The 115,343-nt window shown below is 48.7% G+C and carries 102 protein-coding genes, 1 tRNA gene and 3 pseudogenes (1 of these 106 running past the window's edge); 50 read left to right on the plus strand and 56 right to left on the minus strand.

Translation table 11 applies throughout. The annotated features are described in order from the left end of the window. The 9 genes and pseudogenes from Q0986_RS08300 to Q0986_RS08340 all read right to left on the minus strand — a co-directional run. Positions 1 to 258 (minus strand): annotated as a pseudogene (locus tag Q0986_RS08300) (hypothetical protein); the annotation flags it as partial. Positions 259 to 374: 116 nt separating this feature from the next. After that, positions 375 to 1,526 (minus strand): tocopherol cyclase family protein, encoded by a 1,152-nt coding sequence (locus tag Q0986_RS08305; RefSeq protein ID WP_299407788.1) that lies wholly within the window; start codon positions 1,524 to 1,526, stop codon positions 375 to 377. Between the two features lie 385 nt (positions 1,527 to 1,911). Further along, complete coding sequence (locus tag Q0986_RS08310; RefSeq protein ID WP_299407791.1) at positions 1,912 to 3,297, minus strand: DUF3747 domain-containing protein; 1,386 nt, start codon at positions 3,295 to 3,297, stop codon at positions 1,912 to 1,914. A gap of 181 nt (positions 3,298 to 3,478) precedes the next feature. Further along, positions 3,479 to 4,180 (minus strand): TIGR04283 family arsenosugar biosynthesis glycosyltransferase, encoded by a 702-nt coding sequence (locus tag Q0986_RS08315; protein WP_299407794.1) that lies wholly within the window; start codon positions 4,178 to 4,180, stop codon positions 3,479 to 3,481. Beyond that, on the minus strand, positions 4,161 to 4,856 hold the full coding sequence (locus Q0986_RS08320; protein ID WP_299407796.1) for a TIGR04282 family arsenosugar biosynthesis glycosyltransferase: 696 nt from the start codon (positions 4,854 to 4,856) through the stop codon (positions 4,161 to 4,163). The genes Q0986_RS08315 and Q0986_RS08320 overlap by 20 nt, the downstream gene beginning before the upstream one ends. A gap of 40 nt (positions 4,857 to 4,896) precedes the next feature. Next, positions 4,897 to 5,337, minus strand: a complete 441-nt coding sequence (locus Q0986_RS08325; RefSeq protein WP_299407799.1) for a hypothetical protein — start codon at positions 5,335 to 5,337, stop codon at positions 4,897 to 4,899. Positions 5,338 to 5,581: 244 nt separating this feature from the next. After that, positions 5,582 to 7,417, minus strand: a complete 1,836-nt coding sequence (ftsH3, locus tag Q0986_RS08330) for an ATP-dependent zinc metalloprotease FtsH3 (protein WP_299407801.1) — start codon at positions 7,415 to 7,417, stop codon at positions 5,582 to 5,584. Positions 7,418 to 7,499: 82 nt separating this feature from the next. Beyond that, positions 7,500 to 8,738 carry a bifunctional oligoribonuclease/PAP phosphatase NrnA gene (locus Q0986_RS08335; protein WP_299407806.1) on the minus strand — a complete coding sequence of 413 codons (1,239 nt, stop codon included), beginning with the start codon at positions 8,736 to 8,738 and terminating at the stop codon, positions 7,500 to 7,502. Positions 8,739 to 9,010: 272 nt separating this feature from the next. After that, on the minus strand, positions 9,011 to 9,508 hold the full coding sequence (locus tag Q0986_RS08340; RefSeq protein WP_299407808.1) for an HNH endonuclease: 498 nt from the start codon (positions 9,506 to 9,508) through the stop codon (positions 9,011 to 9,013). Positions 9,509 to 10,012: 504 nt separating this feature from the next. Here Q0986_RS08340 and dnaK point away from each other — a divergent pair. Continuing rightward, a complete protein-coding gene (dnaK, locus tag Q0986_RS08345) occupies positions 10,013 to 11,920 on the plus strand; it encodes a molecular chaperone DnaK (protein WP_299407812.1) in 1,908 nt (635 codons plus the stop codon). A 146-nt stretch (positions 11,921 to 12,066) separates the two neighbouring features. On the opposite strand, the gene Q0986_RS08350 is transcribed toward dnaK, so the two are convergent. From Q0986_RS08350 to Q0986_RS08380, 7 genes are all read right to left on the minus strand, one after another. Then, on the minus strand, positions 12,067 to 12,873 hold the full coding sequence (locus Q0986_RS08350) for a response regulator (protein ID WP_299407816.1): 807 nt from the start codon (positions 12,871 to 12,873) through the stop codon (positions 12,067 to 12,069). 286 nt (positions 12,874 to 13,159) lie between these two features. After that, positions 13,160 to 14,248 carry an LOG family protein gene (locus Q0986_RS08355; protein WP_299407818.1) on the minus strand — a complete coding sequence of 363 codons (1,089 nt, stop codon included), beginning with the start codon at positions 14,246 to 14,248 and terminating at the stop codon, positions 13,160 to 13,162. 174 nt (positions 14,249 to 14,422) lie between these two features. Next, a complete protein-coding gene (gene trxA, locus Q0986_RS08360; protein ID WP_299407822.1) occupies positions 14,423 to 14,746 on the minus strand; it encodes a thioredoxin in 324 nt (107 codons plus the stop codon). 295 nt (positions 14,747 to 15,041) lie between these two features. After that, positions 15,042 to 16,205: a GuaB3 family IMP dehydrogenase-related protein gene (locus tag Q0986_RS08365; protein WP_299407826.1), complete on the minus strand. Its 1,164-nt coding sequence runs from the start codon at positions 16,203 to 16,205 to the stop codon at positions 15,042 to 15,044. A 173-nt stretch (positions 16,206 to 16,378) separates the two neighbouring features. Then, a complete protein-coding gene (locus Q0986_RS08370) occupies positions 16,379 to 17,386 on the minus strand; it encodes a hypothetical protein (protein WP_299407829.1) in 1,008 nt (335 codons plus the stop codon). Positions 17,387 to 17,546: 160 nt separating this feature from the next. Beyond that, the gene (locus Q0986_RS08375) at positions 17,547 to 19,184 is read right to left on the minus strand and encodes an acetolactate synthase large subunit (RefSeq protein WP_299407831.1); all 1,638 of its coding nucleotides are present in this window, start codon (positions 19,182 to 19,184) and stop codon (positions 17,547 to 17,549) included. A gap of 10 nt (positions 19,185 to 19,194) precedes the next feature. Then, positions 19,195 to 20,568: an NAD-dependent succinate-semialdehyde dehydrogenase gene (locus tag Q0986_RS08380; RefSeq protein ID WP_299408193.1), complete on the minus strand. Its 1,374-nt coding sequence runs from the start codon at positions 20,566 to 20,568 to the stop codon at positions 19,195 to 19,197. A gap of 288 nt (positions 20,569 to 20,856) precedes the next feature. Here Q0986_RS08380 and Q0986_RS08385 point away from each other — a divergent pair, with 288 nt between their 5' ends. The 4 genes from Q0986_RS08385 to Q0986_RS08400 all read left to right on the plus strand — a co-directional run bounded on the left by Q0986_RS08385 (position 20,857) and on the right by Q0986_RS08400 (position 26,344). Continuing rightward, positions 20,857 to 21,348, plus strand: a complete 492-nt coding sequence (locus Q0986_RS08385; protein WP_299407834.1) for a YajQ family cyclic di-GMP-binding protein — start codon at positions 20,857 to 20,859, stop codon at positions 21,346 to 21,348. Positions 21,349 to 21,398: 50 nt separating this feature from the next. Next, complete coding sequence (locus tag Q0986_RS08390) at positions 21,399 to 21,950, plus strand: DUF2854 domain-containing protein (RefSeq protein WP_299407838.1); 552 nt, start codon at positions 21,399 to 21,401, stop codon at positions 21,948 to 21,950. A gap of 507 nt (positions 21,951 to 22,457) precedes the next feature. Continuing rightward, entirely contained in the window at positions 22,458 to 23,480 is a 1,023-nt protein-coding gene (locus Q0986_RS08395) for a cytochrome-c peroxidase (protein ID WP_299407841.1), read from the plus strand. Next, positions 23,477 to 26,344: a DAHL domain-containing protein gene (locus Q0986_RS08400; protein WP_299407844.1), complete on the plus strand. Its 2,868-nt coding sequence runs from the start codon at positions 23,477 to 23,479 to the stop codon at positions 26,342 to 26,344. The genes Q0986_RS08395 and Q0986_RS08400 overlap by 4 nt, the downstream gene beginning before the upstream one ends. A gap of 258 nt (positions 26,345 to 26,602) precedes the next feature. Here the strand turns inward: Q0986_RS08400 and yidD are convergent, their stop codons facing one another. Together yidD and Q0986_RS08410 are read right to left on the minus strand one after the other, a co-directional pair. Continuing rightward, entirely contained in the window at positions 26,603 to 27,091 is a 489-nt protein-coding gene (yidD, locus tag Q0986_RS08405; RefSeq protein ID WP_299407847.1) for a membrane protein insertion efficiency factor YidD, read from the minus strand. A gap of 296 nt (positions 27,092 to 27,387) precedes the next feature. Further along, a complete protein-coding gene (locus Q0986_RS08410) occupies positions 27,388 to 27,564 on the minus strand; it encodes a hypothetical protein (protein WP_299407850.1) in 177 nt (58 codons plus the stop codon). Positions 27,565 to 27,662: 98 nt separating this feature from the next. Here Q0986_RS08410 and aroA point away from each other — a divergent pair, with 98 nt between their 5' ends. Next, complete coding sequence (aroA, locus tag Q0986_RS08415) at positions 27,663 to 29,009, plus strand: 3-phosphoshikimate 1-carboxyvinyltransferase (protein ID WP_299407856.1); 1,347 nt, start codon at positions 27,663 to 27,665, stop codon at positions 29,007 to 29,009. Positions 29,010 to 29,061: 52 nt separating this feature from the next. Here aroA and Q0986_RS08420 read toward each other — a convergent pair whose 3' ends face one another. After that, the gene (locus Q0986_RS08420; protein ID WP_299407864.1) at positions 29,062 to 30,339 is read right to left on the minus strand and encodes a hypothetical protein; all 1,278 of its coding nucleotides are present in this window, start codon (positions 30,337 to 30,339) and stop codon (positions 29,062 to 29,064) included. A gap of 420 nt (positions 30,340 to 30,759) precedes the next feature. On the opposite strand from Q0986_RS08420, the gene Q0986_RS08425 reads away from it, so the two are divergent. Further along, positions 30,760 to 32,046, plus strand: coding sequence for a D-alanyl-D-alanine carboxypeptidase (locus tag Q0986_RS08425; protein ID WP_299407871.1), 1,287 nt, complete (start codon positions 30,760 to 30,762; stop codon positions 32,044 to 32,046). 28 nt (positions 32,047 to 32,074) lie between these two features. Here the strand turns inward: Q0986_RS08425 and lptC are convergent, their stop codons facing one another. From lptC to Q0986_RS08460, 7 genes are all read right to left on the minus strand, one after another. Beyond that, a complete protein-coding gene (lptC, locus tag Q0986_RS08430; RefSeq protein WP_299407876.1) occupies positions 32,075 to 33,172 on the minus strand; it encodes an LPS export ABC transporter periplasmic protein LptC in 1,098 nt (365 codons plus the stop codon). A gap of 31 nt (positions 33,173 to 33,203) precedes the next feature. Further along, entirely contained in the window at positions 33,204 to 33,836 is a 633-nt protein-coding gene (locus Q0986_RS08435; protein ID WP_299407883.1) for an NYN domain-containing protein, read from the minus strand. Between the two features lie 109 nt (positions 33,837 to 33,945). Next, positions 33,946 to 35,550 (minus strand): methionine--tRNA ligase, encoded by a 1,605-nt coding sequence (metG, locus tag Q0986_RS08440; RefSeq protein ID WP_299407887.1) that lies wholly within the window; start codon positions 35,548 to 35,550, stop codon positions 33,946 to 33,948. Between the two features lie 175 nt (positions 35,551 to 35,725). Then, complete coding sequence (locus Q0986_RS08445; RefSeq protein ID WP_299407890.1) at positions 35,726 to 36,184, minus strand: anti-sigma regulatory factor; 459 nt, start codon at positions 36,182 to 36,184, stop codon at positions 35,726 to 35,728. Positions 36,185 to 36,341: 157 nt separating this feature from the next. Beyond that, positions 36,342 to 36,542: a hypothetical protein gene (locus tag Q0986_RS08450; RefSeq protein WP_299407894.1), complete on the minus strand. Its 201-nt coding sequence runs from the start codon at positions 36,540 to 36,542 to the stop codon at positions 36,342 to 36,344. 48 nt (positions 36,543 to 36,590) lie between these two features. Next, positions 36,591 to 37,820, minus strand: coding sequence for an MlaD family protein (locus Q0986_RS08455; protein WP_299407897.1), 1,230 nt, complete (start codon positions 37,818 to 37,820; stop codon positions 36,591 to 36,593). Between the two features lie 46 nt (positions 37,821 to 37,866). Further along, the gene (locus Q0986_RS08460) at positions 37,867 to 38,655 is read right to left on the minus strand and encodes an ATP-binding cassette domain-containing protein (RefSeq protein WP_299407902.1); all 789 of its coding nucleotides are present in this window, start codon (positions 38,653 to 38,655) and stop codon (positions 37,867 to 37,869) included. A gap of 420 nt (positions 38,656 to 39,075) precedes the next feature. Between Q0986_RS08460 and Q0986_RS08465 the strand changes: the two genes are divergently transcribed. Continuing rightward, complete coding sequence (locus tag Q0986_RS08465; RefSeq protein ID WP_299407908.1) at positions 39,076 to 40,593, plus strand: pentapeptide repeat-containing protein; 1,518 nt, start codon at positions 39,076 to 39,078, stop codon at positions 40,591 to 40,593. Here Q0986_RS08465 and Q0986_RS08470 read toward each other — a convergent pair. Further along, positions 40,570 to 41,325, minus strand: a complete 756-nt coding sequence (locus Q0986_RS08470) for a HEAT repeat domain-containing protein (RefSeq protein WP_299407911.1) — start codon at positions 41,323 to 41,325, stop codon at positions 40,570 to 40,572. The two genes, Q0986_RS08465 and Q0986_RS08470, sit on opposite strands and share 24 nt — an antisense overlap. A 126-nt stretch (positions 41,326 to 41,451) precedes the next feature. On the opposite strand from Q0986_RS08470, the gene Q0986_RS08475 reads away from it, so the two are divergent. The 3 genes from Q0986_RS08475 (at position 41,452) to Q0986_RS08485 (ending at position 45,349) form a co-directional block, all read left to right on the plus strand. Beyond that, positions 41,452 to 43,254 (plus strand): proline--tRNA ligase, encoded by a 1,803-nt coding sequence (locus tag Q0986_RS08475; RefSeq protein ID WP_299407914.1) that lies wholly within the window; start codon positions 41,452 to 41,454, stop codon positions 43,252 to 43,254. A 302-nt stretch (positions 43,255 to 43,556) separates the two neighbouring features. Beyond that, positions 43,557 to 44,162 carry a GerMN domain-containing protein gene (locus tag Q0986_RS08480; RefSeq protein WP_299407918.1) on the plus strand — a complete coding sequence of 202 codons (606 nt, stop codon included), beginning with the start codon at positions 43,557 to 43,559 and terminating at the stop codon, positions 44,160 to 44,162. A gap of 194 nt (positions 44,163 to 44,356) precedes the next feature. Continuing rightward, positions 44,357 to 45,349 (plus strand): hypothetical protein, encoded by a 993-nt coding sequence (locus tag Q0986_RS08485; RefSeq protein ID WP_299407921.1) that lies wholly within the window; start codon positions 44,357 to 44,359, stop codon positions 45,347 to 45,349. An 8-nt stretch (positions 45,350 to 45,357) separates the two neighbouring features. Here Q0986_RS08485 and Q0986_RS08490 read toward each other — a convergent pair whose 3' ends face one another. Then, a complete protein-coding gene (locus Q0986_RS08490; protein WP_299407924.1) occupies positions 45,358 to 48,066 on the minus strand; it encodes a DUF3536 domain-containing protein in 2,709 nt (902 codons plus the stop codon). Between the two features lie 405 nt (positions 48,067 to 48,471). On the opposite strand from Q0986_RS08490, the gene cax reads away from it, so the two are divergent. Continuing rightward, on the plus strand, positions 48,472 to 49,557 hold the full coding sequence (cax, locus tag Q0986_RS08495) for a calcium/proton exchanger (protein ID WP_299407927.1): 1,086 nt from the start codon (positions 48,472 to 48,474) through the stop codon (positions 49,555 to 49,557). Between the two features lie 4 nt (positions 49,558 to 49,561). Here the strand turns inward: cax and Q0986_RS08500 are convergent, their stop codons facing one another. Further along, positions 49,562 to 51,649 carry an S-layer homology domain-containing protein gene (locus tag Q0986_RS08500; protein WP_299407930.1) on the minus strand — a complete coding sequence of 696 codons (2,088 nt, stop codon included), beginning with the start codon at positions 51,647 to 51,649 and terminating at the stop codon, positions 49,562 to 49,564. A 246-nt stretch (positions 51,650 to 51,895) separates the two neighbouring features. Between Q0986_RS08500 and Q0986_RS08505 the strand changes: the two genes are divergently transcribed. The 12 genes from Q0986_RS08505 to Q0986_RS08560 all read left to right on the plus strand — a co-directional run bounded on the left by Q0986_RS08505 (position 51,896) and on the right by Q0986_RS08560 (position 66,910). Continuing rightward, complete coding sequence (locus tag Q0986_RS08505) at positions 51,896 to 53,287, plus strand: hypothetical protein (protein ID WP_299407934.1); 1,392 nt, start codon at positions 51,896 to 51,898, stop codon at positions 53,285 to 53,287. 513 nt (positions 53,288 to 53,800) lie between these two features. Further along, on the plus strand, positions 53,801 to 54,655 hold the full coding sequence (locus tag Q0986_RS08510; RefSeq protein ID WP_299407937.1) for a type 1 glutamine amidotransferase domain-containing protein: 855 nt from the start codon (positions 53,801 to 53,803) through the stop codon (positions 54,653 to 54,655). A gap of 90 nt (positions 54,656 to 54,745) precedes the next feature. Further along, entirely contained in the window at positions 54,746 to 56,452 is a 1,707-nt protein-coding gene (locus Q0986_RS08515; RefSeq protein WP_299407941.1) for a thiamine pyrophosphate-binding protein, read from the plus strand. A gap of 12 nt (positions 56,453 to 56,464) precedes the next feature. Next, positions 56,465 to 56,923 carry a nuclear transport factor 2 family protein gene (locus tag Q0986_RS08520; protein WP_299407944.1) on the plus strand — a complete coding sequence of 153 codons (459 nt, stop codon included), beginning with the start codon at positions 56,465 to 56,467 and terminating at the stop codon, positions 56,921 to 56,923. Between the two features lie 60 nt (positions 56,924 to 56,983). Beyond that, positions 56,984 to 57,682, plus strand: coding sequence for an EthD family reductase (locus Q0986_RS08525; RefSeq protein WP_299407947.1), 699 nt, complete (start codon positions 56,984 to 56,986; stop codon positions 57,680 to 57,682). Positions 57,683 to 57,755: 73 nt separating this feature from the next. Beyond that, positions 57,756 to 58,193, plus strand: coding sequence for an ester cyclase (locus Q0986_RS08530; protein ID WP_299407950.1), 438 nt, complete (start codon positions 57,756 to 57,758; stop codon positions 58,191 to 58,193). Between the two features lie 27 nt (positions 58,194 to 58,220). After that, a complete protein-coding gene (locus tag Q0986_RS08535; RefSeq protein ID WP_299407955.1) occupies positions 58,221 to 59,741 on the plus strand; it encodes a GMC oxidoreductase in 1,521 nt (506 codons plus the stop codon). 81 nt (positions 59,742 to 59,822) lie between these two features. Further along, positions 59,823 to 61,277, plus strand: a complete 1,455-nt coding sequence (locus tag Q0986_RS08540) for an ankyrin repeat domain-containing protein (protein WP_299407960.1) — start codon at positions 59,823 to 59,825, stop codon at positions 61,275 to 61,277. Between the two features lie 87 nt (positions 61,278 to 61,364). After that, positions 61,365 to 61,793 carry a VOC family protein gene (locus tag Q0986_RS08545; protein ID WP_299407964.1) on the plus strand — a complete coding sequence of 143 codons (429 nt, stop codon included), beginning with the start codon at positions 61,365 to 61,367 and terminating at the stop codon, positions 61,791 to 61,793. Positions 61,794 to 61,848: 55 nt separating this feature from the next. Beyond that, entirely contained in the window at positions 61,849 to 62,418 is a 570-nt protein-coding gene (locus tag Q0986_RS08550; RefSeq protein ID WP_299407967.1) for a DJ-1/PfpI family protein, read from the plus strand. Positions 62,419 to 62,521: 103 nt separating this feature from the next. Then, complete coding sequence (glgX, locus tag Q0986_RS08555) at positions 62,522 to 64,627, plus strand: glycogen debranching protein GlgX (RefSeq protein ID WP_299407971.1); 2,106 nt, start codon at positions 62,522 to 62,524, stop codon at positions 64,625 to 64,627. Between the two features lie 129 nt (positions 64,628 to 64,756). Next, complete coding sequence (locus tag Q0986_RS08560) at positions 64,757 to 66,910, plus strand: N-acyl-D-glucosamine 2-epimerase (protein WP_299407975.1); 2,154 nt, start codon at positions 64,757 to 64,759, stop codon at positions 66,908 to 66,910. Between the two features lie 220 nt (positions 66,911 to 67,130). Here the strand turns inward: Q0986_RS08560 and Q0986_RS08565 are convergent, their stop codons facing one another. Further along, positions 67,131 to 67,727, minus strand: coding sequence for an ATP-dependent Clp protease proteolytic subunit (locus Q0986_RS08565; protein ID WP_299407978.1), 597 nt, complete (start codon positions 67,725 to 67,727; stop codon positions 67,131 to 67,133). Between the two features lie 43 nt (positions 67,728 to 67,770). Further along, complete coding sequence (locus Q0986_RS08570; RefSeq protein ID WP_299407982.1) at positions 67,771 to 68,457, minus strand: ATP-dependent Clp protease proteolytic subunit; 687 nt, start codon at positions 68,455 to 68,457, stop codon at positions 67,771 to 67,773. A 199-nt stretch (positions 68,458 to 68,656) separates the two neighbouring features. Between Q0986_RS08570 and Q0986_RS08575 the strand changes: the two genes are divergently transcribed. From Q0986_RS08575 to Q0986_RS08585, 3 genes are read left to right on the plus strand one after another with little or no spacing between them, the layout of a single operon-like run. Beyond that, entirely contained in the window at positions 68,657 to 69,421 is a 765-nt protein-coding gene (locus Q0986_RS08575; protein WP_299407985.1) for a Uma2 family endonuclease, read from the plus strand. A 58-nt stretch (positions 69,422 to 69,479) separates the two neighbouring features. Next, positions 69,480 to 70,109, plus strand: coding sequence for a class I SAM-dependent methyltransferase (locus tag Q0986_RS08580; RefSeq protein ID WP_299407989.1), 630 nt, complete (start codon positions 69,480 to 69,482; stop codon positions 70,107 to 70,109). Then, positions 70,106 to 70,810, plus strand: a complete 705-nt coding sequence (locus Q0986_RS08585) for an isochorismate lyase (RefSeq protein WP_299407994.1) — start codon at positions 70,106 to 70,108, stop codon at positions 70,808 to 70,810. The genes Q0986_RS08580 and Q0986_RS08585 overlap by 4 nt, the downstream gene beginning before the upstream one ends. 29 nt (positions 70,811 to 70,839) lie before the next feature. Here Q0986_RS08585 and Q0986_RS08590 read toward each other — a convergent pair whose 3' ends face one another. Together Q0986_RS08590 and Q0986_RS08595 are read right to left on the minus strand one after the other, a co-directional pair. Then, complete coding sequence (locus tag Q0986_RS08590; protein WP_299407997.1) at positions 70,840 to 72,393, minus strand: hypothetical protein; 1,554 nt, start codon at positions 72,391 to 72,393, stop codon at positions 70,840 to 70,842. Between the two features lie 15 nt (positions 72,394 to 72,408). Further along, positions 72,409 to 73,359, minus strand: a complete 951-nt coding sequence (locus Q0986_RS08595; protein ID WP_299408000.1) for an ABC transporter ATP-binding protein — start codon at positions 73,357 to 73,359, stop codon at positions 72,409 to 72,411. A gap of 152 nt (positions 73,360 to 73,511) precedes the next feature. Between Q0986_RS08595 and Q0986_RS08600 the strand changes: the two genes are divergently transcribed. Then, positions 73,512 to 73,841, plus strand: a complete 330-nt coding sequence (locus tag Q0986_RS08600) for a GNAT family N-acetyltransferase (protein ID WP_299408005.1) — start codon at positions 73,512 to 73,514, stop codon at positions 73,839 to 73,841. Between the two features lie 91 nt (positions 73,842 to 73,932). On the opposite strand, the gene dapF is transcribed toward Q0986_RS08600, so the two are convergent. Further along, positions 73,933 to 74,778, minus strand: a complete 846-nt coding sequence (dapF, locus tag Q0986_RS08605) for a diaminopimelate epimerase (protein ID WP_299408008.1) — start codon at positions 74,776 to 74,778, stop codon at positions 73,933 to 73,935. Between the two features lie 171 nt (positions 74,779 to 74,949). Between dapF and Q0986_RS08610 the strand changes: the two genes are divergently transcribed. The 6 genes from Q0986_RS08610 to Q0986_RS08635 all read left to right on the plus strand — a co-directional run bounded on the left by Q0986_RS08610 (position 74,950) and on the right by Q0986_RS08635 (position 79,410). Next, positions 74,950 to 75,165: an RNA chaperone Hfq gene (locus Q0986_RS08610; protein ID WP_299408011.1), complete on the plus strand. Its 216-nt coding sequence runs from the start codon at positions 74,950 to 74,952 to the stop codon at positions 75,163 to 75,165. Positions 75,166 to 75,321: 156 nt separating this feature from the next. Next, positions 75,322 to 75,657: a hypothetical protein gene (locus Q0986_RS08615; protein ID WP_299408014.1), complete on the plus strand. Its 336-nt coding sequence runs from the start codon at positions 75,322 to 75,324 to the stop codon at positions 75,655 to 75,657. A 76-nt stretch (positions 75,658 to 75,733) separates the two neighbouring features. Further along, positions 75,734 to 76,606, plus strand: a complete 873-nt coding sequence (locus tag Q0986_RS08620) for a M23 family metallopeptidase (RefSeq protein WP_299408019.1) — start codon at positions 75,734 to 75,736, stop codon at positions 76,604 to 76,606. Between the two features lie 86 nt (positions 76,607 to 76,692). After that, positions 76,693 to 77,247: a TRAP transporter small permease subunit gene (locus tag Q0986_RS08625; protein ID WP_366918545.1), complete on the plus strand. Its 555-nt coding sequence runs from the start codon at positions 76,693 to 76,695 to the stop codon at positions 77,245 to 77,247. Further along, on the plus strand, positions 77,237 to 78,592 hold the full coding sequence (locus Q0986_RS08630; protein WP_299408035.1) for a TRAP transporter large permease subunit: 1,356 nt from the start codon (positions 77,237 to 77,239) through the stop codon (positions 78,590 to 78,592). The genes Q0986_RS08625 and Q0986_RS08630 overlap by 11 nt, the downstream gene beginning before the upstream one ends. A gap of 260 nt (positions 78,593 to 78,852) precedes the next feature. Further along, positions 78,853 to 79,410, plus strand: a complete 558-nt coding sequence (locus Q0986_RS08635) for an SRPBCC family protein (protein ID WP_299408042.1) — start codon at positions 78,853 to 78,855, stop codon at positions 79,408 to 79,410. A gap of 75 nt (positions 79,411 to 79,485) precedes the next feature. Here Q0986_RS08635 and Q0986_RS08640 read toward each other — a convergent pair whose 3' ends face one another. Next, positions 79,486 to 79,863, minus strand: a complete 378-nt coding sequence (locus Q0986_RS08640) for an AbrB family transcriptional regulator (RefSeq protein ID WP_299408045.1) — start codon at positions 79,861 to 79,863, stop codon at positions 79,486 to 79,488. Between the two features lie 409 nt (positions 79,864 to 80,272). After that, positions 80,273 to 80,773 (minus strand): cyclic pyranopterin monophosphate synthase MoaC, encoded by a 501-nt coding sequence (gene moaC / locus Q0986_RS08645; RefSeq protein WP_299408048.1) that lies wholly within the window; start codon positions 80,771 to 80,773, stop codon positions 80,273 to 80,275. Positions 80,774 to 80,865: 92 nt separating this feature from the next. On the opposite strand from moaC, the gene Q0986_RS08650 reads away from it, so the two are divergent. Together Q0986_RS08650 and Q0986_RS08655 are read left to right on the plus strand one after the other, a co-directional pair. Then, positions 80,866 to 80,939 (plus strand) — tRNA-Arg (locus Q0986_RS08650). A gap of 185 nt (positions 80,940 to 81,124) precedes the next feature. Beyond that, positions 81,125 to 82,516, plus strand: a complete 1,392-nt coding sequence (locus Q0986_RS08655) for an FAD-binding protein (RefSeq protein ID WP_299408051.1) — start codon at positions 81,125 to 81,127, stop codon at positions 82,514 to 82,516. A 117-nt stretch (positions 82,517 to 82,633) separates the two neighbouring features. Here Q0986_RS08655 and Q0986_RS08660 read toward each other — a convergent pair whose 3' ends face one another. After that, positions 82,634 to 83,227, minus strand: coding sequence for a DNA-3-methyladenine glycosylase I (locus Q0986_RS08660; protein ID WP_299408054.1), 594 nt, complete (start codon positions 83,225 to 83,227; stop codon positions 82,634 to 82,636). Positions 83,228 to 83,487: 260 nt separating this feature from the next. On the opposite strand from Q0986_RS08660, the gene Q0986_RS08665 reads away from it, so the two are divergent. Both Q0986_RS08665 and Q0986_RS08670 read left to right on the plus strand, forming a co-directional pair. After that, complete coding sequence (locus Q0986_RS08665) at positions 83,488 to 83,991, plus strand: YHS domain-containing (seleno)protein (RefSeq protein ID WP_299408058.1); 504 nt, start codon at positions 83,488 to 83,490, stop codon at positions 83,989 to 83,991. A 635-nt stretch (positions 83,992 to 84,626) separates the two neighbouring features. Beyond that, positions 84,627 to 87,230: an S-layer family protein gene (locus tag Q0986_RS08670; RefSeq protein ID WP_299408062.1), complete on the plus strand. Its 2,604-nt coding sequence runs from the start codon at positions 84,627 to 84,629 to the stop codon at positions 87,228 to 87,230. A gap of 127 nt (positions 87,231 to 87,357) precedes the next feature. Here Q0986_RS08670 and Q0986_RS08675 read toward each other — a convergent pair whose 3' ends face one another. Together Q0986_RS08675 and Q0986_RS08680 are read right to left on the minus strand one after the other, a co-directional pair. After that, positions 87,358 to 88,398, minus strand: a complete 1,041-nt coding sequence (locus Q0986_RS08675) for a tryptophan 7-halogenase (RefSeq protein WP_299408066.1) — start codon at positions 88,396 to 88,398, stop codon at positions 87,358 to 87,360. Between the two features lie 327 nt (positions 88,399 to 88,725). Further along, the gene (locus Q0986_RS08680) at positions 88,726 to 89,310 is read right to left on the minus strand and encodes an L-threonylcarbamoyladenylate synthase (protein WP_299408070.1); all 585 of its coding nucleotides are present in this window, start codon (positions 89,308 to 89,310) and stop codon (positions 88,726 to 88,728) included. A 101-nt stretch (positions 89,311 to 89,411) separates the two neighbouring features. On the opposite strand from Q0986_RS08680, the gene thiO reads away from it, so the two are divergent. Continuing rightward, complete coding sequence (gene thiO / locus Q0986_RS08685) at positions 89,412 to 90,512, plus strand: glycine oxidase ThiO (protein ID WP_299408073.1); 1,101 nt, start codon at positions 89,412 to 89,414, stop codon at positions 90,510 to 90,512. Here the strand turns inward: thiO and Q0986_RS08690 are convergent. Further along, positions 90,509 to 91,231 (minus strand): phosphatidate cytidylyltransferase, encoded by a 723-nt coding sequence (locus Q0986_RS08690; RefSeq protein ID WP_299408076.1) that lies wholly within the window; start codon positions 91,229 to 91,231, stop codon positions 90,509 to 90,511. The two genes, thiO and Q0986_RS08690, sit on opposite strands and share 4 nt — an antisense overlap. 223 nt (positions 91,232 to 91,454) lie before the next feature. Between Q0986_RS08690 and Q0986_RS08695 the strand changes: the two genes are divergently transcribed. Beyond that, entirely contained in the window at positions 91,455 to 91,772 is a 318-nt protein-coding gene (locus Q0986_RS08695) for a hypothetical protein (protein WP_299408079.1), read from the plus strand. Between the two features lie 115 nt (positions 91,773 to 91,887). Here Q0986_RS08695 and Q0986_RS08700 read toward each other — a convergent pair whose 3' ends face one another. Continuing rightward, entirely contained in the window at positions 91,888 to 92,634 is a 747-nt protein-coding gene (locus tag Q0986_RS08700; RefSeq protein ID WP_299408196.1) for a PEP-CTERM sorting domain-containing protein, read from the minus strand. 865 nt (positions 92,635 to 93,499) lie between these two features. On the opposite strand from Q0986_RS08700, the gene Q0986_RS08705 reads away from it, so the two are divergent. The 3 genes from Q0986_RS08705 to Q0986_RS08715 all read left to right on the plus strand — a co-directional run bounded on the left by Q0986_RS08705 (position 93,500) and on the right by Q0986_RS08715 (position 95,953). Then, positions 93,500 to 93,982, plus strand: a complete 483-nt coding sequence (locus Q0986_RS08705; protein WP_299408083.1) for a GNAT family N-acetyltransferase — start codon at positions 93,500 to 93,502, stop codon at positions 93,980 to 93,982. 177 nt (positions 93,983 to 94,159) lie between these two features. After that, the gene (locus Q0986_RS08710) at positions 94,160 to 95,212 is read left to right on the plus strand and encodes a molybdopterin-dependent oxidoreductase (protein WP_299408087.1); all 1,053 of its coding nucleotides are present in this window, start codon (positions 94,160 to 94,162) and stop codon (positions 95,210 to 95,212) included. Positions 95,213 to 95,710: 498 nt separating this feature from the next. Continuing rightward, positions 95,711 to 95,953, plus strand: a complete 243-nt coding sequence (locus Q0986_RS08715) for a hypothetical protein (RefSeq protein ID WP_299408091.1) — start codon at positions 95,711 to 95,713, stop codon at positions 95,951 to 95,953. Positions 95,954 to 96,090: 137 nt separating this feature from the next. On the opposite strand, the gene Q0986_RS08720 is transcribed toward Q0986_RS08715, so the two are convergent. Both Q0986_RS08720 and Q0986_RS08725 read right to left on the minus strand, forming a co-directional pair. Beyond that, entirely contained in the window at positions 96,091 to 96,498 is a 408-nt protein-coding gene (locus tag Q0986_RS08720) for an MAPEG family protein (RefSeq protein WP_010471077.1), read from the minus strand. Positions 96,499 to 96,552: 54 nt separating this feature from the next. After that, on the minus strand, positions 96,553 to 97,092 hold the full coding sequence (locus Q0986_RS08725) for a peroxiredoxin-like family protein (protein ID WP_299408102.1): 540 nt from the start codon (positions 97,090 to 97,092) through the stop codon (positions 96,553 to 96,555). A 120-nt stretch (positions 97,093 to 97,212) separates the two neighbouring features. Here Q0986_RS08725 and Q0986_RS08730 point away from each other — a divergent pair, with 120 nt between their 5' ends. After that, entirely contained in the window at positions 97,213 to 98,082 is an 870-nt protein-coding gene (locus Q0986_RS08730; RefSeq protein ID WP_299408106.1) for a LysR family transcriptional regulator, read from the plus strand. Positions 98,083 to 98,224: 142 nt separating this feature from the next. On the opposite strand, the gene Q0986_RS08735 is transcribed toward Q0986_RS08730, so the two are convergent. The 7 genes and pseudogenes from Q0986_RS08735 to Q0986_RS08760 all read right to left on the minus strand — a co-directional run bounded on the left by Q0986_RS08735 (position 98,225) and on the right by Q0986_RS08760 (position 103,682). Then, positions 98,225 to 99,079 (minus strand): hypothetical protein, encoded by an 855-nt coding sequence (locus Q0986_RS08735; RefSeq protein ID WP_299408109.1) that lies wholly within the window; start codon positions 99,077 to 99,079, stop codon positions 98,225 to 98,227. Between the two features lie 155 nt (positions 99,080 to 99,234). Next, positions 99,235 to 99,522 carry a cupin domain-containing protein gene (locus tag Q0986_RS08740; RefSeq protein ID WP_299408112.1) on the minus strand — a complete coding sequence of 96 codons (288 nt, stop codon included), beginning with the start codon at positions 99,520 to 99,522 and terminating at the stop codon, positions 99,235 to 99,237. A 76-nt stretch (positions 99,523 to 99,598) separates the two neighbouring features. Further along, a pseudogene (locus tag Q0986_RS22925) lies at positions 99,599 to 100,000 on the minus strand (DUF1501 domain-containing protein); the annotation flags it as partial. A gap of 12 nt (positions 100,001 to 100,012) precedes the next feature. Then, positions 100,013 to 100,822, minus strand: a complete 810-nt coding sequence (locus tag Q0986_RS22930; protein WP_366918546.1) for a hypothetical protein — start codon at positions 100,820 to 100,822, stop codon at positions 100,013 to 100,015. Between the two features lie 43 nt (positions 100,823 to 100,865). Continuing rightward, positions 100,866 to 102,275: a DUF1800 domain-containing protein gene (locus tag Q0986_RS08750; protein ID WP_299408116.1), complete on the minus strand. Its 1,410-nt coding sequence runs from the start codon at positions 102,273 to 102,275 to the stop codon at positions 100,866 to 100,868. A gap of 175 nt (positions 102,276 to 102,450) precedes the next feature. Beyond that, positions 102,451 to 103,407, minus strand: coding sequence for an RNA polymerase sigma factor, RpoD/SigA family (locus Q0986_RS08755; protein WP_299408119.1), 957 nt, complete (start codon positions 103,405 to 103,407; stop codon positions 102,451 to 102,453). A gap of 122 nt (positions 103,408 to 103,529) precedes the next feature. Then, the gene (locus Q0986_RS08760) at positions 103,530 to 103,682 is read right to left on the minus strand and encodes a high light inducible protein (RefSeq protein WP_299408122.1); all 153 of its coding nucleotides are present in this window, start codon (positions 103,680 to 103,682) and stop codon (positions 103,530 to 103,532) included. 470 nt (positions 103,683 to 104,152) lie between these two features. Between Q0986_RS08760 and rpaB the strand changes: the two genes are divergently transcribed. Beyond that, the gene (gene rpaB, locus Q0986_RS08765) at positions 104,153 to 104,866 is read left to right on the plus strand and encodes a response regulator transcription factor RpaB (protein ID WP_299408125.1); all 714 of its coding nucleotides are present in this window, start codon (positions 104,153 to 104,155) and stop codon (positions 104,864 to 104,866) included. Between the two features lie 96 nt (positions 104,867 to 104,962). Here the strand turns inward: rpaB and Q0986_RS08770 are convergent, their stop codons facing one another. Then, positions 104,963 to 105,175 carry a chlorophyll a/b-binding protein gene (locus tag Q0986_RS08770; protein ID WP_299408128.1) on the minus strand — a complete coding sequence of 71 codons (213 nt, stop codon included), beginning with the start codon at positions 105,173 to 105,175 and terminating at the stop codon, positions 104,963 to 104,965. Between the two features lie 295 nt (positions 105,176 to 105,470). Between Q0986_RS08770 and Q0986_RS08775 the strand changes: the two genes are divergently transcribed. Further along, positions 105,471 to 106,727, plus strand: coding sequence for a hypothetical protein (locus tag Q0986_RS08775; protein ID WP_299408131.1), 1,257 nt, complete (start codon positions 105,471 to 105,473; stop codon positions 106,725 to 106,727). Positions 106,728 to 106,750: 23 nt separating this feature from the next. Here the strand turns inward: Q0986_RS08775 and Q0986_RS08780 are convergent, their stop codons facing one another. Further along, complete coding sequence (locus Q0986_RS08780; RefSeq protein ID WP_299408134.1) at positions 106,751 to 107,632, minus strand: GNAT family N-acetyltransferase; 882 nt, start codon at positions 107,630 to 107,632, stop codon at positions 106,751 to 106,753. Positions 107,633 to 107,708: 76 nt separating this feature from the next. On the opposite strand from Q0986_RS08780, the gene Q0986_RS08785 reads away from it, so the two are divergent. Together Q0986_RS08785 and Q0986_RS08790 are read left to right on the plus strand one after the other, a co-directional pair. Continuing rightward, positions 107,709 to 108,527 (plus strand): SDR family NAD(P)-dependent oxidoreductase, encoded by an 819-nt coding sequence (locus Q0986_RS08785; protein ID WP_299408139.1) that lies wholly within the window; start codon positions 107,709 to 107,711, stop codon positions 108,525 to 108,527. 249 nt (positions 108,528 to 108,776) lie between these two features. Then, complete coding sequence (locus Q0986_RS08790) at positions 108,777 to 109,265, plus strand: thiol-disulfide oxidoreductase DCC family protein (protein ID WP_299408141.1); 489 nt, start codon at positions 108,777 to 108,779, stop codon at positions 109,263 to 109,265. 72 nt (positions 109,266 to 109,337) lie between these two features. On the opposite strand, the gene Q0986_RS08795 is transcribed toward Q0986_RS08790, so the two are convergent. The 4 genes and pseudogenes from Q0986_RS08795 to Q0986_RS08810 form a co-directional block, all read right to left on the minus strand. Continuing rightward, a complete protein-coding gene (locus tag Q0986_RS08795) occupies positions 109,338 to 109,916 on the minus strand; it encodes an LD-carboxypeptidase (protein ID WP_366918547.1) in 579 nt (192 codons plus the stop codon). 48 nt (positions 109,917 to 109,964) lie between these two features. Continuing rightward, positions 109,965 to 110,525 (minus strand): annotated as a pseudogene (locus Q0986_RS08800) (LD-carboxypeptidase); the annotation flags it as partial. Further along, positions 110,482 to 111,750: a DNA repair exonuclease gene (locus Q0986_RS08805; protein ID WP_299408144.1), complete on the minus strand. Its 1,269-nt coding sequence runs from the start codon at positions 111,748 to 111,750 to the stop codon at positions 110,482 to 110,484. The pseudogene Q0986_RS08800 and the gene Q0986_RS08805, both read right to left, overlap by 44 nt. A gap of 53 nt (positions 111,751 to 111,803) precedes the next feature. Continuing rightward, positions 111,804 to 112,658: a fatty acid desaturase gene (locus tag Q0986_RS08810; RefSeq protein WP_299408147.1), complete on the minus strand. Its 855-nt coding sequence runs from the start codon at positions 112,656 to 112,658 to the stop codon at positions 111,804 to 111,806. An 891-nt stretch (positions 112,659 to 113,549) separates the two neighbouring features. On the opposite strand from Q0986_RS08810, the gene Q0986_RS08815 reads away from it, so the two are divergent. Together Q0986_RS08815 and Q0986_RS08820 are read left to right on the plus strand one after the other, a co-directional pair. After that, positions 113,550 to 114,830: a trypsin-like peptidase domain-containing protein gene (locus Q0986_RS08815; RefSeq protein WP_299408151.1), complete on the plus strand. Its 1,281-nt coding sequence runs from the start codon at positions 113,550 to 113,552 to the stop codon at positions 114,828 to 114,830. A gap of 97 nt (positions 114,831 to 114,927) precedes the next feature. After that, positions 114,928 to 115,343, plus strand: the 5' portion of a protein-coding gene (locus tag Q0986_RS08820) for a CsgG/HfaB family protein (protein WP_299408155.1). Its footprint extends 595 nt past the window's final position; the window shows 416 of its 1,011 coding nt (coding positions 1-416); its start codon is at positions 114,928 to 114,930; its stop codon lies beyond the right edge, outside the window.

The raw sequence follows: 115,343 nt of genomic DNA on the forward strand, positions 1-115,343 counted from the left end.
ATTCTCATAGAAATGACTGATTGAACTCCAGGCTCTTTCAGCACTCGCTTGTCGAGCCATAGAGTTGAGTTGCTTAGCAAACGGAAAATCATTGGCAAGGACTCTACACAACTTGTTTAAGTCGTATTTGCCCGTACCTTTGTGATCCATCCAAAAGCGCAAGCACTTATTACGAATGAATTGAGCCGTTCTGATGGCTTCATCAATTGCACTTGCTTGATGCTTACTGGTTCTTGCCTTGAAATCTAGTACAATCATACTATTATACTAGCATGTTCGGCGTAACAATATGCTGGGAATGAAGTGCCATACACATCTCCAACTAACATTCGTATAGTTGGAGTCTTCACGCACATTTTCTGGATAAACAAAGACTAAGGCGAGGCAACCGACCACAACAATGGCTCGGGTTCCTCTATCGGCATACCGTTGGTAATCCATGCCGTTTGCCAAGGTCCCCCTCCCACTTCCAACCCGCAGAGATGACTATGAGCTTTCAGAACCAAAGTGGATCCATGCTGATGATAGCGTTTGAGGGTCAGGGTTACTTGACCATGCATGGTGTCCTTACAAATAAAAATCAGGCCATTTTGAGTGGGGGCTCTCAGAGGGGTGCCGGTGCGATCGCAACTCGCCCACACTTCAATCTCATAATGCGCATTATGGGCTTGCATCGTCCATTCTCCCCACGGTGTGACCGACCAAGAGATCTCGGCATTCCAAGGTGCAAACTCATAGAATCGCCCTTGATAGTGAACCCCAATCAATCCCACCGACTCCATCCACCACAATACTTGTCGACGACCAGCGGCGGCAGTTAAGGCCAAATCTGGTTGATCGGTAAAGCAATTGCAATTGATCCAAAACCATTTCTGAGGAAAGGCACCGCCCCAGTTTTTCTCTGCATAGGCGGGGGCGTTCTCAAACACATACCGTTTATCTTGCCAGTCTATCCAGCCCGTGGCCTGCCCATGTGCCATCATCACTTGCCACCCCGGCTCAATAATGGGCAAAAAGGATAGCAACCCGCCGGTGGCTTGAGACGGCTGACCTACATCTCCCCAACCATAAATGGGACGAATATAATATCGCCAGTGGGCGGCTTGTCCCGTGCCTGGATCATAAAGATGGCCCTGATGCCAGGTATGGGTGCCCTGGTACCCCAGCGGGATGTCATAGTCAAACTGTTCCGGGTCTAAGAATTGGGGGCGCTGCCCAGGCAAGGAATGTCCCCAATGTCCCAAACCTAAAGGCCCCATCCCCGTCGGTGCCCCCCAAGACCAGAATTGGCCCACATCGGCAAAGGTGCGACAGAAATAACTATCTTCAGGACCCAAAATTTGAGCGGCGCCCCCACTATGGGGTTGTCCGCCAATGGGATCCTCAATGGAATACATGAAGGCAAAAGTTTGGTCCAGCTCAGGTAAAGTAACTCGGTAATACCAGCCTTCAAAAAATCGATGCTGATTACCATCCCAGTGATAACCACTATGGGGAGTAATCAGCGTTTGAGATAGCGTATTCATAACAGGTCCGAACCGGGCATAACCAGCGCCCTTTAGGTTCGGTCTCTACTCGTTGGTGCAACTCCTTTCTTCATCATAGAATTTGGCTGAGGAGAAAGCGGGGAACTAAGAATAAAAAAAGATTTGCCTCAGGAGGGCTCACAAGGAGCCAGGGAGCAGTACACCTGAGGCAAACGCTATCCTAACAATCCCTTCCTCAGTTGTACCTGAGTGGATTCACGGAACCTATTGTGCTTTCAACCCTTATCTTGGGAGGGCCGTACATCCATAATTGGATGAAATAGAATCCCAATGGGTTAAACGCCACCCAGTCGTCTGCATCTACCGCTAAAAAGGCTGGGTGGTGTTTGCCTGTTTCACCGATCACCTGAGTGGAGGTGGGCGATTACGGGTTGGGCGTGGTTGGAGCGGATTCCACCGGAGGCGTCAGCTCAGGCGTAGGTGGTGTTGCAGGCGGCGTTGCAGGCGTAGGTGGTATTGCAGGTGTGGATGGCGTTGCAGGTGTAGGGACAGAGGGGGTAGAAGTCGGATTCTGTGGCACAGGGATAGAGGGCAAGGGGACCGTGGGTGCCACATTAGACGGTGATGAACCCGCAGGTGCGGTGGCGGATGCATCTTCCTTAACACAATTAAGAGTTCTCAAGGTTGCCGCAGCTGCATAGTTTCGCTGCGCCGATTGATCGGGGGTAAATGCCTGACCTGTTTCATTCAAGGGTGAAGCCACACCACAGTAACTCGACATTTCTGTAATTACCGCAGCAGCCCAATGGTTACTAGTATCTGTAAAGGTTGCGGCTGCCTGCTTCGCCGTGAGTTGGGTCTCTAGCTTGGCTAAGGATTTCGCATAAATGGCTGCTTGCTTGAGCACTGCCATCATTTCAGCGCGTGTGACTTCGCGCTCGGGTTGAAACGTGCCATCAGGATATCCTTTAACAATATCGTTCTGCTGTGCGAAGGCAATCTTGGCAGCACTCCACCGATCAGAGGCCACATCAGGATAGGGATTGCCGCTGGCTTGGCTCGGGACTTCAAAGGTCACCCCTGGAATATTTTTCAGGGATTCTAAAATCATGGAGACCAACTGCTCACGAGTCAGAGAGTCTAGCGGGCGGAAGGTATTGTCTTCAAAGCCCGCAATAAACTTGAGAGCAACTGCTTGGGCAATCTCTTTGAGGTAAATATCATTTTCCACATCTGGGAAGGGAATGGCACTGACCCCCTTGGAAATATAAACATGTCCCAAGGTTTTCTTTTTAAACGTGCGTTTAGTTAATCGCCACTCAGAGTTGAGAATAATTTTGGCAAAGCTAGTGGTCTTACCATTGGTCCGCCCCAGTTCAATTTCCTGATCTCCCCTAGCTTTGGAGTCTGGAATGCCCATTAACACCATATCCGTATCGGTTTTACGAATTTGGAGGAGGTAGCGTCCTCCCAAATCTTCGCCATCGACTCGGATGGAGTAGCCATTGCTATCCACACTACGGCCACATAAGCCCGTGAAATCAAAGTTCAGTAGGAGTGGATCAATGATCACAGGACTACTGCCACTTTCACTCCAGCACTGCTTGTCTGGAGAGATTTGCTCTAAAATCAGCAGTTGATGCAAGCCACTCGACCCCACGGGAGCAGCTACCATCACAAACTTAGACTGATCGATCTCTTTTTCACTAAAAGTAGCGGCTTGGGCCTCGGAGACGGGCACAGCTGCGGCAAACGTAGCAGTGGCCGCGAAGGCGAGTAAGTGAACAATGGGGCGTAATGATAATTTCATGGATTTGGCTCTACGATATGACATTAAATATGCTGAGCGACAAGATGCAGCCCCTGTGACGACCAGCCTCAACTGGCTGGTTCCAGGGCGTTGATTTAAGTCGAGAGTCTAGCACGCCAAACCGCTTGTTTTACTTCATCTTCCAAAAATATAACTAAGTTTTAAGCCCCCATTGACAGCGCTATTGCGGACGATACCAACGAATTAAGCGCTCAGGACTTACTCCTAGATAATAAAGTGCCAAAATCAGCCAATTGCGTACAGTACACTGTAGAATCCCTTCTTGCTCCCAGCGTCGGGGAGAGACCAAAACGCGATCGCACACAATCCAAATTGGAATTCGCTGCCGCTTCAGAGCCTGCATCAAGGCCACATCTTCCATAATCGGTATCGGCGGGAAGCCTCCCACCGCCATAAAGGTCGAGCGCTGGATAAAAATAGCTTGGTCTCCATAGGGAATACGAGTCAGCCGCGATCGCCAAGACGCGACCTGGCTAATCCATTGCAAACTGAGGCGAGGGCTATTAATGCCAAGGTTAAAGGCCCCCGCAGGGGCCTGTTGAAGGGCTTGCTGAATATGGCTAAAGGCCTGCTCTGGCAGCTGCACATCGGCATGCAAGAACAGGAGTGTGGAGGCACGGGCGAGGTGAGCCCCAGCATTCATCTGCGGTCCTCTACCAGCGGGAGCCACAAGCCCCTGAACCTCTGGGGGAAGATAGTGCAGGGTCGAACCATCCGCATCCCCATCCACCACAATCACTTCATAGGGCACTCCCTCAGAAATTCGGGCCAGGTCATCCAGCAGCGGCAGCACCGTTGCCCCCTCATTTAATACGGGAATAATGATGGAAAGTTCAGGTGGATCAGAATCCAAAGCAGTCATGATGTTGCTGGAGGTACGCCATACTCTCCCTTGGGCCTTGGGCGTGCTGGAATCGCTGATGAAATTGGCGTAAATCCTCTACGGTATCGATATCATACCAAGGGGGGAGTTGATAAACAGACTGGGATGGCAAAAGTTGTAGTGTCTGTGTGAACACCGTCTCGGTGCTCCACGGTATGCCTTCAAAGACGGCTGGGGTAAAATTTTCCGGCGTGAAGCCCAAGGTGTAATAGCCACCATCATCACTGGAACCAATCACAATCTGTTGTTGTTGAAGCGCCTGAATCCCTTCTTCTAGATAGGGCAGCGGCAGATCAGGACTATCACTGCCTGTAATTAATGCGCCACGATAGCCCAGTTGAAAGCTGGTGGTAAAGGCGTTAGCCATTCGTTCTCCCAGGTCCTTGCCCACCTGTGGAAAGTACTGATGATCTGCTCCCAACCAATCGCTGACCGAGGGTTGGGCATCAGCAGGTGCAAAGAAAATCAGCTGGTCGAGTCCGAGAGTCTGGGTTGTGAAGAGTAAGTCTCTGGCAAAACAGCGATAAAGCGCTGCTGCTTCAGCAAAGCCAATTACGCGGCCCAAGCGAGATTTGACGGTACCAGGGATCGGATTTTTGACGAATAACAATAGGCAGACAGAAGAACTTGAGGAGGACCTATCCGAAAGAGTCATAACGGGAGGTTAATAGCCGTATGTCCTTATCATATCGGCTCTAAGCCACCTTCAGTGTTGCTGCCAATGGGCGCTGTCGATAGTAACCCAAGGCCTTGCATAGACGACGTTCTAGGGTGCGGTGTGTGCAACGAATTACCCGATTTTGGTCGGTGTTGGTAAAGAACCAGTCACAGCGCCACAAATGGCGTTGGCAGGTTAATACCCATTGTTGCCCTGCACATTCAAAATGCGCCATAAAGTGAGCATGGTGTAACCCTTGCTCATTCAATTGAATCACTAGACCTAGTTCTTTTTGGACATTGGGATTCAAGGCCCGATCGAGTTCTTGCTGGAAGGCCGCACGCAAGTAAACCAAACGCCGCCGATACCGAAGAGCCATTCTCAATTTGCGTTGTTGATACCGCTGGCGGTGAATCAGATCTACTGGGGTGGCGGCGACGGTGGGGCAACGGTGGGGAGTGGTAAGACCAATAGACATCACATTTAGGCTCCATTGACAGGCTAAATTAGTACAAATGTACTTTATCGGTAATAAACGCCGCTGTCAATCCTTTAATGTCATTAAATCTAGACACCTAAATGGAGGATGCATACGCTATATGTAGTGGAAATATTTTTTTAGTGCTGCATATAGCGCTTTAATCGAACAGGTCATAAAAAAGAGGCCCTGCAAGCAGAGCCCCTGGAGTCTTAGAAAGAGAAATGTAGCGTTTGAATCAGGATTATGCGATCGCAGCCATTTTTACTTCATTGGTATTGAGAATATCTTGCAGCTCATCGGCATCTACTGTTTCTTTTTCCACTAAGCGATTTGCGATTTCATCCAACACCAACCGATTGGAAACCAGGACGTCCTTAGCCCGGCGGTAGGCTTGGTCCACCAAATTACGGACTTCATCATCAATGGTGGAAGCCGTCTCTTCAGAGAAGTCTCTTTCACTCATGATGTCGCGCCCCAGGAAGGGATTGCCTTGCTGGCGACCCAGTGCCACAGGACCCAAACGATCGCTCATACCAAAGCGGGTAATCATTTGGCGGGCCACACGAGCGACCTGTTGGAGGTCATTCGACGCACCGGTCGTGACTTCCTCTTCACCGAAGATAATTTCCTCAGCGATCCGACCGCCCAGCGCCACCGCCATTTGATTCTGTAGGTAGCTGCGGCTGTAGAGGCCGGAATCCATTTGATCTTCGTTGGGGGTGAACCAGGTGAGACCTCCTGCACGACCCCGAGGAATAATACTGATTTTCTGGACCGGATCGTAGTCAGGCATTAAGGCCCCTACCAAGGCGTGGCCTGCTTCGTGGTAAGCCACTAAACGCTTACGACGTTCACTCATGACACGATCTTTCTTCTCCGGTCCCGCTAAGACCCGGTCGATGGCATCATTGATTTCATCCATCGAAATCTCAGTCAGATTACGACGGGCAGCCAGAATGGCGGCTTCGTTTAAGAGATTAGACAAGTCGGCTCCTGTAAAACCAGGGGTCCGGCGAGCCATCTTCTCCAAGTCAACGTCTTTAGAGAGGGTTTTGCCACGAGCATGGACGTTAAGGATTTCACGACGTCCTTTGTAATCGGGACGATCCACGACCACTTGACGGTCAAAGCGACCCGGACGCATTAGCGCTGCATCCAGAACATCAGGCCGGTTGGTGGCAGCAATAATAATGATGCCGGTATTGCCTTCAAAACCGTCCATCTCCGTTAAGAGTTGGTTGAGGGTTTGCTCTCGCTCATCATTACCACCCCCTAAGCCGGCACCCCGCTGCCGACCCACGGCATCAATCTCGTCAATAAAGACAATACAAGGGGCGTTGTTTTTGGCCTGTTCAAACAAGTCTCGAACTCGAGATGCACCCACCCCTACAAACATCTCGACAAACTCTGAACCAGAGATAGAGAAAAAGGGTACGCCAGCTTCACCAGCCACAGCCTTGGCTAGGAGGGTCTTACCGGTTCCTGGAGGGCCAACTAAAAGGACGCCCTTGGGAATCTTGGCACCGACCGCCGTAAACCGATCGGCATTTTTCAGGAAGTCCACCACTTCCGTTAGCTCAAGCTTGGCCTGCTCAATCCCAGCCACATCATTGAAAGTGACTTGGGTTTGGGGTTCCATTTGCACTCTGGCCTTGGACTTACCAAAATTCATGGCTTGATTGCCAGGTCCAGACTGGGCTCGGCGGAAGAGGAAGAAGAGTCCTACTAATAATAGAAATGGCACTAAGAAGGTACTTAAGGCCTTCAACCAAACTCCTTCTTCACTGGGAGGAAGAACAGCAATATCAACATCTTTGGCAGTCAAAATGTCAATAAAGTCAGGATCCGGCGGCAGGTTAACGGTGATGATGCTCTCACCCGATTTAACCTCAGCCATGGTGCGATCTGCACTGATCCGAATTTTCTCAACTTGATTGTTTTCGACTTCTTCCATCAACTGGCTATACCGCCAGGTCGGTTTTTCCGCAGGCTGACGTTCTAGCAGTGCTGTTCCCAATGCCAAAACGACAATGGCTAACAGTGCGTATAGTCCTGCATTTCTCCACCGCTTATTCACGGGCTCCAATCCTCCAGGTTCAAAATGGGGCGATGCGATCGCGACATTAACTAATGTTAACCCATTCTTTCTGTCGGTGGGGTTAGTGGCTGGTAATCACGCTATTCTCAGGATTGACCAATCTGAGGAGCTTTTGTTTAATTTGGGTATCGTAAACACTCCACTTCAGTTTGGCGTATTCAGAATTTTCGTTGAGGCCAGACAAAAATCCCATAGGAATTTCAAACCCCCCAGCTAGGGAGCGGCCACCGCCAAAGAAGCGACCTTGAGTGTCTTGGCCAAAGGCTTCCTTGATAAATTCATCGGGATCGAGAGTCAATTTAGTAGTGCGTAAAGACCCGACCACCAGTTCCAAATCCTCATCTTCATCATGCACAATGCCATATACCACGGCAGTATGCACGTTATCTTCTGTGACTAAAAAGTCAGCAGCCTGGGGAATCGCATCCCGGTTATCGTACCGCAGGAAACCAACCCCAGCGATGGTGACATTGTTGTAAACGCTCCGATTTTTAAGGGCGCTCTCAATAACATCCATGACCTGCTTGGACCGAGAAGATTGCAGAACAGTATTCAGTAACTGGCTATCGTAGAAGCGGCTAAGATATGCTGCCGCCAGAAAATCCTCTTCCTGGGCTTGTCGGAGATAATTAGTGTCAGAGCGCAGTCCATGCATCAATGCTGTGGCACAGTTCACATGTTCACTGATGTTGTTATCAAACTCTAACAACCCAGCTTGTAAGTACTGAGTCATAATCGTTGCCGTTGCCCGTGTGTTGGGTCGGACATCGGTATATTCAGCCTCAGTGCCTTCTTGCAAACTATGGTGATCGATAATAGCGGTAATCGGGATGCCAGCTGCCTTCAGAATAGGGACGAGTTGACTGGTGGTGCCTTGATTGTCAATTAAGACGCAACCTTGGTAAGACGATAAATCTTTCTCTTTTGTTTTAGGAGACTGACAGGCCCAGCGCTGCACAGGAAGATTAGTGAGCTTCACCAACGCAATATTTTCTTGATGGCTCAGTGTACCCGCATACAGGATTTCGCATTGGATATCATATTGCTCAGCAATCAGTTGATAAGCCCAAGCAGAAGACAATGCATCAGGGTCAGGAAAATCCTGCAAAATCACTAGTTGAGACTCCCCTTGATGACGTTCCAAGAGCACTTTCAGAGTCTCTGCCCGTTGTTCTTGAGCCCGACCATTCAAGCTAGTAAGCGTGTTTGCCGAGCGAGACCCTCGCTTTTCTCCCGTATTCATATTGGGAGAGCAGAGGTCTGATTTGAGGTCAACTGACTGCAAAGAAGTTGAAACCATAATTAAATAAAAACCTAAAGGTAGGCAGGAGGAATATTCAGAGTGAACGTCGATTTGAACGGATTTACTTTAAAGGCTGAAGCTGATTCTGCAGAGTATCATGATTTGTTGGGCTTGGGATCGGTGCCAGTCCAACTAAAGTTGCTGCTGTGACCACACTTATCTTCTTTGATCTTAGCCTGTGAGCGCCATAGCTCTATTGTGAGGATACCCCTAAATATGGGATGGGAAACCCTGCAAGCCAAAATAGTTCTCCCATAGATCCAGCGAGTCTACATGCCAATGACGTATTTACGCCATTCTTGGTGAAAACCATTGCGAAGATGCTTCGTAACCTCAAAATACAGGCTACTGTAAGGACGACGAGGGGTTTGATTAAGCATCATCTGTGCTTCTTTAGGGGTGCGATTCCCTTTTTTAACGTTGCAACGAACGCAAGCGGTCACCATATTTTCCCAGGTGTCGCCCCCACCTCGCGATCTCGGCATCACATGATCTAACGTCAAATCATCACCAGAGTGACCGCAGTATTGACAGGTATGACTATCACGATGGAGGAGATTACGACGGGTGAGAGGAATCTCTTTGTAGGGGACGCGTACGTATTGACGCAATCGAATGACGGTTGGCAACGGGAAGTCTCGATACACAAACTTACCATTGTGTTCAACTTGCTCTGCCTTCTCTTTGAGGACTAAAACAACCGCTCGACGCCAGCTGGTGATATTTAGCGGTTCATAGGAGGCATTCAGAACGAGAACTTTGCCCATGAATCCTTTTCCAAGGAGATCTGATACAGATAGTAGCACACGGTCTACGAAACCCACTTCTTGGCACTGGTTGCCCCGATCTGGGTCTGTCGGTAAATACACCTGCAACATTACGGTTGTCCTGCCCCCGCATCCTGAAGCTGCTGTCTATAGTGGTTAATGTGTTCACAGTGCAACACAGGTCTTTGTAGTCTGAGCGGTATTAGTCTGACGATGATGACATGTTTGATCATTCAGTCTTAATGAATTCTGCATCTGCAACATCATCCCTCACTCAACTGCAACTCAGTCATACACTGAATCCTAAAACCGTCTAGACCAGGTTCGGTAAATACACCTTCAAGATCTGGCGATCAAAGCCAAGTATAGAAGTAAGATAACCAGCCAACGGCGCTTATACATTAGTACAAATAAACTAATTTTGCCGTCAAAGGATAGTCCTAGACAGTAGTCATTGACCTGTTTGCTTAACAGACGATTTTTAGAAGGAGCCTGAAGAAACCTATGGCAAAAGTTGTTGGAATAGATTTAGGAACTACTAACTCTTGCGTTGCCGTGATGGAAGGGGGTAAGCCCACCGTCATTGCCAATGCAGAAGGATTCCGAACAACCCCCTCCGTTGTCGCCTTTGCCAAGAATGGCGATCGTTTGGTGGGTCAGATTGCCAAGCGTCAGTCGGTGATGAATCCTGAAAACACCTTTTATTCCGTCAAGCGCTTTATTGGCCGCCGTCAAGATGAGGTCACTCATGAAACGACGGAAGTGTCCTACAAAGTTCTCAATGAAGGAGGCAGCATTAAGCTAGATTGCCCAGCGGCGGGTAAGAAGTTTGCTCCCGAAGAAATTTCAGCCCAGGTTCTACGCAAATTGGTGGATGATGCCAGTAAGTATTTGGGAGAAAAAGTCACCCAGGCCGTCATCACTGTACCGGCTTACTTTAACGATTCCCAGCGGCAGGCCACTAAAGATGCTGGCAAAATTGCGGGTGTGGAGGTTCTGCGGATTATTAACGAACCCACCGCCGCGTCCCTCGCTTACGGCTTAGATAAAAAAAGCAATGAAACCATTCTCGTTTTTGACTTAGGCGGCGGAACCTTTGACGTCTCGGTGCTGGAAGTGGGTGATGGAGTGTTCGAAGTGCTATCGACCTCGGGCGATACGCATTTAGGCGGCGATGATTTTGATAAAAAAATCGTGGACTACCTAGCTGCAGAGTTCCAAAAAGCAGAGGGCATTGATCTCCGTAAGGATAAGCAGGCTTTACAGCGGTTAACTGAAGCGGCAGAGAAAGCCAAAATTGAGCTGTCTAACGTTACCCAAGCTGACGTTAATTTGCCCTTTATCACAGCAACCCAAGATGGTCCCAAGCACTTAGATACCACCTTAACTCGGGCCAAGTTTGAAGAGATTTGCTCTGATTTGATCGACCGCTGCCGAATTCCCGTAGAGAACGCTGTTCGCGACGCCAAGATTGACAAGAGTGCGCTCGATGAAGTGGTCATGGTGGGTGGATCCACGCGAATCCCAGCCGTGCTAGAAGTCGTGAAAAAGGTCCTTGGTAAAGACCCCAACCAATCCGTTAACCCTGACGAAGTCGTTGCCGTTGGTGCGGCAATTCAAGCCGGGGTATTGGCCGGTGAGGTGAAGGATATCCTCTTGCTGGATGTGACTCCCTTATCCTTGGGTGTGGAAACTCTCGGTGGCGTGATGACCAAGCTAATTCCCAGAAACACCACCATTCCCACCAAAAAGTCAGAAGTATTTTCCACGGCTGTTGATGGCCAAACCAATGTGGAGATTCATGTTCTTCAGGGTGAGCGGGAAATGTCTACCGACAACAAAAGCCTGGGAACGTTCCGGTTAGATGGTATTCCTCCCGCACCTCGGGGAGTGCCCCAAATTGAAGTGACCTTTGACATCGATGCCAACGGGATTCTCAATGTTAACGCCAAGGAAAAGGGCACAGGCAAAGAGCAATCCATTAGCATCACAGGGGCATCTACCCTGTCTGATGCTGAAGTCGATAAGATGGTTCAAGACGCGGAGCAAAATGCATCTGTAGATAAAGAACGCCGGGAGAAAATAGAGACTAAAAATCAGGCAGACACCCTGGTATACCAATCAGAGAAACAGCTCTCTGAGTTGGGAGATAAAGTCTCAGGTACAGACAAAGAAAAGGCTGAAGGTCTAATCAAAGATCTGAAAGAAGCCATTGCTAGTGAAAACTACGAGCAAATGCAATCTCTGACGACTGAGCTGCAACAAGCGCTCTACAGCATTAGCACTCAGCTTTATCAACAAGGAGATGCCGCTGCCGCTGCAGATGCACCTGAGGGGACAGCCCCTGATCCAGGCGCGAGCGATGGTGGTGATGATGATGTCATTGATGCTGATTTCACAGAAACAAATTAAGCGTTGTTCTCCATTGGCTTTTTCAGGCCAATGGAGAACAGCACCCAGGTGACCCTTGGGTTTCTATCACTCCTTCCTACACTCTGTTCCAGCGCTGGAGCAGAGTTTTTTGTCCTTAAGGTGACTGATATGCCCTGAAAAGGGGGCTATGGTAACTGAGTCGAACGGTATTTTTGGCGCTCATGCTTGAGGGCGGCCCTCACCTGTTCCACCTCTTGATCTAGGTCCTGTAGCCATTCTGACGTCAGGGTTAAGGCGTTGGCTTTACTCATCTTTTCCAGGGCTTGATAACGCTGGGTCAATTGATGAGCCCCCATTGATACAGTCATTGATTTTAAAGCATGGGCAATTTCATTGACTTGCGCTGTATCCTGCTGGGTGATCGCAACCTTTAACCTCTGCAACATGGGTTCTGTATCACGCAGAAAGTTATCAATCACGGAGATCAAAAAGGATGCTGCATCATCGCCGCCAATTTCCAATAGGGCTTGCAGGGCTGATTCGTCTAGTAATGGAGGTGCCTGTTCTGGCTGTATTGACGGCCTAGGTTGAGTAGGAGGACGATACAGGTTTAAGGCTGTGGCTAAGGTCTTTAAAGCAACAGGTTTACAGAGATAATCATCCATCCCCGCATCCAGACATTCCTGTTCCTCTTCTGGCAACACCCGACCCGATATCCCAATAATATAGAGAGAAGTAGCCTGCTGCCGGAGCTGTCGTGTCACTTGCAGGCCGTCCATTTTGGGCATCTGAACGTCTAACAATAGCAGATCATAACGATTAGCCTGAATGGCACTGAGTACCTCTAGACCATTACTAACCCGATCAGCCTGGTAGCCCAGATGAAGGAGCCGTTGAACCATTAACTCTTGGTTGAGATCATTGTCATCTGCCACTAAAACCTTCAACTGTGTAGGAGGGACAGATGCTATACGGCCTTGATGGTTTTTCATAGACTCAATTCTGCACCTCTGCTGCTTAGAAGCTGTGACAGATCTTTCGCTGATTCACTGTTCGGCAGACAGACGATGGTCGGCTAATGCTAGGCTCACTGTATGTTGAATCGTCAACGCAACGTTGCTAGCCTATCTGGTGCCTGTTTAGCGGTTGATGTCAAAAAAGTCGTCTGAATAATCAATCAGATGCCTCTTTATCCCCTAAAATACCCACCTAGGCCATCCATATTACAGCATCGTCACTGAATGCCATCCCCCCTACTGAGGAGATGCTCACTCAAGGTTATTTGCGTTCAGGGTGATAGCGATCGCGGCTCGTCGAACTCATCTGATTAATGGCTGCGATCAGTTGACTTAAACGTCCGTGATCGCGCTGATTAAAATAGAAGACTAATCGGGGTAAATGCTCTGTCTCATCTTGAACTTGCTGGGGCTGAGGTTCTTGATGGTCGCTTTCTTCGGGTAAGGCGGCACTTTTACGAATCCGATCTTTGATCAGAATGTCGATAAATTCTTGGTTTAACCACTGAACTTCGTCATCCGTCAATTCTTGATTCAGACGCATAACGAGGCGATCACCCACGTAGCGACTAGAGTGATAGACCTGATAAAACCCTGAGATGGCTGCACAAGCCGTTTCCAGATTGTCTGTGATCGTATACAAACGATGATCGTCAGCACTGATTAACCCTCCTGCAATTAAATGCTTGTGGATATAGTGATTCCAGTCGTGCCAGTAGTGAGACCCAGGCGGTTCAACCAGAACGACGGGCACAGGAGGAGATTTTCCTGTTTGGCTCAGGGTGAGGCATTCAAAGGCTTCATCTTGGGTGCCAAAGCCACCGGGAAAGAGTGCGATCGCATCCGTTTCCCGAAGAAAAAATAGTTTGCGAGTAAAGAAATACTTAAAATCGATCAACTTCTCATCCCCCGCAATAAACGGGTTGGAATCTTGCTCAAAAGGGAGCTGAATATTGAGTCCAAAGGACTTCTCTGCCCCTGCACCTTGATTGCCCGCCTCCATAATGCCACCCCCTGCTCCCGTCATCACCATAAATCCCTGCTGGGTTACACAGCGAGCAAAGTCAACGGCCATTTGGTAGGCCGCACTGTGAGTGGGTAAACGAGAGGACCCAAAAATAGAAATCTTACGGACATGCCGATAGCGATGAAAAACTTGAAATCCTTGCTCCAGGTCCTGCAAGGCGGCGGATAAGATTTTCCAGTCCAACCGATCGAGATCTTCCTCAGCCATATTCAGTAACGTCTCCATGGCCTGTAAGATCAAAGCGCCATGCTTTAGCTCCGGTAAAACCTCTAAAAAATGATGTAGACGCTGCTGTAAATCAGTGGGCTGATGGGATGGCATCATAGCAGTAAGGTCACTCTTCAGGACGGTAGCAATGAGAATCGACGCAGCTCCAAGATAGCAGCTCCTTTACACAAAAAAGCAGCCCCAACCTTTAGGAAGGACTACTTAAAGCAAATCAATTTTAGTTGAAGCGTTGAGCGCCGATGTACTGAGGAGTCAGCAACTTCAGACCTTCTAGAGATATTTATCTAGCGTACTCGCCAAAGTGGTTTTAGGAACGGCTCCCACCACCATATCGACGCGCTGTCCCCCTTTGAAAACCATAAGGGTAGGAATGCTGCGAATACCGTACTGGCTAGCAACGTTAGGATTTTCGTCTGTATTAATCTTAACGACTTTGACTTGCCCTTTGTACTGCTCTGAAATCTCATCAACAACAGGCGCAACCATTCGACAAGGTCCACACCAGGGTGCCCAAAAATCGACTAAGACGGGGACATTACTATCAATGACCTCTTCCTTAAACGTAGCATCTGTGACTGGGGCAGCTGATGACATGCTTAGAAACCTTTATGTAGTGTAGCTTATCTACGATTCTTACCATAGCAGGTTCGACCTCACCTAGACATAAACAGAAAATTAACAATCAAACCATGGCTTTAGAAAGCCTTACCTGACTATCCCCCATTTAATATGAGGAACCGCCTGAACAATCGCTCAGGCGGAGTGTGGTGTGAGGAGTGAACGGAAACATGCGTCTCCGCTATTCCCATTCTAGGCAACACATTCGCGTTTGCCATATCTTTTTCGACCTAAAAGGGCCTCTATTCATGTTAAGTTTGGCGAATTTTTGTTATTTACCCATCCCTAATTTTTGGGCTGCTTGATACACTTTCCCTTCGGTTAGCAAGGACGGCGCAATAACGACCTCGACTTGCTGCATTTGCTTAATATCTTTGGCTCCCAAGGTTCCCATGCTAGTTTGCAAGGCACCGAGGAAGTTATGGGTACCATCATCGAGTTGGGCGGGACCGCGTAAGATTTGCGCTAAGGTTCCCGTTGTCCCGACCCGAATTCGGGTCCCGCGAGGCAATAGAGGACTGGGCGTTGCCATTCCCCAGTGGAATCCTCGCCCAGGCGCTTCCGCAGCTCTGGCAAACGGTGATCCCATCATCACTGCATCTGCACCACAGGCAATACACTTGCAGACATCTCCCCCAGTGATCAAGCCACCATCCGCAATAATGGGGATATATTGGTTCGTTTCCCGGAAATGGTCGTCACGGGCGGCGGCACAATCTGCGATCGCAGTAGCTTGGGGTACGCCAACGCCCAACACACCTCGGGTTGTACAAGCGGCACCTGGACCAATTCCCACTAACACTGCTGCCGCCCCCGCTTGCATCAAACGTTTAGTGACGTCATAGGTTACACAGTTACCCATCACCACAGGAATAGGCAGATCTTGACAAAATTGAGCAAGATCAAGTGGACTGACACTTTCAGGAGACACATGATCGGTGGAGACCACCGTTGCTTGAATAAAAAACAAATCGGCGCCCGCTTCCGCCACCGCTGATCCAAACTGGCTGGCGCCAACAGGGGTCGCGCTCACGGCAGCAATTCCTCCCTGAGACTTTATTTGAGTGATTCGTTCGCGAATCAGTTCTGGTTTGATAGGCTCCGCATACAATTGCTGCATTAAGGGCACAAAGCCATTCACATCAACTTCAGCAATTTTGTCCAGAATAGGCTCTGGATCAGCGTAACGGGTTTGAATCCCTTCTAGATTCAGCACCCCGAGTGCCCCTAACTCTGACAAACGAACAGCCATTTTGACATCCACAACCCCATCCATCGCACTCGCCAGAATCGGAATGTCCCGTTGAATCCCCCCCAGTTGCCATTGGGTATCTGCAAGTTGTGGATCTAATGTACGCTCTCCTGGAGACAGGGCAATTTCGTCAATGCCATAGGCTCTACGTGCCGTTTTACCACGGCCAATTTGAATATCCACACCTGTACCCTTCCAGAACGATTTAGCTAGACTAACAAAGCCAAAAAGCCCTGTCAAAGTCTAAGAAAGACGCTAGCCTTGAGGACAACAGAGATCGCTAACACTGGTATGCATGAGCCGATGGTAACTATACCAAGAGCTGCTAAGCGTCGAGAAAGGGTCTGCCCCAAGGATTAAGACTCAGGAGAAGAGCGCCGTTTAATAATGGGTTTACTCACTGAACGCGATTTAGAGGACGGGGCGTTTTGGGGGTTGGCATTGAATTTTCTGGGCTTGCGGTCATGACGCTCTCGTTTAGACTTGCGTTTAGGCGGAACGAGGGCAATTCGCTGACCAGACATAACGGCGAGTTCCCCTTTTTGTCTGTGAACATGTAAATCCCAGAAATAGCCTAAGGTTTTATCCGTTAAGTTACCTAACAGTTTGAGCTTGAAAGATTTAGGTCGATCGGAACTTTTACGAGGGGATTGCTGGATTTTAACCAATAAGTAATTTTTTTCTGTGGATTGGAAAACAATTTCACCTCGAATCGAAAAATAGCCATCTTGCAAGGGCGCAGCCAGTTGGCCGGGTTGTTCAGTAGGTTCAATTTCCCCTTCTTCTGAAGCGGCCATGGGACCAAAGCCTTCAGCCGACCAAACACCAACAATTTGCATATGGAGGGTCCCCTCTTTTTCCCGTGTGCGGGGATAAACCACCCATAGATACGTTTGCTCTAGGTCTAGGTACTTCTTCACAAGGCTCATCACCTGGCCTAACAGCACCGCATCGAGCGGGGTTTGGTCCTCTGCGACCAGCATGCCCCGATTAAATTGTTCCTCAGAAGGCTGATACTTGCCCTTGATTAAGCCAATGGCTCGATATTGCATGGGCTCACTGGGAGGGGGGATTGGTTGTTGTCCTACAATCTCTCCAGCAGCTTCTTCGCCAGCGGATCCTTCGCCAGCGGTCGCTTCCTCCAGCTTGCGATCGGTTGAGGTGCCCACTGAGGGAGTAGCGGGTGACTGTGGGGGCGTTTTGACCACAGGACGACGAGGAGGACCTTTTAACTCCATGCCACCATGAGTCTCACCTGTATGGGTGTCAGCGTGAGCATTAGATACAGGCTGGGCATCCAGGTCAACGGATGGATTTTGTGAGTGACGTGTTGCCTTAGAGGACTGTTCGCTAGAGGAACTCATAGACTTCGAGAAGATAATCGAGCAACAGGTGCGTGAAACCTGATTGTATTTTTTTACCATCCTAACCGGGCAGTCGATCAAATCCTAATCTGTGATGAATTTAAAATGAACATTTGCGGCAAAATTCCCTTGTTGTCTCATCCCAGCCAGGCAAAAAAACTCAATTAATACAAGCGAACTCACCGGATTTTTGGCTGAACATTAAATTCTCTTTGTAGTCAATTGGACAATCCACAATGGTAGGTACATCTTGCGCTACAGCCGTTTTCAAAATGGGGATAAAGTCAGCACTCGATTCCACTCGGTAGCCTTTCAGGCCCATGCTTTCAGCTAGTCGGACAAAATCAGGATTACCAAACTTAATGAAGGAGGCTTCGCCATAATATTGTTGCTGTTTCCACTCAATCAAACCATAACCACCATCATTAAAAATGATTGTTGTAAAAGCTACACCTAAGCGCAAGGCGGTTTCCAATTCCTGCATATTGATCATAAAGCCACCATCTCCTGTGACCGCGATAATATGGCGGTCTGGGTAGACTAATTTGGCAGCTAATGCACCTGGAATCGCAATTCCCATGGCGGCAAAGCCATTGGAAATCAAGCAAGTATTCGGGCGATCGCAATGATAGTGGCGGGCTATCCACATTTTATGGGCTCCCACATCAGAAATAACGATATCCTCTGAGGCTAAAACCTCTCGCAAGTCATAAATCAGCTTTTGAGGCCGCATCGGGAAATGATCGTCCTTCGCATATTGCTCGTAATCAGCACGAATTTGAGGCCGTAATTCTACGCCGTAGGGATCCGGTTTGCCATGACGATCGGCGCGGCGTAGAATCTCGATCAGGGAATCGGAGATATCACCCACTACCTCGGTTTTGGGAATATAGCTACTATCGATCTCAGCCGGCTCCGGCCCCACATGCACGATCGGAATCGTACCTTCTGGATTCCACTTTTTAGGAGAGAACTCAATTAAGTCATAGCCGACCGCGATCACCAGATCGGTTCGATCAAATCCACAGCTAATATAGTCTCGCTGCTGTAATCCCACAGTCCACAGAGCGAGGGGATGGGTATAGCGAATCACGCCTTTGCCCATAAAGGTGTTCGCTACAGGGATATTTAATTCTGTGGCAAATTGGGTGAGCGCTTCACTGGCATTGGCACGAATGGCACCATTCCCCACCAAAATCAAAGGATTAACGGCTTGAGAAATAACTTCTGCCGCCTCTTCTAAATTGCGAGGAGAGGCAAAACTGCGCTTAAGGGTATCAGGTTGCAAAGGATTCCCTTCGGCAGGCATTGCCGCAATATTTTCGGGTAAATCAATATGAACAGCGCCTGGCTTTTCTGCTTGGGCTCGTTTGAATGCCCGTCGGACAATTTCGGGCGTATTGCTGGGCCGCACAATTTGGGAATTCCATTTGGTGACGGGATTGAACATGGCCACCAAATCCAGGTATTGGTGGGATTCAATATGCATGCGATCAGTACCGACTTGCCCGGTAATGGCCACCAAAGGGGCTCCGTCCAGATTGGCATCCGCTACGCCGGTCATCAAGTTGGTGGCCCCCGGCCCTAGGGTGGAGAGACAGATGCCAGCGCGCCCCGTCAGTCGACCGTAGACATCGGCCATAAAGGCAGCGCCCTGTTCATGGCGAGTCGTGATGAATTGGATAGAAGAGTCTCTGAGCGCTTCTAGGACTTGGAGATTTTCTTCACCCGGTAGCCCAAAAATATATTCGACACCCTCATTTTCTAAACATTTGACCAACAATTCTGCTGTGTTCATTAAAAGTGGCTCACTTCACCCATACGGTTTTGATGTTAACGAATTCATGAATCCCTTGAAGGCCCAATTCACGGCCATATCCAGATCGTTTAATGCCGCCAAAAGGGAGACGGGGATCGGACTTAACCATGCCGTTGATAAATACTGCTCCTGCGTCCAACTGTGTGATCAGATAGTCGTGCTCTTGGGGATCGGTGGTCCAGGCACTGGCGCCGAGTCCAAAGGGACTATCGTTAGCTAGCTTAACGGCTGTGGCTAAATCTGGCACCCGAAAGACTAAAGCCACCGGACCAAAACACTCTTGGTAATAGATGGGATTATCTGCGGTAATTTCCGCCACAATGGTGGGCAAGTAGAAATTCCCTGGTAATCCATTCCAACGCTGACCCCCAGTCAGGATCTGGGCACCATGAGTAATCGCGGTTTGGACTTGTTGTTCGAGTTCTTCCAGGATGGCTGTCGTCGCTAGAGGACCGATCTCGGTGTGGGCCTGCATGGGATCACCCACACTGAGATCGGCAAAGGCTGCAATAAATTTTTGGATAAATTGATCTGCGATCTCATCCACGACAATAAAGCGTTTTGCCGCAATACAGGACTGCCCCGTGTTGAGCATCCGGGCTTTGACTGCGGTGGTCACGGCGGCCTCTAAATCGGCACTCTCCAGCACAATAAACGGATCGCTTCCCCCTAATTCTAGGACTGTTTTTTTGATCTGACGACCTGCGATCGCAGCCAGGCTCGCGCCTGCGGGCTCGCTGCCCGTAAGGGTTGCGGCTTTCACCCGGGGATCTTGAACCACCTTTTCGACCTGCTGGGCAGAGATCAGCAAGGTTTGAAAGACCCCTGTTGGAAACCCTGCCTCTAAGAAAATTTTTTCAATAGCCAAAGCACATTGGGGAACATTAGACGCATGTTTGAGCACCCCGACATTTCCCGCCATTAAGGCGGGGGCTGCAAATCGAAACACTTGCCAAAACGGGAAATTCCAGGGCATGACCGCCAGAATAATGCCCAGTGGTTGATAACAAACCCAAGAAGACTGGGCATCCGTGGCCACCGACTGATTGGCCAGAAAAGCTGGCGCCTGTTCCGCATAATATCGGCAGACCCACGCACATTTCTTGACCTCTCCTAAGGCCTCTTGGATGGGTTTCCCCATCTCCAGGGTCATGAGCGCTGCATAGTATTGACGATGGTTCGGATCTTCCAGCAACTCAGCCGCTCGTAGGAGCCACTGGCTGCGTTCGGCGAAATCAACCTGTCGATAGGATTGAAAGGCTTCGTCGGCAAGGGCTAACTTGGCGTGAATCTGATCAGCAGACAGGGGAGCGAAAGATTGAATCGTCTCTAACGTGGTCGGATTTACCGTTGCGATACCCATGTCCCCACCTCTGAGCGACTGTTCTAAATCTGCGATGACAATGACTATACTGCCAATCATCGCAAAAAAACGCGGGTCTTGTAGAAAAAATCTCAGAAAATCTGACAATCAAGATAGACAGGTTGGTTTTGGTAGAATCTTTTGCATAGCCCCATAGGCTTGGGCATCTGCTTGTTTTGTGATACCTCTAATCCCGCTGCAGCTTAGCATTACGCTCTCCTGAAGGGATGCCAGAGTTCAACCAATCGGGCGGTGTCGGTGTGTTGAATGTGATTGATCAGGAAAATTATGGCTGCAACTTGTTCTTTTGATATTGTCAGCGATTTTGAATGGCAGGAATTAGTCAATGCCATTGATCAAGCGAATCGAGAAATTAAGGCTCGCTACGATCTAAAAGATACTAAAACAGAAATCAAACTAGAACCCGCTGAAATCACGATCAGTACGGATAGCGAATTTACCCTGGATGCCGTCCATAATGTGTTGCAAACCAAGGCGGTCAAACGCAAGCTCTCGCTGAAAATTTTTGACTATGGCACGATTGAATCGGCCAGTGGGAACCGGGTCCGACAGACAATTAAGCTGCAAAAAGGGATTGATACGGAATTAGCGAAGAAAATTTCGAAGCGGATTCGCACGGATTATAAAAAAGTGCAGGCCAGCATCCAAGGCGACGCGGTTCGAGTCTCCTCCAAATCCAAGGATGATTTACAGCAGGTTATGCAAGATCTAAAGCAGGGAGATTGGCCCGTTGCCCTCCAGTTTACAAATTACCGCTAATCTTAAGAGTGGGTGATCCTACTTTTTCTTGACCCGATTATGGAGGTATTATGCTGCGCCGGACTTCAGTCGCAACCATTAGCTTAATTATTGGAACCATTCTCTCTGTGGTGGGGATGGCTGGATACATCAACAATGAAACCACTCTAAATGTGATTACATTCTTCGTTGGTGTTCCCATTTTAGTGGGTGCCTTAGCTCTCAAGGCGGCTGAACTCGAGCCTGTTTTTCTAAAAGAAGAACCCTCTTCTGAGATGCTGGCGTTACGAGAAGCTCAAGCCACCCCTACCCAAAACCAAGTGCGTCAAGATGTCACGCGTTACCGCTATGGACAAACGGTCCATTTGGATATCGCTCTAGAACGTTTGGGACTCAAACCTAGCTTTGTTGATGAATGTCCTGTTTTGGTGGGATTACGTGAGGCGAATACAGAGGGTGCCTATACCCTCGTGCTGGAATTTGAAACGCCCTACGTTCCATTTGAGGATTGGAAAAAGAAAGAAGACCGTTTTGCGAGCTTCTTTGGCCCTGGCATCAGTGCATTAGTGGAAGAGCCTAGCAAAGATCGTGTCGATATTTCTTTGATTTCTCAGGCGGGTTGAGAATTATCTCGAAGCTGATTCAGTCCAAGTTCTCAAATGGATTCTTATGCTTAGCTGATCATGGCTACCCCATTAAAATAGCTGGGAAGATACCCAATCCTCCCCTCTACTTGGGGAGTGAGGTCTTTAATAGCTGGACTCTGGTAAAAATAGGTGGGGTTAACCTCCATTACATCCCCTGTTGACCACTGCGGTAGCAAGCATTGTCTGGGAGGTGGATATTGCCAGAGCTATTGTTGCTGCCAATTTAGAGAAGCCTTTAAGAGACTCATACCCAAAAGCTTAATCCCATCAGGTTGGTCTCTTGCCCCCGCTTCAACAGTCTGAAAACAAAGACCAACGATGCTTCAAGATTTTTAGTCATCCATCGGCGCGAAGGTTGAAGAGGTTTTGGGCAGACTATGAGGATGAAGGGTCGAGACAAGAATTGCTAGCTTGATCGACGCTGTTAACAGAACAGTATCTCAATTGAAAATTGAGTCAATCTCAATGCCAGGGGGATAGGGCATGGGCAGAATCCATCGGCAACGTCATTGGTTAATGGTTATCTTATTTTCCTTGGTGATTCTGTTGTCTTGGCAATGGTCACTGGTGGTTAAGATGCCCGTATCCGCTCAATGGGATCTGACAACGCGCACCGCAGAAGATCAGCCTATTGAACCAATTCCTCTGCATCTCTCCCTGAATTTAGAAAAGGTCGTCTTGGGGAAGCAGTTGTTCCATGATCCTAAGCTGTCGAGGACTAGCACCGTTTCCTGTGCAAGCTGCCACAACTTAGCAACGGGGGGCGTCGACCGTCGTTCTCGGTCCCGCGGTGTCAACGGCCAAATAGGGACAGTAAATGCACTGACTGTTCTCAACTCTGGCTTCCAGTTTAAGCAGTTTTGGGATGGTCGGGCTGCGTCTCTAGAAGAACAAATTGATGGCCCCATTCATGATGAAACAGAAATGGGGTCAAACTGGCCAGAGATTATTGAGAGGTTAAACCAGTCCCCTGACTATGTTCGCACCTTTAACCAGATCTATCACGAAGACATTTCTGCTGACCATATTAAAGATGCGATCGCAACCTTTGAACGCTCCCTCTACACCCCCAATGCTCGCTTTGACCAATTTTTGAGGGGGAACACCCATGCCTTAACGAATACAGAGAAAAAAGGCTATCAGCGTTTCAAGGCCTATGGGTGTGTCGCTTGTCATCAAGGCATGTTGTTAGGGGGCAATATGTATCAGAAGTTTGGCATTTTTGGAGATTACATCAAGGATCGAGGGAACGAATCAAAGGCAGACTGGGGACGATATAACGTTACGGGGAAGGCCAAAGACCGCTATGTGTTTAAGGTTCCGAGCTTAAGGAATGTTATTTCAACAGCTCCCTATTTTCATGATGGCTCCGCCAAAACCCTAGACGAGGCCATCAAAATCATGATCAGGTACCAACTGGGTCGCGAAGCCAACCAAAACGATGTGGATCTAATCATTCAGTTCTTTCAAACGCTAAGTGGTGAACTCAATGAGGTCCCTTCATGAGCTATCAGCCGTTCCAGAAGATCCTCGGTGGGGGTATTACCCTGATGCTCTTGGGTGGGCTGGTGACGCAGAGTTTATCTGTTGATAGCCAACGTCATCAACGCTATCGCACCTTAATCGCTCAACAGCTCATTACCGATACAACCCTTAATAAAAGCGTCCTCAAGTCCCGTTATGCCCTGCTCACCTCCTATGATCCGTTGGTACGATCTCTGTCAGAGCAGCTTAGCCTACAAGAAAAAGTAGAGCAAATTCCTAGCTATATTGGCAATCGGCAAGCGCTACAACGGCAGCTACGGAACAATCAAAACATCTTTCGCCACAAAGAAGAACTCCTGGAAGCCTTTAAATCGAATAATGCTGTTCTCAAAAATTCATTAACTTATTTGCCCGAGTTGGTCAAAGAAGTTCGTCAAGGCGGCAGATACAAGCATCTGTCCCAGCGCAAGACATCACAATTACAAGCGATGTTGGACAACGTGCTGCTCTACAGTCTGTCTACGGATAAGGCGTTAGTCCCGCAGATCGAGAACCAGATGAGCCAGTTAGAGAAACTGAGCATTGCCGAACCGGATCAAGCCTCTGACCGTATTCTGCTGGCCGTCGCTCACACCCGCATTATTCTGAAATACAGACTTGAGGTCGATAGACTGACACGACGCATTCTGGAGCTACCGACGGCAAAAGCCATTGGCAGTTTAGAGAGAACCTACACAAAGCATTATCAAGATGCTGTGCAAAGAGCTGAGATCTATCGCCTTCTCAGTTTTGGCTACCTGCTGGCGATCGCAGGCGGTATTGCCTATCTGGTGATTAAGCGTCAACAGCGTTTGATTAGAGAACAACAACGATCCCAACAACGCCTATCGGGGATTCTCAAGAGTCTAACCGATGCCTTTATTGCCCTGACCCCCCAATGGCAGGTGAGCTACATTAACCCCAAGGCGGCGGAGATTCTCCAGCATGATGCTCAAGATCTTCTCAACCAGGATTTCTGGCAGATCTTCCCTGATGAGTTAGGTCTCAAACATCGGCAAGTTTATCAAACTGCACTCCAGGAGCAGGCGCAGCAGTCCTTCGAGGTTTTCTACCCCCCTCATCAGAGTTGGCTTGAGGTTCGCATTTTTCCCAGTGTAGATGGACTGTCCTTGTTCTTCCAAGATGTCACGAGTCGCAAGCAGGCTGAGAACAACCTCAAACAAGTCAATGCGGAATTACAAGCCGCAAAAGACGCTGCTGATCAAGCCAGCCAAGTAAAAGGGGAGTTCCTTGCCAATATGAGCCATGAACTACGGACACCGATGAACGCTGTGATTGGGATGACCAGCTTACTCACCCATACGTCCCTCACTCCTCAGCAGCAGGATTTTGTCGATACGATTCGGAGCAGTGGAGATGCGCTATTGTGTCTTATTAACGATATTCTTGACTTCTCCAAGATTGAAGCTGGGAAACTAGACATTGAAGCGCAGCCCTTCAACTTAAAACTTTGTATTGAAGACGCATTGAAGTTAGTGGCTCCCAGAGCCTTTGAAAAAGGATTAGAGCTGGCCTATTTGACGGAACCAGAGATTCCCTGTGGCATCGTGGGGGATATCACGCGGCTCCGTCAAGTCCTAGTAAATTTGCTCTCGAATGCCGTTAAGTTCACGGAGTCGGGAGAGGTAATCGTTCATGTGAAGGATGTTACCCCTGAGAGCACGATTGATGCAGAAAATCTAAATCAGGATCCTTCCCATCCTCGCCTCCTTCAGTTCTCCGTCCAAGATACGGGGATTGGGATTCCCCAAGATCGGATGGCTCGGTTATTCAAATCTTTTAGCCAGGTTGATGCGTCCACAACCCGTAAATACGGGGGAACGGGTTTGGGCCTAGCCATTAGTCAGCGATTGTGTGAGCTGATGGGGGGGCGCATCTGGGTTGAGAGTGAAGTTGGGGCAGGGTCTACCTTCTCTTTCACGATTTCAGCCCAGGTGGCTGCGGATATCGACGATTCGTCTCATCTGGTGCAAGACAAGCTCCAGGGGAAGCGGATCCTGATCGTCGATGATAACCTCACCAACCGCAAAATTCTGACCTTACTAGCAGATATCTGGGGAATGCACGCTCAAGCAGCATCAGGGGGACCAGCCGCAATCGAAACATTAAAGCAGCATCCTCAGTTTGATGTGGCTGTGATCGATATGCAAATGCCCCAGATGGATGGTCTCACCCTGGCCAAGCACATCCATAGGCTTGAGCCATATCAGGAGTTACCTTTAGTAATGCTCAGTTCCTTAGGCGTGGAAGCGATCGCAACCCCAACCGATAAAAGCTACTTCTTCGCAATATTGAATAAACCCATTCAAGAATTGCAGTTAGGTGAGGTCTTAGTCAGAGCGGTGACCCAACCGTCTGATCCAGTCGAACGCACTAAGCCGATTCATACGCCATCGGCTCCGAACCCCCAGCCCTTAAAGATTTTGCTGGCAGAGGATGTCGTGGTTAATCAAAAGGTCGCTTTGCTCATTCTCAAACAAATGGGCTATGAAGCGGATGTCGCCAATAATGGCGTAGAAGTCTTAGAAGCTTTACACCGTCAACCATACGATGTAGTGTTGATGGATTTGCAAATGCCAGAGATGGATGGCCTTACGGCTGCACGCAACATCCAAATCTCCTGGCCATCCGAGACACAGCCTTATATCATTGCCTTGACCGCAAATGCCATGCAAGGGGACCGGGAAAAATGCTTGGAGGCGGGGATGCATGATTATGTCAGCAAGCCAATTCGGAGCGAAGAACTGAAGGCTGCACTGGATCGATATACAGTGATACAACAACCCTCTATCCCACATTCAGCAGGTGCAAAAGAAATTTTCTGAATAAATCTTAAAACCTCTACTCTGAAAAGGTTTCAAAATATTCGGACCTGACATGAAACACCACAGCATTTCTCAATAGCAGAAATCTGTTGACAATGCTGTCATTAGTGATTGCTGTAACCCTTGCCATTTCGTGAATATTATTTTGAGTCAAGCCTGACCTGCTGAATGTGGGCTCTATGACTGAGTAAGGAAGGAGGACATCCTCTCGGCGTTTACCAAACTCCTATCCTGGATGAACTGATCGTTTCTGCCGAACTACCAGCCACAATCACATTCTCCACAATCAATACAGCCATCCAGTCCTTCCAGGGCATCACAATCCGGACTTAGATCACAGTCCAAATCACATAGATCACAAACATCTAGTGGAATACAGCTACTATCACACCATCCTGCTCCACAGTCTCCCCATGCTTCTCGTTTTTTACGGCGTCTGTGTGAGTGACCAGCATTGAAGATGCGACTGGCCTGTTTACAGGCCCGCAATCGCTGTTGGAAATGGGATAAGGCATCCACTAGGCTCTCATTCTGAACCGATCGCCGCAAATATTCTGAGCAGGAGACACCGCCATAAACCCGTCGATGGGCGCAGGAGAATCCCTTGTGAGGTGATAAGTAGCGTTGATAATCGCGAATGCTGAATACTAGGAGCGATCGCAACATGGAATTGAAGTGCCAATGCTCTGCTCTTTGTGCAAGGGGAATCATTACAGCAGCAGAGCGAGATAAGATGCCTTTACTCACGAATCAGAGGCTCAAAACAGAAATTTAGGCCAAGGACAATAGCCTGCACCACCTTAGCACTCCGAGATTCGTATTGGGGGCAGTCGCACGATCACTGCTATCCATGATGAATGTCTCAAATTTCTAAGGCAGAGGCTATCGGTTAGTTTGATCAGAACAGCACCGCTTTTCCTACCTGTTACCCATGCATCTCAGGCACTGATGTTGACCCATTCTCCGATTGTGAGTTGTCGCGCACACCATTGGGTGGGAAGGATATGAACGCAGGGGCTGACTTAACCGGGCCAACCCCCTGATCAGGGCTGTGTCGTAGACTCGCCTGCACCCGGGGGAAGAATCTCCAGATCGGGGCGTTGCTCTAGACCTTGTAAGCTCAGATTGACGGCGACCGAGAGCAGTAGCCCAAACCCAACCGTCAGGACAACGCAGCCCACCAAGACCAGAATAAGCTGCTTTTTTAGCGAGGGATGCATGGTTTTTCCTTTGACCTACTGACATTGTAAAAGCAACCGTTTCCCCCCAACACGGTAGGATGGCGGTTGGCCATTCTTCTCGCTTGAGACCCTGCCCTATGTCTACTGATGTGCTGACCGTTCACGCCGCCACAAATCCTGCCCACACCACCTGGGTGATCCAACCGCAAGGGTCTCTGCAGGGTCGAACCACCATTCCTGGAGATAAATCGATCTCGCATCGCGCCTTGATGTTAGGGGCATTAGCCTCAGGTAAAACGACGATCCAAGGATTGCTGTTGGGCGAAGATCCCCGCAGTACGGCCAACTGTTTTCGGGCGTTGGGAGCCCAGATTTCTGAACTCAATAGTGAACAAGTCCAGATTCAAGGCATTGGGTTAGGGCAGTTGCAAGAGCCCACAGGCGTTTTAGATGCTGGCAACTCCGGCACCACCCTCCGTCTGATGTTAGGGATTTTAGCGTCTCACCCAGATCGCGTGTTTACAGTCACCGGCGATACGTCCCTATGTAGTCGGCCGATGGCGAGAGTGGTAACGCCACTGCAACAAATGGGAGCCCAAATTTGGGGACGACAAAGCGATACCCTGGCCCCGCTAGCGATTCGAGGACAACATCTGCAGCCGATCCATTACCACTCTCCGATTGCCTCCGCTCAGGTAAAGTCTTGCTTGATGTTTGCGGGATTAATGACGGTCGGGCAAACCACGATCACGGAACCTGCCTTATCCCGAGATCACTCAGAACGGATGTTTGCCGCCTTTGGTGCTGATATTGCCGTTGATCCTGACACCTATAGCGTCACGGTCACCGGCCCAGCCCAACTTCAAGGCCAGGCCATTGTTGTGCCGGGAGATATTAGCTCGGCTGCCTTTTGGTTGGTTGCTGCTGCCATTGTCCCCGGTTCGGATGTCTGGATTAAAAATGTAGGCGTTAACCCTACCCGTACCGGTGTCTTAGACATCCTAGAGCAGATGGGGGCAGAGATGACCCTGGCCAATCCACGCACCGTGGCAGGAGAACCAGTGGCCGATATTCATATTCGGCACAGCCAGCTTCAGAGCACGGTCATTTCAGGTGCGGTGATCCCCAGATTAATTGACGAGATCCCGATTCTAGCGGTGGCCGCTTTGTTTGCGAAAGGCGTGACGGTGATCCGAGATGCCGCAGAACTCCGGGTCAAAGAGAGCGATCGTTTGACAGCCATGGCGACGCAGCTACAAAAGATGGGGGCTCAGATTACGGAACAACCCGATGGCTTAGAGATTCAGGGCAACGCCTCTTTAAAGGGAGCAGCGGTGGATAGTTTTGGGGATCATCGTGTAGGCATGAGTTTAGCGATTGCTGCTCTCAAGGCCACAGGAATAACCACGATTCACCGGGCCCAAGCGGCTGCTATCTCCTATCCCAATTTTGTCAGCACCCTCCAACAGCTCTGGCAGTCCTAGTCCGTTGCTAAAGCGAATAGTGCGACAGCACTGAGACCTTAAGACAAAGACCTTAAGACAAATCGGCCAGCAGCGAATCTAGCTCAGACAACTTGTCCTGTTTGGCTGATTCATCGCCTGGTGGCACCGTTTGCGCTTGGATGGCGCTGACGCGGCTTTGGACCTGCTCATCAACCATATTCGGTAGATTGGCCATTTCGGTGGAGAATTGAGTTGAAACTGTTTCCAGACGGTTGCTTAAATCCTGAAGATGATGTTGCAACCCTTGAAGCTGTTCTTCTTGTCCTTGGGTCATGGCCGGATCCAGGGTGGGCAGGGTGCTGATCCGATTCTCTAACTCACCGATTTGATCTTGGAGAGGACCGATGGCCGTCTGTAATTGTTGATGGAAGTCCTCAGTGTTAACGCCGGTGGTGTTCGTTGCTTCCTCGCGCACCACGCCGAGTTGATGTTGGACTTCATTCACCTGCTGCTGGGTATTTTCCATGGCCGCTCGGGAAATTTCCATTTCTTCTGAGATATTGGCCAGCATCGTATCCATCTTGACTCTGACATCGTCAATTTGCCCGTAGACTGAAGCCAGCTGCTCTTCCGGTGGCGATGTGGCAGTTGCGCCTTGATGTTCGAGGCGATTCGACAGATCCGTAACCTGCTGCTGGACAGGTGACAGCATGGACTGTAGTTCGTCTTTCAGAGAACTGATGTCACCCGATGACCCTTCTGCGGTGGGGGGGGAGAGTTGTGCAACCGCCTCTTGTAACGCTGTCAGTTCTTGGTGAATGCTATCCGGAAAATTAACCCCTTCGGCATCACTGGAAATTTGGCCTTGTAAGGCTTCAATGGAGTGGGTCAGATCAATCTGATATTCTCGCAGTTGATTAATTTCTGCTTCAATCGCACTGATGGCTTCCAGCGGCTGATCTCCTGCAGGAACATTCATCATTTGTTGCTCTAAAGTAGAGACGCTGGCGGATAAGGAGGTGATGGAAACTTTGACATCGTTGTAATCAGACCGTTCTTGGAAGGCGGGTAGGTCTTCCACTTGCGATCGCAACGATTGAATCTCTGCGGTCAGCCGCCGTTGTACTTCTGTCGTATCCGAAAAGGTCCGTTCATGCGTCAGTTGATCCCAATGTCGCCGGTTGATCAAATTGAGGAAGACTGATGCGGTTAAAGGAACAGCTACAATGGCGGCCTGGTTGACCAAAAAGGTCGCCACAGTCCCTGCAACAGCCCCAGCGGCAACCACATATTCCACCACTTGCAAACTACCGTTCGAGCTGATCGACTGTTCCAGGTCTGGTGTTGAATTACTGTTCAAATCTTGCATACAACCTCCTATTATAGGATGCTCAATTATACTGCCCTACACACAACTGCTAAGCATCAATCGTGCTCATCACTGACTGAAACACAATATTGATAGCTTTGGTAGACAATTCTCTTTTTATTGTAATTGAGGTAAAACCCGTTTTCTGACACCCATCCGGTGAAAAGCCACCCCGGCATGTAACGGAACCATCTATTCACTGAGAAGGATCGGCTGCCCCTCACCCTCACACTGCGATCGGAGAGAGAACAAGACTTGTCAGATTTTGGCCCATGTCTTTACCCTTCAACAAGAGAGATATCGTATTGAAGCATAAGCGACTTCAGAATGAGGAAGGAAGGTGAAAAATGAGTTTCATAAAGATTCAACATTTCGGCCAGACACCACTGTTGGCGTTGAGAATTTACCGCAGGTCCGATCATGCTGCAACTGTTTAGCACGGGGCTGATCCCTTTGTGGTTAAACACCGCTGGTATTCTAGCCCCTCCAACCGTACCGTCTTTAGATATGCTGGATCTGCTGCAAATGAATTCTCCAGATCCAGCGGTTGTAGAGGTGTGGCAAACCTATATCGCCCGTTTATCCACCCAGGGGTTTGCCGCCACTGACCAGGGGTTTTGGCTGCAGACTCAAAGGCAATTATTGGCGAACCAGAATGCCCTCCAGCCGTTACCTGCTGCCTCCCTCACCAAGATCGCCACAACGCTGGCTGCGCTGAAAACATGGGGACCTGATCACACCTTTACGACTGAAGTGAGGGCTACAGGACCGATTACCAACGGCATTCTGCGAGGGGACTTAGTCCTTGTAGGAGGCGGTGACCCTTTGTTTGTGGGGCCAGAAGCCGTCAGCGTCGGCCATAGTCTCAATCAGATGGGGATTCAGCAGGTATCTGGCAACTTAATCCTGGTGGGTCCCTTTACCATTGACTTTCTGTCGAATCCAGTTCAGGTGGGAGAACGGCTTCGTCAAGGATTAAATGGCCAAACCTTTCAGCCTCAAGAGGAAAGCCGATATACGCCTCCTCCCCCTGCAGCGGCTTTAACGTCAAGCCTAACCATTACCGGGTCAGTCCAATGGACTCCCTACCCACCGCAATCTAGACAATTGTTGCAGCATCAGTCTTTACCCCTCTATGCCTTGCTTAAACAAATGAATGTGAATAGTAATAATGCCTTGGCAGAAGCGTTTGCCAGCGGGATGGGAGGGGCACAAGCCTTAGTAACCCAAGTGACCACTGCAGTGGGAGTTCCTGAACGAGAAGTCCTGTTACAAAATGGGTCGGGCCTCGGTCAAGACAACCGTCTTTCGCCTCGAGCGGTTACTGCGCTGCTACAAGGGATTCAACAAGAATTACAAGCACATCAACTTACCCTTGCCGATGTTTTTCCCGTCGCCAGTCGTGATCTGGGTACCCTTGAGGATCGCCATCTGCCCACAGCTGCGATTGTCAAAACCGGCACCCTCTGGGATGTCAGTGCGCTCGCAGGGGTCATTCCCACTCAGAAATTAGGGCCTGTTTGGTTTACGATCATCAACCGAGGCGAGAATATCGCAGGATTTCGCCAGGATCAAGATCGAATTCTCCAGCAAGTTACTCAACGGTGGGGAGCTGCGCCTGGACGTCTTCCCGAGTTGCAGCCCAGTCGACCGATGCCTCAACTCGGCAATCCCGAACGAAACCAAGTTATCTCTCAGCAACCCTAAAACTATTGGTATCCAGACCCTGAAATTCCTAGGGCAAAATCTCAGCCACGGTTTCCCCATCTTGGATGGCCAGTGTTTGATGCTGGAGATTCCCCAAGGCACTGGCCCCAGTCAGTTTTATCTGAGGGGTCGCTTGTTGATACACTAAATTGCCTTGCGCCTTCAAGTCCTGAGTCGCAAGATTCCAAGTTAACCGTTGGCAATTTAAGTGGGCTTGATTCGGTAGGCCCTGAAGCTGGACCTGATCTTGTAGTTGTAGCGTTTGGGAGCGATCTAACCAGCCTTGAACCGCTGTCGCCGTCATGTCTTGATATCGAATCTGGATTCCCTCAGGACTATGCCATTGTTGTCTGACTAAATCCCCAACTACTTTGGCACTGCGGAGTTGAATATTGGCCTGGGTAAACTTCATCTGAACGGCCTGCTGGAGAATCACTTGCTGAGTGGGCAAATGTATCTCTACCCACTGGGCCTCAGCCTCCTGCCAGGTCCTCTCTGATGTCGACACCAGTTTGACCGCTGTCTGGGCACCACTGTGTGCCTGAACTTTGCGCTGGCGAGCCCACCAAGTCAGCTGTTGCGTCTGTAATTGCAACTGGTGCTCAGGAGCATAGACAACCACCTGCCCCGTGATGTGGACGTGATCCGTCTGAGTGGAAGCCTGGAGGCGTTGGCCTTGAAGATTGACTTGGGGATGATCGAGACGAACACCGGATGTGGCGATGAGCTGTCCTGAGTGAGGATTCCACTGGATATTTTCACTGTGTAAGGTACTGCGATCGCGCCTATCCTGAAGCACAATCGGCCCCTCTAATTGGATGGCCTCAGACGAGGGGTAGACCTTACCTTGGGACGCTGTGAGGGTATAAATTGCCGCTTGATTGTGATAAAAGGTACCCTGCAGCCGCTGCAGGTGAATGACCTGGGGATCACGCATGATCACCTGATCAGCCTGTAATCTCCACAGGAGTTGTCCTTGGCGATCCGTGCGTTGCAGCAGGACTTGTTTGAGAGTGGTTTGGGGACGATCAGAGCCAGAGGGTAACGGTGCAATCGGTGTACAGGCCATTAGGCCAAGTCCCACGGACATCCAGACAGCGGGGCGTTGGATCGCTAGCGATGGCACGACATGAGCGGATTAACCCGATGCGTCAAAATTAGTCAAAGGCCGGATCAATGACGTCCTCGGTCTCTGGGTCAGCAATACTAATGCCCGATAGAGGGCGATACGTATAGCCAGACCGTGAGGCTTTCTGGATATCGGTTTTGATCCCTTCTAAGTCGATATAGCGATCGGCCACATTGATCAAACTATCACTGGTCATGGAGCGGAGGCTCACCACTTCTACGCGAATGCCTCGATAGCTGACAGCATCGACCGCGTAAGCTAAATCACCATCACCACTGACTAAGATGGCAGTGTCATAACACCCCACTAAGGACATCATATCTACGGCAATTTCGACATCTAAATTGGCTTTTTTGGAGCCATCAGGAAGCTGCACTAACTCTTTGGTAATGACGCGGTAGCCATTGCGACGCATCCACAACAAAAATCCTTGCTGTTTCTCATTTGTGGGATCCACGCCTGTATAGAAAAAAGAGCGCAATAGCCGTGAACCAGCCGTTAAACGGCACAATAGCTTGGTGTAGTCAATTTCAATGCCTAACTGGAGAGCGGCATAAAACAGATTGGACCCATCGATAAAAATCGCAATGCGTCCACGGTTTTCCAAAACTTGTTCTGCTGAAAATACAGGGTTATGGTCAATATCTGGATTGATAATCATTGCAATTAAAGCCTCGGGTATTAAAAATTCAGTTCTTAAGTCGGTTGACTAAATCGATGCAGCACCCCTGAGTAATTCTCAAGTGGGGACGGTTTAGACAGCAATAATGCTAGGGCGCTGCAGCTTTTAAAGGCTCTAATTTTTGGAAAACAGGTTGAGGAGTCCCTAAAACTTGGTTTGCTGGTAAGGCTCCCCAATGGCCATGAATAGAATACAAAGCTACTCTTATCCCATTTCCCCCATGGTTAACATTCAAATCCAGCTCGAACCCTAGCTGTTGATATATTTTGGTACTTAGGTTAGGAATAACCGGAGCCAGAAGATATGCTGACAGTCTAACCGATTCTAAAACGGTGTAAAGGATCTCGTTGACGGCGCCTTGTTGACCCTTTTTATAGAGAGACCAAGGTGCTTGCTCGTCTATGAACTGATTTCCAGCTTTTGCCAGGCTCAGAGAAACATGACAAGCTTGACTAAAATTTAAGTTTTGGTAAGCTTTTGCCACCTGATTTCCTGCTTCTCGGCCCAATTTCGCTAAGGGATGATCCTCGGGAATGGCTTGCAGATCAATTTCAGGGACTTGGCCATCACAATATTTCACAGCCATTTTCAGGGTGCGATTGAGTAAATTGCCTAAGCTATTGGCCAGATCGGCATTGATCACGTCAATAAATCGAGTTTCATTAAAGTCGCCATCCCGACCGAACTCTAACGCCTTTAAAAAGTAATAGCGCACCGCATCTGCACTATAACGATCGACTAAATCGACGGGATCCAGGGTATTCCCCAGACTTTTCCCCATCTTCTGTCCATCTTTTGTTAAGAAGCCATGACCAAAGACACGATCGGGTAAGGGTAGGTCAGCTGACATCAACATGGCCGGCCAATACACCGCATGAAATCGCAGTATATCTTTACCAATCAAGTGGAGATTGATCGGCCACCACTGCCGAAACGCATTCTCTAACGTGGGTTCTGCATCCTCTTCGAGCAGCGCCGTTACATAGCCGAGCAGGGCATCGAACCAAACATATAACGTATGCTGATCGTCGGTGGGAACCGGAAATCCCCAATCGAGGTTGACTCGAGAAATGGAAAAGTCTTGTAAGCCTCGTTCCACGAAGCTGAGCACTTCATTGCGGCGACTGGCGGGTTGAATAAAGTCTGGATGATCGGCAAAAAATTGCAGGAGAGCATCTTGATACTTCGACAGCCGAAAGAAGTAGTTCTGCTCATCTCGCCATTCCACTGGACGCTTATGAATGGGACAGTGCTTTTCGTCGGTTAGGTCTCGTTCTTCTTTAAACTCTTCGCAGCCGACGCAATACCAACCTTGCTGATGTCCCTGATAGATGTCTCCATTCTCCCAAACCCGCTGGAAAAACTCGCTGACGATTTGAGCATGGCGAGGGCTGGTGGTGCGGCTAAAGCGATCGTATTGAATGTTGAGGCGTTGCCATAGGTCTGTGAAGCTAGCAACAATTTCGTCACAGTGGGCTTGGGGGGCTTTCCCTCGCTGCTCGGCAGTGCGCTGAATTTTTTGGCCATGTTCGTCTGTGCCCGTGATCAGCAATACTTCATGTTCTTGGAAGCGATAAAACCGTGCGATCGCATCGGCCGCCATCGTCGTATAAGCACTGCCAATATGGGGGACATCGTTAACGTAATAGAGCGGTGTGGTCAGCGCAAAACGTTGAATAGGACCAGAAGTCATAGGCCAAAGAAGAGCATCGGGATTGCCGACCTCCATCATACATGAGCAATTTAAGAGGGTGGGACCAATTCGAAGTCCCACCTATTAGGTATAACGTTTAACCACCCAATGAGGGGCTGGTCTCAACGTTAACGAAATCATAGACTGACGAACGCCAGCTTTGGCAACGGTTCCATCAACACTGGAGTGCGAGACGATCATGTGCTGAGGACTTGATGGCTTTATAGAGTCGTAATTCAGTCCCATCACTATTCCAATACACCTGATCAAAAACGTGGTGGAGAATATAGAGCCCTCGACCACATTCACAGCCTGCTTCCGGCATAGCTTGAGGGGGCGGCGGAATCTGGCAGTAATCGGGAGGGGTAAAGCCTGCACCTTGGTCGGTAATAATCCACCAACACTGAGATTGACTAACGGAAAAGTGGACGAAAATAGTTTTATACGGATCGAGCTTATTTCCATGCTTAGCAGCATTGACTAAAGCTTCTTGCAACCCGAGCCTCAATGCTGCTTCATCTTTGATCGGAACATCAGCTAATAAGCAGTCTAAGATGGGGCAGAGGTATAGGGTTGATGCAAAACTGACTTGTTGCCAGCGATGAGCTTTGGGCGGCAGCGAAGGGGCGATCACTCAGTTAATTCCAGTGTTGTGTTCTATGTTGTCTGCAAACGTGCGCCATGGCACCGGTCTAACGAACTGAGAAGCTGGATTAATGAAGTCTAAAAACAATTAATGAATTATTTAGATTTATCTCATCTACTACCAATATAGCGAACAGAATTCGTATTTACAATACTGGGCTGATCAAAATCAGGGCCAAGAGTCGATGTAGTCCGATGGCCTCAGCCATTTGCAGGGTGCTGATGGGAGCCGGTAGCATTTCTCCCCGCGCGTCGAGTAACTGGACAAGCAACAAATAGCCAATTCCTAATAAGAGTGCGATCGCACCTGTAATCACAGCAATCCATTGTGAGCGATCAAAAGACATAGAGCAGGCTCCCTGCAGTGTATGCTCGGCCAATACTTACCGTACCATTCACTCAGCCACAGGCGCGGTATATCCATACTGAGGGATAGAAGGTTGGTCAGGGAAAGACGGAGCATTCTCTATTGGCGTCACCATTGGGTCTTGGACTGCCTGAATTTGTTGCTCCAAGTCCTGACTAGAGGACAAAAGCTTGCCTAAACCATTAATTAAACGAATCAAATTTTGGCGAAACTCCGGATTTCCCGTAATCTCTTCCAAATCAGACGTGATTTTTTGGACATTCTGTAACGTTTGCTTAGCTGAGTCTACGGTCTCGGTGAGTTCAGACATCGTCGAAGGGGTGTTAATCGCTGTAGTCAAAGTGTTAAGCGTTTGAGACACCTCGGCACCATTCGCCGCCAATTGCTCCAAGTTATCCAACAGTTGGCCTTTATGCACCCGGCTGATCACAGGACTTAAGCCATTGACGACCCCTTTTAGCTCTTGGCTAGCCTCTTGTAAATTATTTAAAGAGGTAACCAAGGTTCCTCGATTCACCCGCACGAGGGTATTCACTTCACTCCCCAACTGATTCACCTGTTGGGCCGCCGCGGTCACTGAATCAGCAGCCGTTCCAAATCGTTGTAGTTGACGCTGAGTTTTCACACTCAGTTGGCGAACACTACGAGCCGTCAGAGAGACATCCCTCAGGGCAACCTTTGTATCCTTGCTCAGTTGGCTAACATCGACGGCTGCCTGAGAAAGATTGTTTAAGGTGGCCTTGAGATCGGTCCCTCCCAATTGATTAGCAATTTGCATCGTTGCCCGAATCAGCTCTTCTAAGTTATTGCCAGAGACTCCTTCGAGCCGATCGCCCTGACAGAGAATCAGCCGTGGATCACAGTCAGGGGCAAACGGGCTTAAATCCTCTAAGGCCGTTGCCTGTAAGTCTAGCTCAGCAGGCCGGAATTCCAGTGCTGCTTGCCCTACAAATCCTGACTGACTGGTTTCAACTTTGGTTTGGCGGGGAATCAAGACTGAACCGGAGGTGATTTTGACATCAACAATTACCTGCTCAGTCTGGGGGTGCATTTGAGTAATATGCCCCACCTTCACCCCGCGAAACTTAACCGGACTACCGATATTTAATCCCAGTGCATCCACTAATTCCACTTGCAGCGTGTAGGATTTACCCCCAAAGTTAAAGCCTCTCACCCAAAAGATTAAACTGGTGACGAGTCCTAACCCAAAGATCACTAACAAGCCCACTGATCCTTCCCGTACCGCTCGCGTTCTCATATATATCCCTCATCACTAGCTTTAGCTAACGTGAACTGTTGACTGTTTATAGATAATCTCCAACCAAATCCATCGGGCCATGGACACTACCACTCATAAACTGGAGCAGGTAAGGGTTATCCGATGTTTCGATATCCTGCCATTGGCCCTGCCACTGCACCTGTCCTTGATAAAGCAAGACTAAGCGCTTGCCATTACGGCGAATGGTGCTGTTTTGGTGGGTCACAATGGCGTAGGTGTCGCAACCCGAGGAGCGCTGGAGTTCCAAAATCAAGTCTTCAATCATCGTGGAAGCGATCGGATCTAGTCCAGCCGTCGGCTCATCATAAAGCAAGATTTTGGGATCATCTAATTCGTCATCAGGATTATCTAAAATGGCCCGAGCAAAGCTCACCCGCTTGCGCATGCCGCCAGAGAGTTCCGCAGGGTACAAATGGCCAATCCCTGGTAAACCGACCACTTCTAGTTTTTCATTGACTAAATCTCGAATCCGTTGTCGGGGTAACCCAGAATTCTGGTACAAGAAAAATCCCACATTCTCTTCCACAGACAGAGAGTCAAATAATGCGGCCTGTTGAAACACCATGCTCATCCGAATCGGGTTGTCAAAGTTATCCAATGAGCCACAGCGCCGCTGACCATTGATGTAAACCTCTCCTTCATCGGGCGCCAATAAACCCGCAATAATTCTCAAGATGGTGGATTTGCCAGTTCCTGAAGGGCCTAAAATTGCCAGGGCATCGCCGGGATAGATGGTTAAATTTGCCCCATTCAACACTACATGCCTGCCAAAAGCCTTACAGATGCCTTTGAGTTCGATGAAGGGCTCGGTCATAAAACGATATCAATATGCCCAAAGGAACAGCAACTTCGACTTAATAACACTACTGTATCTAAATTTTTCTATCCGGCCTAGAGAGGATGGCCGCAATGTTGAATCGGGGGGGAACCCCACTCGCAAGTATGAGGTCTTCTTTAAGATTTCTATAGGATAAGCCAGGAAAAAACACCGTTCCTTAGACCTTGGCCGCTTGAACTTGCATCAGAATCAAAATAGGGCAATATAGAGTTGTAATCTATATTACAAGTTAGAACAAACCTGATTGGGGGATACCAAGCTTAGCGCCAGTGTACTGGTCGGTTTGGATAAAACACGATCTTGAGACTGAATCGGGGGATGACGGCTTGCCAGTCTATCGGCTCAAGATATCAAGGTTGAGGATGCCGATGACAATCAATATGCTAATCCCCCGCTATGGTTAATACTCACCATTTGAAACAGATTAAACAGGGTGCCTATCACTGGAATCAGTGGCGTAAGCAACATCCAAGAGTCAAACCCGATCTGAGCGGAGCAGATCTCAGCGAACTGGATCTCAAAGACATTAATTTAATCAATGCTAATTTGAGTCGCACAAATCTCAGTTTGGCCGACTTGAGTGGCGCTTATCTGGCAGGTTGCGATCTCAGTCATGCCTTTTTGAGTGAAGCCAAGCTGAATCGTGCCAATTTTAGTCGAGCCGATTTGACGAAGGCAGACCTCAGTTTTGCCCGGCTACAGGGAGCGACCTTCATTGAAGCCACGCTATATCGAGCCATTCTGATCGAGGCTTCGTTGGTTCAAGCCGTCTTACCCTATGCAGATTTGCGGCAAGTCAATCTGCATAAGGCTGATTTATCAGAGGCAAATGGGATTAAGGCCAATTTGACGCAAGCCAAGCTGGATGCTGCGCTCTTACAACATATAAATTTGAGTCGGGCCTTTATGAGTGAAGCCAGTTTAAAAGAGGCTAACTTAATCGGCGCAAATTTAAGCAAGGCAGACCTCAGCTTTGCTCAACTCCGCTCAGCCCTGTTAAGAGGCGCAAATTTCGGAAAAAGTACCACCATCGAAACGAATTTCAGAGGTGCAGATTTAAGGAATGCCAGCTTCAAAGGGGGGCAGTGTGCTAGGACAAATTTTAGTCGGGCAGATCTGCGGAGAACGGATTTATCTGGGGCCAACCTACCCGCTGCAAATATGAGTGAAGCAGATCTCCAAGGCGCAACACTCAAACAAGCCAATCTCAGCGACGTCAATTTTACGCGCAGCCGTTTATCCTCAACCAATTTCTCGGCTGCCACACTAACAGGAGCATGTTTGGAGGATATTTCTCCGAGTCCATCCACCACACTTACGGATGTGAGGTGTGACTATGCCTATTTACGGAACAATCAACAAGAGCGAATTCCCGAGGAAGGGATCTTGACACGAGGGGAAATCAGCCACTGGTTTGTGTCTGCTCAAGCGACGATTGACTTAGGGCTGCCTAAAGATGTGCATTGGGCCGCGTTAACGTATAGTCTGCAGTGGCTGCAAGCTCAACCCACCTACCGACCAATTAAAATTCAACGGTTAGAGCACAAACAGGATGGTACAGTCCTCTTGCGATTAACCACTGCCGCTGATCTAGACAAGGAGCAGCTGCGGTTAGACATTTGGCGAGTGTATGAAGACACCTACAGAATGCTCAAACCGACAGAAGCTCAAGTGATTGCCCAACCCCTACCTAAGCTGGATCCACAACAATATGGACATCAAGAATCCATTAATCGATTATTCGACTTCTTAACGCTAACGATGGAAGCCTTAACCCCTGATAATGCCGTCGTCCTTCAGCAAAGCGCATTGGCACAACCTCACCAGTATCGTTCAGTCTTCTTGCCAGATACCGAGGTTAGCCCCTCTACTATCAGTCAGTTCGAAGAACTAAAGCAGCCTCATACTCTCTAGTTCTTCGATGGCCTGTAACCCTTTGCGATCAGACAGTTTGAGCAGCGAACTCTTGGCGTCTTCTTGAACACCTAAATCTTGATCACGGAGAGCACTGATCATCGCTGCTACAGCATCCTCATAGTGACAACCAGAGGTGGCTTGACTTAACTGCCCGAGAGACCAAGCACAATTACTCCGTACCGGAGCCATCGGTTCGGTACGGAGCGCCTGAATCACCGGAGGAATAGCCGCTTCAGCGGTATCACTTCCGACGTCGGCCAATTGCCCCAGTGAGCTGGCTGCCCATAGACGGACGGCCGAAATATCGTTTTGTAACGCATCCACTAAGGGAGCCAGTACACGCCGATCGCGACAGTTGCCTAAGGCCCATACCACGCCTTTGCGAACGTAACCATTCCAATCTTGGTCATACTGATGAATGAGCGGAAGAACCGCACTATCACTGGGATTGCGTCCTAAAGCGTAGGCTGCACTCACCCGGATCAAGGGGCAAGCATCCGCTAAAAGTTGAATTAAGTAAGGAATAGCCCGTGCATCTTGCAGTTCACAAAAAGCGCGGGTGGCAATCATCCGCTGGGAGACATCAGGAGATTCCAGGCATCGCAACATCTCCTCGACATCCGGTTTAGCCAGTTCTGAAGCGGGATCATCGACAGCGGCCATCTGATCCAGTGGGCTTTCTAAATTGTCCTCATCATCTAGGAGGCTGAGGTCTTCTTCGTTATACATAATTGTAACTGTACAACACTGAACCCCTCTGGTCAGGCCAAAACTGGGATTGATTCGATCCCAAGCGTAAAGACAAGAGGTAATCGTCTAGACTGATAAGGCAAAACTGAAGCTAAAGAGGATACCATGCGGCTATCTCAGATGCTGTTTGTGACGCTGCGAGAAGACCCGGCGGAAGCAGAGATTCCGAGTCATAAATTACTCCTGCGGGCTGGGTATATTCGCCGAGTGGGTAGTGGCATTTATGCCTATTTACCGCTGATGTGGCGAGTATTGCAAAAGGTGTCCCAGATTGTACGGGAAGAGATGGATGCGGCTGGAGCGCAAGAATGTTTGTTACCCCAAATCCAACCGGCTGAATTATGGCAAGAATCAGGGCGATGGGACACGTATACCCAAGCTGAAGGAATTATGTTTGCCCTCCAGGATCGTCAAGACCGGGAATTAGGGTTAGGTCCCACCCACGAAGAGGTGATCACTGCGATCGCACGGGATATGATTCGCTCGTATCGTCAGTTGCCGCTCAATCTTTACCAAATTCAAACCAAGTTTCGCGATGAGATTCGTCCCCGCTTTGGCCTGATGCGGGGACGAGAATTCATTATGAAGGATGCCTATTCCTTCTCTGCCGATGAAGCCGATCTCAAGGCCATTTACGGCAAAATGCATGAGGCTTACTGCAATATCCTGAGCCGCTGTGGTTTAGCCTATCGGGCCGTAGATGCTGATTCAGGGGCAATTGGGGGATCTGGATCCCAAGAATTTATGGTCCTCGCTGAAGCGGGAGAAGATGAGGTTCTGTATACCGAAGACGGCAACTATGCTGCCAATGTGGAAAAAGCGGTGTCTTTGCCAGCGGATGCGGAGCCTTCCGCCTTTAAGTCCTTAGAAAAGCGGGAAACACCAGGGACCGATACCATTGCCAAACTCTGTGATAGTTTGCAATGCTCCCCCACTCAGGTGGTTAAAACGGTGCTGTATGAAGCGGTGTATGACAACGGTCAGATGATTTTGGCTTTAGTCAGTCTACGGGGCGATCAAGCCGTTAATGAAGTGAAGTTGCAGAATGAGCTAGTCAAATTAGGCGACGTGGTGAAAGGCAAAGCCCTGATTGCCTTGACTGTGGCAGATGGGGAGACCAAATGGGCAAGCCAGCCCCTACCCCTGGGATATATTGCCCCTGATTTAGCAGATAGCTATATTCAAAAATTCAAACAGGTGCATGGTAAATTTATCCGCTTAGTCGATCAAACGGCGGTAGACCTCAAGAATTTTGTTACGGGGGCGAACGAGGTAGGTTTTCACCAAGTCGGGGTCAACTGGAAAACCGATATTCCCTTACCTAGACAGGTCGTAGATATTCGCACGGCTCTGGTCGGCGATCGAGCCGTACACGATCCGAAGCAGACCCTACAGACGGCGCGTGGAATTGAAATTGGCCATATTTTTCAATTAGGGACGAAGTACTCCCAGGCGTTAGGGGCGACCTATACGAATGAAGCGGGTAAAGAGCAACCCTTAGTGATGGGCTGCTATGGCGTTGGCGTGTCCCGCCTAGCGCAAGCAGCCGTAGAGCAGTCCTATGACAAAGATGGAATCGTTTGGCCAGCTGCGATCGCACCCTACCAAGCCATCGTCATTATTCCCAATGGCAAAGACAGTGCTCAAGTGGAAGCGGCGGAAAAACTTTACCGTGAGCTTAATGCTGCTGGCATAGAAACCCTGCTGGATGATCGCACTGAGCGCGCTGGCGTCAAGTTCAAAGATGCAGATTTAATTGGAATTCCCTATCGGATTGTCACGGGGCGCTCCTTGAAAGAAGGGAAGGTGGAGTTGGTCGAGCGAGCGACCCATGATGCTCATCAAGTTGACCTCGATCAAGTTTTACATACTCTCAAAAAATATTTAACCCAAGCGATTTCTGCTTAAGGATTCCAGCTTGATTTAGCCTTTTTTAGACGGTTGAACCCTTGGAACTAAATCCCCTGCAAATTCGTCTACACAAAGGCTCATTCTATAAAAATAGTTCTAGTCTTTACTTCTGTTGAAATGCCAAAACATTGACCTATCTTTTGCGCGTAGCAAGCTTCAGAACCTGGAGACCGCATCGTGTCATTCCATAAGAGTGTCCACCCCTAAACCCAGATTAAATTCCTTGAGTTAGGCTAGACGTAATCGCCCTATTTTCTCCCCACTCAAACCAAAGTATTCATAGAGGATAAAGTCCCAAAATGGCACAACTACGGTACCAAAGCAGGAAGTTCTGGGGGGGGCTGGTTGGCGTTGCCTTAGTTGTGGGAGGATTTGGTTGCCAGCCACAACAGACCTCAACAGAAACTAGCCCCTCGCCGACGAGCTCTCCCTCTCCAGAACAAACCGATCCTCAACCCCCTGCGACTAAGCCTGAACTGGCCGTTTATTGGATTGCCTATAAAGATCAAGAACAGCTGGCTTTAGAACCCACTAAACTTCCCCTAGATAATTTAGAGAATGCCTCGTCTGAAGAGAAATTAATGGCGGCCTTTAAACGATTATTGGAAGGACCGGCCAACGCCGATAAAACCAATGCAATCCCTGAAAAAACTCAGCTAAATAGCCTGAAAGTACAAGAGGATGGCGTACGTATTGATTTATCAAGAGAGTTCACCACAGGTGGGGGAACCAAATCCATGCAGGCTCGCCTAGGACAAATTGTCTACACGGCTAGCAGTCTTGATCCGCAAGAGGCGGTTTGGATTTCCGTGGATGGAGAACCCTTGGAGGTTTTATCCGGTGAAGGATTAATTGTTTCACAACCGATGACTCGCAAGGAGTTTGAGAAGAATTTCTCTTTGTAGACCATGGTCTCTTTAGCAGCTATTCGTGAGTTTTGCTGGCTTCTGGGAATCCTAAGTTTAGGCGCTTGGTTTTGGGTCGAGAGCAACTGACCTTGAATGAGCTGTGACATTTTCTACCTTAAGGTCAGTTTACGGATCACTCTCGTGCCGCCCATAATAGCGATATCCCCATTTTCCATTCCAGAACCAAGTCTATGACGGTTTCCAAAAGCCCCGAAGAAAAAAAACGGGAGCAGCAGCGGATGCAAGATGTACTCATCCTGCTGCAACATCTCACTGAAAATGAAGAAACCACAATCAAGCTGATGATTGAATGCCTTTACGATGTGGGCACCGTTAATTTTATTAATAAAAAGGTTCAAAACGAGTCCTTAAACCAGCTCACTAAAAATCTGGCGGGGATGTCGAAGCCGATGGCTAAGCGCTATGGCTACTACTGGTTTAAGAAAAACTGTCCTGAGTTAATTGTCAATTGGCTAACGCGGAAGGTGGCTTTTCCTGCGCCTAAAGCAAAGGCCGTCAAACCGCAAGAGGCTGCGCCCCAGGTTGAACCCACCCCGATCGCGACAGAAACCCCAGCCCAGGGTCCCCCATACCCTCAACATCAGACAGATGATGGAAACGCTCCTGTCTCAGAAGTAACAGCCGCATCCCAACCTATCGACATTGCTGTGCCTCAAGAGGATATACCTAATATCGAGGGTGTTGACCTCAATGACAGAGCAGCTTCCCGTCCTCAAGACCATCAACCCCTAACCGTCTCTTCTGCTGATCAGGTCCAAGTGGAATCACAACCAGTTGGAGAGAACACCAATGTTCAACTGAATTCTGGATCACCCGCCGATGGAGCAGGCTCCGTTCCTACTGCAGATACCCAAGTAGATGATTCTGAAGAGGCCAAGCGCGGTGCTGTTCAGCCTCTTGTTGCTGCTCCACCGTCCACTCATCAACCGCCAGAAACAATCGCCGCTCCTGTGACAACGTCTCCTAAAGCCACAGGTTTACCCACCCCTTTAGAGCAGCAAATTCACCAAATTCACCGCTTAAAAACTCAAAATAAGGTGTTGATGAGTTCATTAGTAAGTACCATTCTGGTAGGTGGATTAGCGATTTGGCAATTACATGCCACTCAGCAAAGTGCGTTGCAGCTCCGCCAATCCACCCCGTCATCCATCGCCAATCCGTGAAGTCAGCCTTACTGATAGCTGTCTAACCAAGGTTGGACATCGATAGCTAGCTTGCGGCCTAACTGCAGGAGTTGGCGCATTTGGGCCATCGATAGAGGAGTCTTTTGGCATCGGTCTTGATCCGACATTGCATCGTCGTTCTGTTCCAACAATTGAGCTTGCGTGATGGCTTGACTGTGATTCAGGAGGGCCATCTGCTCTTGCAGACAACGCAGATAAAGCTCCTGAGCCCGGTCGAGATGAATATCAAGCTGGAGTTGATGGACTAGATTAAGCAAGGTTTGTAGACGCTGAATCCGATGGGGAGATAAGTCTACATCAACGTGATGGAACAGTTGCCAGAGCAGACGGAGGATTAAATCTTCGAGTAAGGGGTAGGCGGCATCTAGCTTGAGGCGACAACCCGCTTGCTCTGCTTCAGTTGCGATCGCAGCCAGTTCTGCCAAATCACTAGCCCCCACCTGTGAGGTTTCCAGTTCTGGATCGCTCATCTCCTTTTCTAACCCCTTGAGCGTATTCAGGGCACGATGGTTGAGGGCCACTTGAGCCGCCGTTAGCAATTCGGGGGGCACTTCCAGGTCATCGTATTGAAAGGCCATCAACACCCCATAGTTATCTCGATAGACTTGGGTATAGAGCTGATTGAGGCGACTTAAGGTCTCTTGAGAGAGCAAAGAAATAATCCGATGACGCTCTTCTGGCAAGAGGTCATGCAAGCCATAATGCTGATGGCCAAAGGTATCAGATATGGCCAATACAATATTGGTGGCACTCGCCTGCTGCAAGGTATTGAACAGCTTGGCCTTCATCTCGCCATAGTGCTTGCGGCCACTAAATAGCTGGACTCCACAGTGAAAGTCCCAGCCCCCTAAGTGAAGGACGCAAAACACCACATGCTCTGACTCAGAGGTGACATTAGAGGTGAGCTGTAGCTGGCCAATCGCCAAAGACAGAGAGCCTAATCGCTGAATCTGATAATCGATCTGTTCAGCTTGGTAGGAAAAGTAGGGATGTTGAGGAGGATAGGGATTAAACAGAGAGGTGATGGCATAGTGAGCCGCCACAGCCTGGACGTCGATTTGGGATGGAATCACCAACTGCTGGTACACCCCCGCCCCCGTCTCGAAAAGGGCGACATTGCTGGGAGCCAAAGCCAAACGCTTGATAAACTCTGGCTCTAGGCTGATCCCCGCTACATCTGCCGCTAAATCCACAGCACGGGCCGCATATCGGAGAATTTGTACCCCCTCAGGCCGTGAAAGTTCGGCAAAGAACCAACCACAACTCGTATACATCAGTAAGCTATGACGCTGCATCTCTAATAAGCGCAGGGCATCGACCCGTTCGTCTGACGTCAGTTCATGATTTTGATGAGCATTGAGAAAGGCTTGAATGGGATCGGTTGCAGAGGAATCGAGCTGCGTCTGTCGAGGAAATTGGCCCATAATCTCGATGTAGCGATTTCGGGTCTCCCACGGATCTTGAAACAGCAGCCCACCAATTTCTTGATAAATATCGCTGAGCTGATCCCGCAGCCAATCTAAGGCATCCCGTAAAGGGCGACGCCATTTTTGATGCCAGAGGCTGCCTTCGCCACCGCATCCACAGTCGTCTTGCCAACGATCAACCCCATGGCCACAGCTCCAAGCCGTCACAGGCTTCAGCTGCACTTCCCAAGTGGGAGGATGCAGACTCAAGTAATGGGCATAGTTGGTCACCGTCCATCCCCACTGGGGGAAGGTCTCATGAAACGCATAGGCGATCGCTTTTTCCGTATCGCGTTTGTGGTGGCCAAAGGTCTCACCATCGGTCGCAATCGAAATCAGTTGAGACGGCTTGCGATCGCAGCGCACGGCCTGGCCTAATCGATTAGCCAGATTCTGAGAGCTGCTCAGCACCGCATTAAAGCCAATATCCCGAGAGATGGGACCATCGTAAAAGAAAATATCGATGTAGCGCTCACGATCTGGTAGATAACAGCGATAGGGCCGGGTCGGGTCAATTTGAGCACCCCCCACTTCTTCCCAGGCCAGTGCATCGTCGGTATCGCTGGCAATATCCGGTATCACCCGGCAGCGCTGGGCTTGGGATGGAGCCAAAATAATAAATCGAATCCCTTCTTCAACCAGCACCTCAATCGTGGCCATATCGACAGCGGCTTCAGCCAGCCACATACCTTCGGGGTCGCGGCCAAATCGAGATTGGAAGTCGGCTTTACCCCAGCGCACCTGGGTGACTTTGTCTTGGCGGTTGGCCAAGGGCATGATGATGTGGTTGTAAACCTGTGCGATCGCATTGCCGTGGCCTTGGAGGCGGTCACAACTGTTGCGATCGGCTTCAATAATACGCTGGTAAACCTCCGTATCGTAGGTCTCCAACCAGCTCATTAACGTTGGACCAATATTGAAGCTCAGATATTCAAAATTATTGACAATATTGATGACTTCACCCTGGTCGTTAAAAATGCGAGCAAAGGCATTGGGGCGATAGCACTCATGATAAATCCGCTCATTCCAGTCGTGGAACGGGGCAGCACTCGACTGCCGTTCGATGGTGCCCAAATAAGGGTTTTCCCGTGGAGGTTGATAAAAATGACCATGCAAGGTCACATAGACGCCTTCAGCCTGCTCCAAAGGGCGCACCTGTGACGGCCTTTGGATATCTAAAGGAATCATTTCCTGTTCAGTATTCTCAGGAACATAAGAGGTTGTATTCATACTCAAAAAACCGCTGTGGATTAGCGTAATGCAGAAGCGCTTGCTTAAGGCTTAGTGCCAAGCCTGAACATCCAGATCGCCTTGAAGACTTGAGATGCAGCGAAGCCAAAAAATAGATGAATTTAAGTCCTTGATGTGGTGAAACCGGACGTAGTGCGAAGGAGATTCTCTGGAGGCAAAGAAACTGCTAACCTATCTGTGGCTTTAACCTAGGCGATCCCCTTTAAAAAGAGGGGAAATCGCAAGATATCTTAAGAGTTTATTCGGGCATTATGGGTAAAGTCTTTAGATTTCCTACGGGATCAGTCCGATTCCCACCCAAATCCGCCTGATGCCTCCCAACTCATGACTGGGAAACATCAATTTTAGTTTGGCTGTACTTGTAAACCCAACTCATCTGCAATTGTGACGCTTAAAAATCGTATTTTTATTGTCTTGCTGCTGTTTATCCCCATCTCTATTGCGGCAGATCTTCTAGAGTGGGGACCGCTTCCCCTCTTTACTGCCTCAGCGCTAGCCATTGTGCCGCTAGCCGCCTGGATGGGCACCGCCACCGAAGAGATTGCAGTAGTCATTGGTCCCTCTGCAGGAGGGCTGCTCAATGCCACTTTTGGCAATGCGACTGAACTCATTATTGCCTTTATTGCCCTCCAGGCCGGATTGGTAGATGTGGTCAAAGCCAGTATTACGGGCTCTATTTTGGGCAACTTATTGTTGGTGATGGGCTTATCCATGTTGTTGGGTGGATTGCGGTTTAAAGAACAAACCTTTCAACCCGTGGTTGCCCGCGTCAATGCCTCCTCGATGAACTTGGCAGTGATTGCAATTCTGCTGCCCACCGCCATCAAGTTCTCCGCAGAGGGTATTGAGAGTCAGGTTCTCCAGAACCTTTCTATTGCCGTTGCTATCGTGCTGATTGGTGTCTACGGGTTGACCCTCTTATTCTCGATGAAAACCCACACTTACCTGTTTGACGTAGGAGTGGCTGGCATAGAATCAGAAGAAGAGGCCCATGAAGAAGGCTCAAGTAACTTGCGGTTATGGATTGGTGTTCTCCTTGCAGCAACCCTAGCGGTTGCCGTTGAATCTGAATTTTTAGTAGGCAGTTTAGAAGCCGCCACAGAGCAACTCGGCTTGACGCCCCTTTTCACAGGCGTGATTTTACTTCCCATTATTGGTAACGCCGCTGAACATGCCACCGCAGTCACTGTGGCAATGAAAGACAAAATGGATTTATCGGTCTCCGTGGCCGTGGGATCTAGTATGCAGATTGCCCTATTTGTGGCACCGGCCTTAGTCCTAGCGGGCTGGGTGATTGGTCAACCCATGGATTTGGACTTTAACCCCTTTGAATTGGTCGCAGTCGCTGTTTCGGTATTGATTGCCAACTCCATTAGCTCAGATGGCCAGTCGAACTGGTTAGAAGGCACACTACTCCTCGCCACCTATGCAGTGCTGGGATTAGCGTTTTACTTTCATCCCTTAACTTGATCGGTCACTCAGAATCTGGCGTCACCACATACTGAGACTCAATGGGGTCTAATCGCCCAGATTGGACCAGTGATTGGTAAATCATGACTGCCACTTCTGCCCGAGTTGCATTCGCTTCTGGTTTGAGTAGACCTGGATCAGGATGGCTTACCACAATTTTTTCTTGGGTAGAGGCAGCAATTTTGCCCTTTGACCAATCGGGTAATTGCCCTTGATCTTGAAAGCGCTGCAGGCTGTTTTCTGGAGCGGTGGGAATGTCGAGTTCTAGCCCACTCACGAGGGCCACCAACACCTCATATCGAGGCACTAGTTTATCGGGTTGGAAATCTCCTTCGGGATAGCCACTCATAAATTTCTTATTGACAGCCCCTTCAATGGCGTCTGCCGCCCAATAATCGGCCGAAATATCCGAGAAGGTTAAGGAAAGCTGACCGGGTTCATTGACAAAAGCCCGTTGAATTTGGGCCGCCAGTTCAGCCCGAGTCACGGGCTTGTCTGGCTGGAACTTGCCATCCGGATAGTCAGGAATAATGCCTTGGGCATGCAGCTTGGTAATAAAAGGATGCGCCCAATGCTCAGGAGGAACATCAGAAATATCCAGCTGAGACGGAACGACCTCAGGTGAATCTAGACCTCCAATGGCACCTGTCGGGGGCTGGGGTAAGCCTGCAATGGGATCGGTGGGTGCTTGAGCCGACGGATTGGATGTGCCGCTAGTAGAAGGAGCCGCCGTACCGGGTGCAGAAGGAGCACTCGCAACTGCAGAGGGATTTTGGGATGCAGGCAGATTGGTCGATGAATTCGCGCCTGTAGGGGGAGAAGGTGGCGAGGAAATCGCGGAAGATAGGACGGAGGGAGAGGGAGCTTGCTGAGTACCCGCCACTCCAAGATAGGTAATCGTTCCCAAGGTTGATAAGGTGACCAGCAAACCGACCGCTTGATAGCGATTGAGGGGTAACTTATCGCTCAGGGCACCTAAGTCACTCGCGCGTGCTCCCGAGGTGGACATGGTGGATGTAGAGGATGAACCCACTGCCACAGGTTCAGACACGGGGGTCGATTCTGGAACAGGGGTTATTTCAGGCTCGCGTTCCGCTGATTCAGACTGAGTATCGTCTGGGGCAATCCCCTCAGGTACAGGGCTATCAGCGCTATCGCCCGTTACTCCGCCTGGTATGCCAGCAGCGAATCCAACCCCTTCTGGCGTGCCTTCGCTATCCTGAGCAGTCGCCCCTGCAGAAGCAGGAGGAACCTCGGCGGCGAGATCATCGAAGGGAGACTCAGCAATGGGAGGAATGCCTAGCTCCGGCTCTGAGGCAGGCTCGTCGGGTGTGGCCTCTATAGGCTGTGATGCCAAATTAGCCGTCCAAGGATCCGGAATGGAACGGTCTTCTGAGGGCAAATCTGGAGGTGTCGATGCGGCAGGCACCTCGCTCGGTGGCACGTCAGATGAAAGACCAGAGGATTGAATTAGGGTCGGGTCTTCAATACCCGTATCCATCGGCACTGCAGGCGCTGGATCACTCCAAGGGTCGGCAACACTATCTGCCGGATCGGTCGATGCGGCTGCAATATCGGGCAGGTTGGGGTCTGAGGGTTCACCCAGATCAGGAGTTAGGTCAATCGGTACGTCGGGTTCAATGGGGGGAGAAGGAACTGGGGCGACTGGCTCATCGGCCCATGTCGTAGGGATAGACTGAGTTCCTTCGTCTTCGTTGACGGTTGGTATGGTCGGCTCAACTGCGGATATGGGATCGTCAGCCGGGCTATCGCTAATGACGCTTGGTTCATTGGTGGGCTCTGCCTCGGGTCCCATCTGGATAAACGTCGGATCTTCAAAACTGTCTGCTGGTTCTTCAGTTGCAGAGGACTGAGCTTCAGCGGGTTGTTCGGGGTCGTCCGACCATGACGCTATGTCTGGCAGAGAAGCAGGCTCATCCGTGGGTGAATCTCCTAACAAGTCCGATAAAGAATCAAATAACTCATCAGAAATGGGACCTGATTCAGCACGCTGCTCACTGCTGGGGTCTGAGCCTGGCTCTGACGGCGATACTTCATCGGGTTCAGAATTGGGGTTGTTAGGATTAACCATAATATTGAGCCATTTTTAGGGTTTAATCTTTGGCAACCATCCTACAGGGGTACTGTAGGTGCGATCGCACCTCCGCACATTCTTTTTAGAATTCATACGCGCATATGGTTAGTTTGTAAAATCATTTGTGAATATTAAAAACGAGCATTAAATCTAGCCATCGTTCCATTAACCTTGACGATGTAATTCAGCCCTTCAATTTGATGTTCACCATTGTGAGAACCATCCTGGGAGATGGGACGATATATGCGTTTGTTTCTGCCACATCAAGCACCACTCAATCTGTTAGGCTTGGCCCTCTTTTTATCAATGCTGAGTAGCTGTGATCCAGAAAAGCACACTCAACCGTCTTCTCCCTCTTCACAATCGACTGCCACCGACAGCCAGCCAGCCTCCCCAAAACCAGATGCCTCTGCTTGGTCTATTATTCTGGCTGATCCGAAAGATCCACCCCAAAAGCCATCGTCCTCCCTGAAGGCAACGGGTTCATCCCCTCAGACGCCTACTTCTCCGTCATCTAATACAGCCAAACCTAAACCCCAAAGTCAGTCAGCCCCTACACGTCAGCCTCCCAGTCAGAAAGTGGCCTTTTCGGGTCTCCCTTATGCCGTGATTAATGAAGCCAAGCAAGAACAATTCAAAATCGCAGGGGAGCAAATTTTTAGTAACAGCGTCCTCCCCAACTATCCAGTTGATTTTAATGAAGCGGATTTATTAGCCGTCTTGAAAAATGTCAAAACTTATTTTGACACTCATAGCCAAAATGACCCGACTGCTCTGCGCACCGGGATTTTAGGCACAGGGGGGGTCACCCTTCAAGATATTCAAGATACCTTAGCCTTTATGATTAACGTCCTGGAGCAAGATATTGCCCTCCAGCGCCCGTCCCGCCTGAAAGATCCCAATTTCATTAACACCCATTTTCAGGTGGTGAAATGGCAACCCTATAACCCCCAGCAGCCCGATCAAAGTCAATTGCGAATTACCAAATATGCTGTTTTTGCCCATCAGGGATCTCGGACAAAAACAGCAGAATTTAATACTCCCATTTACCAGCTCAAACCAGAGTTTGCGGTGGATAAATTCTTCCAGAACTATTCCAAGCAGGAGGTGCTCACAGGGATCTATGAAACCGGAGGCAAGGAACAAGGGAAAGTCACTCCTCTGGCCTACCTGACTCGGCAGGGCTTGGAAGATGCCTTGTTACAGGGCACAATCTTGATTCGCTTTGGTGATGGCTCATCGGCCTACTTTAATGTGGATCGGAACAATGGGATTGCCTATGTACGAGGGCAGCCGCAACGAGAACAAAAGCGCTACTGGTACTTCAAACAAGTGGATGCCATTAAGGGGTATGGGCCAAAAACCACAAAAATTGCGGTTCGACCGGGGGTGACCTTTGCCGGTGATGTGCTCAATATTGGCTTAGGCAAAATTATTATGCTGGAACACAATACGGGCGGGACTCAGCAGCTCAATATGGGAGTCTTGGCTGATACGGGTGGCGCGTTCTTGCCGAATTTATATCAATTGGATTTTCTCGCAGGCGTTTTCCCCAGTCATGATCAGTTTAAGCAACATATCAGTACCCTACCGGCCTATGCGAGTGCCTATATCTTGATTAGAAAGAAACGGTAGCTTTCTACGGTGGCTAATTGATGTCTTTGCTCTTTGGTACTCGGCAACATCATTGTCAACCTGAGCTGAACTAGCGCCAGAATTTCATTTGGCAGAGTGTTCGCGTCTCTTAACCTTGGTTGGGGGGCAAGAGGTCGCTTGTACATTGTTTTGCTGCGTCAGCATCGGTAAAATCAGCGCTCCGAGAGTGGGACTCAATCCAAGAAGCCTGGTTTTGAGGTTGGGGTGGGTTAGACGGCTTTATCCTCGGGGTCTTTGCAACTGTGCGAGAGGTGTATAGCTTCACTCTCCTAGCAAATAAAAAATACTAAATATTGGCCTATTTGAAATCTTGAAAATTTTTAGGTTCTGGAATTTTAAATATTTTCCATTATTCTCTTTATGGAGTGAAGAAATAACATTAAAAAAGCCTGTAATTTTGGTTTAATAAGTAGAGAGTTGTTGGAAAATATTTTTATTCTGCCGCTAGTATGTGCAACTGATATTGAGTAAAAATCAAGAGGCAATCATGCAATGACTAAGCGAATTCTATGTTGTATCTCTGAATGGGGATACTGGGGGGAAGAATTTGTCGGTCCTTACGATGTTTTAATTGATGCTGGCTACACCATTGACTTTATGACGGCCTACGGTAGAAAACCGCCAGCATTACCACCCAGCATGGAAGAGGGGTATCTCGATCCGCCGCTGGATAAAGCGGTAACGGATGCACATTACGCTAAGCGAACCATTGAAATTGATAAATCAGATTTGTTGAATAGCCCAATTAATCTATCGAAATGGTTCCCACCTTTACCTTATTTTAATGGTCCCAAATTTGGACATGAATTAGAGGCTTATTACAATAAAAGAAATATCTGCTGGGATGAATTAGATAAGTACGATGCGCTGCTACTGCCGGGTGGTTCTGGCCCAATGGTAGACATGGTCAATAATGAGCGATTACATGATGTCATCTTGGGATTTTTATCTAAGAAAAAGTTGATTGCCGCTGAATGTTATTCGGTGACTTGTTTGGCATTTGCTCGCGATTGGACAGAACGCAAAAGCATTATTTGGGGCAAACATGTCACCGGGCATGCCCGCGAGTACGACTATAAAGACGGGACTGGTTTTGCCCAAATGTATGACTACGAAGGCAAGCCGATGAATACCTCCGCCAATTTCGGTCCTCCCTTCTATCCACTGGAATATATTCTGCGGGATGCAGTCGGTCCTGACGGTCAGTATCACGGCGGGGTGGGGCACACCATATCCACGATTTTGGACTATCCCTTCCTGACCGGACGATCGACCCAAGACTCCAAGTTAGTGGGGGAATTAATGGTTCAGGTATTAGAGAAGGGCTTAAAACGCTACGGCTGGTAGTTTTTTCAAAAATTAAAGCCCCCCGATTGCTCCCTAATTGAAGTTCCAAAAATAAAACAAGTTTATTTAGCGTTGACGTCATTCGGACTTATGAAGGACAGAACCGGTCGTTTTGGCATTCTTGAACAATTTCAAGCAGACGGTATCACCCATATCTTTGGCAATCCAGGCACGGTCGAGCAGGGATTTTTGGATGCCTTAGGCAGTTTTGAAGACCTCAAATACATCCTGACCCTGCAAGAAACTATTGCCCTGATGACGGCAGATGGCTATGCCCGAGCTACCCAAAAACCAACCATCGTCCAAATTCACAGCACACCCGGTTTGGGCAATACCATTGGGGCGCTGTATCAGGCCATGCGCGGCCATTCACCGCTAGTGGTGATTGGGGGTGATGCTGGCATTCGCTATCAGGCCATGGATGCCCAGATGGCTGGGGATTTAGTGGCGTTTGCCGAGCCCGTCACCAAGTGGTCGACGATGGTGATGGACCCCAATTCTCTGCTGCGGGTGCTCCGGCGGGCGATCAAAATTGCTGCGACTCCGCCGATGGGGCCTGTTTATGTTTGTTTGCCCCAGGACATTATGGATTTCCCTGTGGTCGAGGAGGTGGTGCCGACCAGTCTGCCTTCTACCCGAGTGGTACCGGATGAGGCGTCCCTGCTGCAAGCGGCAGATCTGTTACTGAGCGGTCAAGAACCAATGATTTTTGTGGGGGATGGCATTGCCTATTCTGGAGCACAATCCGAACTGACACGGGTGGCTGAACTTTTAGGGGCACAAGTGTGGAGTGCAGATTCAGGCGAGGTGAATATGAGCCTGGAACATCCCCTCTACCAGGGCTCCACCGGCCATATGTTTGGAGAGCAAAGTCTACCGATTACTGCGAAAGGAGATGCCAATCTGATTTGCGGCACCTATGTGCTGCCAGAGGTCTTCCCCCTATTAACGAATATCTTTGCTGAAGGTGCGAAGACGGTTCATATCGATCTGAATGCCTACGAAATTGCCAAAAATCATCCGGTGGATTTGGGGCTAGTCAGCGATCCGAAGTTGACCTTGGCTAAATTAGCCGATCTGCTGGATGCCAAGATGTCTCCAGAAGCAAAGCAAGCAGCAGCCGAGCGATCGCAAGCTATCGGAGCAGCGAAACAGGCGGCGAAGACGACTCAACTAGAGAAGGATCGGGCAGTCAAAGGGCAAGAACCCCTCCACTTTGCCACCTTCATGGTGGAGTTGGCGGCCAGATTACCGAAGAATACCCTGATTTTCGATGAAGCGCTGACAAATTCTCCTCCAATCAGTCGATACTTCCCGATTACCGAACCGGGTTCTTACTTCCAGACTCGCGGCGGGTCTCTCGGCGTTGGTATTCCAGGTGCGATCGGGGTTAAAATTGCCCACCCAGATCGCCCGGTGTGGGGATTTACAGGGGATGGCGGTGCCATGTATACGATTCAGGCCTTATGGACGGCAGCTCGCCATAATGTCGATGCCAAGTTTGTGATTTGCAATAACAGTTCCTATCGGCTTTTGCAGCTAAATATCCAGCAGTATTGGCAATCACAAAGCATTCCCAAACACGAGTTTCCCCTCAGTTTTGATCTCTCTAAACCGGCCATCCATTTTGCCCAAATGGCTCAATCAATGGGCGTTCAAGGGGTACGAGTGGAGAAGACGGCTGAGATTATTCCGGCGATCGAGCAAGCTTTAGCTCATCCGGGACCATTCCTGATCGATTTAGTGCTGGAGGGGGATGTTCATCCGGAGTTAATCGGTATTCGGTGTGGTCAATAGGAGGGGCTGAGGATGACGAACGATTACCTTTCTGCCGAGGATCGGCTGGCCATTTATGAGCTGAATTCCCGCTACTTTTATACGCTTGACGGCCTTACAGTCCTGATTCCGGGTGATGCTGCTAAAAACTGGGCCGAGACCTTTACAGCCAATGGCACCTTTTCGATTGTGCGGTGGGATCGACAAGTGGTGATGGAGGTGAGCGGTCAAACCGCATTGGCGGATGCCTTCCGCACCTTTCCCGATATCGAGACCACTCGTCATTGGAGTAATAACTTTTTTATTGTCACCGATGGCGCAATCGTCAAGTCTGGCTGCTACATCGTGGCGATGGATATTAAGCAAATTCCCGCCAGTTTAGAGCGGACCGGGCTGTACGAGGACGAGTTGGCTAAAGTTGGCGACGATTGGAAGTTTAAGCGTCGGACCTTGATTCTGGATCCTGCGAGTCCAGGAGCGACGGATTCCTAAGGTTTTATTGACTATTGCAGATGAGATCGCATTCATTCCCCTAACCAGAGAGATACCATCGTGATTCACCAGCTTATCTTTGCCCATCCCAAACCCGGTATGAACGAGCCAGAATTTCAAGACTACTGGGTTAACGTCCATGCGGTGAAATATGCCAGCAAGATTACCCAAATCAAGAAATACCTGATTGATACTCGTATCCCCTTCGGTCCAGAGCCAGAGGATCCTCGCTTTAGCGGTGTGGCAGAAATTTGGCTTAACAACGAGAAAGAACAACTAGAATCGCTACAGTCCGATGCCTTTTTGCAAGGAGCGCGGTTAGATGAGCCGCACTGGGCCGCCTTCTGGCGAACGGTGGTCTTGGATACCGATACCCATGTGTTGTTGGAGGGGGCACCCCGGAGTCGCGACGAGCAGGGCATCAAATTATTTGCCATGGTGAAGCGCAAAGCAGGATTACCGCTCAAAACCTTCCGACGCTATAGCCTCGATATTCACGGATCGCTAGATCTTAAATTGCCCGGATTAAAGCGCTATTACCAATGCCATGCTCGCGATGGGCTGTATGCCATGGGCGAACCCTTATTGGATATGGTGGCCATGCTGTGGTTCGACAGCACGGATGCGCTGCAAGCTGCCCTGAATTCTCCAGAAAATGCCGCATCGGCAGCAGATCTCGAAAATTTTATCGAAATGAAATATGCCTATACCTTTGTCACCCAAGAGCATTGGGTGATTGGGCCAGAAGCCCGCGCTTGAAAGGGCTATCCCAATTGTTAAGCTCCTCGACCGTCTTACTAAGTCCGACGCAGTCTGATTAGGAACTTCCCTCATGATGTATACCCAACAAACTGACTATAAAACCGTCATTCGCGATCGCTTTTACCACCAAGCAGTCGATGGCAATCATCTTGAGCTTATCGATGAGATTTTCTCACCCGATTGCAAATTCTATGCCAGTGGAGAGCAGGAGGCAGTGGGGCGAGACGCCTTCAAAGACTATCTCAGTCTGTTTCGCGAGGCGCTAAATTTCCGCCATAGCGTCGACGACCAAATCGCTGAAGGGGATAAAGTCACGACCCGATGGACCGTTCGGGGCAAACATACCAAGTCCCTATTGGGATATGAAGGGCGTGGCAACGAGGTCCTCTATTCCGGTATTTCGATTTTTGAATTTAATGGCTCAGGCCAGGTTGTAGAGGTATGGAGCGCGTTCGACCAACTGGGTTTGCACAAGCAGCTCGGAGCAGCTGAACCCACCCCATTTTGAATTTGGCACAGTGAGGGAGACTCGACGATGGATGCAGAAGCAATTGTGATTGGCAGCGGATTTGGCGGCTCAGTTGCAGCCTTGCGACTGGGACAGGCTGGTATCAAAACGATGGTATTAGAACGAGGGCGATGGTGGACCATTGATGACCCCACCACCAACAGCACCTTTGCCACTTTTCGTGACATTGATCAGCGGGCAGAGTGGTTGAACGATACCGGTCTTTCCCAAACCCCTGCCTACGAAGGAACACCCATTGATAAATATGTCGGCGTTTTGGAGGTGGTGGAGCATGGGGAATATAAATTCCTCGTGGGTTCTGGTGTGGGAGGTGGTTCCCATGCTTATGGCGGCATCTTAATTCAGCCCCCTCAGGAACTGTGGGGGAAGGTCTTTCCCGATCAGGTCTCCTATAGGGAGATGGACGCTGTCTACTTTCCCCGCGTTCATCAGGAAATCGGGTCTTCTCTCATTCCCGACGATATTCTTGAGAGCCAGTATTACCTCGGTCTTAAGGTGTTGGTGGAGCAGGCTGCAAAGGCTGGCTTCCCGATGGTGAAGTCCACCTCCAACCAGATGAAAGATGGCATGACCAAATTTATGATGGGGATTGACTGGGACATTGTCCGGGAGGAAATCGCGGGGAAGAAGGTTCCTTCCACCATCGCCGCTGAATTCTGGTTTGGGCAAAACAGCGGTGCCAAGCAAACCCTAGACCAAAACTACCTAAAGCGAGCACAAGAAACCGGCTCGGTTGAGATTAAGACCCTGCATTGGGTTCAGCGGGTGGCGGCTCTGCCTGAAGGCGGCTATCAAGTCTTTGTGAATGTGATCGATGAGCAAGGAGCAGTCGTCGAGCAAAAGGTGCTCACCTGCCGCTCACTGTTTATGGCCGCAGGAACCCTGGGAACGACTGGGCTGCTGCTCAAAGCCAAGGTGAAAGGGGATTTGCCTCATATCCACGAGGGGATTGGCCAAGAACTCGGCAATGACGGCGATACCTTTGTGATTCGCTCCAATCTGGATGAAACCACGAACTCCCATCTTGGAGGGCCGGGGGCGATCGTGATTATGAATTATGAAAACCCCATTTACCCCTGCGTAATGATGCGGGCTCCGCTGCCCCGCTTTGAGACCGACTATCCAAGATGGAATGCGATGGGGACCTTTATTTTTAGTATGACTCCCCATCGAGGGTCGCTCACCTACAACGCAGACACCGACCGAATTGATCTCAACTACGATATCGATACCCAAGCGAAAGCAGCGGCTCAGCAGTTGGTGGAACGAATGACCGATGCTAGCGGCGGTGATAGTTCTCCCGTCTCGTCGACGATTACGGGTCATCAGCTCGGTGGTGCTGCCATGGGACAGGTCTGCGATACCTGCGGGCGGGTAAAAGGGTACTCGAATCTATATGTCGTCGATGGGGCGTTAATCCCTGGCTCTAGTACGTGCGTTAACCCAGCGCTGACGATTGCTGCAGTGGCTGAGCGATGTCTGGACCGCATCATTCCTGAAGACCTGAAATCGGTGGCTAGCGGTTAGCGATCGGCCCGGATTGAGTTCAGCTCATCCGGCACTCAACGCAATCAGTCCTCTGCAAACAGTCATTTGGAGTCAAAAATTGTGAGCCAAGAAGATACCCGGAAAGTTGCGACCGCATGGTTTGATGCCCTCGATCGTGGCGATATGGACACCGCGATTGCCTGCATGGCGGAGGATATCGAGTGGGTGAATTTGCCCAAAATTCCTGGGGTAAGCGATATTATCCCTTGGATAGGCACAGCTCACGGCATCCCGGAAGTGCTGAAGCAGTTCTCCACTCGCGACGGCATTGTAGAGGTCAAGCAGTTCAAGCCCGTCGATCTGGTGGTCGAAGGCGACGTGGCCGTAGGAACTGTTCATGATATTTCGACGGTATTGGCGACGGGATTGGACTTTGAAATTGTCTTTGCCACCTGGATGGAAGTCCGCAACGGCAAAATCGCCAAATGGAAATCCTATTGCGATCCAGCACCCATTATTGCTGCCTTTCGCGGGGATGTGTCCACTCGCCTGATCGAAGCTGTCCAGCAGGAAGATGTCGAGACGCTGAAAACCTTGCTGAATGCTAATGCAGGCGACCCCAATACTCGGGACCCAGACACTGGGCTGACCTTACTAATGATGGCCGCTTGCCAAGCCCATAAAGACATGGTGCAGATTCTGCTAGAGGCCGGTGCCGATGTGTGGACCGCCGATAGCAAGACGGGGGCAACGGCCTTACATAAAACCTGCCAAGGGGGAAATCTTGAGATCGCCAAACTGCTGCTCGATCACGGTGCGTTTATTGATGCGGTCACCCCAACCATGGGGCACACCCCAATTATGGATGCTCTCTGGTATAAGTGGCCGGAGCTGGTCAAACTCCTGGTCGACCATGGCCAAAACCTCTATTTTGGGACTCACTACGGCTTTGCTCTGGAGGACCATATCGCCTTTGAACTCAATGTTAACCAAGGGGAAGAGAAGCAGAAATTCGAAACCATTAAGGCCGTAATTGATAGCGGTAAAGCTCGGGACCAAAATGCGATCGCAGAACAAACCGTGATGGCGAGCACCAACAAAGGCGATCTGGACGCGGTGAAACAGCTGATTGCCTCAGGCGCAAACGTTAACACCGTCTATCCCCATATGAATTCCTTCCTGGATGGACATACTCCCCTGATTGTGGCCGCTCGCGACAACCATGGCGACATTGTCCAGGAGCTGCTCAAAGCTGGAGCCCATGTGCGGGTGGAAGACTGGGTTTTCAAAGGGGCTCCCATCCATAAGGCCACCTACAACGGTAACCCCAGCATTCTCAAAATGCTGGTGGAGCATCCTAATATCGATCTGGATATCCAAGGACCCATTAACGGCTACACCCCTCTCCACGATGCCCTCTGGCATGGATTTGTGGAATGTGCGGAAATTTTGGTGAATGCCGGGGCGCGCCTCGATCTGCGCGGCCATGACGGCAAGTTACCGCTGGATATTGCCATTGAGGTGTGTGGTGAAACCTCTGACATTGTCAATCTGATTCGTTCAAAATTGCCATAGGCATTGCTCATCAAATTGAGGAGAATCGAGTTAATTCGATTCTCGACTCTAGGCTATCTAAATTAATACTATTAAAGGGGGAAAACTGTGAGTATTTTAGCTGAAGTCAAGGATATTTCTGTATCTTTTGCGGTTAAGGATCTAGATGCAACCGCCAAGTGGTATCAAGATTATTTGGGATTTAAACAAGTCCTCTTTCGCGACTTTCCAGAATACGGGACGCGGATTGTATTTTTGGAGATTAACGACATCTCCATTGAGCTAATTGAAGATCAGAAATGGACTTCCATCGATCGGCCCAGCCCCCCACAGCACACAACTGTTCAGGGTGTGAGTCAAGTTCGGTTTATGGTTCATGACATTGAAAAAGTCGTAGAGCGGGTGAAGGCTCAACCCGAAATTGAAATTGCTTGGGACTTGATCGTGGTGGAAGATATTGGCTTTAAGGAATTTTTTATTCGCGATAACGAAGGAAATATTCTTCAGTTTGCCGAAACATTCGAGCCCAAGAAATAGCTCACTTTTATATCAAGGAATAACAGAAGTTAGCATTTTTTAAGTGGGTATGGCAATGAAACTGAAAGATAAAAAGATTGGAATCTTAATTGAAAGCGACTTTTATGAACACGAGATTTGGTATTACCACTATCGCTTTCTAGAAGAGGGGGCAGATCTGCACTTTATGACCCGCCTCTGGGGGCAGCCCTCTATTACCTTTAAGGGACATGAGTATCACGCTCCCTTTGACTGCAATGAGTCTTTCGAAGGTATGGATGACGAGACGCTGGCCAGCTTCGCGGCCATTATTGTCCCTTCAGCGATGGTGTCTGATCGCCTCCGCTACACCGACGACGTTACGAAATTGCCCCCAGCGACCAAGTTCCTCAAGCGGGCCTTTGCCAACCCCAATATTCTCAAGGGCATTATTTGCCACGGGATGTGGTTAGTGGCTCCCGCCACCGAATTAGTCAAGGGTCGCCCCATCACTTGCCACAACAACCTTCACGGCGATGTACTGGCCTACGGAGCCCTCTATCAAGACCAGGATGTAGTGGTGGATGGCGATTTAGTCACGGGTCGGACAGGGGGCCATGCTCATCTGTTCGCGGCCAAGATTATCGAAATTCTGGCAGAGGCATAGGGCGTTTGCGATCGCATCATCACTCCCTCCTGTCTCTTCTAGTTCTAGCTCTCCCCTGTAACGCTTACTCTTCCATTTGTTTGTGCTTAAGGATGCTGTCACCATGATCCAGGCTACGCTGACCACTCCAACCAAACTGTATTCCCTCTCTGCCGGAACTTCCTATCCCTTGGGGGCAACCGTAAAACCTGACGGGGTAAATTTCTCCTTGTTTTCAGAAGTCGCCACCGGAGTTGAGTTGCTTCTATTTGACGGCCATAGCGATTTAGAGCCGTTTCAAGTCGTTCAATTAGACCCCATCGTCCATAAAACCTTTCACTTCTGGCATGTCTTTGTCAAAGGGTTACCAGCGGGTACCCACTACGCCTATCGGGTCGACGGTCCCAACAATCCGAGCGGGGGTGATCGTTGCGATCGCAATAAAGTCCTGCTCGATCCCTATTCCAAAGGCAACAACAAAACCCTCTGGAACCGGGGTAAGGCCTGTTTGCCAGGGGATAACCTCACCAGCTCGATGCGCTGTGTAGTGATCGATATCGATGATTATGACTGGGAAGGCGATCGGCCCTTAGGCAGGCCCATGAACGAAACCATCGTCTACGAAATGCATGTCGGTGGTTTTACCAAATCCCCCACTTCCAAGGTCAAACATCCTGGCACCTTTGCAGGCGTGATTGAGAAAATCCCCTATTTGCAGGAGCTGGGGGTTACGGCTGTTGAACTCCTACCTATCTTTGAATTTGACGACACCGAAGTTCTGCGAGTGGTGGATGGCAAGCCCCTGACCAACTACTGGGGCTATAGCACCATGAGTTATTTTGCACCTCACCCCAGCTATTGCGTCAATCCTGAGGCGGGCGATCATGTACGGGAATTTCGGGATATGGTCAAAGCCCTTCACCAAGCTGGAATCGAAGTGATCCTAGACGTTGTGTTCAACCATACCGATGAAGGTAACCATCAAGGTCCCGTCTTTTCCTTCAAGGGGTTGGACAATCGCACCTATTACTATTTATCACCTGAAGATCGGCAGTACTACTACGACTACACGGGCTGTGGCAATACCTTTAACTGCAATCACCCCATTGGAGAGATGTTTATTCTCGATTGTCTGCGCTACTGGGTGCAGGAGATGCATGTGGATGGCTTCCGCTTCGATGAAGGATCAGTGCTCTCTCGTGGCGAAGACGGTACTCCTCTAGAACATCCACCCGTGATTTGGGCGATTGAGCTGGATGCTGTACTGGCCAATGCCAAAGTGATTGCCGAAGCTTGGGATGCAGCGGGCCTTTACCAAATTGGCTACTTCCCTGGTTATCGTTGGGCGGAATGGAATGGCAAGTATCGGGATGCGATTCGTCGCTTCGTCAAGGGCGATCCGGGAATTGTGGGGGAGGTTGCCAGCCGGATCACAGGCAGCGCCGACCTCTACCAAGCGCGCCAACATTCCCCGGTCAACAGCGTTAACTTTATCGTTGCTCACGATGGCTTTACCCTTTATGACCTGGTGGCTTACAACGGCAAGCATAACGAGGCCAATGGCGAAGGTAATCGCGACGGCATCGACGACAACCTGAGCTGGAACTGCGGCGTTGAAGGCGAAACCGATGATGATTGGGTCAACGATCTGCGCCAGCGCCAGCTGAAAAACTTAGCCGTTCTGCTCCTAATCTCTCAAGGGGTACCCATGATGGTGATGGGAGACGAAATCTGTCGCACCCAATATGGGAACAACAACACCTACTGCCAAGATAACGAATTCAATTGGCTGGACTGGCGCTTTCTCGAGAAGAATCGAGACATGTTTCGCTTTTGGAAAACCGCTATTGCTCGTCGCCAGCACTTCAAAGAATTGATGAGACCCCGCTATTTTACCGGGGCCATCAATGAAAGAGGCGTAGCAGATATTACCTGGCATGGTCCCCAACTCAATCAGCCCACCTGGAACGATCCAGGATCGCGCACTCTGGCCTTCACCTTAGGTGGCTTCAAGGGCGATCCTGATGTCCACATCATGATGAATATGTATTGGGATAGCATCGAGTTCCAATTACCCAATATCTCCGGTTGCCAGTGGTATCGCTCGGTCGATACAGCCTTACCCACACCCCACGACATTACTCCGTTAGGTCAAGAGGAGCCCATTAAGGTGTCGAGCTATCTGCTCACCGCCCGCAGTATCGTCGTCCTCGACTCTCGGCCGATTTAACTCCACCTATTTAATAAAACCTCGTCTCTCACCTATCCTACCGACGCTCAAGCTGCACAGTTATTCGTGCGATCGCACTCCCATCAATCCTCTCGTCAACCCTATTCTTCACATCAAGCGACTCTAATCATGGCTAATTCTCTTGACTTTACCTTTTCGGATCTGATTGCAGGTTACATCACCACAGTTACCTTTCCAGACCAGTTCGATGCTCAAGGGGTGATCGGCCTGCGGACGTCCGATGGACGTGAATACGACGTTAAGGTCACCTACGCTTGCTATGCCGAACTCGTGCGTAACCTGGGAGAGCCCTTTAATGTAGCGCCAGATATAAAAGATATCCTCGTCGAGGGCCGATTTATCCATGTCTACGGTGTTTTTTACCCAGAGGCTTCAGAACTTAAATTCGAAGCCAAGCACCTCGTGCTGTTTGGTCGCACCAAGAATCACCTGCGATTCGAGGAGCAGGACTGGTGGATTCGTCAGATCCAGCAATTGCTAAATTTCTATCTAGAAGCCCAGTTTGGCGTTCAGGAAGGCAAAACAATCGACTTTCGCAACTTCCGCACGGATATTAGTGCGGAAGGCGAGAAACTCGACGGTCAACAGAATCTCGACACCATTTCTCGACTCATCTATGGGTTTGCGACGGCGTATATGCTAACCGGCGACGAACGTGCCTTGGAAGCGGCAGTTAAGGGAACGGATTATATGCGCCAGCACTTCCGTTTTCGCAACTCCAGCGAAGGGATTTGCTACTGGTACAGCCAAATCGATATTCGTCCTGATGGCACCACTCGCAAATATATTGGTTCCCAAGCTGGAGGCGACGAGGGAGGCAATGCCATGCCTTGCTATGAACAAATCTATGCTCTAGCTGGCCCCACCCAAACCTTCCGGTTGACAGGCAATCGGGATGTCTTAAAAGATATCGAAAATACGATTGCCTTCCTCAATCGTTGCTACAAAGACCCCACGCCTAAAGGAGGCTATTACTCCCATATCGATCCTATTACCCTCTCTCCCCATGTAGATTCCCTCGGTATTAACAAGGAGCGCAAAAACTGGAACTCCGTCGGTGACCATGCCCCGGCGTACTTGATCAATCTGTGGCTAGCCACTGGAAAGCAAGAGTATGCTGACTTTCTCGAATATTGTTTCGACCTGATCTGCAAGCACTTCCCCGATTATGACTACAGTCCATTTATGAACGAGAAGTTCTACGATGATTGGAGCCATGATCTCAAATGGGGGATTCACCAGGCCCGCTGTGTGGTCGGTCATAATTTAAAAGTCGCCTGGAACCTCACTCGCATGCAAAGCCTTAGGCCCAAAGCGAGCTACAAAACCTTTGCCCACCAAATTGCCGATATTATTCCTAAAGCTGGCTGTGACACCCAACGCGGGGGCTGGTACGACATGATGGAACGCACCCTTAAAGAGGGAGAAGCGTTCTACCGCTTGGTGTGGCACGATCGCAAAGCTTGGTGGCAGCAGGAGCAGGGTATTCTGGCCTACTACATCATGGCAGGGGTCTACAAGGACAAACCCGAGTATTTGCAATATGCCCGAGAAGGGTCTGCCTTCTACAATGCTTGGTTTTTAGACTATGAAGCAGGCGGGGTTTATTTCAATGTTTTGGCCAACGGTCAGCCATACGCATTGGGTACCGAACGGGATAAAGGTAGTCATTCTATGGCTGGTTACCATTCCTTTGAACTATGCTTCCTGTCAGCGATCTATACCAACTTGCTGATTAATAAAGAACCGATGGACTTCTTTTTTAGCCCTGAACCGGGGGCTTGGGAAGATAATATTCTGCGGGTAGCCCCTGATATTTTGCCGCCAAGTAGCGTTAAATTGACAGAGGTGTGGATCAATGGCCATAGCCACACTGATTTCGATAGTGAAGCTTTGACGGTTAAGCTACCCACCGATTTAAAAAAGATGAAAGTACGTTGTCGGATCACGCCTAGCGGCGTTGACTTCAACGCGGAGTTGATGTCTTACGAGAACGGTATTGCCACGTTAGCCCTGGCGGGCAACCTCAACAGTAGCAGTCTCAAATATCTGCGTGAAGCGGTAGAGAAACTACATAATCTTACGGGTATTGTCCTCGACGGTACGAACTTACAGTCGATTAGTGACGCAGGGTTCAACTATCTCATCTTTACCAAGCAAACCCGTGGCGAGCTATTTAGCATTACCCTGCGTAATCTCCAACCTGCTGTCAAACAAGCCTTAGTGGATAGCGAACTGATGGAGGAGTTTACGGTCGTTTAAGCTGAGTGGTCAGCTCTTTCACCCGCTTAGTTGGGAGCTGTTTGATACCTGCTTGAACAGATGTACGGATGCTGGCCGCCAAAGAGCAATAGTGTGTATCTTAGTCACCGATAGCTCTGATCCATTCAGCTATTATTGGGTATTACTAAGGCTGACAGTTCTGAGAAATAGGGGGCTGTCAGCCTGGATTGATCGCTTGTATCAAAACCCATATATGCAACTAAGCAGGTCTTTCTTCAATCACTTGGTCAATAAGGCCATACTCTAAGGCTTCATGTGCAGACATAAAGAAATCGCGATCCATATCTTTTTCAATTTTTTCTAGGGGTTGCCCTGTTCTCGCTGAGTAGATGCTATTCAACTGCTGACGCACACGAATAATTTCCTTGGCTTCAATTTCGATATCAGAAGCCTGTCCACGGGCACCACCAGAGGGTTGGTGAATCATGATTCGGGAGTGGGGGAGTGCTAAACGCTTACCCGGAGACCCCGCAGCCAGTAGAAATGATCCCATCGATGCAGCTAAGCCAACACAAATCGTCACTACTTCTGACTTAATGTGCTGCATGGTGTCATAGATAGCCAATCCAGCGGTCACTGAACCACCCGGTGAATTGATATAGATAGAGATCGGCTTACTGGGATCTTCAGAATCCAAGTACAGGAGAAACGCCACGATCCGATTGGCTAGGCCATCGGTCACTTCCTGGCCTAGAAAAATAATTCTCTCCTGGCTTAGGCGAGTGTATATATCTACCCATCGCTCATAAGGGCTGCCAGGGATACGATAGGGAACGCTAGGAACACCAATAGGCATAGTCGAAAACTCTCTTTTGCTACTACTCAGGTTGACTCAATTTTTAAACGGGCATGGGTGCGGGTAAGTCTTTTTGACTGGTCAAAACGCGATCAATCAACCCATAGTCTTTCGCTTCTTCGGGAGATAGATAAAACATCCGGTCCATATCTTTGGCAATCTTCTCGGCCGTTTGTCCGGTGTTCTTCTCCAAGATGTCTAACATCGTGGTTTTATTCGCAATCACTTCCTGTGCCCGAATTTGGATGTCAGAGGCTTGCCCTTGGGCACCACTGCGCGCCTGATTAAGCACGATCGTTGCATGACCAAGGCTAGCTCGATACCCTTTGGTCCCAGCTGACAGAATCATGGCCGCAGTCCCCATTGCTTGACCAATACAAATGGTGTGAACTGGGGGTTTGATGTACGACATGGTGTCGCAAATCGCAAAGGCTTCCGTTTCAAATCCAATTGCATCTCCGCCATACCAGGAGGTGCCTGTAGAGTTGATGTAGAAAAAAATAGGTTTATCAGGATCGTCGAATTGTAGAAACAAAAGTTGGGCAATAATCAACTCGGTCACATCAAAGCCAACCTGACGTTTGATATCGTCCGAGGAAAATAGCGGCATTCCCAAATAAACAATTCGCTCTTTTAGCAATAGAGATTCTAAATCTGGGGGTGGGGTGCGGTAATAGGCGTCACCGCCTCCACCATAGGGGGCTTGAACTGCTTGAATCCTTGACTCCATTGCCTGACAACTACCTAAAGGTGACAATACTGTTACACTGTAGCAATTTTCTGCCGCTAGAATTGGGGGAAAGACCGTACATACGGATTTGTCCGAGAAATTGTTCCCAAGTCAATGGCCCGCGTATCACTTTATTAGCGGAATTTCGATGCAGAAGGAAACTGGCTAGACTGTAACTACCTCACCAGTGGAGCAATTGATGATGGTTCTTGCCCAGCCTTCTGCCGCCGAAGCAGAGATTATTTACCCTAGCTCTGATGGAGAACCGTTGGCCGAAACTTCAGTTCATGTGGATGCCATCATTCATGCTGTCGTTACGCTGCGGCAACATCTTGCCTCACAACGGGCAATTGTCTTGGCTGATCAATTTCTCTACTATGCTCAGGGCTATCCCAAACTAAGAGTCGCTCCCGATATTATGGCCATCTGGGATGTCCCTCCAGGACCTCGTGACAACTACAAAATTTGGGAAGAAGGTTCAGTCCCATCGGTTATTTTCGAAATCACCTCTGAAGGAACACAAAATCAAGATCAAAGCCATAAAAAAACCCTTTATGAGCAGATGGAGGTGCAGGAATACTGGCTGTTTGACCCTAAAGGGGAATGGATCGCCGAAAAACTGCGGGGTTACCGTTTAAGGGGTGAACAGTACGAACCCATTATGGATGGTTGTAGTCTGCCCCTAAAGTTGCGGTTACAAGTGGATGACACACGAATTGGATTTTATCGAGAAGACGGCGAGAAATTATTAGCGCCTGATGAATTAGTAGAAGCGCTGCAGACTGAAGTAAAGGCGCGTCAGGATGTGGAGACCCAGCTAGAACAAGAGAGACAACGAGCAGAAAAAGAACAGCAACGGGCTGAACAAGAGAGACAACGAGCAGAACAAGCTGAAATGCAAGTACAAGCGTTGATGGCAAAGTTGAAAGCAATGGAAACGGATATAGACGAATCAATGAGCTGATTGGTCTTTAACTTTTTCAAATCCTTTGTCGGGTCATTGAGTGGTCTAAGGGATGGATATGGTGAATCAATGGACGTCTGCCGAGCATGTGCTGGGTTATCTAGCGAGAGCCGATCAATTTCCCCATCGCACAGAAGGAGAGGCTGTTCTGCTTGAGCATGTTCCGCAGTCTGCTCAGCGAATTCTGGATTTGGGAACAGGGGATGGCCGATTGCTGACGCTTCTAAAGATTGATCGTCCCCATGTAGACGGGATAGCGATGGATTTTTCGCCAACAATGTTGGCTGCCGTACGGCAACGATTTGCAGAGGATTCCCAAGTTACCGTTGTGGACCACAATATGGATGAGCCATTACCTCCATTAGGTCAGGTTGATGGGATTGTCTCTAGTTTTGCCATTCACCATCTCGCCCACCCGCGTAAACGCACTCTATACCAAGAAGTGTTTGAGTTGCTAAAGCCTGGAGGTGTTTTTTGCAATCTAGAACATGTTGCCTCGCCTACCCCCAAACTGCATCAGCAATTTTTGCAGGCGCTTGGAATTGCACTGGAAGACGATGATCCCTCTAATCAACTGCTGGATGTAGAAACGCAACTGAGTTGGTTGAGAGAAATTGGTTTTGAAGATGTGGACTGTTATTGGAAGTGGCTAGAGATGGCGTTGCTGATTGGGGTGAAACCGCTATGACACAGGCTGTTCAACGAGTGGGTTCTGGAACTCCGTGGGAAGCACAGGTGGGCTACTGCCGGGCAATCCGGGTCGGTAACCAGATTTATGTTTCGGGAACCGCTCCGGTGGATGCTGAAGGACAGGTGGTCTCTGCGGAGGGGTATGCTCAAGCCAAACGATGCTTAGAGATTATCCAAACTGCTTTGCAACGGCTTGGAGCGGATACGCATGCTGTTGTGCGAACCCGCATGTTTGTCACTGACATTGCCCAATGGGAGTTGTTTGCACAGGCTCACCAAGAATTTTTTGGGTCTCATCCTCCTGCCACGTCGATGGTTCAAGTCAGTGCTTTGATTGATCCGGCCATGCTGATTGAAATTGAAGCAGATGCGATTTTTTCTATGGATAGCTCTACAGCGTCGCGGGTGAATGCTCAGAACTGTCGTGATATGACCGATATTCGTAGGGCAATTGACCAAATTGATGCTCAGGTGATTGAGTTGTTAGGTCAACGCTTTGAGTATGTGAAAGCGGCTGCCCAGTTTAAAGCCGATACCCAAAGTGTTCAAGCGCCTGAGCGCTTAAAAATGATGCTGCAACAGCGTCGACAATGGGCTGAAGCAGCGGGTTTAGATCCCGATGTGGTTGAAAAGCTCTATCGAGACTTAGTGGACTATTTTATTAAGTCTGAGCTGGCCCATTGGCGATCCTCGCAATAGAGCTTGTCCCTGGTCAGAGAGTCTGGCGTTTATCCAATCATGCTCGACTGCGATCTGGACAGAGTGCGGAGATGATTTTGGAACTGCCATACTAGCAGCACAATCACACAAAGCTGGGCCACCAATCCCACGAGGGCACTGCTGATTAATATGGGTTTCCCAAAATCACTGAAAGGATAGCCCAAAAAGGTCCAAATCATCATCGAAGCAGGCATCTCATCGGGAACAATTTGTAAGATCGCCAACATGATCGGGGGCACCAACATCCAAAGCCCCAGTCCTCCCATGCTCCAGGTGTAGGGGTTGCGGATTCTGAGTGCGAGAATCTGCTGGACGACGGTGGTATAGATCAGCAATACGCCGGTCATCGAGAGCACGATAATGGCTGCAACGCTGGGGTTCTCCTTACCAACTCCCACTAAGAACATCCAGGGGACATAGAGGGCATTGATAATGACAAGATTGATTGCGATCGCAACAATCGCCGGACTTTTATCGGCCCAGACTAAATCCCGCAAAATCCCCTGAGGATGCTTTTGGAATCGCAACCAATCGAGGAGAGACGCTCGTTGGGGACAGAGAGCCAGCATAATCACGATCGTCAGGCCAACGTTAAACGCATACAGCAGCCATGAGCCTGTCACTGCAGATATCTCTGCGAAATCTCCTTGTTCGGACGTAACGACGAAGAAACCAATTATTAATGCTTCTAAAAAAGACACAATGGCGTAACTTTGCCATTTACTCATGATGGTTGTGTTGGGATTGCGAAAGAGGCGGACTAGCATTAACCAAATCAAGACTGTAGCAATCACCAAAACAATCAGCGTAAACCCTTGCGACTGCCATATCGACTGGTTAATTGCTTGCCCAAACCACTGAATGGGGACATTGCGATTTGAAGGAGCAGATCGATAGGAATCCCATTGAGCAGACCATACATCGAACCCCAATGGCTGCCAAGTGACCGCGAAATTCCAGACAAAGTAGAGGGGGGACAGGAAAAAAAGTGTTAAACCTGCAAATGCGACAGCCATTACAGACTGTTGTCCAACGGCAAGCGTACGAGAGCTGCTGAGTAATCCGTACAAAATCGCTAGACTAAACCAAGCAAAACTTCCGATTGCCAGCGTTAGATAGTAGCTGATTAGGAATAAAAAGGGCATCCCCGACTGGAAGCTGGCAAGGAGATGCAAAGGAATGGCTAGCCCAATCGCGATGTAAGGCAGAATAGGCACTCCCAACATTTTGCCTAACAAAATATCTTGGCTAGGGCGAGGGCTGAGTCGAATAAAATTGAGCGTACCGCGTTTTTCTTCTTGATTTAAATCGCTGACCAAGTAGTAGCTGCCTGCGGTGAATAACGCATAGGGTATGATCCAAGTCATTGTTTCAGCTAAACCCGCCCAGCGCTCAATCACAGGATTGTAGGTTTGTTGGGAAAAGCCTAGGCCCAATAGCGTTTGACCAATGAGAGAAATGACAATCGCTGCCGCCAGACTTCGGGGTTTTAAGCGGCCTCGAAATTCTCGCAGCAATTGGGGATTCCAATTGCCGATTTGATTGGTAAAGGTGGATGTCATGACGGAACCAGACAGTTATGAAGTTTGCCGATAGCCCATTTTGATAAAGATATCTTCTAGGCTCTCTTGAGTACGGTGGAAATCGATGATCGGGAAGTTTTGGGAAATGAGAGATCGCAACAAGGCAACGATGTCACCCTCTGTGCCCGTAAAGGTGACCGCAATTTGATGTTTATCCGGTAAGACTTTGCAGTCATGCACCAACGCATGGTTTTGCAGAAACACCTCAACTGGTGCTAAATCAGCCATCGTCGAAATAATCAGTTGCTGAGTCTGATCCCGGTTGTACAAGGCCCGCAACTCGGAACTCTCGACCAATTGCCCCATCTGCATAATGCCGATAGAGGTACAAAAATCCTCCAAGTCGCTGAGGATGTGGGAAGAGATAAAAATCGTCAGTCCTTGCTGTTGCAGGGTCTTTAAGGTTTGACGAAACTGCACCCTAGCCACGGGATCTAAGCCGGAGACAGGTTCATCCAGCAACAATAAGGTGGGTTTATGAATAATGGTCCGGGCCAGGCTGAGCCGCTGCTTCATCCCTCGTGACAGGGTACTAATCGGACTGTAGCGTTTATTCTCTAAATCGACTAATGCCAAAATTTCATGCAAGCGCTGGCTCAGTTCAGGTTCGTGTAGATAATAAAGCCGAGCGAAATAATCCAGGTAGTCCCACACTAATAAGTCGTCGTAGAGCGGGAAATCATCTGGCAGGAAGCCAATCCGCCGCTTAATATCTGGATTGGGTTGATTTTGGATAAGGGTTTGTCCACCAATCGCAATGCTACCTAAGGTGGGTTCTTCAGCAGTCGCTAACATCCGAATCAGCGTTGTTTTGCCAGCGCCATTCGGACCAATAAGTCCATAAATTTCGCCTTGCTGGACTTGTAGATCGACTTGGTGAACGGCAATGCTGTCACCAAATTGTTTGGTCAATTGCTGTGTGGCAATGACTGGAGGAGGGGTCATTTAAACACTGACCTTTGCGAGTAGGAGAATAATGTCATGATGCCATCCTCTCTGAGAATCGTAATCTTAAGCGTGATATTGGTCACGTCTGTTGTCCTGCAAACCGTTATGATTTAAGGCCAGCAGCTATCGTTCCTATACAGCTTCAGAGTATGACACTTGAAACTAGAACGGTTGAGGCAAAAGGAATCCGTATTTCATGGCAAGAGGATGGCATTGAAGTAGGGCGAGCGTTTGTCTACATCATGCACAATGATTTGCATCAACAACCCTTCGCCTTAATGGAGGATGTTTATATCAATGAAGCCTTTAGAGGGCAAGGGCTCGGCTCGGAACTCGTTCGTCAAGTGATCAAACTAGCCCAAGATGCCAACTGTTATAAACTCATTGCCACAAGCCGCGAGTCCAGGCCCAAAGTCCATGCACTCTACCAACGTTTGGGCTTTACAAAGCATGGTGTTGAGTTTCGGATAAATTTATAGCTCTTGTCTTGGGTAAGGGGAGTCGCAGCAATAAGATTTTCCCGGCTAGAGCGGGTCTAAGAGTTCTGTGGGAGAGTCAATAATGAGTGCGTCAAAGATCTAAGGTACCTGCAAAGACTCGTTCCGCTGGTCCTGTCATATAGACAGACTGCTGTCCACCTTCCCACTTAATTTTCAAGGGGCCACCTGGAAGCTCGATGGTAGCAGCCGATTGGCTTTTACCTGTCAGAACGCCAGCCACCAGCACGGCGCATGCTCCGGTTCCGCAGGCGAGCGTCGGGCCTGCGCCGCGTTCCCACACCAACATCTTCAGATAGTCAGGACGCATCACTTGAATAAACTCCGTATTAATGCGTTGAGGAAAGGCAGGGTGATGCTCAAACTGAGGGCCAATGGTTTGAAAATCAAGGGCGTCTAGATCCTCCACAAAGGTAATGCAGTGGGGGTTACCCATGCTGACACAGGTAACTAACCAGGTTTGTCCCCCCACGTCCAAGGGCTGATTGACCACCGGATCGGTGCCTTGGCCTAAGGTGGTGGGAATGTCCGCAGGCACAAGATAGGGTGGCCCCATATCCACCTGTACCAGACCATCTGGCTGCAGGCTAGGCGTAATCGTCCCCGCTAAGGTATGGATACGGTAAGTGAGTGCTGCCTGTGTTTGGCCTTCTAAATCGGCTAAAAAGCGAGCCAGGCAGCGAATGCCATTCCCACACATTTCGGGTTCCGACCCATCCGAGTTGTAAATCCGCATGGTGTAGTCGGTATCGCCTTGCGCAGGTAAGGCAAAGATTACGCCATCCGCACCGATACCAAAGTTGCGATCGCACATCCGTACCGCTTGTTCTGGCGTCAAACAAGGTTGAGCTTGGTGACGATTATCGATGAGGATAAAATCATTGCCCAATCCTTGATATTTTGTAAACTCGACCCGCATGAATATTCCTTAGACAACAACAGCGCTTCTCCATACTACTGCGGCATTGAGAGCAAGTGCGGCTGACACTATTACCCAGATCATCGCCATCAGAATCGTCACTATAATGGCTCCAGGCATCAATTGTGCCTAGTTTTCATTTGTCCTTTTATCCATCCTGCGACGAAAATAATGTCAACTGAACTTGATGTCAAACTGCCTAGTTTTCGCCAGCTTCAGACCTTAATCCAAGAAGAGTCTGAAGTTGAAATTAAATTGATCACCAATGATTTGCTCGTCGGCAAGGTACGTTGGCAGGACAATTTTTGCATATGCTTACTGGATCACTACGACCAGCCCACCCTTGTTTGGAAACAGGCAATTGTGTTCCTCAAGCCTAAACCCTAGCCTAGAGCTTCATGACAGAATTGAGACTCTGCGGGCGGCAATCAGCCAAATTGTGCCTTGTGTTATGATTTTCGTACTTTCTGAATGCAAAATCAGTCATTAACGGCTATTTTGTGACGACAATTTATTTGACGTTGAGTAAGTGAGAGTATCATCATGCAAGGTTTTATCCATTCACAAGCCTACCAATCTCAGCCCTTGGGAGCCTATTTAGTGGAAGCAGGTTTGCTCACGGATGCCCAAGTGGGCGTTGCCCTGGCCGATCAAAAAGTGACATCCATGCCCTTTGGAGAAATTGTAGTCGCTAGAGGGTGGGTGAAAGAGCAAACCGTCGAATTCATTATGAACAGAGTGGTCTTGCCAGAGCGATCCCCCTCAGTGTCTGATAGCATGCAGGACTGTATGACGCGACGCCACCGACCTAGATCGGGTATGGCTGCTGCGCAAACGGCTGCGTCTTCTAGTCGGGACAGCGTCAACTGGATTGGTTAAACAGACATATCAGCTTGGAACTCTGACGCCGATTCTTGAGACAATAAGATTATGAATCGCTTCTGTTTATCTCTACATGACTCATCACAATATTCGCTTGTTCAGTGCCTTGCTCCTAGCCGTGGTTGGCGGATCCTATGTTGGAGCTACACCCGCTACAGCACTGGAAGTCAGTGTTTCGCCTAAAAGCCCGAAATTAGGGGATACCCTAGCCATTACCGTCAAGCCTGATCCAGGAGAGCAGCTGACTCAAGCGCCCATCGTTAAAGTGGCTGGCAAAAAGATCCCCACCTACCGGATTGCGACGAACCGTTGGCGAGCCTTATTGCCAACCATTCCCTTAGAAAAACATGGTCGTCGGAGCTTAGTCGTCACCGGGAATCAACAAACTCGCAATATGATGCTGTGGATTGGTAAAAAATGGTTCCCGACCCAGAGCATTTGGTTACCCCCGGGTAAAGGGTCAGGCACAGACTTTGAATTTGATCGAGTGGATGCCTTCAAAGCAATTGTCTCTCCCCAAAAACTCTGGAGCGGCAAGTTCCTACGTCCCAATAATGGCCCCCTCACCGCTGGGTATGGTATCAAGCGAATTTATAATGGCGATTACTCTGATCCTGATTATCATCGAGGATTAGACTATGCCGGTTGGGGTGGCTCTCCAGTTAAAGCTTCAGCTGCAGGACAGGTCCGACTGGTTGGACGTGAATCAAAGGGCTTTCGACTGCATGGCAACATTGTGGGTATTGACCACGGTCAAGGGGTAAATACAGTCTATTTGCATTTACGGAATATCAACGTGCAAGAAGGCCAGAGGGTACGTGCAGGCCAAATCATTGGCACGGTCGGTTCTACTGGGGCCTCGACGGGTCCTCATCTCCACTTTGGTTTAAATGTGAATGGCCAAGCCGTGGATCCAACGCCATGGCTGAAGTGGGGGTTTCAATAACCACCCGTTGTGGTCGCTCATATTCTATGGAAGGGCCGTGATCTGAGAGGATAAGTCTCAGATGAATTGTGGAGGCCCCTAGAAGATTGCAAAAACTATTGCGACTATCCCAGATCATTGATCGCATCAACGAGGGGGTGGGGCGGTTCACTGTTCTGTTGATCCCATTAATGGTACTGATCGGGGTTTGGAATACCTTGGGGCGGAAAATCGGCAATTTGATTGGCCAAAATCTCAGCTCCAATTCTCTGATTGAAGGACAAGCCTATTTATTTGCCCTCATCTTTTTGTTGGGGGCCGCCTACACCTTCAAGCACAATGGCCATGTGCGAGTCGATGCGTTTTATGATCGTTGGTCTCCCAAACGACAAACTTGGGTCAATTTCTTAGGGGCATTACTGTTCGTGATCCCCTTTTGTAGCCTGATGATTTACTATGTATGGTCCCCGATCATCGATTCTTGGGCCGTTTGGGAAGTCTCTCCGAATGCCGGTGGACTACCTCGCTATCCCATTAAATCGGTTGTCTGTGTATTCTTTGTCTTGCTGTTGCTCCAAGGAATTTCAGAAGCCATCAAAAATGGGGTCAAACTGAAGCGGCTCAGCTTAGGCCAAGAAGGAGAAACCGACCATGGACTATGATTGGCTGAGCATTGCCATGTTTGTGGTCGCCTTAGTCTTGCTGTCAGCAGGGTATCCGGTGGCCTTTACCTTGGGGGGCGTAGCGCTGTTATTCAGTGTGTTACCCACCGCGATCAGTTGGGTCGATCCAGAAATCTTTGTCGATCCCAATTTGCTGGCCAGTATGCCTCAGCAAATTTTTAACACCATGCTGAGCTATACGCTACTGGCAATTCCCTTCTTTATTTTTATGGGGGCCATGCTCGAGAAATCGGGTTTGGCCGAGAAACTCCTAGAAACCATTGGCATTCTCTTCGGCCCGATTCGCGGCGGCTTGGCTTTAGCCGTGGTGTTTGTGGGGGCATTGCTGGCAGCGACGACGGGTGTTGTCGCCGCTTCTGTCGTTGCCATGGGCTTGATCTCGCTGCCGGTTATGCTGCGCTATAACTACAGCAAGGAGCTGACTGCTGGGGTGATTGTTGCCTCTGGAACCTTGGGGCAAATTATCCCTCCCAGCGTGGTGCTGGTCGTGTTAGGCGATCAACTCGGCGTACCCGTGGGGGATTTATTTCTGGGGGCTTTGATTCCCGGTTTGATGATTGCCGGAATGTTTGCCCTACATATCATTCTGGTTGCCATCTTTAAACCAGAAGCTGCCCCAGCCTTGCCCCTTTCTGTACGAGAGATCAAAGGAACAGAGCTGGCGATTCGGGTGGTCAAGGTTCTGATTCCGCCTCTCGCGCTCATTTTTTTGGTGTTGGGCAGTATCTTTTGGGGAATTGCAACGCCCACAGAAGCAGGGGCCTTAGGCGCTTTAGGGGCGATTATTTTGGCCGGGGCCAACGGCCAATTTTCCTTAAAGCGGCTCTTTGAAGTGTCAGAGTCTACCCTTCGAATCACCAGTATGGTGATGCTGATTTTGATCGGTTCTCGGGCCTTTAGCTTGGTATTTATTGGTTTGGGCGGGAATATCCTCGTTGCCGATACATTGCAAAATCTACCTGGTGGCAAACTCAGCTTCTTACTCGTCAGTATGCTGACGGTATTTTTGCTGGGTTTCTTTATCGACTTTTTTCAAATTGCCTTTATTGTGGTGCCGATTTTTCGGCCTATTGCCCAAGCGTTAGAGATGGACTTGCTGTGGTATGGCATTTTGTTGGGGGTCAATTTACAGACATCCTTTTTAACCCCTCCCTTTGGCTTTGCTTTGTTCTATCTAAGAGGAGTCGCTCCACCAGAGATCAAAACATCAGACATTTATCGCGGTGCAATCCCCTTTATTATCCTGCAGCTGATTGTTTTGGTGATCCTGGTTCAATTTCCCGAAATTGTTAGCTTTTTACCGTCGTTGAAATCTGCGCCTTAGCATCTTGGCAGTAGCAGGTTGGGGAGAAGAGAGCACCATCTTGACACCTCCTGATAGACCCCAAAAGAGTCCGGGGAATACTAGGAGAAAATGAGTGGTACCACGTGCGTATTTATAACGCCATGCTCAGATAACTTAACAACTTCCTTGAGATTATTTGTGCCTTTAAATACACATTTTGTAACAAATGGAGCTATCATAGCCCTAACTGTTATTCCTCCAATGGAAGTTTAACAAGTCTGTTAGATAGCGATTCTGTTATGAGTGCTGTATCCTCGACTGAGTACCCAACTCTAGCTCCCTTTCCTCCAACACAAATGGTTGATTTGCTCCAAGGTGAAATCCTGCTAGATGTACGCTCTCACACAAATTGGGGCGGTGCTGTGACGGCAACGATGTATCTGCCTCGGGTGCGATCTCAGATTTGGTCTCAACTCACTAACTACAGCCGCTGGGTTCGATTCTTTCCTGATATTGTCAAAAGCGAAGTGCTGGAACATGCCTCTCAAACAGCAGAGCAAACCCACCGTCTCTATCAAGCCGCACGCAAAACGTTTTTCTTACTTTCCGTTGATGTGGAAATCTTTTTGAGAGTGTCGGAACGGTTTCAAGAACACATCAAATTTTCGCTGGAACAAGGCAGCTTTAGCGACTTTTCTGCTGATCTGACATTGCAGGACTGTGGAGAAGGCACGATTCTCACTTATTCCGTTGCCGCTACACCACTAATTCCCATGCCTTCTATCTTTATCCAAGAAGCGATCCGTGCCGATCTGCCGGGAAATATGAAGCATATGCGTCAAGCACTCTGTAGCTAAGGTTTAGAGACTACAATTCTGAGTTTAGAACTCCCTTGCATAACAGCAGGGGAGTTCCTTGTTTGATCAGCGGCTTTAAGCAATCTTGTTGAGACGAATATGTTTGCGCCCCACAGAGATTTCAAATTCATCTCCAGGTTCAAGATCCAACGTTTGAGTATAAGTCCGACCCACCAAGATATTGCCATTGGACTGGACACTAACTCTATAACTGGGTTTACGTCCTCCTCGGCCATTTCCATTAGAGGATTGACCATCTAAATCAATCCCTTCTGCATCCAGTAGGGCATTGAGAAAGGCAATAGTTTTGATCCGTTCTGAGCCATTCCTTTCTAAAGAAATGTATCCACAAGCCTTAGCCTTTTCCTCGCGAGTGCAGTCACTCAGCTGTTTTACTTTTGCGACTAAGTCTTTTCCTGTCAAGGGTTTAGGTTGTCTCTTCTTTTTAGGCATAAGTTAAAAATCTCTTTAGCAGTATCACTGTTACTACTAGATAGTTGCATATTTTGTTTTATTTGTGTTTAGTGGATAACTCAGCCCATTAGCCTAAGCAGAAATGCTATATATTGAATTTTTACAGCAGAAGGCCCAAGCAGAATAGCCCATGTGAAGCTGTTAGAAACTTAGTGCCAAACTTCTGGTAGTTCCTTAGTTTTAATTTCAGATTCTATATTTCCCAAACTTGCATCGCATCACCATAATCATTGCAGTCATACACCGCTCTCTCGTGCCGGGGATTGGCCGTTGGCAAGGAATCGATAGCAACTACCACCGCGGCCTAAAGACATTAAAGGCTTGCACAATTTTGGAGTTACCGTTCTATCCTCATCCTTTCTGAGATCGTCATTATTGTCCGGCACGCTTACTCTCCAGATATCTCAGCCTGCCAATGGCCGGACTTGCCACCCATCTTTTTAACTAAGTGAATATGGTCGATAGATATAGACTTATCCAAAGCCTTAGCCATGTCATACAGTGTTAAGGCTGAAATAGACACGGCTGTTAAGGCCTCCATTTCCACACCGGTTGCCGCTTGAGTTTTTACGGTTGCTTCGATCCTGTATCCAGGGAGAGCAGATTGGGGTTGAATGACCACTTCTATCTTGCTCATTGGCAATGGATGACAAAGGGGGATCAGGTTTGCTGTTTGTTTGGCAGCCATAATTCCAGCTAACCGTGCAACCCCTAAAACGTCTCCTTTTGAGGCATTACCCGCTTGGATGGCAGTAAACGTATCTGAATGCATCCGTACCTGCCCTACTGCAGTGGCTTCCCTCACCGTTGCAGATTTGTTTGAGATATCTACCATTTGGGCTTCCCCTTGCGGGTCAAGATGGGTCAGGCCGGAATGCTGATTTGACATAACAAAAAATCGGAAGTAGAGCCAACGATGGTTAGCCTAGTCAGGTCGTTATTGCGATACCGTGAGGCTATGGTAAGATGATAATCCCTTAGGGGCTTGTAGCTCAGTGGACTAGAGCACGTGGCTACGGACCACGGTGTCGGGGGTTCGAATCCCTCCTAGCCCGTTTTTCCCTTGAATAGTCAGTATCCCCAGATGGGCCAGGCCCGTGTGGGGTTTGCATTTGCACTAAAGATTTATTGCTTTTGGCGCAAACTTCTCTATTTCTATAGAAGAGTAAAAGTATGCCTAGAGTTAGGTGATTGCCCTATCAGCATCGCAGAAACCCTATCTTTCAATAGAGAGTGGCCAATGGAGATTAACTATCTTTTTTCTTGGTTGAAGATCCGTAAGTCTAAACCTGAATCGCGCACTTCCCCTCGAACACTCACCCTGCTGCAATCCTTACTGCAAGACCTTAAAAGTAAAGGTAAACCCTATAACTTTGTAGGGTCATCCCACTCTTATAACGGCATTCAGCTCGTCGATGATAACGTTGCAGTCATTTTTGATAGCAATGATCTGAAAAACATTGCCTATAACTACGACACCCAAGAAGTAACCGTTGAAGCCGCAGTCACGATTGAAGAATTAAAACGATTTCTCCAGCCTCTAGGCAGGCAACTCATCAGCAGTGGCAATTTTATGCAGCAACGAGTCGTCGGCGCACTCGTGACAGGTACCCACGGGTATGGTGTTGAGGATGTCATTATGGCTGATAGCATCACTGCTGTAACTCTCCTGGATGAAGACGGTTGTCCTCACACGCTAACGGAACAGGAACATGGAAACGTTCTGAAATATGTCAGAGTTAGCTTGGGATATTTGGGAGTGATCGTTAGCCTTACTCTTAGAACAAAAAAGAACGAGCAGTTTGAAGTGACTCAGCAGATATTCCAGTTGAGTCAACTGCCGCAAACATTGGCACAGTATGGCAATAAAGCCCATGCAATGACGATGTTTCCCTACAGTGACAAGGCAGATCCATTTATCGGTTTCATTTCCTTAGACAAGCTGGATCAGTATAAAGAACCAGCCCCGGTCAATAGGGCCAATGCATTTGTCACCGCTATTTCTTGGGTCATTATCACCTTTGTATGGAAGCTTAATGCGCAGTTACCGATCTTTCAGGAGTTTCTACAAATGCTGATTGGTCGATTTGCTCCCAGCGTTGAACCGGAGGTAATTGTTACGAGTCCAGATGATTTGGACTACCTCTATGATTACCATCCGATGCTAGAAAGTGAGCGCAATCCTTCTATCCCCCAACGGATATTGAGTAGTACCTATACCGCTTATAACGTTGCAGTCTTTATCCCCAAAGCAGATTTGCCTGATCTACTCTTATTTCTGTTCGAGTTAGCTCAGAAGATGAAACAAGCCAATCCTCAGCAGTACTTTAAAAATTCAATTGGTGTTCGCTACGTCGGGCAATCCCAAAAATGTGCAATGGCTGGGAACTATAAGCAGGACTCCTATGCCGTTGATTTGTTCTTTAGCAAAACTGACTTAGAACTAGCGGAGCAGGTGCAAGATAAGGTGGCTCAGAAGTTCAAGATTCGCCCCCATTGGGGGAAAACCATCTTAAAACCCGAAGTCATTCAGAATATCAATCTAGATGATCTGAAAGAGTTTAGTAATCTACGGGCAAAGTACAATCCATCCAACTTACTACAACCCAATCTAGGGGGAATTAAATTTTAGTTGTATTTATAGAAATTCCCGATATTTTTAGCAGAAATCGAAACAAGATGATCTTCAGTCTCCTGGAGATTGCTGTATTGACTTCTGCATAGATAAAGCTTGGAATATCACCCATTCCTATGCCAATGCCGGACGTGAAGCATAAGCATCAATAATCTCCTGGCGGCGAAAACACTCCAGACTATGGTCATTCACCATCCCCGTTGCTTGCATATGGGCATAGCAGATCGTTGAGCCGAAAAACTTAAAGCCACGCTGTCGAAGATCCTGGCTCATCGCATCAGACTCTGGACTAGTCGTGGGCCATTGATCCGATTCACTCCGTGTATGGATAATGGGCTGTCCTCCAACAAAACGCCAGCTATAGGTCGCGAAGCTGTCAAACTCTGACTGAATTTGCAGAAAGACACGAGCATTGCCAATGATCGCTTCGATCTTTTTGCGGTTGCGAACAATTCCCGCATTACCCATAAGGGCCTCTATTTTTTGTTCATCATAGTTAGCAATCCGTTGGGGATTGAACTGATCAAACGCTACTCGGTAATTCTCACGTTTACGAAGAACGGTATACCAGCTCAAGCCTGCCTGGGAAGACTCTAGAGTTAAATGCTCAAACAAATGCAGATCGTCATAGATAGGAATCCCCCATTCCTGATCATGATATTGGATGTAATCGGGTTTACTGAGATCTACCCAGGAGCAACGGTGCATTTGATCTGCAGGAGCTATGATAATTACCTTATGGTCAGGATGCTAAGGATTATGGTACAGGTAGCTACAGGCCCAATCACTATACCCGCTAATCCGATTTCTAGACTTTCACAGAACTAGGGCAGATATAAACGGTCAATGTCACTTAATTCTTTCAGGGGGGGATGCACACTCTTCTCAGTATCATTGGCTCAGTATTATCTTTAGAGTCTAATTTTGCATTACGTCTGTTTGTTGTGAGCAATCAATGAGGTGGATCTATGAATTCTAAATTTGCACTCTGGTCAGCTGCGTTATTACTCGGACTTGGACTGAGTACGGGTTGTTCAGATGGTTTAAAGTCTGGCTCTCAATCAGGAGATCCTCAACAGGGGCAAGCGAATGCTAAACCCGCTATTTTTGCAGAAGAGGGTGCCGCGATCCGCGGGTATGATCCAGTGGCTTACTTTACTGACGGTGGACCAGTCAAGGGAAAAAGCGAATTTTCCTATGAGTGGCAAGGTGCCACTTGGCAGTTTGCCAGTGCTGAAAATCGAGATTCTTTCTCTAGCAATCCTAAAAAGTATGCACCCCAATATGGTGGCTATTGTGCTTGGGCGGTTAAAGAAGGCACAACTGCCCCTATCGATCCCCAAGCATGGAAAGTGGTTGATGGCAAACTGTATCTCAATTACAGTCTTGATATCCAAAAAAAGTGGGAAGCAGATATTCCAGGTCATATTGCCGAAGCGGACCAAAATTGGCCTGGTGTGTTACAACGATGATTTGATGCTCAGTCAGCTATAGGTCTCGATCCTACATTTGCTGCATAGGAGCGGCTCGCCTGTCGACAGCTCTCTGGTACGTTACCCACCCCAAGGCGGCTTCAAATTCTCGAGAGAAACTCTGGAGATCCCATTTTTGCATCCCTGAATCCTCGTCGGCACCTTGATGACTAGCGATTGGCCAGCATTTTTGCATCAGCTCTGGCAACTTAAAATAGCCCTATCACAAACTCCTGGAAGCCCGCCCCATCTTATTGACTCAAACATCAGTTTATCCATAACATCTACGATATTTGGGTGAATGAAATTTTGCTTTGGAGCTACCACCAACAGGTGGCTAGCTTTGCTGTTATAGTCTGCTTGCCATTGTAGATCTGACCGTTATGGATGAGTTTTTGAGAACTGAAACTCAAGTGGGTTAATGTCAACATTACCGATCCTGGACTATTGATTTGTATCTATCCTGACACCTGAGGGATGACCCAATGATGATATAAATTATCTTATCTATGAACAGAAAGTGAGATATTTATTGCAGCTCGTCTTAATAGTTAGTCTGTGATCGATACTTAAAACAATTAAAAACTCATCGCATCTCAGCGAGCATTCAGGGGGATAGTATTCTATGAATTTTTATGCCACAACAAAAAATTCTGACATCCATCCTCAGGTCTCAATTGAGATGGCAAATCCTCCCTAAATTTTGCTCTAAATTGCAATATCCACTGTTATTCCTGGCTTGGATCTGTTCTGTCACCCATTGCTTAGAGATAGCGGTTGCCCAAACAGCCCCTGACAATACTTTAGGTTCACAAAATTCGACCGTTATTCCGGGTGCAGTTGTCATCAATGGTCAGCCTGCGGATATCATTGCAGGGGGTGCAACCCGAGGGTCCAACCTCTTTCATAGTTTTTTAGACTTCAATGTTGCTGAGGGTCAGCAGATTTACTTTCGTAATCCTGCTGGTGTTGCTCGGATCATTAGTCGAGTGACTGGCAACCGACCATCCAATATTTTGGGCAGATTGGGCATACAAGGCAATGCCGATCTTTTTCTCATCAACTCCAATGGCATTTTCTTTGGACCCAATTCCAGGCTAGACCTTAACGGTTCGTTTCTGGGCACCACAGCCAATCGCCTGATTTTTGAGCAGGGTCTTGAGTTTGGGACAGATAATCCACAAGTTCCTTCTCAGTTGGCTATCAATGTGCCCTTAGGCTTGCAATTTAACCGTCCATCCGCAGATATCGTAGCTCAAGGAACAGGCCATCAACTCATATCTCCTAATCCCCTATTTGCTTTTTCCATACGAACTGGTAGCTCTGAGCTGGATTTAACGGTTAAGCCCACCAAAACACTGGCTTTAATCGGTCGCAATATTAATTTAAACGGCAGAATTCTCACGGCCCCAGGCGGAAGCATTCATTTAGGAGGGGTGACGTCCGGCGTTGTACAGATGACCCCTACCTCTTTAGGATGGGGTTTCAACTATCAAACGGTTCAAAGCTTTGGAGATATTAACCTCTCTCAGCAAGCCCTAGTAGATGGCAGTGGTATCAGCACAGGTTCCATAAACATCCAAGGCCGTCGAGTCTCTATCACTGATGGCTCGGTTATTCGTATTCAAAATTTGGGTAACCAAGCAGGACGTCCGTTAAGCATTAATGCTTCAGACTCATTACAGCTAATTGGCACGAATCCACAGGCTACGACTCGCAGCAGTCTAACCGCTCAATCCTTGGGGTTAGGCCGGGGTAGCGATATTGTTCTATCCACCCCAATGCTCTTCCTACGAGAAGGAGGGGTAATTTTTGCAGGCACCGTTGGCCCTGGAGAAGGGGGCACACTGCGGATTGATGCAGCTGAGTCTATCGATGTTCTGGGCACGTCCCCTTTAAACCCCAGCTTGCTTAGCCTTCTGAGTACAGGAGCCTTTGGCGCGGGGAACGCTGGAGATACATTTATTACCACTAAACGCCTCAGCGTGTCTGATGGGGGCTTAGTCACGTCTGCCACCTTAGGGCAGGGACATGGAGGAGACGTCACCGTTAATGCCTCAGAGTTAGTGAAACTTGTCGGTGTCGGTCCAACCTTGTTTGCGAATAGTGCTGTGTCGGCGTCTAGTCTAGAGCGTGGAGATGCAGGCAATTTAGTGATCAATACACAACGATTAGTGATCAAGGATGGGGCTAGAGTGGATGCTTCTACGTTTGCGAGTGGTGCGGCGGGCAGTGTCACTGTGAATGCGACAGACTCTATTCAAGTCAGTGGGGTTGCCCCTGGTGGTCGAGATTCCAGTTTTATTATTTCGTCTGCCAACCTGTTAAGCCCAGAGTTGCGCAATACTTTTAATCTTCCTCCTATTCCCACTGGCGAAGCAGGAAACGTGCAAATTACAACAAAAGATTTGAGCGTGACGAATGGGGGTTCTGTCAGCGTCAAAAATGATGGGCCAGGGGATGCAGGCACCTTGCAAGTTTATGCTGACAATATCTTGCTGGAACAACAAGCGGGGATTACCGCATCCACAATTTCTGGCAATGGCGGTGATATTGATCTACGAATCCATAATCGGTTGCTGATGCGCAATGAAAGCCTGGTGTCAGCCACAGCTAATGGTCCGGGTGATGGTGGCAATATCAATATCAATGCGGATCTGATCGTCGCTTTCCCCAATGAAAACAGCGATATCGTCGCCAATAGCTTTTCGGGGCGAGGAGGCAAGATATCGATTACGACCCAAGGCGTATTTGGATTGAAAGTGCGAGATCAAAGAACCAACTTCAGTGATATCACAGCTATTTCCCAAAGCGATCCAACGCTGAATGGCATTGTGGAAATTAATAACCCAGAAGTTGACCCGAACAACAGTTTGATAGATTTACCGGAATCCGTTGATGTTTCCCCACCCATTACTCAAGGGTGTCGTACAGGCCAGCCTTCAGGCACCAGTCGTTTTGTCCATACTGGACGAGGGGGTCTACCGCCAGGACCAGGAGAGCCTCAAACCGCCGTGACGCTCTGGCATGACCTTAGAGAGCTAAACGTTCAAAAGCCGACCTCTCATTCCATGCCTCTCTCAGCTCAGACGCACCACCGCACTACTGCACTCCCCAAATCCTCAGACATTGTTGAGGCTCAAGGCTGGGTTCATGATGCGCAAGGCCGAACTGTATTGACCGCAAACTTTCCTGATCAACCTGGGTTAGGCCGCAGGCAATCTGCAGCGATGTGTTAAGTCATCAGCGATAGAGGACATGTGCTCGTTGACTAAGACCCAGATCCACAAAAGGCTGGGCTTTATCATTTAGCCCTCCGCAAATAGGTAGCCCCTACCTATATTAGGTAGCTCCTATTCAATTCCACTACTGAGCGTTTGCCAAGGTCGCGATCTCCGACAAAACAGGGCTGTAAAACCGTTGTAAATGAAGCAGATCCTGATAAAAATTGGTTCGTAACCAAGTAGAGTAGCGAGCGGCTGGCGAAGGTTGCAACTGTCCCCCTTGAAATTGTTTATTGATAAGATGTGCGGCCATCATACCTGAGGCAACCGCTTTGAGTACCCCTTGGGATGAGATGGGATCGAGGACCGCAGCAGCATCTCCGACCAAGAAGTAGCCGGGGCCAGCGGCTGGATTGACCAGCCGCCAAGTTACTTCGACCGTATGGGGTGGGTCGCCGGGCCAAAGATGGGCTAAGTTGGGAGGATGCCAAGAGGCATTGGAGTGTTCAGCCCATTTCAAACGAGTCCATTGATAGCGTAAGGGTTGAACCTTCGCCACACAGACCCATCCTCCGGGGGCCGAGGCAATTAAGGGGGAATACTCTTGCTCTGAACAATGTCCCATCACATAGCCGTACTCGACGTGTAACGGGGGAGAGTAGGGTGTGGTGATCAGTTTCAGTTTCCGCGCGAGCCATTGGCATCTCCCCGTCGCATCCACCACATAGGTTGCCTCTATCCCACCCCAGGTGGTGATCAGACCCTGGATTTGTCCCTGGCTGACGAGCGGTTCGATGGCTCGACAAGGTTGAAGAATGTTGACTCCCAGCGCTTTAGCCTGTTCTAAAAGCAGGGTGTCGAAGTGTGATCGCTTGACTTGAAACCCCAATTTAGGCCCATGACTATCCTCACCAAAGTGGTGAAATTGGCGTTCTCCTTGCAAGGCTATCCAGCGTCCGGGACAACGCGGAAAGCCTGCGGCTAAGACTGAGTCTCTTACCCCGAGTGTTTGCAACAGTGGTTCAATCTCAGGATGTAAGGTCTCACTGGTAAGGGATTGGGACAATTCAGCCCCTTCTATCAGTGTGACGTGTAACCCATGCTGAGCGCAGCGAATGGCAGTTGCTGTTCCTCCCGGTCCTCCACCAATGACAACAACATCGGTTTTAGGGAGAGGTGGCATAGGACCAGCCCCCTTTCTTGCCATTGACTGGCGCGTTGCCCGCTAAATAGAGAAAACTGCGATCGCACAGTTGCTGCGTTTCCCCAATACATGCCATACACATTTCCCCCCGTTGGCATAAAAGAGTTTGCTATTTATGGTAATCCTATCAGTCTCACCGAGTTGTTTTTGTGATTCTTTTTGATAGAGTCTAAGCCTCCATCAAAAGAAAATTGTGAGGTGTAGCTAGCCGATATCCACAAACGAATGCTCAGATAGGAGTGGGATAGAGGTTTGTCAGACCTTTGCTTGACGCATAAGAGGTGGATCCGTCAGCGATGTGATGACCTAAATCTGGATTCCACCCTGCCGCAGCACCTGCCAACCGCGTGCAGTCCACTTAATGACAGTAGAGGGCAGCGGAGCAGACATTTTAGACTCGGGCCATTGGCTAGCTAGAGGTGTCAATATTTGGGGAAAGTGGTGATTAATCTCTGCAATGGTTCTTAAGGCAGGTTGACCGGAGCGATTGATACTTGTCGTCGCTAGGGGACCGGTCTGTTGCAAAATCATCTGAGCGATAGCGGAGTCAGGGACTCGAATGCCAATACTGTCGGGATTAAGCGGGTTCATTTGCGGGGGGACGCGATCGCAGGCCGGTAACACCAAGGTCAACGCCCCCGGCCAATAGTCAGCCGCCATCTGTTGCCACTGCTTCAGCTCCGCCTCACCCCCATGTACATAAGGCCAAAGCGCTTCTGGAGAAGCTCCCATCAGAATCAGCGGTTTATCGGCCTGACGCTGCTTTGCTGCAAAGATTTGCGTAGCCTGGTCAGGGCGAGCAGCCAAAGCCGGAACGGTATCGGTGGGGAAACTAATCAGGCGGCCAGACCGAGCAGCAGCAACGAAGGCGGCAATAGGAAGTTGAGTCATGCCAAACGCGAATTAGAATAAGATTTGGGGGAAGTTTAGGTCGTTTATTTCTGTATCGTTAGACCGCTAGAATATCTTCTCACCCCCCACCTCAGCAATAAATGAATTCTAGTTCTGATGTTTTAGTGATTGGCGGTGGCGCGATGGGTTTAGCCACCGCTATCGAACTCGCCTGCCAAGGGGCTCAAGTCACGGTTCTCAGTCGCAATTTCCAAGAAGCAGCTCTCCATGCCGCCGCCGGAATGCTAGCGCCTCAAGCGGAGGGGTTAGAACCAGGTCCAATGCTGGATCTATGTTTGCGCAGTCGTGACCTCTATGCGGACTGGACCAACCAACTGACAGAACTGACGGAACTAGAGACCGGATATTGGCCCTGTGGCATTGTGGCGCCTACGTATGCGGATTCGCCTGCTCGATTGGCGCAGGACGCTGAATGGTGCGATCGCACCACCATCCACCAATATCAACCCGACCTCGGCCCAGAAGTGGTAGGAGGCTGGTGGTTCCCTGACGATGCTCAAGTCAATAACCAGCAACTCGCTCAGGTCTTACTCCAAGCGGCAGAGCATCTCGGGGTCACCTTAAGGGAAGGGGTCACCGTTACAGCCTTAGATACCAAAGAACATCGCATTCAGCATCTGCAAACGACAGCCGGACCTTGGCAGGCGAAGACCTATATCTTGGCAACAGGGGCATGGTCCCAAGAACTATTGCCCATTCCGGTCATCCCTCGCAAAGGTCAGTTATGTGCAGTGCAGGCCCAGACCAAGCCCTTGCACAAAGTGCTGTTTGGACCGGGGGTCTATATTGTCCCGCGCCAAAATGGTCGCATCGTTGTCGGGGCCACGAGTGAAGATGTTGGTTTTGCGGCCTACAATACGCCTGCTGGAATGCAGTCACTCTTGGCTGCCGCCATTCGTCTCTACCCCCCTCTTGCTGATCACCCGTTAGAAGATTGTTGGTGGGGATTTCGGCCCGCTACACCAGATGAATGGCCAATTTTAGGGCACAGCCCCTACGAAAATTTGATTTTAGCCACCGGACATTACCGGAACGGTATTCTACTGGCACCCATAACGGCTCGCCTGATTTCCACCCTGGTGGTGACGGGACAGGCAGACCCTGTTTTGCAAGACTTTAGCTGGCAGCGATTTGCGCCATCCTCCCCCTCTCCTGCCCGGCTGGCCTTAGCGCCTTCCTAAAACCACCACAGACCTAACGTAACGGCTACACCTGTCAGCGTCAGGTTATCAATATCCCGAAAGGGTAAGGCTTCGACAACGGTCGCAATCAAGGCGATCGCGGCGACAACGCTAACCATGCTTGCCCAGGCTAAAGGGGGCTGAAAATAGTGCAAGCGATTAAACAAGGTCAAGAAACTGAGGGCAAATAGAAAGCTGCCCCCAAACATAGCGGCAGACCCCGCCCAGCTTTTCTCGGGGCTAAAGGGCAATTTGTGAAGCCCCAATCGTCGGCCGACGATATCAGCTAAGCCATCGCCGCCACACATCATCATCAAGGCCAGCATCCCTACGGGTGAGGTTCGCCAAAATCCAAGGGTACAAACGACAAATACCAACCCATAAAAGAGTGGCCCTTTGAGAATCTCTTTGGGGTCACCCGTACGGGTCATAGCTTGAACGGCGTCGGGGTCTTTAATCCAGCCCACGCCAATGCCGATAAATTGGAGAGTAATGGCTAAGGGCACCAGGGCAGCAAAGTAGCGGGCAGTGGGTTGGGGACTGAAAAAGGGCCAACAGAGGACAAACAGGGGGCCTGTGCCCATATGAATAATTTTGCGGCTCAATTTTTGCTCTAGCCAGCCATAGGCTGCCAATGCATCCATGATTCGCAGCCAGCTTAGGGCGAGCAGCAAGGTGATCACCATAACGACACTATCTTGCAGCATGGGATGGGTCATTAGTGGTTCCCAAAGCATTCCAGTGAGATCTGTAGACTTCTGTATTCGTAGCTTACTCCGATTAAGTGATCAGCCCCATGGCCTACACAGTACCGGTCTCTCAGTTTTCTCAGGTAACTCTTTAGTCTTGCTCAGCTAGGTCGATGACTACGCACAGTTTTCCCTAACTTGGGCCTCAGTTAGCCCCCGTACATTAAAGACATTGAAGTTGGAGCAAGACATTATGAACGTTACTCAAATCACCCGCAACACCATCGCCGCCGCCGCCCTCATCACCCTCGGCCTCAGCACAAACGCGGTTGCAGAAACCCAAACCGTGACCCGAGGCCCTAATGGTGCCGCCTCCATCGTTAAGAAAGTCCCTGTGGATGCCACGCTACAACCTAAAACAGAACCCAATCCAGCACTTTCTGTCGTTAATCGTGGCCCCAATGGTGCTGCCCATATTGCCAATACTGAATCTGCTGCACGCAGTGCCACCACTCCCACTGGCCGAATTATCACTCGTGGCCCCAACGGTGCAGCATTTATCGCTAATTAAGCCGTTGATTCAGACAAGTCTCTCATTGAGTAGGAGCAGGGGTAGATCGAGTCAGGTCTACCCTTTACTATGTGAGGCTATTTATCCAGTCAACAGAAACAAGAAAAGGCTCTCATTATTTAATACTTTCGTTCAAATTTTTATGCTTATGTTTAGCAGTTCGTTTTAATAAGGTTCCCACTCCTAGTACTATCACAGAGCCTAAAATCGTCGAAGGCTCAGGAACTGACAGATAAGCTTGGGAATTACCTTCTGTAGGATTAATGCCAAAAGCGGAATCAACGATACTTGTATTGCCAATGGTTTCCCACCCCGAGAAATCACCGGCTTCGAAACTACCATTAGTCCCCACATTGACGTTGTCTACCAATAAACCAGAATTGACAACTCTGTCTCCCACATCAACAACCCCCAGCCCTAATGTGTAAGTTCCAGTGGTCGGAATGTCATAAGAGAACGTGTTGTACCCCGTCTCATCATTAAAGCGAGCGTTATTCCCGAGTAGTGGAAAGCGCGAGTTCGTATCGGCTAAAGTTGATGTCCCTCCTAGGGGCCGCACGGAGACAAAAGCGAAGTCATTATAAAGCGTATTGGGAGTGGCCTCATTGGTTAAAAAATTCCAATCTAAGGTGACAGTTTGCCCTGCTGATGCCGAAAAAGTTTGCTTAATTGCTGAGCCCTCAGTCGCATCGCCATTACCAAGATTATCTATAGTGCCAGAGGGTTGACCCACAAAATTTTCTAGTGCAGCATCAGAAACAGGTTGTGCAGTGGCTAAAGGTTGAAACCCCATTAAAACTGTACCTAAAAGCAACCCGCAGGTTGGAGCCATCGTCGAATATAGTGCTATTTTTAGATCCATCAAACCCTTCCCTGATTGCTTTGGCGCGAAAATATAGATTCTACTTTCAAAGAGACATAAATATCATTTTGTTAGATAGATAGAGCGTCTCTCTTTACTCTTGTCACTTTATCGAAAAAGAATTTGTAAGCTTGAGATTGTGTTAGTCAATACTCTGGCACTTAAATTTACTCTAAGTATAAGTTCGCTTCTTCAAATTTCACCTACCTAAAGGAAGAAAGAAAATTATGCCTTTTTGAGGCTACTATATTAAGCCTGTTGAATACTAAAAGATTTTTTAAACTATTCTGAGAGATACTTATAAATTAACATTGCAGATATGCGCAATTATTCTAGTTATTTTTATTGCTGTTAAATTTTAAATTAACTACCTCACCGAAAGTCAATAGGGCATAAAAATACTACATCTTTCATACTATAAGGTTGGAGTTTGAGATAATTTCTTCACTACAAGCAGTGGAGGATTAAATTTTTCTAGATTTAAAATGCAAAAGATTGAGTGATACCAATTTCATGTGAGTATGAACGACGTGATTTACTAAATTGACGTATTTACAGTGCTTTCACAGATTAATACAGGTCATCTTGCTGGGTAATGGGTATGAGTTAAAGGCGGCAAGATTTCTTTATGGCAATTGATACACCTCTTTCGATGAGATCGTAGCTGCTATTGTATTCATTTAATTCACAAATTTTTATCAAATAAATGCATCAAGATAAGAGCAGGCTCATCAACTATCCATTGCATTGATATAAAATCAAGCGGCAATATGCCGAGAAAAGTACTGTGCATTGCAGGCCATAGGCGATATAGACATGGATATTGAAATGACGAAAGTTGCATTAGTCTTATCGACCGATTGAAATGCATATTCGAGCGGCGACTCAAGCCGACATTCACCTGATTTATCAGTTCATTCAGCAAAAAGCCGAGTTTGATCGCAGCGTTGGTGCCTATCAAGGCATCCTACAAACGTCAGACGCCAAAATTCGAACGACGATCTTTGGCCCGACTCCTTTTGCCTATGTGCTGTTCTGCGAACAGCAAAATCAGCCGACTGGCTTTGCCCTCTATGGTTTTCGATACTCCTCTTTTGCAGGTCAACCCAGTATTTGGCTGGACGATCTGTACGTCGCAGAAGAATACCGTAGCCAGGGTGCAGGTGCAGCATTGATGCAGTACTTAGCACAAATTGCTGCTAGCCATCACTGCACGCATCTGGCGTGGACAGCAGATGCTCGCAATCAACGCGGACTCCAGTTTTATCACCGACTAGGTGCTGAAATTATTAAACGGGAAGGGCAACGCTGTTACTGGAAATGGCAACCCAACCTCTTTAACAGATGAGCGAGTAAGTTAAATTCAGCCAAGTTGTAATGGGGATGCTCCCTGCGCTGGACGGCTTTGCCATTGCAGGATAACTGTGCTTTGCAACAACTGTAGTTCTCAGGCTGCCCTTAGATTGGTCCTTTAAGCTAGAGCCAACCCAGAAGGCATTCAAACTATCGAAGAAAGAAGCAACCTATGAAACGTCGTCAAGCATTAAAGCGACTGCTGCAAGCGTCCGGTGGCATGGTTGCAACACTCTTGCCAGGATGTGTAAACCATCAGCAAATTCATCTTTTATTTGCAGTAGAACCGCAGAAATTTGACCACTCCCTACCGGATCATCGGGTGACTCCGGTGGGTGAGTTTTATGTGCAGTCCTACGCGTCACCCCCAGACGTCGATCTCGACACTTGGCAATTGCATTTGACCGGGCTGGTGGATCAACCGTTGACCCTAAAATTTGCCGATATTTTAGCAGCGCCCCAAGTAGAGTTTTATTTAACGATGGAGTGCATTGGCAATCACACTGGGGGAAAGCAGATTGGCAATGCGCTGTGGACGGGAACGCCATTACTGCCCTTTCTTAAGCAAGTGAGGGTAAAGGATCAGGCTGTTGAATTTATGCTCCATGCGGCTGACTCCTATGAGACGACTGTGCCCATCGCCGATTTAATGAGACCAGATGTGCAGCTTGTGCATCGGATGAATGGAGAACCGCTAACACAATCTCATGGTTTTCCCCTGCGGGTCATCATTCCAGGTCGGTATGGCCAGAAGCAACCGAAATGGTTAACGGAAATCGAGGCGATTGCCACCCCCAAAAAAGGCTATTGGGAACGTCAGGGCTGGTCGAATACGGCAAAAATTGCGACCCATGCCATCACTCAGCAGGTTCAAGGGGAGAAAGTTTGGGATAAAAATTACCATGTCGATCTGCCCCGCACAGGGGAGGAAGGGTGGCAAAGAGGGGTGACTCTTGCGGGGGTGGCGATTGACCAGGCTCAGCCCATGGAGTGGGTCAGAATTAGTACGGATAATGGGCAGACCTGGACGGAAGCTGAAATCAACCAGCCCCGCTCTCCCCATGAATGGACCCTCTGGCGATACCTCTGGCAGCCCACTCGACCAGGAACCTATCAGCTGCTGGCCCAGGCGAAGTCGCGAACTGAAACGCAAAAAATCATAGATAAAAATGGCAAAGATGGCAGTGCTGGCATCTTAAAAATTTCAATTCATCTAGAATCCTAAAACGATCTTACAGAACCGGTTTGAGACTCATTTTATTGACCAAAACTTGCAATTTCTGAATTGCTTGATTGCATTTTTTGCATAATGTTGTTATTGGAATCATCAAACCGTAAGAACGGTTACAGAATTCCTCTACTAAGAATTGCTAACTTAAGTAAACATAACGAACAAACCTGTTGATAACAGCAAGTTTGAGCTTGTACCCAATGCATTTCAAAAGCCCAAGCTTTAGCAGTGGTGATGGCTAGCCCTAGTAGGCTTTCTACTTGTTTCGCTCACTTCTCGACATCCTATATGAACAGCAGATCACCTTTACTCTATGCAACCTTGATCGGTTTTTTTGCCGGAATTGGTCACGGTTTTGTATCGCATAATACTGATTTGCCCCTCTCGTTAACAGATCAGTTCGTCCAGCCTTTTCAAATTAGTCAAGCCCCAGAAGAGTAAAACTTTTATAAAGGGTATCGCTTTATACGGAATAAGCTGAGAAGATAAAGATTGAAACATTCAATCTTGGGCTTTATAGAAATGTATTCTCATACCCAATCTTCCTCGTCTGATCGAATTCTCGGCGCTTCAATTGCCGGTTTCTCGATTCTGGCAGTTGGTTTTTCTGCCTTTGTTGTGGGTTATACTCTAACGCGCTCTTCTCTTCAGGAAAGTGCTGTAAACGCTAACGCAGTTGTTCATGAAGGCGTTATCCCCCACGAAGGTACGCTCTGGCAGGATGTCGGTCAGTAGAGCTGACGTCTTAAATTAGTTCGATTCACTGTCATGCTGGACTAAAAACTTGCCAGCATGATCGCTGCACTTCTTTAAATATGTAGCCCTCAAATTGTGGAGGCTACGCATTTTGGTGTGCATCTACTGAAGGGCGCTTAAAAAACTACCTGAGCCCCAATCATTAACACAGCTGCCCAAGAAACTAAGTAGGTGGGAGTTCGTAAGTAAGGAACCCCTAAAATATATACGCTGGCATGCATCACTCGTGCCCAGAAGAAAGTGGCAGCCCAAGCTGTAATCACACCAGGATTGGCTTCGGTTAAATGGGCTGCAATCACAACGGCTGCAAATGCAGGTAGGGTCTCTACCATATTCAGATGAGTGCGTTGGGCTCGCTGGGCCCAGACTGGAATGTCGGGGGATTCCGCGGGGAATTTTCGAGTGGGATAGTTACTGGCAAAGGCCGGAATGCCCCAGACAAAAGCGCGATTGAGAATATAGGGAACCCACAGTAGTACACAGAGCATACCACTGGCAGCTAGATAGAAAAGGGCAGAGTTCATAATGTGCTCCTTAAGATGATTGAACGTTTGCAGATAGAGAAGGGACAGATTGCTTTACGCTGTACCTCGTAAAGGATAGTTATTGGGAATGACGTAGGCTAAGCCAGCCAAAAGGGAATCAAAATCGATGCGAGCGAAGGGATGGGTGCCAATATTTGCGAAGTACAACCGACCATCTGGCTGAATCAGAAAAACAGCAGGTTCGCTAAACAGCGCAGGTTCTTGTTCAAAATGGCCTTGGCTCAGATATAGGCCCCAACCCCGCATCTGTTCGGAAGTTAAGCCATAACCGAGGGATAGCTGTTGGAGGTTGGCTTGAGTTTTAAGTTGCTGGGTTTTGTCTATACCATCACCACTCAAGGCAATCACTTGAACGCCAAGCTGGGCAAAGGCTGACAGCTTTTGGTCGAGTTCCGTCAGGTATTGCTCACAGACGGGGCAATGGATCCCGCGATAGAAAACCACCATCGTATAGTGCTCAGGGGTTTGATCGGCCAACCGCCACAGCCCGTGATCCAAGGTCTGAACCACTAAGGGTGGGGCTGCATGGCCCATCAGTAATTTGGGTGAGGTGGATTGAGCGAAAGTCATCATCGGATTAGTCCTGGGTAGAGGGTGCGAATAGCAGTTACGATTCACACTTTCTATCCTGGAGTAGGTTAATCTATAGAGCAAGACTATTTTTATTATTGAAGTTATAGACACTGTCTATATATGGATCTCTACCAAGTTCGATATTTTCTGACCATTGCTGAAACGGGTACCTTTTCGCGGGCGGCAGAGCGACTTTATCTTTCTCAGCCGTCCCTCTCCGCAGGAATTAAAAAGCTAGAGCAGGAGCTAGGGGTGGCGTTGTTCGAGCGGGGTGGACGGCGGACGGTTCTAACCGCAGCGGGACAAGCCTTTAAGGAGCGGGCCACGGTGATTATGGCTCAGTATCAAGCGGCTCTCCACGAGCTTAAAGGCTTTAATGATCGACCGACGCTGAAGGTAGGGGTGCTAAGCACCTTGCGAGTGAGTGAGCTAGCCGAGTTGGTCCATAGTTTTCAGCAACAGTACCCCCACGTGACCCTGGAACTGTATGACCATCCTGCCGATGCGCTACAAGACAAACTGACCCAGGGTGAAATTGATGTGGCGATTACGGTGTTGAGACCACAGGATGATGCCCAAACCTCAACCCTTTTGTTTACCCAGCCCTTGCTGCTTGCCGTTCCTGCCCATCACCCCTTGGCACAGCGAACTTCAGTGCGGTTGGCTGAACTCGATGGTCAACCCTATATCGATCGGGTGAATTGTGAGTTTTTTAAGCAAGAGTGTCAACTGCTAGAGGCGCAAAAAATCTGTCCCCAAGTCGTGTATCGAGCCAGTCACGAGGAGTGGGTGATTTCCTTGGTTAAAGCTGGACTGGGGTTGAGTGTGATGCCTTTTTGGCGAGGGCTGACGGACATCGTTTATCTGCCAGTGGTCGATATTGACTTTCAGCGGCGGGTTGGCGTTAAGTGGCGGCTTCAGTGTTCTGAGATGGTGGAGCAGTTTTGCCGATTTGCCACGAGCCATAATTGGGAGTCGATGGCAGGGTGAAACTAAGGTGCGATCGCAACTCGGATTTCACAGAATGCCAGATCATTCCGACTATGCACGATTTTTGTGACACCCGTTTGATAGATATCAGATGATGCTTGAAGAAACGCTTCGATTGCAACTTGTGCAAGCTTGCAAGAAATTATGTGACCTCAAAAAAGTCTAAGTCTTTTATCATTTTAAACTGTTCTGTCCAAGGACATTTGAGTCGTCGCAACTGATAAAAGTTTTCACAAAAATCTAATCCTTGTAATTGACTAATAAATTCAGAATCGAATTCTTGAGGGTTAACAAAGAAACCATTTACACCATTCTGGTCAACCGTTACAAAGCTGTATCCATACCGTGTAAAAAAGGTCTTCCATGCAGTAATGGAAACGCCATAATAAATTTGACTTTCATGAGCACTTAATCCTGGAAATTCAGGATTATACGAAATGGTAGAGCTGAGGTCAGGTCCAAAGGCAGAGTTAAATTCTACAACAAATAGTTTGGGCCTAAATCCAGCCTCCATCAGTGTTTCAGCTATATAGTAGTCATTCCCATCTATATCAACTGACAACACATCAGGGTCTGAAAATAGGGACTGATGTCGTAATTGCTCAATATTGTCTCGGTTGACAAATTGACAAATACATTCAACGCCTTGATTGAGATATGGATATATCGTTTGACATTCTTCTGAGGCTTTAGAATTGCCCTCAATCATCAAGCCGCTGAATCGTCTTGCAATCGCCAACCAAGACGTATTATTTTCGAGCCCACTTTCAGCACCAATTTCGATAAAGTATCGATTTGGGTTAATGATTTTCCGAGATAGATAATCAATAATCCCATCTTCCCCATTTTGACTGAAGGCTGAGAACTCCCATGAGCTAGGGTTTGATGAATCTAACTGCCGCAGTGGGCTATTTGCAGCGCCCCGAGCTAAACACATATTGATACGCTGCATTCTTCGCAATCTTCCCAAATAAGATTTAAGACGTTTAACGATCATGGCTATTCCCTATCCAGTCGATAATGATGTCTAGATTTGAAATGCTGTAATCTAGACAGGTATGCAAGTGCAATCTTTCGAAGACAGCATATATATTACGAACGATTAATCTCAGTTAGACCGTCTACAATAGTTCAGAATTTAAGGCTAAAGGACTAGCCAAAACGGTAATGTTTGCGCACCATACTGCGAATATTCCAGGTACAAGACATCCCCGCCGGAAAGGTGACGAGATCTCCTTGCCCCATTGTTACGGGTTCGCCACCATCAGGCGTTACCACCACATCGCCTTCCAGGAAGTAGCACGTTTCAGCCTCATCATAGGTCCAAGGAAACTCGGATACTTCTTTAGACCAAATGGGCCAAGTCAGCACCCCCAACGCTTGAAGTCGTTCATCACTCGGTTGATGTTCGACCTGAATTTGGAGTTGCTTTGTATTCATTGATATAGCCTGTTTCTCTCTCATTTAAGCAGCTTAACATCCTGATTTAGTGAGAGCCAAACGGTGGGTTGTGCGCTTAAATAAGGGGCAGCTGTTTTTGCAGAGAATACCCAGGAAAAATGTGGTTGAGGTGTTTGGCTTCAATGCCCATTCCTTGGGTCAGCAGGGGTGCGATCGCATCTCTAAAATCCGTCGTAATCGCCAGATCTCGCCCTTGATAGCGCTGCGATTCAGCTAACCCTGGCCATTCTCCATAGACCTTGCCCCCTTGGATCTGTCCTCCTAAGACCCACAGGACATTCCCATGACCATGATCCGTGCCACCATTGCCGTTTTCAGCTACCGTGCGACCGAACTCAGACATCACCACCACCATAGTGTTATCGAAGGTGGTGCCCAGGTCTGCTTTGAGCTGATTTAAACCTTGCCCCAAGGGTTTGAGCAATCGTGCTAGACGCCCCTGCGCTGCCCCTTGACTGACATGGGTATCTCAGCCACCCAACGAGACAAAGGCAATTTGGGTTTCGGCATTACCCGTCAACAGTTGGGCAAGGCGGCGACTATTGATTTTTAAACTAGAAGGACCCGGTGCCCCTCTGGATGCTTGCGTCATTTCGGTATTCAGTTCAGCCTTCAAAATCTCTCTCGCCTCCAACCCCTCTTGATAGGCGCGGCTGAGCGGGGTATCCCCTGCATACAGACGATCAAAGGCCGCTTGAATGGGGGGACGATCCACGGGCAACGGTCGGATTGCCTGCCGTCCAAAGGCTAAATTAGCCACGGATTTAGACCCCGACAAAATTAAAGGCGTCTGATTACCCAGGTTGAGGGCTTGGGTAGGGCGGCCTGCAGGTAGATGAGCCAACACCCGATTTAACCAACCATCTCCTGGTTTTTTATTCCCCGGCGTTCCCAATTCCATATAATCTTGGGCATCAAAATGGGACCGTGTTGGATCGGGTGAACCGCAGGCATGGACGAAGGCTAATTGCTTTGATTGCCACAACGGCATTAACTCTGCCAACGCCGGATGTAAACCAAACTGCCCATCTAAATCAATCGCCCCTTGCCCTGCCCCCGGTGGAGCAATCGCCAAGGTTGGACGCGCATCGTAATAGTCGGCCTCACGGTAGGGAACGACCACATTGAGACCATCTACAACCCCTCGCAACAGAATCACAACCAGTTTTTGCCGCCCAGAGGGACTTTGAGACTGAGCGGGTTGCTGACCGAACTGACTCAGCCCCATCGCGGTTAAACCAGAGGCAATGGCGTACTGTAAAAATTGTCGACGTTTCATAGAAATTTCTGTTGTCAGGAGTGGCAAACGATTCAGACTCGAATTAGCGATACATCATTTCGGGACTGCCCAACATCAGGGCGGCCCGCAGCCTTTGCGGACTACTGTTAATCACGGCTTGAGTTTGGGCGGAGAAACGGTCTCCTAAGGTCTGTTCTAGTTGATTGGACTGTACCGGGATGCGTTGCCGTCCATATCCTCGTGCAAACGCGGTCGCTAAACTGATGCGGCGAAGGGTGGCATCTGGATTGAGCCAAGCCGATTCAGTATTGGCATAGCCCTGAGGGGTTGAGCATGCATACAACGGCATACTGAACTGTCGTAAAGCTCCCATGACTAAACGCGGTTGAACGCTTGGACGCCCCGCTGCTCTGGCCATCGACAGCAGATATTCATAGGGAGTCTTAAATTTCTGTCCGCAGTATTGAGGATCTCTAAATTCGGGACTTTCAAATAGGGTGGCTAAGACGGCCTGAATATTTCCATCAGTCGCGAGAAATCGCTGTGCTAGGCGATCCACTAACGCCTGAGGGGGTGTATCTGCAACAAAGTACTGAGCCAGCTTGTAACTAATATGCTGGGCAGTGGCGGGATGGGTTGCCAAGATATTGAGGAGTTCTTCTCCTTCGGCGAGGCCCTGCCCTCGAATGGGCCGTCCCAGAAATGTTTTGCGGCTATTATCATGCCGTCTGGCATCAAAGTAAAACACCTGTTGGGCTCGTAATCTCTGTCGTCCTCGAGGGAAGCCCCACCCGGTTAAAATTTTTGCTGCTGACACCACATCAGCCTGAGAATATCCGCCCTTGACGCCCATCGTATGGAGTTCCAGCAACTCCCGAGCGTAGTTCTCATTTAACCCCTTAAAACGACCACGGGCACCTGCACTATTGGGGGCTGTATTCTGCCAATTATCAAGATAAAACAGCATCGCCGGATGCTTCGCTGTGGCACCTAATAAATCTCGAAAAGAGCCAAATACATAAGGGCGAATGGCCTCTTGTTCATAGGAACCGACCCATAATCCAGTCCGCCCCTTTTGGGCGGATACGTTGAAGTGGTTGAACCAAAAGTTAACCATCACTTCTTCCAGTTGATTCGGACTAGAGATTGCCCGAATCAACCGCACTTCAGACGCTTCGTGCAAGGGAATACGGGATCGGCGGCGGCGTTGTTTCAGTTCTTGGGGGTTGAGCTTGCCGCTGCCCGGTCGTCTCACGCCATATTGACGTTCTAACTGCATCGATGTCAGCGACAGGGTGGGATATTGCCGAAGTTGGCGCTGTAGCTCGGGTGGATATTGCTCGGGTGAAAGCTGCTCTTGAATATATCCGTCAATTCCTACAGCCTGAATATGCTGCAGATCACCTGGACTGGGGCCAAAACTCAGGCGATTGATCACGTGGGTCACTTCTGTAGGGACCGCCAGTGCGGGCTGGAGAGCCATCGTAGTCATGCCACTCCATATCCCTACTCCCAGTATCAGGCCAAGGAAAATCTTGAAAATATTGCGAGAGAATTGCAGCATGTCGTGATGAGTCTGTGGACCTAAACCTAATTCTTTAGACAGAAGAAGAGTGAATTAGGTTCAAAGACGCAACGACGAATCGGTTGTTGCCTGGGCAAACGGGTTAACAGGCCATATATTCTTGCAACATGACTTTTTGCGATCGCAAAATCTTAAAGGCTTCCCGCTCGACTCGGCGGACCCACTCTCGGCTGACGTTGAGCCGCTCTCCCACCTTGGCGAGGGTTAAGGGATTCTGATCAATCAGGCCATAGCGCAGCGTAATCACTTCTCGCTGCTGCGGGTTAAGATCGGCCAACAGCTTCTCTAAATCAGAACGCAGTGAGGCAGCTGTCGCATAGTCATCGGGCGACGCATTCGGATCCTCCAGCAACTCCCACAGCTCCGTATTCTGCTGATCTCCAATTTGGATATCTAAGGAAATAGAACGACGGGCGTAATTGAGATAGTCTTCAATCTTTTTAGGGGTGAGGTCCATCGCGGTCGCCAGTTCTTTGATCGTAGGGTCGCGATGAAGCTCCTGGGAGAGCTGGCGTTTCACTTTGCGCAATTTGCTGAGCTTTTCATTGATGTGAATCGGTAAGCGTATCGTTCGCTCTTGCTCTGCGATCGCACGGGTCATCGCTTGGCGGATCCACCAGTAGGCATAGGTGGAGAACCGATAGCCTTTCATCGGGTCAAACTTCTCGACACCCCGTTGAAGACCAATCGTGCCTTCTTGAATTAAATCGAGAAACTCGACTTTCGCTTTGTTGTACTTCTTGGCAATGGAGACAACCAAGCGCAGATTAGACTCTACCATCTTGCGATTTGCCCGTTGACCCAACTTCAGTTCTTTTTTAAGTTGACCGACGGACAGCCTAGCTTTTTCGGCCCACTCTGTTAGGGTCGGCTGTCGATCGAGATGGTCTTGCAATTCTTGCTGCAAGTCTTGCAACGCTGTTAACCGCTGAACCTGTTTGCCATAGATAATTTCTTGCTCATGATTCAACAGGGGAAAGCGGCTAATCTCTCGTAAGTATGTCGTAATTGAATCTTGGCTAACAGATGTTTTTTTCATGATGGCAATGTTTGGGTAAACACTAAATTTCTAAAAAGAGAGATAAAACTCCCCAGCCTAGCGCTGGGGAAGATGTATTTATGGCATAAGGACTGTTTTTCCCTGTTAGAAGCCGCTCAGGTTTAGAAGTGCAACAAAGCGGCAACTTGACCAACAATTCCTTGGCCAGTCAGAATTTCAGTAACAAGGGCTAGAAAAAACCCCATCATTGCCAGACGACCTCCAAAGGTCTCTGCAAAGTCAGTAAAACCCCAAACCGGATTTTGAGTGCTCATGGTGGTTGACTCCGTAAAAAAACTGGTGTTTATGTAAATAAATGTAACCAACAGTGTAACGTTTTGTCAAGAAACTGATAACGATTTAGTTCTGATCTGACGTCAAACAGGCTGTATGGGTAGGTTTGCCACTCCCTATCTCACAACTGCTCGACGGCCCCTCAGGCTTCACTAGGCAACTCAGGCCAGCACCTTAGAAGCGTTTTCTAAGCTTGAGTGCCTCTCCGAGTCATGCGTTGAGCAATTTTAAAGCCGCAAAGACTGACTGAAACCTGTGTGTCCACAGACTGAACTTAAACATTGCCATCCCGATTGGAGAGGAGCAGACGGCCAACTGCTAAACTCAAGTTCTAGAAGCCATCAGGATTTATGTAAAAAAACCTGATATATATGACCCTATGCGCTTGTCAATCGATTCTGCTCAAGAATTGGTGTTTTGAAAGTTGTCTGTTTCTGGATACTAAAGTAGTTTGAAAGACCAGCAGCAAATAATCCTAGTCGCTGATGATGAAGCCAGTATTCGCCGGATCCTAGAAACTCGGCTATCGATGATGGGATTCGTAGTCATTACGGCTGCGGATGGCGAAGAAACGCTGCGGGTTTTTCAGCGGCAGGAACCTGACTTGATTATTTTGGATGTGATGATGCCGAAATTAAACGGGTATCAAGTCTGTCAAGCCCTGCGCCAGGAATCAGACGTCCCGATCATTATGTTGACCGCACTATCAGATGTCGCGGATCGGATCACAGGCTTGGAAATGGGTGCAGATGACTATATGGTGAAGCCGTTTTCACCCAAAGAGTTAGAATCCCGCATCCGCTGCATTCTTCGCCGGCTGACAAAATTACACACGACTCACCACAAGACAGCAGGGGTGATTCAAGTGGGCAAGCTGGAAATTGATACGAACAAACGCCAAGTTTATAAAGATAACGCGCGGATTCAACTGACACATCTAGAATTTAATTTATTAGAGCTGCTGGTGAGCAAACCCGGTGAACCCATCTCTAGAGTAGAATTCTTGCAAAAGGTGTGGGGATACAGTCCTGACGGCAAAATTGATACGCGAGTAGTCGATGTTCACATGTCTCGCCTACGTAATAAGCTCAAAGATGATGCAGATGGAGCCGACATTATTTTGTCTGTCCGTGGGGTTGGCTATGCCCTGCAACGAGGAGATTAACTAGGGTACAGCACAGTCATGGACTGTGCTTTGATAGCCCATTACCAAAAAGTGCCCGCAGTCATGGACTGCGAGCACTTTTTAGCCAAACTGAACCTATACACCCGTTACAATCTGCACAAAGGTCAGATGGGTTGCCAGCTCAAATAATAAGATGCCGACAAAGCCAATCATGGCTAATCGACCACTGTATCGTTCTGCATTCTTATTAAAGCCAAAGACTGGCTCTGTTTTGACCGCTTGCTTAGGCTCAACAGCAAAGCGATTGATGCGTCCGCGATCGTCAGAAGTATATCCGCTAGAAGTCATGTGTGTTAGCTCCGTAATTGCTTATGTAAACAAATGTAACACATCTTGACTATATTGTAAAGAAATATATCTTATCTTCCAGCCTCACGTAGGGGGTCCCTTGATCGTTGAGCTTGGTATGATTTTCTACAACGCTAATAATGAAAAGTGACTGTTGATTGCAGAATCCTATGTGTGATGGCGAGCTGCCTAGTCTTCCTATCGGCCGTTGCAAGGACACCCTCTTCGCCTTTTCATTGGCGGACATGAGAGATGTGTCAGCTCACCACAAGCATTGAAAGAGGCAGCCTGAGATATGAAAAGCCATTTGCATCGCCATACTTTCATGATGTTAGGGGTGGGGCTGCTGGGCGGTCTAGGTGTCCTAGGGATGAAGACCTGGCTCTGGCCGTTAGTGTCAACCGCACAGACCTGTGACCCTTTGCCGCAGCAAGATGTAACGAAACGCTTGGAGCGCTTAGGCACGCCTTTTGCTACGGGCCAATACGCCAAATCTCAACCTTATGCCCGCAATGTTTGGGTGATGTACCCGTTTCAGAACCAAGTCTATCTAGGGCATGGCGACAGTAATGCAAATCAGGGGCCGATACCACTCTGGTTTTTTGACCCTCAATCTCAGCAATTTCAATTTAATTTTGTCGCGCCGGAAGAACAGATTCGAGACTTCCAACGAATCAATGCCACCCTCTATACCCCTGGGATCGATTCACGAGAGAGTTGGAAATTTGGCAATATCTATCGCTTCCAAAAACGGCGTTGGCAAAAGGTGCGCACGTTGCCTGGCGGCGTTCATGTTTGGTCGATTCAAGGCTTTAAACGTCAACTCTGGTCTGTCATCCGGCGTCGAGACAATCGTGGGTACTTGCTCAGGTCTGCCAATAATGGACGCACATGGCAGGATGTGCAAACGCTTCGACCAGACCCAGCCCTGATGGCTCAGTTCGAAGGATCACTGTATGTCTTTCCTGGCGGATCCCCTTGGCAGATCGATACCACCTTAAGGCCGATCCACCGAACCGATCTAGAGCGAACTCAGTTATTCCCCGATCACAGTCAAGCCACTCAGATCACGAAAGTTGTGCCCTACCAATCTCGATTGGCTTATCTGGGACATCTATCCCGCTATGTTTCTTATTCTGCTCAAGGCGCAAAAGTCCTCAATCGTGAAGATCCACATCTCCAGCCACCTGGATTATTTGTGGCACGGTCTTTGAAGCCCAATCAAACGCAAGTTCGCCGCATCTCGCTTAACCCTAACGAAGTGCCTTGGGACTTAGTAGCGACTCGACAGGGATTATATGTCTTAACCAGTGAACGCCAGCAGCGTACGGGGCAGCAACGCTTTGTCAATCGGGTCAGACAAGCTACCGATCAAGATCTGTGGTGCGAGGTTTTGACCTTTGAATCTGACACCTTTGCCCGTTCCTTTACTCAATTACAGGGGAAATGGTACTTCGGCTTAGGGACAGATTATGGTGCAGCCTATGGCAGTAAATCCTATACTCAAACGGCTCATCCTCAAGCAGGAACCATTTTACGGACTCAGGATTGAGTCCCAATCTTGGGGAAGGGGGACTATCCCATCTCTAGGGTTGTCACTCCATAAATTTCCTGTAAAGGCAGGGAGGGGATGGTCCCTTTATACATCCGACAATTACTAAATAGGGGAATAGCGTCGAACATCTGCATCAGCGGCTGGGCCTGAACGTTAATTTTGGGCACATCCATAAAGATCGGTTGACTAGAGGGGGGAAGTTGTAAGAGTGCTGACAAGAGCTGTTGAGCGACTTCGGCTGTGTTGGCAAACAGCGGGCCAATCCGGTATCCGATTTCAGCGGGTCGAATCAAGCCATACCCCTGTAATTCACCGGATTGAACATAGCCCCAGCCTTGCATGCTAGGGCTCGTCAACCAGTCACGTAGGAAATGCGATCGCATTCCCACAGAGTGACGCGTATCGTAGGCCAAGATTTGCTTAAAAGGCAAGGTATGAATAGGCACCAAAGCCTCGGATTTACTTGCACCAGGGCGAGAAAGGAGTTGATGGCGAACATGCAAACAGGACTTCAAAAAGCCATGTCGGAGATACGTCTCTTGCAGGGCAACGGCTCCTTCTAGACCAATACAGTGTGCAGGTAAGGCAGAAATGGCCTTATCCCATAGAAATCGGCCATAACCATGTCCCCGATGGCGATGATCGACAAGATAGCACCCTAAAAACCCAAATTCTGGGCCGTAGGATGCGGCAGAAATACAGCCAATGGGTTGCTGATCGAGCCAGCCCACGAGTAAACAATTTTGTTGCCAATACACCTCTAAATCATATCGACCAGGATTCCAGGACTCCTGCACAGCCCAAGCGCGGATATGAGCCAGATCCGCGTGTTGAGCAGGTCGGATTTGGAAGTCCATCCGGTCAATGCCTCTCGGAGTGTCAGGGGCGAGCTTCTCGATCATAGAAGTGATTCTGTGCGACATTCTGGACATCCATACATCTTTTACAATTTGATCACAGTAACCTTAAGGTCTATCCATGACCGAGTTAAAGAATGCTGTTGTTCTCTTAACAGGAGCAACAGGTGGTTTTGGCCAAGAGTTGACCCAGCTTTTATTAGCCGCAGGCAGTCGAGTGATTTGTACGGGGACCAATGCTGCACGGCTTGAACAACAGGCCCAACAGTCCCACTCATCCTCGTCTCCAGGCGAATTACTGCCGAGCATTGTCACTGATCTGACCTCTGCAGCAGGGTGTGAGTTTTTGTATCAGCAGGTGCGATCGCTCAATCTGCCTGTGGATATCTTGATCAACAATGCTGGCATAGCGGTGTATGGGCGTCTCGATGAAATCCCCAGCGATCGCTGGGAGCAGGTGATGCAGCTTAACCTATTGGCACCGATGCGATTGAGTAGCCGATGGGTTCCTGATATGATTGCTCGTCGTCATGGGCATATCGTCAACATTTCATCGGTCGCTGGATGGACCGCCTTTGCAGGATTAACCCCCTATGCCACCAGCAAATTTGGATTGCGGGGCTTTAGTGAAGGCTTACGCCATGAAGTCAAGAGCTTTAACGTGAAGGTCACGGCTGTTTACCCCTTTTTTAGCCGTACGCCGATCTTAAATGTGGATCGGTTTGGGTCTTTCGCCACGGGGAAACAAGATTTACCTTCTTGGCTAATCACAGATCCTCGCCATATTATGCTGGCAACCATTCAGGGAATTCAGAAGAATAAAGCAGACGTTTTCCCTGATCTGCCTGCCCAAATATTGTCTCGCCTCAAGCGGTTTGCACCTGGACTCGTGAACTGGGGCAGTACTCAAATCAGCCAACAAATAAGCAAACAGGCTTAGCACAGAAAAGCTATTTGATATGCTCTCTGTGCTAACGCTCGGGGATTCTCTGGCTAGAAGCACAACGCTAACTGTACTTCACACGGTTGGCCAGACACATCACCGGACTATGCAGCCACAGCCGTCTTACCTATCCTCCGCCATCCGTTGTATATAGATTGCTAAATTGTTATCCAGCACGTTCCCGCCCCCTAGCCTTAACAGATAAAGTTATAGTCAAAATAAAGCCCCACTGTGTCAAAAAATTGCATGATTATCGACTCCACTTCATCTGCTACCCATTCTTCAGACGAGAGCAGCACCTCATGGCAAATTAAGCTGCTCTACGATAGCGCTTGCCCCCTCTGTGTGAGAGAAGTCAATTTTTTACAGAAACGGGATGCAGGTCGAGGGTTAGTCGCCTTTGTCGATATCGCCGACTTGAATTATGCCCCTGAAGACAACGGCAACATTGACTTTGAGACCGCAATGGGGACCATTCACGCATTATTGCCTGATGGCACAGTGATGGTGGGTGTGCCCGTCTTTCGCAAAGTCTATGAAGCTTTAGGAATGGGTTGGGTCTATGCGATTACGAAGCTGCCCATTATTGGTCCCATCGCAGACTTTATTTATGAGATTTGGGCTGCTTGGCGCTTAAAGCTCACAGGTAGAGCAAATTTAGCCACCATTATTGCTGAACGACACCAGCAAATTGAGCAGTGCGATTCAGATCGTTGTCGCTTCCCGACGGACTAATCTTGCGTTTTCACCTTGGTATCGGTCACACGACCCAACCAACCCCTCTCTTTTACATATCTTGGAGAAGGTTTAAATCACAGCCGTCTCAATGATCTCGAAATGCTTTTTGGCACTATCGATTTTAGCCTGACAACCAATGGGTAAGGTAAATTGCGGTGCTGTATGGCCAAAATCCATGTTGGTGATAATGGGGAAATCGAATTTGCGGGTTCTTTCAAGAATATGCTGATCTAATTGTGATTTCTCTTCATCTGAATAATACATGGGACGTCCCACAATCAACCCACTCAACTTTTGAAGGACACCCATGATTTCATAGTCCATCAAAATTCCGTCAATGGTTGCAGGCGATGGCTTTTCCTCTGACGTCTCGAAGAAGAAAATGGTATTGTCCCAATCGGGCCAGTAAGGTGTCCCTCGCAAATGCTGAAGAGACTCCAAACAACCACCCATCAATTTCCCTTCCGCTTTCCCGGCTCGGAGCCAGTGCCACCCAACAGATGGCGTCAATTTGCGAGGGCGATTTAAATCCATCTTTTGTTCCCAGTCTTGGAACTCTTCAGTCCAATCAGAAGCAGGTTCCAGGATACCGATAGGCTCCCCTGAGACCGTTGCCTTGAGAAAGTAATGCTCGGTATAAGACAACATGGAAGGATGTTCACCAAAATCGGTAATCAGCGCAGGACCATTAAAAGTGACAAGCCCAGTTTCTTTCCAGATGGCCAGGTTGAGTACGGTGATATCTGAATAACCCATAAAGATCTTTGGATTACTGGCAATCAAATTAAAGTCCAGTTAAGGAAGTAAGTGGCAGGAGTGGTCGCCACCTACTGCAGCAATCACAGCTTTCACGCTCGGATCTGAAAACATATCGTGAATGTCTTGCGCACGATTAACTGCGGTGTCGGAAGTAATACCCTTTGTATTCAGGGCATGTTTGGCAAATTTTACTTTAAAGCCAAGTGATGTCAGATGTTGCTTTGCTTTTTCCACACGGTGAGGATAATAACCTGCACCTCCCCATGAAGGGCTCACAATGCCTATCGTGTCGCCTTTAGCAAGTTTACAAGCTTTGAGATTCGCTAACATGCTATTTTTGCTAGGCTGTAGTCCGCAGATTTGAGCATAGAATATCAGAGGTTCCACGGCTCTGTATGCTATTGCTCGCGATTCCAACCCATATACAGCGATTAGAAAGCATGGACAAACTGAGCTAAGTTTCTGCTTTCGTGTTTGTAGATAGCAAGTCCTGAGCATATTGATAGAGTTCAGGTTCTGTCTGCTGTTTAAGCAGACGATCCTTTAAATCCATCAGGCCCGAAGAAAGCAATTCAGCCTGATCTCGGTAATGGGCATTCGCAGCTAAAAGATCGGTAAAAACCAGTCGCTCAATATCGTGGCGAGAGGGGAGTTCTTCTTGATCACTGATATAACTATGGTACTCAACCCCGGTGACTTCATATTTAATCAGCATAATTAAGGCTTTGCTGAGGGTATGGAGTTGAGTTCTCAACTCTTTCACATTCAGATCCGAGCGTTCAAACCCAATGGTGCCCTGAATTTTGAGTTCGACGATTGCGTCTTCTGTTTTGCCTTTTTTATAGGCCGTTTCAATCGTAGTAATTGCCGCTGCTTCCAACTCTGCCGCCGTTTGCTTCGGCTCGGCTTTCAGGATCAACCGCTCAATATGGCGTTGATAATAATCGGATTTGAGATCAGCTTTGATTCCTTTCTTGGTTAGGTTAACCAGGAAAACCCCCCGAGGATTCTGGTCCTGGTTTTCAATCACGCTATTCGCTTCGATGGAGCCGGGATTAAAGATCCAGCTTTCGGCAGTGTAGCTACGGTGAATATGGCCGAGGGCTAAATAATCCACTCCTGCAGTGAGCAACGGCGCAAAGTCTTGATACCGCAATGCACCACTATAGCGAGAGACATGTCCCTCCAATCCATGATGGAACATCATTACCGTATGGTCCGGGCCAGAGGGAAGTTGTTCTATCAAAGGAGCTAAGGATTGAATTGCTTGCGGCGCAGCAGCACCATACCATCGAGATCCAATCACTCGCACACCACAGTCCAGGTCGATATAACCACCGCGCCTCGCTTCAGGATCCCATGGTTCTAATTCTTCTTCAGTATTGGGTTCCAACAGCATCAAGCGTCCCCAGTCGGCCAGATATCGCAACCAGCTGGTACTGGTGCCATAGAGTCGATAGTCATGATTCCCTTCAATGGCTAAGACAGGAATGCCTGCTTCTTGTAGCCGATCCAAACAGAGCTGAGCTTGATTAAGGACTGCAGGAAGGACCTGGCGATGCTCGAATAAATCTCCGACAATTAAGACGAAATCGACTTGGGGTTCAATGGCATAACGCTCTAGAGCATCACTAAAAGCGAGAAAAAAATCTTTGGTGCGCTCTGGTGAGTCATATTTGGTGTAGCCCAAATGCACATCAGCAACATGAAGGAAGCGAGGCATATTGCTCTAATCCATAACCGTAACTTTAGACAACTAGATGCACCTGAGGCAGCCTACTTAATTGCTGGAGGGTTAGCCAACTGATTTTGAGCTAAACAATAGTTTGGGTGTTGTGTAGAGGCGAATTCACCTTTACACAGTGCTGAGCGCTCAGGTTCAAGTAAAAGTCGTATTCCCCAATGATAGAGGCCAAAAGGAACAATATGGGCCTGATTATTAATGAGGTCTGACTTCATGTCTTGATGGGCTTGAGGAAGATCACTCCAGTGAATGGAGGGATCAGAATGATGTTCAATGTGATACCCAATATTGAACATGGTCAGGTTAAAGAATGGAGAGACAAAGGTGACTGAATGACAAAATGGGTCTTTTGCAGAGGGCTCCACACAGCCAATATGCTGAGCATACATTCCCGGCCCCATAATGACGACATTGGCAATATATTGAGGTAAAACCCATAACCCTAATGACATTTTTGGAGCAATCAAAAAAGGGATAGACCAAAGACAGAGGAAAATCATCAACTCTTTAATGGCTTCAGAATTGGTGTATTTACCTTTACTACCCCGTCGAAATTCTTGCCACAGATGAACAATATAGCGATAAGGCCAGTGAGCGAAACAAAATCGATAAATATTTTCAAAACCACCACTGGGTCGATATCGAGGTGCCGTCCAGTCTTCTGATGCCATCACGTTGGGGTGATGAACCATTAAATGGTTATATTCCCAAAAAAAACCAGGCCATCCCCCCGAGAATGTCCATAATCGAGTGATCCATCGATTCAACCAAGCGACTCGAAAGAATTTTCGATGTGTATGGTTGTGAAAGTTAACGCCTACATTAACCCCTGTAATCCATCCCAATAGAAGTGCAGATGCAGCTATAAAGGCTAGCCGAGATCCCAAACTATTGGTATGTGACAGTTCTGGGTGTAGATAAAGCCAAAATGCACAGCCATATGCAGCTAAACATAGCATATGGAAAATAATGCAGTGTATATCTTCAAAGTTGACAAGAATTGCTTTCCTGGGGATGCCTTGAGTTTTATCTACACCCATAGTCTTAACCTATCCACCAAAGGACGGTGATAAACCAAGACAATGCTAAAACTAGGCTTATCCAAGGCCCCCAGAGAACCGTTCCTCCTATAATTATGAGAGCAGTAATTGGGAATAGAGAACGTCCAAAAATTTCTCCAATAAACCTGAGAAGATTAAATTTTTTCTGCATGAATCCTGGCGCTCATATTGGGCACTGGTAGCTCTTAAAGTATTAGAAGTAGGGAAATATTTAGAAGCTAAACGGCTAGTTGATTTTATGCAACTTAGAATTATTCATCTAAATCTACCAGCCTCTATTTGCATTAACTTTTATCTTGATTTCTAGAACTTGCTTTAGGCACTCAATCACCAAGCAAATGCAAGGGCACTAACGCGCTTAGAGATGATCGCTTAGGCAGTCTAATTGAAAATAATTACAATCACAAAAAAATAGACAATTAATTTTATAATTGCATTTTGAACATCAGAATGCTAACACAGCGTTTAATCAGGCACGATATAGCGCTACTTGTGAATGCACAAGCTCAAAAGTAGCCATTGGCCAGTGATCTAGGTCTTAGCCTCTTGAAATTATGCGGCTAGAATGAAAATAGATACTTAATTTTTCTTCTGATGGATAAAACCTTGTCTCACCTATATCCTGGTGGGGGTATCCTCGCTTGAGAGGATTATGCTCACTGAATACGATACTTACGCATTGGTTTATAGGCTATCGGCATATTTTTAGGACACTGCATGAACATTCCCCCCAAAATCACCCTGCTCTTGGGAACGGTTGCCGCACTCAGCTTGGCACCGCAAGTCGCCCTCGCCCTTAGCCCCGCTGAAATTAACAAAGTCGCCAAACAGATTACCGTACGACTAGACAGCCAAGCCCCTGGCTCCGGCGTGATCATCAAACGGAATGGCAATCGCTATACGGTGTTGACCGCAGCCCATGTGGTGGCCACCGTCGATGAATACGTCGTTATTACCAATGATGGCCAGGAATATCCCGTTAATGTGCAGACGATTACCAAATTTCCTGGGGTTGACTTAGCTCTGCTGGAGTTTACCAGTGACCGCTCCTATACTGTGGTCAAGATCGGCGATTCTCAGCAGCTCTCAGAAGGAAGTGAGAGCTATGTTGCCGGGTTTCCCAGCCGAACTCAGGCGTTGACAGACATTATCTATAACTTCACCACAGGCACGATTACGGCCAATGCCACCCGTCCCTTGAGTGATGGCTATGCCCTGGTTTATACCAACAACACCCTTCCCGGCATGAGCGGCGGACCCGTCCTAGACAAGGATGGCAAATTACTGGGCATTCATGGCCGTGCCGACACCACCACTACAGTTCAAAATCAAAATATCAACCCCGATATCTTTATCAAAACGGGGTTTAATCTCGGGATTCCGATTCATACGTTTCTGAAGATGGCCCCGGCCAATACCGTCACTCCCACGGTTAAACCGACCTTAGCTTCTATACCGTCTGCCCCCTCTAGTGCAGATGACTTCCACTTGCAGGCACTCGATCAATATCGCCTGGGGAATATGGCAGGGGCGCTACGCCATACCACCCAAGCCATTGGTCAAGATCCGCAATTTGCCCCGGCTTATGCTCTGCGCGGCAGTATTCGCCTCGTTAAACAGGATCAGACCGGAGCTTTACAGGATTTTAATCAGGCGATTCAGTTGGATAAAAATCTACTGCAAGCCTATATCGGTCGGGCTTTGGTGCAATCGTCTTTGGGGGATAGTGGGGGTGCGATCACAGATTACTCCCAAGCTATCCAGCTCCAAGGAGACCATGCCATTCTCTACTACAACCGAGGGATTGTGTACCTTAACCAAGGCCAACAAGGAGCCGCCCTCAACGATTTACGCACCGCCGCCGATCTGGCCCTTAAAGATAACAACCAAGCCGACTATCAGCGGGCTTTAGAAGCGATCAATATTGCCTCTAAAAACTGCCGACAGTCGATTCGAACCATTTGCGATGGCCATAGGCCGGTCGAAGACCATCGCTAAACTTTTTCTCCACCCAGATTCTATCTTTTCAAAACTGGAAACTGAATCTTCCTCACTACCGTCAAAACCTTTAAGGATGTACTGGACGCCTACTTTCATGAAACACACAGTTTTACCCATTGCTAAACTTTCTATTGCTCTCACGGTTCTCACAGCTTTTTGCGTTCCGAGTTCAGTTTATGCTAACCCTCTCAGCTCTCCTAGTATCGGTGTGGAGCAAATCAAGCCCAAGGAAAGCCGCCGGATCGCCGTCCTAGACTTTGACTATGCCAATGTCAGCAAAACGGGGCTGAGTTATGGATTGTACGGTCAAAACGGAGCCTCTAAAGGTATCAGCAATCTACTCACCAATGAGCTCGTCAAAGAGGGAACCTACATCCTCGTCGAACGCAGTAAAGTTGATGCCATTTTAGCAGAGCAAAATCTGGGACGGTCTGGTCGGATTGAACCCACGACTGCTGCTCAGATTGGGCGCGTGCTGGGTGTAGATGCAGTCTTGATTGGTTCAATTAC

It is taken from the genome of Acaryochloris sp. IP29b_bin.148, assembly GCF_028285565.1.
Lineage (GTDB): Bacteria > Cyanobacteriota > Cyanobacteriia > Thermosynechococcales > Thermosynechococcaceae > Acaryochloris.

What these genes read in the sequence shown, in the direction of transcription:
- Q0986_RS08305 (WP_299407788.1), bottom strand. Translation starts at nt 1,526, where the DNA reads ATGAATACGCTATCTCAAACGCTGATTACTCCCCATAGTGGTTATCAC.
- Q0986_RS08310 (WP_299407791.1), bottom strand. Translation starts at nt 3,297, where the DNA reads ATGAAATTATCATTACGCCCCATTGTTCACTTACTCGCCTTCGCGGCC.
- Q0986_RS08315 (WP_299407794.1), bottom strand. Translation starts at nt 4,180, where the DNA reads ATGACTGCTTTGGATTCTGATCCACCTGAACTTTCCATCATTATTCCC.
- Q0986_RS08320 (WP_299407796.1), bottom strand. Translation starts at nt 4,856, where the DNA reads ATGACTCTTTCGGATAGGTCCTCCTCAAGTTCTTCTGTCTGCCTATTG.
- Q0986_RS08325 (WP_299407799.1), bottom strand. Translation starts at nt 5,337, where the DNA reads ATGTCTATTGGTCTTACCACTCCCCACCGTTGCCCCACCGTCGCCGCC.
- Q0986_RS08335 (WP_299407806.1), bottom strand. Translation starts at nt 8,738, where the DNA reads ATGGTTTCAACTTCTTTGCAGTCAGTTGACCTCAAATCAGACCTCTGC.
- Q0986_RS08340 (WP_299407808.1), bottom strand. Translation starts at nt 9,508, where the DNA reads ATGGGCAAAGTTCTCGTTCTGAATGCCTCCTATGAACCGCTAAATATC.
- dnaK (WP_299407812.1), top strand. Translation starts at nt 10,013, where the DNA reads ATGGCAAAAGTTGTTGGAATAGATTTAGGAACTACTAACTCTTGCGTT.
- Q0986_RS08350 (WP_299407816.1), bottom strand. Translation starts at nt 12,873, where the DNA reads ATGAAAAACCATCAAGGCCGTATAGCATCTGTCCCTCCTACACAGTTG.
- Q0986_RS08355 (WP_299407818.1), bottom strand. Translation starts at nt 14,248, where the DNA reads ATGATGCCATCCCATCAGCCCACTGATTTACAGCAGCGTCTACATCAT.
- trxA (WP_299407822.1), bottom strand. Translation starts at nt 14,746, where the DNA reads ATGTCATCAGCTGCCCCAGTCACAGATGCTACGTTTAAGGAAGAGGTC.
- Q0986_RS08370 (WP_299407829.1), bottom strand. Translation starts at nt 17,386, where the DNA reads ATGAGTTCCTCTAGCGAACAGTCCTCTAAGGCAACACGTCACTCACAA.
- Q0986_RS08375 (WP_299407831.1), bottom strand. Translation starts at nt 19,184, where the DNA reads ATGAACACAGCAGAATTGTTGGTCAAATGTTTAGAAAATGAGGGTGTC.
- Q0986_RS08380 (WP_299408193.1), bottom strand. Translation starts at nt 20,568, where the DNA reads ATGGGTATCGCAACGGTAAATCCGACCACGTTAGAGACGATTCAATCT.
- Q0986_RS08385 (WP_299407834.1), top strand. Translation starts at nt 20,857, where the DNA reads ATGGCTGCAACTTGTTCTTTTGATATTGTCAGCGATTTTGAATGGCAG.
- Q0986_RS08390 (WP_299407838.1), top strand. Translation starts at nt 21,399, where the DNA reads ATGCTGCGCCGGACTTCAGTCGCAACCATTAGCTTAATTATTGGAACC.
- Q0986_RS08395 (WP_299407841.1), top strand. Translation starts at nt 22,458, where the DNA reads ATGGGCAGAATCCATCGGCAACGTCATTGGTTAATGGTTATCTTATTT.
- Q0986_RS08400 (WP_299407844.1), top strand. Translation starts at nt 23,477, where the DNA reads ATGAGCTATCAGCCGTTCCAGAAGATCCTCGGTGGGGGTATTACCCTG.
- Q0986_RS08410 (WP_299407850.1), bottom strand. Translation starts at nt 27,564, where the DNA reads ATGCATCCCTCGCTAAAAAAGCAGCTTATTCTGGTCTTGGTGGGCTGC.
- aroA (WP_299407856.1), top strand. Translation starts at nt 27,663, where the DNA reads ATGTCTACTGATGTGCTGACCGTTCACGCCGCCACAAATCCTGCCCAC.
- Q0986_RS08420 (WP_299407864.1), bottom strand. Translation starts at nt 30,339, where the DNA reads ATGCAAGATTTGAACAGTAATTCAACACCAGACCTGGAACAGTCGATC.
- Q0986_RS08425 (WP_299407871.1), top strand. Translation starts at nt 30,760, where the DNA reads ATGCTGCAACTGTTTAGCACGGGGCTGATCCCTTTGTGGTTAAACACC.
- Q0986_RS08435 (WP_299407883.1), bottom strand. Translation starts at nt 33,836, where the DNA reads ATGATTATCAATCCAGATATTGACCATAACCCTGTATTTTCAGCAGAA.
- metG (WP_299407887.1), bottom strand. Translation starts at nt 35,550, where the DNA reads ATGACTTCTGGTCCTATTCAACGTTTTGCGCTGACCACACCGCTCTAT.
- Q0986_RS08450 (WP_299407894.1), bottom strand. Translation starts at nt 36,542, where the DNA reads ATGTCTTTTGATCGCTCACAATGGATTGCTGTGATTACAGGTGCGATC.
- Q0986_RS08455 (WP_299407897.1), bottom strand. Translation starts at nt 37,820, where the DNA reads ATGAGAACGCGAGCGGTACGGGAAGGATCAGTGGGCTTGTTAGTGATC.
- Q0986_RS08460 (WP_299407902.1), bottom strand. Translation starts at nt 38,655, where the DNA reads ATGACCGAGCCCTTCATCGAACTCAAAGGCATCTGTAAGGCTTTTGGC.
- Q0986_RS08465 (WP_299407908.1), top strand. Translation starts at nt 39,076, where the DNA reads ATGGTTAATACTCACCATTTGAAACAGATTAAACAGGGTGCCTATCAC.
- Q0986_RS08470 (WP_299407911.1), bottom strand. Translation starts at nt 41,325, where the DNA reads ATGTATAACGAAGAAGACCTCAGCCTCCTAGATGATGAGGACAATTTA.
- Q0986_RS08475 (WP_299407914.1), top strand. Translation starts at nt 41,452, where the DNA reads ATGCGGCTATCTCAGATGCTGTTTGTGACGCTGCGAGAAGACCCGGCG.
- Q0986_RS08480 (WP_299407918.1), top strand. Translation starts at nt 43,557, where the DNA reads ATGGCACAACTACGGTACCAAAGCAGGAAGTTCTGGGGGGGGCTGGTT.
- Q0986_RS08485 (WP_299407921.1), top strand. Translation starts at nt 44,357, where the DNA reads ATGACGGTTTCCAAAAGCCCCGAAGAAAAAAAACGGGAGCAGCAGCGG.
- Q0986_RS08490 (WP_299407924.1), bottom strand. Translation starts at nt 48,066, where the DNA reads ATGAATACAACCTCTTATGTTCCTGAGAATACTGAACAGGAAATGATT.
- Q0986_RS08500 (WP_299407930.1), bottom strand. Translation starts at nt 51,649, where the DNA reads ATGGTTAATCCTAACAACCCCAATTCTGAACCCGATGAAGTATCGCCG.
- Q0986_RS08505 (WP_299407934.1), top strand. Translation starts at nt 51,896, where the DNA reads ATGCGTTTGTTTCTGCCACATCAAGCACCACTCAATCTGTTAGGCTTG.
- Q0986_RS08510 (WP_299407937.1), top strand. Translation starts at nt 53,801, where the DNA reads ATGACTAAGCGAATTCTATGTTGTATCTCTGAATGGGGATACTGGGGG.
- Q0986_RS08515 (WP_299407941.1), top strand. Translation starts at nt 54,746, where the DNA reads ATGAAGGACAGAACCGGTCGTTTTGGCATTCTTGAACAATTTCAAGCA.
- Q0986_RS08520 (WP_299407944.1), top strand. Translation starts at nt 56,465, where the DNA reads ATGACGAACGATTACCTTTCTGCCGAGGATCGGCTGGCCATTTATGAG.
- Q0986_RS08530 (WP_299407950.1), top strand. Translation starts at nt 57,756, where the DNA reads ATGATGTATACCCAACAAACTGACTATAAAACCGTCATTCGCGATCGC.
- Q0986_RS08535 (WP_299407955.1), top strand. Translation starts at nt 58,221, where the DNA reads ATGGATGCAGAAGCAATTGTGATTGGCAGCGGATTTGGCGGCTCAGTT.
- Q0986_RS08550 (WP_299407967.1), top strand. Translation starts at nt 61,849, where the DNA reads ATGAAACTGAAAGATAAAAAGATTGGAATCTTAATTGAAAGCGACTTT.
- glgX (WP_299407971.1), top strand. Translation starts at nt 62,522, where the DNA reads ATGATCCAGGCTACGCTGACCACTCCAACCAAACTGTATTCCCTCTCT.
- Q0986_RS08560 (WP_299407975.1), top strand. Translation starts at nt 64,757, where the DNA reads ATGGCTAATTCTCTTGACTTTACCTTTTCGGATCTGATTGCAGGTTAC.
- Q0986_RS08565 (WP_299407978.1), bottom strand. Translation starts at nt 67,727, where the DNA reads ATGCCTATTGGTGTTCCTAGCGTTCCCTATCGTATCCCTGGCAGCCCT.
- Q0986_RS08570 (WP_299407982.1), bottom strand. Translation starts at nt 68,457, where the DNA reads ATGGAGTCAAGGATTCAAGCAGTTCAAGCCCCCTATGGTGGAGGCGGT.
- Q0986_RS08575 (WP_299407985.1), top strand. Translation starts at nt 68,657, where the DNA reads ATGATGGTTCTTGCCCAGCCTTCTGCCGCCGAAGCAGAGATTATTTAC.
- Q0986_RS08580 (WP_299407989.1), top strand. Translation starts at nt 69,480, where the DNA reads ATGGTGAATCAATGGACGTCTGCCGAGCATGTGCTGGGTTATCTAGCG.
- Q0986_RS08585 (WP_299407994.1), top strand. Translation starts at nt 70,106, where the DNA reads ATGACACAGGCTGTTCAACGAGTGGGTTCTGGAACTCCGTGGGAAGCA.
- Q0986_RS08590 (WP_299407997.1), bottom strand. Translation starts at nt 72,393, where the DNA reads ATGACATCCACCTTTACCAATCAAATCGGCAATTGGAATCCCCAATTG.
- Q0986_RS08595 (WP_299408000.1), bottom strand. Translation starts at nt 73,359, where the DNA reads ATGACCCCTCCTCCAGTCATTGCCACACAGCAATTGACCAAACAATTT.
- Q0986_RS08600 (WP_299408005.1), top strand. Translation starts at nt 73,512, where the DNA reads ATGACACTTGAAACTAGAACGGTTGAGGCAAAAGGAATCCGTATTTCA.
- dapF (WP_299408008.1), bottom strand. Translation starts at nt 74,778, where the DNA reads ATGCGGGTCGAGTTTACAAAATATCAAGGATTGGGCAATGATTTTATC.
- Q0986_RS08610 (WP_299408011.1), top strand. Translation starts at nt 74,950, where the DNA reads ATGTCAACTGAACTTGATGTCAAACTGCCTAGTTTTCGCCAGCTTCAG.
- Q0986_RS08615 (WP_299408014.1), top strand. Translation starts at nt 75,322, where the DNA reads ATGCAAGGTTTTATCCATTCACAAGCCTACCAATCTCAGCCCTTGGGA.
- Q0986_RS08620 (WP_299408019.1), top strand. Translation starts at nt 75,734, where the DNA reads ATGACTCATCACAATATTCGCTTGTTCAGTGCCTTGCTCCTAGCCGTG.
- Q0986_RS08630 (WP_299408035.1), top strand. Translation starts at nt 77,237, where the DNA reads ATGGACTATGATTGGCTGAGCATTGCCATGTTTGTGGTCGCCTTAGTC.
- Q0986_RS08635 (WP_299408042.1), top strand. Translation starts at nt 78,853, where the DNA reads ATGAGTGCTGTATCCTCGACTGAGTACCCAACTCTAGCTCCCTTTCCT.
- Q0986_RS08640 (WP_299408045.1), bottom strand. Translation starts at nt 79,863, where the DNA reads ATGCCTAAAAAGAAGAGACAACCTAAACCCTTGACAGGAAAAGACTTA.
- moaC (WP_299408048.1), bottom strand. Translation starts at nt 80,773, where the DNA reads ATGTCAAATCAGCATTCCGGCCTGACCCATCTTGACCCGCAAGGGGAA.
- Q0986_RS08655 (WP_299408051.1), top strand. Translation starts at nt 81,125, where the DNA reads ATGGAGATTAACTATCTTTTTTCTTGGTTGAAGATCCGTAAGTCTAAA.
- Q0986_RS08660 (WP_299408054.1), bottom strand. Translation starts at nt 83,227, where the DNA reads ATGCACCGTTGCTCCTGGGTAGATCTCAGTAAACCCGATTACATCCAA.
- Q0986_RS08665 (WP_299408058.1), top strand. Translation starts at nt 83,488, where the DNA reads ATGAATTCTAAATTTGCACTCTGGTCAGCTGCGTTATTACTCGGACTT.
- Q0986_RS08670 (WP_299408062.1), top strand. Translation starts at nt 84,627, where the DNA reads ATGCCACAACAAAAAATTCTGACATCCATCCTCAGGTCTCAATTGAGA.
- Q0986_RS08675 (WP_299408066.1), bottom strand. Translation starts at nt 88,398, where the DNA reads ATGCCACCTCTCCCTAAAACCGATGTTGTTGTCATTGGTGGAGGACCG.
- Q0986_RS08680 (WP_299408070.1), bottom strand. Translation starts at nt 89,310, where the DNA reads ATGACTCAACTTCCTATTGCCGCCTTCGTTGCTGCTGCTCGGTCTGGC.
- thiO (WP_299408073.1), top strand. Translation starts at nt 89,412, where the DNA reads ATGAATTCTAGTTCTGATGTTTTAGTGATTGGCGGTGGCGCGATGGGT.
- Q0986_RS08690 (WP_299408076.1), bottom strand. Translation starts at nt 91,231, where the DNA reads ATGACCCATCCCATGCTGCAAGATAGTGTCGTTATGGTGATCACCTTG.
- Q0986_RS08695 (WP_299408079.1), top strand. Translation starts at nt 91,455, where the DNA reads ATGAACGTTACTCAAATCACCCGCAACACCATCGCCGCCGCCGCCCTC.
- Q0986_RS08700 (WP_299408196.1), bottom strand. Translation starts at nt 92,634, where the DNA reads ATGGATCTAAAAATAGCACTATATTCGACGATGGCTCCAACCTGCGGG.
- Q0986_RS08705 (WP_299408083.1), top strand. Translation starts at nt 93,500, where the DNA reads ATGCATATTCGAGCGGCGACTCAAGCCGACATTCACCTGATTTATCAG.
- Q0986_RS08710 (WP_299408087.1), top strand. Translation starts at nt 94,160, where the DNA reads ATGAAACGTCGTCAAGCATTAAAGCGACTGCTGCAAGCGTCCGGTGGC.
- Q0986_RS08720 (WP_010471077.1), bottom strand. Translation starts at nt 96,498, where the DNA reads ATGAACTCTGCCCTTTTCTATCTAGCTGCCAGTGGTATGCTCTGTGTA.
- Q0986_RS08725 (WP_299408102.1), bottom strand. Translation starts at nt 97,092, where the DNA reads ATGATGACTTTCGCTCAATCCACCTCACCCAAATTACTGATGGGCCAT.
- Q0986_RS08730 (WP_299408106.1), top strand. Translation starts at nt 97,213, where the DNA reads ATGGATCTCTACCAAGTTCGATATTTTCTGACCATTGCTGAAACGGGT.
- Q0986_RS08735 (WP_299408109.1), bottom strand. Translation starts at nt 99,079, where the DNA reads ATGATCGTTAAACGTCTTAAATCTTATTTGGGAAGATTGCGAAGAATG.
- Q0986_RS08740 (WP_299408112.1), bottom strand. Translation starts at nt 99,522, where the DNA reads ATGAATACAAAGCAACTCCAAATTCAGGTCGAACATCAACCGAGTGAT.
- Q0986_RS22930 (WP_366918546.1), bottom strand. Translation starts at nt 100,822, where the DNA reads ATGAAACGTCGACAATTTTTACAGTACGCCATTGCCTCTGGTTTAACC.
- Q0986_RS08750 (WP_299408116.1), bottom strand. Translation starts at nt 102,275, where the DNA reads ATGACTACGATGGCTCTCCAGCCCGCACTGGCGGTCCCTACAGAAGTG.
- Q0986_RS08755 (WP_299408119.1), bottom strand. Translation starts at nt 103,407, where the DNA reads ATGAAAAAAACATCTGTTAGCCAAGATTCAATTACGACATACTTACGA.
- Q0986_RS08760 (WP_299408122.1), bottom strand. Translation starts at nt 103,682, where the DNA reads ATGAGCACTCAAAATCCGGTTTGGGGTTTTACTGACTTTGCAGAGACC.
- Q0986_RS08770 (WP_299408128.1), bottom strand. Translation starts at nt 105,175, where the DNA reads ATGACTTCTAGCGGATATACTTCTGACGATCGCGGACGCATCAATCGC.
- Q0986_RS08775 (WP_299408131.1), top strand. Translation starts at nt 105,471, where the DNA reads ATGAAAAGCCATTTGCATCGCCATACTTTCATGATGTTAGGGGTGGGG.
- Q0986_RS08780 (WP_299408134.1), bottom strand. Translation starts at nt 107,632, where the DNA reads ATGATCGAGAAGCTCGCCCCTGACACTCCGAGAGGCATTGACCGGATG.
- Q0986_RS08785 (WP_299408139.1), top strand. Translation starts at nt 107,709, where the DNA reads ATGACCGAGTTAAAGAATGCTGTTGTTCTCTTAACAGGAGCAACAGGT.
- Q0986_RS08790 (WP_299408141.1), top strand. Translation starts at nt 108,777, where the DNA reads ATGATTATCGACTCCACTTCATCTGCTACCCATTCTTCAGACGAGAGC.
- Q0986_RS08795 (WP_366918547.1), bottom strand. Translation starts at nt 109,916, where the DNA reads ATGTTGTCTTATACCGAGCATTACTTTCTCAAGGCAACGGTCTCAGGG.
- Q0986_RS08805 (WP_299408144.1), bottom strand. Translation starts at nt 111,750, where the DNA reads ATGCCTCGCTTCCTTCATGTTGCTGATGTGCATTTGGGCTACACCAAA.
- Q0986_RS08815 (WP_299408151.1), top strand. Translation starts at nt 113,550, where the DNA reads ATGAACATTCCCCCCAAAATCACCCTGCTCTTGGGAACGGTTGCCGCA.